Annotated in this window: 118 protein-coding genes, 3 tRNA genes and 1 pseudogene (1 of these 122 only partly in view); 70 read left to right on the top strand and 52 right to left on the bottom strand. The window is 62.5% G+C overall.

Annotated features, from left to right (window positions below; all coding sequences use genetic code 11):
* On the top strand, window positions 1-567 hold the 3' portion of the coding sequence (gmk, locus tag NKI31_RS23455; RefSeq protein WP_023672729.1) for a guanylate kinase. The gene continues 108 nt to the left of window position 1, outside the view; the window shows 567 of its 675 coding nt (coding positions 109-675); its start codon lies off the left edge, out of view; its stop codon occupies window positions 565-567.
* Window positions 568-651: 84 nt separating this feature from the next.
* On the opposite strand, the gene NKI31_RS23450 is transcribed toward gmk, so the two are convergent.
* The 9 genes from NKI31_RS23450 to lptF all read right to left on the bottom strand — a co-directional run bounded on the left by NKI31_RS23450 (window position 652) and on the right by lptF (window position 9,213).
* Window positions 652-858, bottom strand: coding sequence for a Fic family protein (locus NKI31_RS23450; RefSeq protein ID WP_352652644.1), 207 nt, complete (start codon window positions 856-858; stop codon window positions 652-654).
* 52 nt (window positions 859-910) lie between these two features.
* Window positions 911-1,231 (bottom strand): hypothetical protein, encoded by a 321-nt coding sequence (locus NKI31_RS23445; RefSeq protein ID WP_352652643.1) that lies wholly within the window; start codon window positions 1,229-1,231, stop codon window positions 911-913.
* 9 nt (window positions 1,232-1,240) lie between these two features.
* Window positions 1,241-1,444 carry a hypothetical protein gene (locus tag NKI31_RS23440; protein WP_023693963.1) on the bottom strand — a complete coding sequence of 68 codons (204 nt, stop codon included), beginning with the start codon at window positions 1,442-1,444 and terminating at the stop codon, window positions 1,241-1,243.
* Window positions 1,445-1,559: 115 nt separating this feature from the next.
* Entirely contained in the window at window positions 1,560-2,396 is an 837-nt protein-coding gene (rsmA, locus tag NKI31_RS23435; protein ID WP_352652661.1) for a 16S rRNA (adenine(1518)-N(6)/adenine(1519)-N(6))-dimethyltransferase RsmA, read from the bottom strand.
* A gap of 38 nt (window positions 2,397-2,434) precedes the next feature.
* Window positions 2,435-3,463 (bottom strand): 4-hydroxythreonine-4-phosphate dehydrogenase PdxA, encoded by a 1,029-nt coding sequence (gene pdxA / locus NKI31_RS23430; protein WP_031193551.1) that lies wholly within the window; start codon window positions 3,461-3,463, stop codon window positions 2,435-2,437.
* A 12-nt stretch (window positions 3,464-3,475) separates the two neighbouring features.
* Window positions 3,476-4,405: a peptidylprolyl isomerase gene (locus NKI31_RS23425; protein ID WP_023826924.1), complete on the bottom strand. Its 930-nt coding sequence runs from the start codon at window positions 4,403-4,405 to the stop codon at window positions 3,476-3,478.
* Between the two features lie 91 nt (window positions 4,406-4,496).
* Window positions 4,497-6,929 carry an LPS-assembly protein LptD gene (locus NKI31_RS23420; protein WP_023742320.1) on the bottom strand — a complete coding sequence of 811 codons (2,433 nt, stop codon included), beginning with the start codon at window positions 6,927-6,929 and terminating at the stop codon, window positions 4,497-4,499.
* Window positions 6,929-8,011: an LPS export ABC transporter permease LptG gene (gene lptG / locus NKI31_RS23415; protein WP_023695591.1), complete on the bottom strand. Its 1,083-nt coding sequence runs from the start codon at window positions 8,009-8,011 to the stop codon at window positions 6,929-6,931. The genes NKI31_RS23420 and lptG overlap by 1 nt, the downstream gene beginning before the upstream one ends.
* Before the next feature lie 2 nt (window positions 8,012-8,013).
* The gene (gene lptF / locus NKI31_RS23410) at window positions 8,014-9,213 is read right to left on the bottom strand and encodes an LPS export ABC transporter permease LptF (RefSeq protein WP_023672737.1); all 1,200 of its coding nucleotides are present in this window, start codon (window positions 9,211-9,213) and stop codon (window positions 8,014-8,016) included.
* Between the two features lie 32 nt (window positions 9,214-9,245).
* Here lptF and NKI31_RS23405 point away from each other — a divergent pair, with 32 nt between their 5' ends.
* The 3 genes from NKI31_RS23405 to NKI31_RS23395 are packed head-to-tail and all read left to right on the top strand — an operon-like array spanning window position 9,246 to window position 11,537.
* Window positions 9,246-9,539, top strand: coding sequence for a hypothetical protein (locus tag NKI31_RS23405; protein WP_155923279.1), 294 nt, complete (start codon window positions 9,246-9,248; stop codon window positions 9,537-9,539).
* A gap of 49 nt (window positions 9,540-9,588) precedes the next feature.
* Window positions 9,589-11,079, top strand: a complete 1,491-nt coding sequence (locus NKI31_RS23400) for a leucyl aminopeptidase (protein WP_352652642.1) — start codon at window positions 9,589-9,591, stop codon at window positions 11,077-11,079.
* A gap of 8 nt (window positions 11,080-11,087) precedes the next feature.
* Window positions 11,088-11,537: a DNA polymerase III subunit chi gene (locus NKI31_RS23395; protein WP_023672739.1), complete on the top strand. Its 450-nt coding sequence runs from the start codon at window positions 11,088-11,090 to the stop codon at window positions 11,535-11,537.
* Between the two features lie 6 nt (window positions 11,538-11,543).
* Here the strand turns inward: NKI31_RS23395 and NKI31_RS23390 are convergent, their stop codons facing one another.
* Entirely contained in the window at window positions 11,544-12,140 is a 597-nt protein-coding gene (locus NKI31_RS23390; RefSeq protein WP_023685696.1) for a T6SS immunity protein Tdi1 domain-containing protein, read from the bottom strand.
* Between the two features lie 153 nt (window positions 12,141-12,293).
* Between NKI31_RS23390 and NKI31_RS23385 the strand changes: the two genes are divergently transcribed.
* The 8 genes from NKI31_RS23385 to NKI31_RS23350 are packed head-to-tail and all read left to right on the top strand — an operon-like array spanning window position 12,294 to window position 19,124.
* Window positions 12,294-13,283, top strand: coding sequence for a 3-oxoacyl-[acyl-carrier-protein] synthase III C-terminal domain-containing protein (locus NKI31_RS23385; RefSeq protein ID WP_352652641.1), 990 nt, complete (start codon window positions 12,294-12,296; stop codon window positions 13,281-13,283).
* Complete coding sequence (locus NKI31_RS23380) at window positions 13,280-14,284, top strand: NAD-dependent epimerase/dehydratase family protein (protein WP_352652640.1); 1,005 nt, start codon at window positions 13,280-13,282, stop codon at window positions 14,282-14,284. The genes NKI31_RS23385 and NKI31_RS23380 overlap by 4 nt, the downstream gene beginning before the upstream one ends.
* Window positions 14,281-15,105 (top strand): MBL fold metallo-hydrolase, encoded by an 825-nt coding sequence (locus NKI31_RS23375; protein ID WP_352652639.1) that lies wholly within the window; start codon window positions 14,281-14,283, stop codon window positions 15,103-15,105. Before NKI31_RS23380 ends, NKI31_RS23375 begins: the two co-directional genes overlap by 4 nt.
* Window positions 15,102-16,358, top strand: a complete 1,257-nt coding sequence (locus NKI31_RS23370) for a F390 synthetase-related protein (protein ID WP_352652638.1) — start codon at window positions 15,102-15,104, stop codon at window positions 16,356-16,358. Before NKI31_RS23375 ends, NKI31_RS23370 begins: the two co-directional genes overlap by 4 nt.
* The gene (locus NKI31_RS23365) at window positions 16,355-17,488 is read left to right on the top strand and encodes a GNAT family N-acetyltransferase (RefSeq protein WP_352652636.1); all 1,134 of its coding nucleotides are present in this window, start codon (window positions 16,355-16,357) and stop codon (window positions 17,486-17,488) included. The genes NKI31_RS23370 and NKI31_RS23365 overlap by 4 nt, the downstream gene beginning before the upstream one ends.
* 44 nt (window positions 17,489-17,532) lie before the next feature.
* On the top strand, window positions 17,533-18,489 hold the full coding sequence (locus tag NKI31_RS23360; protein ID WP_352652635.1) for a Rieske 2Fe-2S domain-containing protein: 957 nt from the start codon (window positions 17,533-17,535) through the stop codon (window positions 18,487-18,489).
* 52 nt (window positions 18,490-18,541) lie between these two features.
* A complete protein-coding gene (locus NKI31_RS23355; protein WP_023727340.1) occupies window positions 18,542-18,829 on the top strand; it encodes a type II toxin-antitoxin system RelE/ParE family toxin in 288 nt (95 codons plus the stop codon).
* Between the two features lies 1 nt (window position 18,830).
* Window positions 18,831-19,124 carry an addiction module antidote protein gene (locus NKI31_RS23350; RefSeq protein WP_023672747.1) on the top strand — a complete coding sequence of 98 codons (294 nt, stop codon included), beginning with the start codon at window positions 18,831-18,833 and terminating at the stop codon, window positions 19,122-19,124.
* A 58-nt stretch (window positions 19,125-19,182) separates the two neighbouring features.
* Here the strand turns inward: NKI31_RS23350 and NKI31_RS23345 are convergent, their stop codons facing one another.
* Window positions 19,183-20,340, bottom strand: a complete 1,158-nt coding sequence (locus tag NKI31_RS23345) for an ATP-grasp domain-containing protein (protein ID WP_352652634.1) — start codon at window positions 20,338-20,340, stop codon at window positions 19,183-19,185.
* Between the two features lie 182 nt (window positions 20,341-20,522).
* On the opposite strand from NKI31_RS23345, the gene NKI31_RS23340 reads away from it, so the two are divergent.
* From NKI31_RS23340 to NKI31_RS23320, 5 genes are all read left to right on the top strand, one after another.
* Complete coding sequence (locus tag NKI31_RS23340) at window positions 20,523-21,137, top strand: hypothetical protein (protein ID WP_352652633.1); 615 nt, start codon at window positions 20,523-20,525, stop codon at window positions 21,135-21,137.
* 7 nt (window positions 21,138-21,144) lie between these two features.
* Window positions 21,145-21,993: a 23S rRNA (adenine(2030)-N(6))-methyltransferase RlmJ gene (locus NKI31_RS23335; RefSeq protein ID WP_352652632.1), complete on the top strand. Its 849-nt coding sequence runs from the start codon at window positions 21,145-21,147 to the stop codon at window positions 21,991-21,993.
* 239 nt (window positions 21,994-22,232) lie between these two features.
* On the top strand, window positions 22,233-22,658 hold the full coding sequence (locus NKI31_RS23330; RefSeq protein WP_352652631.1) for a MarR family winged helix-turn-helix transcriptional regulator: 426 nt from the start codon (window positions 22,233-22,235) through the stop codon (window positions 22,656-22,658).
* A gap of 70 nt (window positions 22,659-22,728) precedes the next feature.
* Window positions 22,729-23,127 (top strand): VOC family protein, encoded by a 399-nt coding sequence (locus NKI31_RS23325; RefSeq protein WP_023731121.1) that lies wholly within the window; start codon window positions 22,729-22,731, stop codon window positions 23,125-23,127.
* A gap of 155 nt (window positions 23,128-23,282) precedes the next feature.
* Window positions 23,283-23,729 carry a hypothetical protein gene (locus tag NKI31_RS23320; protein WP_023834761.1) on the top strand — a complete coding sequence of 149 codons (447 nt, stop codon included), beginning with the start codon at window positions 23,283-23,285 and terminating at the stop codon, window positions 23,727-23,729.
* 96 nt (window positions 23,730-23,825) lie between these two features.
* Here NKI31_RS23320 and NKI31_RS23315 read toward each other — a convergent pair whose 3' ends face one another.
* On the bottom strand, window positions 23,826-24,449 hold the full coding sequence (locus NKI31_RS23315; protein ID WP_031193538.1) for a TetR family transcriptional regulator: 624 nt from the start codon (window positions 24,447-24,449) through the stop codon (window positions 23,826-23,828).
* A gap of 62 nt (window positions 24,450-24,511) precedes the next feature.
* Between NKI31_RS23315 and NKI31_RS23310 the strand changes: the two genes are divergently transcribed.
* The 3 genes from NKI31_RS23310 (at window position 24,512) to NKI31_RS23300 (ending at window position 26,946) form a co-directional block, all read left to right on the top strand.
* Complete coding sequence (locus NKI31_RS23310) at window positions 24,512-25,039, top strand: DinB family protein (RefSeq protein ID WP_352652630.1); 528 nt, start codon at window positions 24,512-24,514, stop codon at window positions 25,037-25,039.
* A gap of 581 nt (window positions 25,040-25,620) precedes the next feature.
* The gene (locus tag NKI31_RS23305; RefSeq protein WP_352652629.1) at window positions 25,621-26,010 is read left to right on the top strand and encodes a hypothetical protein; all 390 of its coding nucleotides are present in this window, start codon (window positions 25,621-25,623) and stop codon (window positions 26,008-26,010) included.
* Window positions 26,011-26,349: 339 nt separating this feature from the next.
* Entirely contained in the window at window positions 26,350-26,946 is a 597-nt protein-coding gene (locus tag NKI31_RS23300; protein WP_023689091.1) for a glutathione S-transferase family protein, read from the top strand.
* 63 nt (window positions 26,947-27,009) lie between these two features.
* Here NKI31_RS23300 and NKI31_RS23295 read toward each other — a convergent pair whose 3' ends face one another.
* The gene (locus NKI31_RS23295; RefSeq protein ID WP_023673452.1) at window positions 27,010-27,660 is read right to left on the bottom strand and encodes an outer membrane protein; all 651 of its coding nucleotides are present in this window, start codon (window positions 27,658-27,660) and stop codon (window positions 27,010-27,012) included.
* A gap of 411 nt (window positions 27,661-28,071) precedes the next feature.
* Between NKI31_RS23295 and NKI31_RS23290 the strand changes: the two genes are divergently transcribed.
* The 6 genes from NKI31_RS23290 to NKI31_RS23265 all read left to right on the top strand — a co-directional run bounded on the left by NKI31_RS23290 (window position 28,072) and on the right by NKI31_RS23265 (window position 33,266).
* Complete coding sequence (locus NKI31_RS23290; RefSeq protein ID WP_352652628.1) at window positions 28,072-28,836, top strand: SDR family oxidoreductase; 765 nt, start codon at window positions 28,072-28,074, stop codon at window positions 28,834-28,836.
* Window positions 28,833-30,908, top strand: a complete 2,076-nt coding sequence (uvrC, locus tag NKI31_RS23285; protein WP_023752534.1) for an excinuclease ABC subunit UvrC — start codon at window positions 28,833-28,835, stop codon at window positions 30,906-30,908. The genes NKI31_RS23290 and uvrC overlap by 4 nt, the downstream gene beginning before the upstream one ends.
* Window positions 30,909-31,077: 169 nt before the next feature.
* Window positions 31,078-31,674, top strand: coding sequence for a CDP-diacylglycerol--glycerol-3-phosphate 3-phosphatidyltransferase (gene pgsA, locus NKI31_RS23280; protein WP_023673449.1), 597 nt, complete (start codon window positions 31,078-31,080; stop codon window positions 31,672-31,674).
* A 1-nt stretch (window position 31,675) separates the two neighbouring features.
* Window positions 31,676-31,933 carry a molybdopterin converting factor subunit 1 gene (moaD, locus tag NKI31_RS23275; protein ID WP_352652627.1) on the top strand — a complete coding sequence of 86 codons (258 nt, stop codon included), beginning with the start codon at window positions 31,676-31,678 and terminating at the stop codon, window positions 31,931-31,933.
* Window positions 31,934-31,935: 2 nt separating this feature from the next.
* Window positions 31,936-32,412, top strand: coding sequence for a molybdenum cofactor biosynthesis protein MoaE (locus NKI31_RS23270; RefSeq protein ID WP_352652626.1), 477 nt, complete (start codon window positions 31,936-31,938; stop codon window positions 32,410-32,412).
* Between the two features lie 86 nt (window positions 32,413-32,498).
* Complete coding sequence (locus NKI31_RS23265; protein ID WP_352652625.1) at window positions 32,499-33,266, top strand: YbaY family lipoprotein; 768 nt, start codon at window positions 32,499-32,501, stop codon at window positions 33,264-33,266.
* Between the two features lie 65 nt (window positions 33,267-33,331).
* Here NKI31_RS23265 and ndk read toward each other — a convergent pair whose 3' ends face one another.
* Window positions 33,332-33,754, bottom strand: coding sequence for a nucleoside-diphosphate kinase (ndk, locus tag NKI31_RS23260; protein WP_192259008.1), 423 nt, complete (start codon window positions 33,752-33,754; stop codon window positions 33,332-33,334).
* Between the two features lie 239 nt (window positions 33,755-33,993).
* Here ndk and NKI31_RS23255 point away from each other — a divergent pair, with 239 nt between their 5' ends.
* The gene (locus tag NKI31_RS23255; protein ID WP_023747895.1) at window positions 33,994-34,218 is read left to right on the top strand and encodes a hypothetical protein; all 225 of its coding nucleotides are present in this window, start codon (window positions 33,994-33,996) and stop codon (window positions 34,216-34,218) included.
* Between the two features lie 9 nt (window positions 34,219-34,227).
* On the opposite strand, the gene bluB is transcribed toward NKI31_RS23255, so the two are convergent.
* On the bottom strand, window positions 34,228-34,863 hold the full coding sequence (gene bluB, locus NKI31_RS23250) for a 5,6-dimethylbenzimidazole synthase (RefSeq protein ID WP_352652624.1): 636 nt from the start codon (window positions 34,861-34,863) through the stop codon (window positions 34,228-34,230).
* 257 nt (window positions 34,864-35,120) lie between these two features.
* Between bluB and NKI31_RS23245 the strand changes: the two genes are divergently transcribed.
* The 3 genes from NKI31_RS23245 (at window position 35,121) to NKI31_RS23235 (ending at window position 37,941) form a co-directional block, all read left to right on the top strand.
* Entirely contained in the window at window positions 35,121-35,633 is a 513-nt protein-coding gene (locus NKI31_RS23245; RefSeq protein ID WP_023738632.1) for a DinB family protein, read from the top strand.
* A gap of 469 nt (window positions 35,634-36,102) precedes the next feature.
* The gene (locus NKI31_RS23240) at window positions 36,103-36,762 is read left to right on the top strand and encodes a hypothetical protein (protein WP_023684735.1); all 660 of its coding nucleotides are present in this window, start codon (window positions 36,103-36,105) and stop codon (window positions 36,760-36,762) included.
* Window positions 36,763-37,155: 393 nt separating this feature from the next.
* Window positions 37,156-37,941 carry a GGDEF domain-containing protein gene (locus tag NKI31_RS23235; protein WP_352652623.1) on the top strand — a complete coding sequence of 262 codons (786 nt, stop codon included), beginning with the start codon at window positions 37,156-37,158 and terminating at the stop codon, window positions 37,939-37,941.
* A 27-nt stretch (window positions 37,942-37,968) separates the two neighbouring features.
* On the opposite strand, the gene NKI31_RS23230 is transcribed toward NKI31_RS23235, so the two are convergent.
* From NKI31_RS23230 to NKI31_RS23210, 5 genes are all read right to left on the bottom strand, one after another.
* Window positions 37,969-38,934, bottom strand: coding sequence for a class I SAM-dependent methyltransferase (locus NKI31_RS23230; protein WP_352652622.1), 966 nt, complete (start codon window positions 38,932-38,934; stop codon window positions 37,969-37,971).
* Window positions 38,918-39,592, bottom strand: a complete 675-nt coding sequence (locus NKI31_RS23225) for a class I SAM-dependent methyltransferase (RefSeq protein ID WP_352652621.1) — start codon at window positions 39,590-39,592, stop codon at window positions 38,918-38,920. The genes NKI31_RS23230 and NKI31_RS23225 overlap by 17 nt, the downstream gene beginning before the upstream one ends.
* 168 nt (window positions 39,593-39,760) lie before the next feature.
* Window positions 39,761-40,756 (bottom strand): glycosyltransferase family 2 protein, encoded by a 996-nt coding sequence (locus NKI31_RS23220; RefSeq protein ID WP_023738638.1) that lies wholly within the window; start codon window positions 40,754-40,756, stop codon window positions 39,761-39,763.
* Between the two features lie 37 nt (window positions 40,757-40,793).
* On the bottom strand, window positions 40,794-42,140 hold the full coding sequence (locus NKI31_RS23215) for a class I SAM-dependent methyltransferase (protein WP_352652620.1): 1,347 nt from the start codon (window positions 42,138-42,140) through the stop codon (window positions 40,794-40,796).
* Between the two features lie 8 nt (window positions 42,141-42,148).
* Window positions 42,149-43,357 (bottom strand): methyltransferase domain-containing protein, encoded by a 1,209-nt coding sequence (locus tag NKI31_RS23210; protein ID WP_155924227.1) that lies wholly within the window; start codon window positions 43,355-43,357, stop codon window positions 42,149-42,151.
* Window positions 43,358-43,955: 598 nt separating this feature from the next.
* On the opposite strand from NKI31_RS23210, the gene NKI31_RS23205 reads away from it, so the two are divergent.
* Complete coding sequence (locus NKI31_RS23205) at window positions 43,956-44,303, top strand: sterol desaturase family protein (protein WP_245274451.1); 348 nt, start codon at window positions 43,956-43,958, stop codon at window positions 44,301-44,303.
* Between the two features lie 26 nt (window positions 44,304-44,329).
* On the opposite strand, the gene NKI31_RS23200 is transcribed toward NKI31_RS23205, so the two are convergent.
* The 3 genes from NKI31_RS23200 to NKI31_RS23190 form a co-directional block, all read right to left on the bottom strand.
* Window positions 44,330-44,632 carry a DUF982 domain-containing protein gene (locus NKI31_RS23200; RefSeq protein ID WP_023684743.1) on the bottom strand — a complete coding sequence of 101 codons (303 nt, stop codon included), beginning with the start codon at window positions 44,630-44,632 and terminating at the stop codon, window positions 44,330-44,332.
* Window positions 44,633-44,790: 158 nt separating this feature from the next.
* Window positions 44,791-46,872, bottom strand: a complete 2,082-nt coding sequence (locus NKI31_RS23195) for an ATP-dependent helicase (protein ID WP_352652619.1) — start codon at window positions 46,870-46,872, stop codon at window positions 44,791-44,793.
* Window positions 46,873-46,922: 50 nt separating this feature from the next.
* A complete protein-coding gene (locus NKI31_RS23190; protein ID WP_023684745.1) occupies window positions 46,923-47,090 on the bottom strand; it encodes a hypothetical protein in 168 nt (55 codons plus the stop codon).
* Window positions 47,091-47,226: 136 nt separating this feature from the next.
* Here NKI31_RS23190 and NKI31_RS23185 point away from each other — a divergent pair, with 136 nt between their 5' ends.
* On the top strand, window positions 47,227-47,379 hold the full coding sequence (locus NKI31_RS23185; protein WP_023684746.1) for a hypothetical protein: 153 nt from the start codon (window positions 47,227-47,229) through the stop codon (window positions 47,377-47,379).
* Window positions 47,380-47,619: 240 nt separating this feature from the next.
* Here NKI31_RS23185 and NKI31_RS23180 read toward each other — a convergent pair whose 3' ends face one another.
* Entirely contained in the window at window positions 47,620-48,588 is a 969-nt protein-coding gene (locus NKI31_RS23180) for a LysR substrate-binding domain-containing protein (RefSeq protein ID WP_023743821.1), read from the bottom strand.
* Window positions 48,589-48,699: 111 nt separating this feature from the next.
* Here NKI31_RS23180 and NKI31_RS23175 point away from each other — a divergent pair, with 111 nt between their 5' ends.
* The 5 genes from NKI31_RS23175 to NKI31_RS23155 all read left to right on the top strand — a co-directional run bounded on the left by NKI31_RS23175 (window position 48,700) and on the right by NKI31_RS23155 (window position 53,370).
* The gene (locus tag NKI31_RS23175; RefSeq protein WP_352652618.1) at window positions 48,700-49,533 is read left to right on the top strand and encodes a hypothetical protein; all 834 of its coding nucleotides are present in this window, start codon (window positions 48,700-48,702) and stop codon (window positions 49,531-49,533) included.
* A 13-nt stretch (window positions 49,534-49,546) separates the two neighbouring features.
* Complete coding sequence (locus tag NKI31_RS23170) at window positions 49,547-50,515, top strand: DMT family transporter (RefSeq protein ID WP_245261396.1); 969 nt, start codon at window positions 49,547-49,549, stop codon at window positions 50,513-50,515.
* Window positions 50,508-50,741, top strand: coding sequence for a hypothetical protein (locus NKI31_RS23165; RefSeq protein ID WP_023684750.1), 234 nt, complete (start codon window positions 50,508-50,510; stop codon window positions 50,739-50,741). Before NKI31_RS23170 ends, NKI31_RS23165 begins: the two co-directional genes overlap by 8 nt.
* 167 nt (window positions 50,742-50,908) lie before the next feature.
* Window positions 50,909-51,355 (top strand): Ros/MucR family transcriptional regulator, encoded by a 447-nt coding sequence (locus NKI31_RS23160; RefSeq protein ID WP_023670270.1) that lies wholly within the window; start codon window positions 50,909-50,911, stop codon window positions 51,353-51,355.
* Window positions 51,356-51,492: 137 nt separating this feature from the next.
* Window positions 51,493-53,370 (top strand): ABC-F family ATP-binding cassette domain-containing protein, encoded by a 1,878-nt coding sequence (locus NKI31_RS23155; protein WP_023689073.1) that lies wholly within the window; start codon window positions 51,493-51,495, stop codon window positions 53,368-53,370.
* A gap of 220 nt (window positions 53,371-53,590) precedes the next feature.
* Here NKI31_RS23155 and NKI31_RS23150 read toward each other — a convergent pair whose 3' ends face one another.
* Window positions 53,591-53,929, bottom strand: coding sequence for a winged helix-turn-helix transcriptional regulator (locus tag NKI31_RS23150; RefSeq protein ID WP_023689072.1), 339 nt, complete (start codon window positions 53,927-53,929; stop codon window positions 53,591-53,593).
* A 125-nt stretch (window positions 53,930-54,054) separates the two neighbouring features.
* Here NKI31_RS23150 and NKI31_RS23145 point away from each other — a divergent pair, with 125 nt between their 5' ends.
* From NKI31_RS23145 to NKI31_RS23135, 3 genes are all read left to right on the top strand, one after another.
* Window positions 54,055-54,969, top strand: coding sequence for an NAD(P)-dependent oxidoreductase (locus NKI31_RS23145; protein ID WP_352652617.1), 915 nt, complete (start codon window positions 54,055-54,057; stop codon window positions 54,967-54,969).
* The gene (locus tag NKI31_RS23140) at window positions 54,962-55,375 is read left to right on the top strand and encodes a GFA family protein (RefSeq protein ID WP_352652616.1); all 414 of its coding nucleotides are present in this window, start codon (window positions 54,962-54,964) and stop codon (window positions 55,373-55,375) included. Before NKI31_RS23145 ends, NKI31_RS23140 begins: the two co-directional genes overlap by 8 nt.
* A gap of 159 nt (window positions 55,376-55,534) precedes the next feature.
* On the top strand, window positions 55,535-57,661 hold the full coding sequence (locus tag NKI31_RS23135) for a molybdopterin-containing oxidoreductase family protein (protein WP_352652615.1): 2,127 nt from the start codon (window positions 55,535-55,537) through the stop codon (window positions 57,659-57,661).
* A gap of 71 nt (window positions 57,662-57,732) precedes the next feature.
* Here NKI31_RS23135 and NKI31_RS23130 read toward each other — a convergent pair whose 3' ends face one another.
* Complete coding sequence (locus NKI31_RS23130) at window positions 57,733-58,239, bottom strand: Lrp/AsnC family transcriptional regulator (protein ID WP_352652614.1); 507 nt, start codon at window positions 58,237-58,239, stop codon at window positions 57,733-57,735.
* Between the two features lie 75 nt (window positions 58,240-58,314).
* On the opposite strand from NKI31_RS23130, the gene NKI31_RS23125 reads away from it, so the two are divergent.
* The 6 genes from NKI31_RS23125 to NKI31_RS23100 all read left to right on the top strand — a co-directional run bounded on the left by NKI31_RS23125 (window position 58,315) and on the right by NKI31_RS23100 (window position 64,139).
* A complete protein-coding gene (locus NKI31_RS23125; RefSeq protein WP_352652613.1) occupies window positions 58,315-59,523 on the top strand; it encodes a diaminopropionate ammonia-lyase in 1,209 nt (402 codons plus the stop codon).
* Entirely contained in the window at window positions 59,520-60,746 is a 1,227-nt protein-coding gene (locus tag NKI31_RS23120) for a Zn-dependent hydrolase (RefSeq protein ID WP_352652612.1), read from the top strand. The genes NKI31_RS23125 and NKI31_RS23120 overlap by 4 nt, the downstream gene beginning before the upstream one ends.
* Before the next feature lie 12 nt (window positions 60,747-60,758).
* Entirely contained in the window at window positions 60,759-61,931 is a 1,173-nt protein-coding gene (locus tag NKI31_RS23115) for an amidohydrolase (RefSeq protein WP_023754699.1), read from the top strand.
* 96 nt (window positions 61,932-62,027) lie between these two features.
* The gene (gene speB, locus NKI31_RS23110) at window positions 62,028-62,831 is read left to right on the top strand and encodes an agmatinase (RefSeq protein ID WP_023684756.1); all 804 of its coding nucleotides are present in this window, start codon (window positions 62,028-62,030) and stop codon (window positions 62,829-62,831) included.
* A gap of 63 nt (window positions 62,832-62,894) precedes the next feature.
* Entirely contained in the window at window positions 62,895-63,668 is a 774-nt protein-coding gene (gene dapB / locus NKI31_RS23105) for a 4-hydroxy-tetrahydrodipicolinate reductase (RefSeq protein ID WP_352652611.1), read from the top strand.
* A gap of 237 nt (window positions 63,669-63,905) precedes the next feature.
* Complete coding sequence (locus tag NKI31_RS23100; protein WP_023727317.1) at window positions 63,906-64,139, top strand: DUF680 domain-containing protein; 234 nt, start codon at window positions 63,906-63,908, stop codon at window positions 64,137-64,139.
* A gap of 188 nt (window positions 64,140-64,327) precedes the next feature.
* Here NKI31_RS23100 and NKI31_RS23095 read toward each other — a convergent pair whose 3' ends face one another.
* Genes NKI31_RS23095 through purM form a run of 3 tightly spaced genes read right to left on the bottom strand, consistent with a single transcriptional unit; the run spans window position 64,328 to window position 66,643 of the window.
* On the bottom strand, window positions 64,328-64,834 hold the full coding sequence (locus NKI31_RS23095; protein WP_352652610.1) for a SixA phosphatase family protein: 507 nt from the start codon (window positions 64,832-64,834) through the stop codon (window positions 64,328-64,330).
* 25 nt (window positions 64,835-64,859) lie between these two features.
* Window positions 64,860-65,567 (bottom strand): phosphoribosylglycinamide formyltransferase, encoded by a 708-nt coding sequence (gene purN / locus NKI31_RS23090; protein ID WP_023684759.1) that lies wholly within the window; start codon window positions 65,565-65,567, stop codon window positions 64,860-64,862.
* Window positions 65,564-66,643 carry a phosphoribosylformylglycinamidine cyclo-ligase gene (gene purM, locus NKI31_RS23085; protein ID WP_352652660.1) on the bottom strand — a complete coding sequence of 360 codons (1,080 nt, stop codon included), beginning with the start codon at window positions 66,641-66,643 and terminating at the stop codon, window positions 65,564-65,566. Before purM ends, purN begins: the two co-directional genes overlap by 4 nt.
* Before the next feature lie 187 nt (window positions 66,644-66,830).
* Here purM and NKI31_RS23080 point away from each other — a divergent pair.
* The 5 genes and pseudogenes from NKI31_RS23080 to NKI31_RS23060 all read left to right on the top strand — a co-directional run bounded on the left by NKI31_RS23080 (window position 66,831) and on the right by NKI31_RS23060 (window position 70,050).
* Window positions 66,831-67,387 (top strand): annotated as a pseudogene (locus tag NKI31_RS23080) (CDP-alcohol phosphatidyltransferase family protein).
* A complete protein-coding gene (locus NKI31_RS23075) occupies window positions 67,359-68,552 on the top strand; it encodes an AI-2E family transporter (RefSeq protein ID WP_023695549.1) in 1,194 nt (397 codons plus the stop codon). Before NKI31_RS23080 ends, NKI31_RS23075 begins: the two are co-directional and overlap by 29 nt.
* A gap of 2 nt (window positions 68,553-68,554) precedes the next feature.
* Window positions 68,555-69,259: a DnaA regulatory inactivator HdaA gene (gene hdaA, locus NKI31_RS23070; protein WP_352652609.1), complete on the top strand. Its 705-nt coding sequence runs from the start codon at window positions 68,555-68,557 to the stop codon at window positions 69,257-69,259.
* Window positions 69,260-69,382: 123 nt separating this feature from the next.
* Window positions 69,383-69,637, top strand: coding sequence for a FitA-like ribbon-helix-helix domain-containing protein (locus NKI31_RS23065; RefSeq protein WP_352652608.1), 255 nt, complete (start codon window positions 69,383-69,385; stop codon window positions 69,635-69,637).
* The gene (locus tag NKI31_RS23060) at window positions 69,634-70,050 is read left to right on the top strand and encodes a type II toxin-antitoxin system VapC family toxin (RefSeq protein ID WP_352652607.1); all 417 of its coding nucleotides are present in this window, start codon (window positions 69,634-69,636) and stop codon (window positions 70,048-70,050) included. The genes NKI31_RS23065 and NKI31_RS23060 overlap by 4 nt, the downstream gene beginning before the upstream one ends.
* Window positions 70,051-70,357: 307 nt before the next feature.
* Here NKI31_RS23060 and NKI31_RS23055 read toward each other — a convergent pair whose 3' ends face one another.
* The 4 genes from NKI31_RS23055 to NKI31_RS23040 all read right to left on the bottom strand — a co-directional run bounded on the left by NKI31_RS23055 (window position 70,358) and on the right by NKI31_RS23040 (window position 72,812).
* Entirely contained in the window at window positions 70,358-70,618 is a 261-nt protein-coding gene (locus NKI31_RS23055; RefSeq protein WP_023684764.1) for a hypothetical protein, read from the bottom strand.
* Window positions 70,619-71,010: 392 nt separating this feature from the next.
* On the bottom strand, window positions 71,011-71,322 hold the full coding sequence (locus tag NKI31_RS23050) for a hypothetical protein (RefSeq protein ID WP_023689055.1): 312 nt from the start codon (window positions 71,320-71,322) through the stop codon (window positions 71,011-71,013).
* Window positions 71,323-71,499: 177 nt separating this feature from the next.
* Window positions 71,500-71,576: transfer RNA gene (locus NKI31_RS23045), tRNA-Pro, on the bottom strand.
* Window positions 71,577-71,627: 51 nt separating this feature from the next.
* Window positions 71,628-72,812: a flavin-containing monooxygenase gene (locus NKI31_RS23040; protein ID WP_352652606.1), complete on the bottom strand. Its 1,185-nt coding sequence runs from the start codon at window positions 72,810-72,812 to the stop codon at window positions 71,628-71,630.
* Window positions 72,813-72,985: 173 nt separating this feature from the next.
* Here NKI31_RS23040 and NKI31_RS23035 point away from each other — a divergent pair, with 173 nt between their 5' ends.
* Together NKI31_RS23035 and NKI31_RS23030 are read left to right on the top strand one after the other, a co-directional pair.
* Window positions 72,986-73,291 (top strand): ETC complex I subunit, encoded by a 306-nt coding sequence (locus NKI31_RS23035; protein WP_023670294.1) that lies wholly within the window; start codon window positions 72,986-72,988, stop codon window positions 73,289-73,291.
* Window positions 73,292-73,351: 60 nt separating this feature from the next.
* A tRNA-Arg gene (locus NKI31_RS23030) sits at window positions 73,352-73,428 on the top strand.
* A gap of 20 nt (window positions 73,429-73,448) precedes the next feature.
* On the opposite strand, the gene NKI31_RS23025 is transcribed toward NKI31_RS23030, so the two are convergent.
* Window positions 73,449-73,522 (bottom strand) — tRNA-Cys (locus NKI31_RS23025).
* Window positions 73,523-73,652: 130 nt separating this feature from the next.
* On the opposite strand from NKI31_RS23025, the gene NKI31_RS23020 reads away from it, so the two are divergent.
* Entirely contained in the window at window positions 73,653-73,988 is a 336-nt protein-coding gene (locus tag NKI31_RS23020; protein WP_023754689.1) for an antibiotic biosynthesis monooxygenase family protein, read from the top strand.
* Window positions 73,988-74,878, top strand: a complete 891-nt coding sequence (locus NKI31_RS23015; protein WP_502899190.1) for an alpha/beta fold hydrolase — start codon at window positions 73,988-73,990, stop codon at window positions 74,876-74,878. Before NKI31_RS23020 ends, NKI31_RS23015 begins: the two co-directional genes overlap by 1 nt.
* Window positions 74,879-74,924: 46 nt before the next feature.
* Here the strand turns inward: NKI31_RS23015 and NKI31_RS23010 are convergent, their stop codons facing one another.
* The 6 genes from NKI31_RS23010 to NKI31_RS22985 form a co-directional block, all read right to left on the bottom strand.
* A complete protein-coding gene (locus NKI31_RS23010) occupies window positions 74,925-75,539 on the bottom strand; it encodes a LysE family translocator (RefSeq protein WP_352652604.1) in 615 nt (204 codons plus the stop codon).
* A 107-nt stretch (window positions 75,540-75,646) separates the two neighbouring features.
* Window positions 75,647-76,453 carry an ABC transporter permease gene (locus NKI31_RS23005; protein WP_023689053.1) on the bottom strand — a complete coding sequence of 269 codons (807 nt, stop codon included), beginning with the start codon at window positions 76,451-76,453 and terminating at the stop codon, window positions 75,647-75,649.
* A complete protein-coding gene (locus NKI31_RS23000) occupies window positions 76,453-77,286 on the bottom strand; it encodes an ABC transporter permease (RefSeq protein WP_023670301.1) in 834 nt (277 codons plus the stop codon). Before NKI31_RS23000 ends, NKI31_RS23005 begins: the two co-directional genes overlap by 1 nt.
* A gap of 21 nt (window positions 77,287-77,307) precedes the next feature.
* Window positions 77,308-78,423 (bottom strand): ABC transporter substrate-binding protein, encoded by a 1,116-nt coding sequence (locus NKI31_RS22995; RefSeq protein WP_023754686.1) that lies wholly within the window; start codon window positions 78,421-78,423, stop codon window positions 77,308-77,310.
* An 83-nt stretch (window positions 78,424-78,506) separates the two neighbouring features.
* Entirely contained in the window at window positions 78,507-79,598 is a 1,092-nt protein-coding gene (locus tag NKI31_RS22990) for an ABC transporter ATP-binding protein (RefSeq protein WP_352497185.1), read from the bottom strand.
* Window positions 79,599-79,701: 103 nt separating this feature from the next.
* Entirely contained in the window at window positions 79,702-80,598 is an 897-nt protein-coding gene (locus NKI31_RS22985; RefSeq protein ID WP_023684774.1) for a LysR substrate-binding domain-containing protein, read from the bottom strand.
* An 83-nt stretch (window positions 80,599-80,681) separates the two neighbouring features.
* Between NKI31_RS22985 and NKI31_RS22980 the strand changes: the two genes are divergently transcribed.
* Window positions 80,682-82,283, top strand: a complete 1,602-nt coding sequence (locus NKI31_RS22980) for a zinc-binding metallopeptidase family protein (protein ID WP_352652603.1) — start codon at window positions 80,682-80,684, stop codon at window positions 82,281-82,283.
* A 14-nt stretch (window positions 82,284-82,297) separates the two neighbouring features.
* A complete protein-coding gene (locus tag NKI31_RS22975; protein ID WP_023693913.1) occupies window positions 82,298-83,230 on the top strand; it encodes a dimethylarginine dimethylaminohydrolase family protein in 933 nt (310 codons plus the stop codon).
* Window positions 83,231-83,554: 324 nt separating this feature from the next.
* Here NKI31_RS22975 and NKI31_RS22970 read toward each other — a convergent pair whose 3' ends face one another.
* The 3 genes from NKI31_RS22970 to NKI31_RS22960 all read right to left on the bottom strand — a co-directional run bounded on the left by NKI31_RS22970 (window position 83,555) and on the right by NKI31_RS22960 (window position 85,059).
* Window positions 83,555-83,716: an FCD domain-containing protein gene (locus NKI31_RS22970; protein ID WP_023752549.1), complete on the bottom strand. Its 162-nt coding sequence runs from the start codon at window positions 83,714-83,716 to the stop codon at window positions 83,555-83,557.
* Between the two features lie 238 nt (window positions 83,717-83,954).
* Window positions 83,955-84,377 carry a hypothetical protein gene (locus NKI31_RS22965; RefSeq protein ID WP_023684778.1) on the bottom strand — a complete coding sequence of 141 codons (423 nt, stop codon included), beginning with the start codon at window positions 84,375-84,377 and terminating at the stop codon, window positions 83,955-83,957.
* 130 nt (window positions 84,378-84,507) lie between these two features.
* Window positions 84,508-85,059: a cytochrome c gene (locus NKI31_RS22960; RefSeq protein WP_352652602.1), complete on the bottom strand. Its 552-nt coding sequence runs from the start codon at window positions 85,057-85,059 to the stop codon at window positions 84,508-84,510.
* Between the two features lie 482 nt (window positions 85,060-85,541).
* Here NKI31_RS22960 and NKI31_RS22955 point away from each other — a divergent pair, with 482 nt between their 5' ends.
* From NKI31_RS22955 to NKI31_RS22915, 9 genes are all read left to right on the top strand, one after another.
* Window positions 85,542-87,104 carry a tlde1 domain-containing protein gene (locus NKI31_RS22955; protein WP_084558234.1) on the top strand — a complete coding sequence of 521 codons (1,563 nt, stop codon included), beginning with the start codon at window positions 85,542-85,544 and terminating at the stop codon, window positions 87,102-87,104.
* A 167-nt stretch (window positions 87,105-87,271) separates the two neighbouring features.
* A complete protein-coding gene (locus tag NKI31_RS22950) occupies window positions 87,272-88,057 on the top strand; it encodes a ThuA domain-containing protein (RefSeq protein WP_352652601.1) in 786 nt (261 codons plus the stop codon).
* Between the two features lie 103 nt (window positions 88,058-88,160).
* Entirely contained in the window at window positions 88,161-89,219 is a 1,059-nt protein-coding gene (locus tag NKI31_RS22945; protein WP_023684783.1) for a Gfo/Idh/MocA family protein, read from the top strand.
* A gap of 21 nt (window positions 89,220-89,240) precedes the next feature.
* Window positions 89,241-89,642 carry a GFA family protein gene (locus NKI31_RS22940; RefSeq protein WP_023738664.1) on the top strand — a complete coding sequence of 134 codons (402 nt, stop codon included), beginning with the start codon at window positions 89,241-89,243 and terminating at the stop codon, window positions 89,640-89,642.
* Between the two features lie 198 nt (window positions 89,643-89,840).
* Complete coding sequence (locus tag NKI31_RS22935; RefSeq protein ID WP_023670314.1) at window positions 89,841-90,506, top strand: hypothetical protein; 666 nt, start codon at window positions 89,841-89,843, stop codon at window positions 90,504-90,506.
* Window positions 90,507-90,513: 7 nt separating this feature from the next.
* On the top strand, window positions 90,514-93,192 hold the full coding sequence (locus tag NKI31_RS22930; protein WP_352652600.1) for an OmpA family protein: 2,679 nt from the start codon (window positions 90,514-90,516) through the stop codon (window positions 93,190-93,192).
* Between the two features lie 11 nt (window positions 93,193-93,203).
* Window positions 93,204-93,698, top strand: coding sequence for a Rab family GTPase (locus NKI31_RS22925; protein WP_023670316.1), 495 nt, complete (start codon window positions 93,204-93,206; stop codon window positions 93,696-93,698).
* A gap of 3 nt (window positions 93,699-93,701) precedes the next feature.
* Window positions 93,702-94,772, top strand: a complete 1,071-nt coding sequence (locus NKI31_RS22920; protein ID WP_352652599.1) for an adenylate/guanylate cyclase domain-containing protein — start codon at window positions 93,702-93,704, stop codon at window positions 94,770-94,772.
* 144 nt (window positions 94,773-94,916) lie between these two features.
* Window positions 94,917-95,984, top strand: a complete 1,068-nt coding sequence (locus NKI31_RS22915; RefSeq protein ID WP_352652597.1) for a cyclic nucleotide-gated potassium channel — start codon at window positions 94,917-94,919, stop codon at window positions 95,982-95,984.
* A gap of 199 nt (window positions 95,985-96,183) precedes the next feature.
* Here the strand turns inward: NKI31_RS22915 and NKI31_RS22910 are convergent, their stop codons facing one another.
* From NKI31_RS22910 to NKI31_RS22880, 7 genes are all read right to left on the bottom strand, one after another.
* The gene (locus tag NKI31_RS22910; protein ID WP_352652659.1) at window positions 96,184-96,912 is read right to left on the bottom strand and encodes an amino acid ABC transporter ATP-binding protein; all 729 of its coding nucleotides are present in this window, start codon (window positions 96,910-96,912) and stop codon (window positions 96,184-96,186) included.
* 70 nt (window positions 96,913-96,982) lie between these two features.
* Entirely contained in the window at window positions 96,983-97,657 is a 675-nt protein-coding gene (locus tag NKI31_RS22905; protein WP_023684787.1) for an amino acid ABC transporter permease, read from the bottom strand.
* On the bottom strand, window positions 97,654-98,331 hold the full coding sequence (locus NKI31_RS22900) for an amino acid ABC transporter permease (protein ID WP_352538126.1): 678 nt from the start codon (window positions 98,329-98,331) through the stop codon (window positions 97,654-97,656). Before NKI31_RS22900 ends, NKI31_RS22905 begins: the two co-directional genes overlap by 4 nt.
* Window positions 98,332-98,473: 142 nt before the next feature.
* On the bottom strand, window positions 98,474-99,262 hold the full coding sequence (locus NKI31_RS22895) for an ABC transporter substrate-binding protein (protein WP_023670322.1): 789 nt from the start codon (window positions 99,260-99,262) through the stop codon (window positions 98,474-98,476).
* 109 nt (window positions 99,263-99,371) lie between these two features.
* Window positions 99,372-100,535 carry a saccharopine dehydrogenase family protein gene (locus tag NKI31_RS22890; protein WP_352543827.1) on the bottom strand — a complete coding sequence of 388 codons (1,164 nt, stop codon included), beginning with the start codon at window positions 100,533-100,535 and terminating at the stop codon, window positions 99,372-99,374.
* Window positions 100,532-101,041, bottom strand: a complete 510-nt coding sequence (locus NKI31_RS22885) for an Lrp/AsnC family transcriptional regulator (protein ID WP_023670324.1) — start codon at window positions 101,039-101,041, stop codon at window positions 100,532-100,534. The genes NKI31_RS22890 and NKI31_RS22885 overlap by 4 nt, the downstream gene beginning before the upstream one ends.
* A gap of 101 nt (window positions 101,042-101,142) precedes the next feature.
* Window positions 101,143-101,874, bottom strand: a complete 732-nt coding sequence (locus NKI31_RS22880; protein WP_352652596.1) for a 3-keto-5-aminohexanoate cleavage protein — start codon at window positions 101,872-101,874, stop codon at window positions 101,143-101,145.
* 200 nt (window positions 101,875-102,074) lie between these two features.
* On the opposite strand from NKI31_RS22880, the gene NKI31_RS22875 reads away from it, so the two are divergent.
* From NKI31_RS22875 to NKI31_RS22860, 4 genes are all read left to right on the top strand, one after another.
* Window positions 102,075-102,497 carry an OsmC family protein gene (locus NKI31_RS22875; protein ID WP_352459594.1) on the top strand — a complete coding sequence of 141 codons (423 nt, stop codon included), beginning with the start codon at window positions 102,075-102,077 and terminating at the stop codon, window positions 102,495-102,497.
* 44 nt (window positions 102,498-102,541) lie between these two features.
* The gene (locus NKI31_RS22870) at window positions 102,542-103,066 is read left to right on the top strand and encodes a carboxymuconolactone decarboxylase family protein (RefSeq protein ID WP_352538129.1); all 525 of its coding nucleotides are present in this window, start codon (window positions 102,542-102,544) and stop codon (window positions 103,064-103,066) included.
* Between the two features lie 118 nt (window positions 103,067-103,184).
* Window positions 103,185-103,928 (top strand): 2OG-Fe(II) oxygenase, encoded by a 744-nt coding sequence (locus NKI31_RS22865; RefSeq protein ID WP_352652595.1) that lies wholly within the window; start codon window positions 103,185-103,187, stop codon window positions 103,926-103,928.
* A gap of 378 nt (window positions 103,929-104,306) precedes the next feature.
* The gene (locus tag NKI31_RS22860; protein ID WP_352652594.1) at window positions 104,307-105,929 is read left to right on the top strand and encodes an ABC-F family ATP-binding cassette domain-containing protein; all 1,623 of its coding nucleotides are present in this window, start codon (window positions 104,307-104,309) and stop codon (window positions 105,927-105,929) included.
* 45 nt (window positions 105,930-105,974) lie between these two features.
* On the opposite strand, the gene NKI31_RS22855 is transcribed toward NKI31_RS22860, so the two are convergent.
* The gene (locus tag NKI31_RS22855) at window positions 105,975-108,596 is read right to left on the bottom strand and encodes a bifunctional diguanylate cyclase/phosphodiesterase (RefSeq protein ID WP_023827696.1); all 2,622 of its coding nucleotides are present in this window, start codon (window positions 108,594-108,596) and stop codon (window positions 105,975-105,977) included.
* A 262-nt stretch (window positions 108,597-108,858) separates the two neighbouring features.
* Window positions 108,859-109,752, bottom strand: coding sequence for a hypothetical protein (locus NKI31_RS22850; RefSeq protein WP_352652593.1), 894 nt, complete (start codon window positions 109,750-109,752; stop codon window positions 108,859-108,861).
* Window positions 109,753-109,986 lie beyond the last annotated feature (234 nt).

Here is a 109,986-nt window from a genome sequence, read left to right as displayed (position 1 = left end):
GCGCGCAACCTGCTGGAAAGCGACGGCAGCCTGGAATTATCGGTCTCGGTCACTACCAGGCCACGCCGCGGCTCGGAGATCGAGGGCGTCCACTATCACTTCCGCACCACGCGCGAGTTCGAGCGGCTGCGCGATTCCGACGCATTGCTCGAATGGGCCGAGGTGCACGGCAATTGCTACGCGACGCCGCGCGAGCCGGCCGAACTGGCGCTGGCGCAGGGCCGTGACATGCTCTTCGACATCGACTGGCAAGGCGCCCAGCAGCTCAAGGAGAAGATGCGCGCCGACATCGTCTCGATCTTCATCCTGCCGCCGTCGATGAAGGAATTGAAGTCGCGCCTCAAGCGCCGCGCCGAGGACCAGGAGCACGTGATCGAGACCAGGCTGAAGAACGCCCGCAACGAGATCGAGCACTGGAAGGAATATGACTTTGTCATCGTCAACGACGATCTCGACCGCGCGTTTGCCGAAGTGCGTGGCATCGTGACGGCGGAAAGGCTGCGGCGCGACCGCCGGCCCGGGCTGTTCGATTTCGTCTCGGGGTTGCTGGACGAGAAGACGGAATAGGCAGCTGTCGTTCCCCGATGGCCGGCTGTCCCCATGAAGGCGTCTTTGGCAAACGATCTGGCAATATGACGCTGTGGGCATCTGTTACTGGCTGGCGATATCTTTTATGAGTTCTGCAAATGGGGTTTCCTCGCCGGCAAAGCTCTCAATCATCGCATTCAGGACGTTTTCGCGACCGAACATATCGGCATTGAATGGGAATCCCGCATTCTCCATCAGCATTGCCAGAAAGGTAAGCTGCGTGCGGCCGTTGCCTTCGCGAAACGGGTGGACGGCATTAATTTCGGCCAAAACATGCGCGGCCCGAACGGCGAAGGCGTCGAGGTCGAGTTCGCAGAGATAATCACGTCGGCGAGTTCGCCGAAAATTCTATGCATTTCCTGGTTGATATACTCAGGATAGCAGAACCAGTTGCCCCCCCCTTGCCGATGCGGATGGCGCGAACCTCTCCCGCCCATTCGTAAACGTCCTGGAACAGGTGATGGTGGACAGCCTTGTAGTGCTCGAAATCCAGACGGCCTGCGGGGATATGTTCGTCGGCCCTGGTCAGGAAAAGTGCCAACTCGAATTCATCGAGTCGGGCCTGGTCTTTGATATTCAGCCTGTTGCGGAGAACGGTCGTGCCTGGGTAGCACAGCGGATCATGTTCAGCGGCATAGACCACCTGCCGATCCTACTTCTTGCGGGTTACTTGGTCCTTGATAAGCGCCCTGCGCTCATCCCCGCTCAGGCCGCGCTCACGGCTTTCCTTCAGAATGAAGCCCATACGTTGCGATAGCTTCAAGCCTTCAACCGCGCTGATTTTTTCGCCCCTGCCGCTGGTCAGGACAAACTGGCCATTTTGGGTCGGCCGGAGGCTTGAGGTACTCTTTTTCATATGACGACAATATCACGCTCGGCGACTCACCGGCAACTGCATGCCGCTATATGCTGCTTGTCGTCGCTGTCACACAGGATGCGATTTGGGTCCACGGCCGCGCTAGCGCCGCCGGTCAAACCGCGTTTGTCAGCCGCACGAATTCCTCGACGCTGAGCGTCTCCGCACGCCGGGTCGGATCGATGCCGGCGCGCGTCAGCAGTGCCTCGCCACCCAGGCTCTTCACGCTCTGCCGCAGCATCTTCCGGCGCTGGCCGAAAGCGGCTTCGGTGACGCGGCCGAGTTTTTTCACGTCGGTTGACAAAGGGTTGGCGCGCGGCACCAGATGCACCACCGAGGACGTTACCTTGGGGGGCGGCGTGAACGCTTGAGGCGGCACGTCGAAGGCGATCCTCGCCTCGGTCCGCCAGCCCGCCAGCACGCCGAGCCGGCCATAAGCATCGCCGCCGGCACCGGCGACAATGCGCTCGGCCACCTCGCGCTGGAACATCAGCGTCATCGATTGATAGAAGGGCGGCCAGTCCGCCACGGTCAGCCAACGGATCAACAGCTCGGTGCCGATATTGTAGGGCAGGTTGGCGGCAATCCTCACCGGGCCGCCTTGTGACGCGGCATTGGCAAGAGCGGCAAAATCCGTCTTCAGCGCATCGCCGCTGATCACCTCGAGCCGGCCCGGATAGTGGTTGGAGACCTCGGCCAAGGCCGCCAGGCAGCGTTCGTCGCGCTCGATAGCGACGACGCGACGGGCACCGGCAGAGAGCAGCGCCCTGGTCAGCCCGCCGGGGCCGGGGCCGACCTCGATCACCGTGCTGTCGCTGAGGTCGCCGGCGACCCGCGCGATCTTGCCGGTCAAATTGAGGTCGAGCAGGAAATTCTGGCCAAGCGCCTTCTTTGCCTGCAGTCCATGGCGCTCGATCACCTCGCGCAGCGGCGGCAGCCCGTCAATGCTCATGAATTTTGGGCTCATGATTTGGGCTCATGATTTTTGGCTCATGCAACTGCGGGCTTTGCGCCGGTATCGGCCAGCCGGCGGGCCAGCTTCAGCGCCGCGATCAGGCTGTCGGGACGTGCGATGCCCTTGCCGGCGATGTCGAAGGCTGTGCCGTGATCGGGCGAGGTGCGGATGAACGGCAGGCCAAGCGTGACGTTGACGGCCTCGTCGAAGGCCAGCGCCTTGGCCGGGATCAACGCCTGGTCATGATACATGCAGACCGCCACGTCGTAGCCGGCGCGGGCGCGCGCATGAAACATCGTATCGGCCGGCAGCGGCCCGAAGGCATCGATGCCTTGCGCCCGCAACATGTCGACCGCAGGACGAATGATGCGCTCGTCCTCTGTCCCCATGGCGCCGCTTTCGCCGGCATGCGGATTGAGGCCGGCAAGCGCGAGCCTCGGCCTGGCGATGCCGAAACGGCGTGCAAGATCGCCGGCGGTGATGCGCGCGATGGCAACGATCAGCTCCGTCGTCAGCGTCTTCGGCACCTCGGCCAGCGCGATGTGGATGGTGACCGGAACGGTGCGCAATTCGGGGCCGGCGAGCAGCATCACCGGCGTTACCGTGCCGCCGGTGTGGAGCGAGGCCAGATGCGCCAGATATTCGGTGTGACCGGGAAAGCCGAAGCCGGCATCGTAAAGCGGCTTCTTGGCGATCGGGCAGGTGACGACCGCGGCCGCGTGACCGGCAAGGCAGTCGGCGACCGCGCGATCGATGGCCTCGATGATACCGGCGGCATTGGCCGGGTCGGGCCGGCCGGGATCGTCGGTGAAGTGGGCCGCCAGCGGCACCACGGGCAAGGCGTGTTGAAAGACACCAGCTGCTTGGGCCGGCACCGTCTCGGCGATTGCCACCGCCGCGCCGAGCCGGCGCGCCCGCGCGGCAATCAGCGCCGGATCGGCGAGAAGATAGAAGGGCGCGGCACCGGAACCGCGGGCGCTCTGCCACGCGGCAATGGCGATTTCCGGACCGACGCCGGATGGATCGCCGACGCTCAGCGCCAGCGGAAGCTCTGTCTCATGCACGGCTGGGCCGGTTCAGCGCGTAACGATCTTGGCTTTCGCCTTCAGCTCTTCGACATACTTGGCCGAGAGCTCGTCGGCGTTCTTGTCGCCGCTGCCTTCGCTCTGGAACACCATCTGGGCCGCCTTGTCGTCGGAAACCTCGCGCGATGAGCAGATGCCGATGAATTCGATGCCGCGATCGGTCTCGCGCACGGCCGTGGCGCCGCCCAGCTTGGTGGCCTTGATCTGCTCGGCCCAGTCCGGCGGCAGTTGCGGCGCCAGCAATCGGGGGAGGTCGCGAACGGTGACGTCGATCAGGCCCTTGGCGAATTCACGCGTGGTGTTGCAGCCATTGAAGCGGGCGCGCATGGCTTCGGCCTCGCGCTTGCGTTTGGCGAGTGTGGCACTGCGCTCGGCCTTCGGCACCACGAAGATCACCTGCTGCAGCATGTACTCGGTGGCGCTTGGCTTGGCGCCGCCTTTTTCGAGCATGCGCTTGACCAGATCCTGTTCGCTCACCTCCCCGCCGCCGCCGCTGTAGCGTGCGCTCAGCGCCTGGTTCCACGCCATCTGGGAGCGGATGAATTCCTTGAAATGCTCCTTGGTCACGCCGGACTGCGCCATGACACCGTCGAGCTGCTTGAGCTGCATCTTGTTGCTCGAGGCAAAGCGCTGATAGGCAGCCTCTACCTGGGCGTCGGAGATGCGGATGCCGAGACGCCTGGCCTCCGCCATACGCAGCGTCTGGTCGATCATTTCCTGACCCGCGTCACCCTTCTTGCGCTGCAGTTTCAGGAAGGCAGCCCGGTGCGCGATGTCGCCGGTGGTGATCGGCATGTTGTTGACGACATACTTGATTTCACTGGCGAAGGCCGGCGGTACTATCATGGTGACGGAGACCGAGGTCGCCGCCAACAGGAGCGCGAATCCTGCCGAAAACAGGTATTTCCTCATCGAAAGCATCCCAATTCTAGCCCGGTTTTGGCCGATTCCAGCCCGATATTGGCGAAATCCGTGCCCGCTTTATGCGGCAAAACGATGTCGTCAGCCGGCTCTACTGGATGGAGTCGATCGAGCTTTGGGACGAGCCGAAATCGCCGAGCGTGCGGAACGACAGGTTGAAGCCGACATTCTGCGACACTTCCTTGGTGTTGATGTCGCGTGATTCCGAGTACGTCATCAGGTAGGTGAAGCAGGAATCATTGTAGGCAAAGCCGACGCCGTCCTTGACCAGCACGCTTTGTTGCAGGTCGTAGGTGCCGGTGCCGAAGACGCGCCAGTTTTCGGCCAGGTGTGTCGAGGCGCCGAGCGTGACTTCGTGGCGGTCGGTGGTGAAACCATAGAGGGGCTGCGCCTGGATGAAGGCGTATTTGGCGCTCAGCGAAACCGGCAGCCCGGAATAGGCGGCCTTCACCTCGGCACGGCGAACTTCGAAGGTCTGCTCGTCGAAGCGGCCGCTGAGCGAACCGGAGAAGCCGCTCGGGCTGCTGAAGCCGACAAGGCCGACATAGTCGGAGGTCGAAGTCTCCAAGCCGGAATCGGCGCCCGCATTGACCAGATCCGGTGAATCGAACGAGTTGCGCCCGCCCAACTGGTAGGATTGGCCGAAGATCGCGTTGGTGCCCCAGCCATTGTCGTAGGCGCCGGAATAGCGGAACCCGACATTGGCGCGGCTGCCGCCTTCGACGCGGTCGTAGCCGGAGAACTTGTCGCGCTCGAACAGCGTCGTGGCGTCGAAGACGAAGCTCTGTGCATCCTCGTTGGGAACGGCGAGCCCGCCGACATACTGCTCATTCGGGCGCATGAAGACCTGCGCCATCGGCTCGACGATATGGCTGGAGCCGGTCATCGAGAACAGCACCGGCCAGCGCATTTCAAGTCCGGCGGTCGCCATGTACCGGGCGAAGGAAGACCGCATGTCGTCGGCGGCACCGACATTCGTCGCCATCTGGTTTACCGCAGTCAGCGAAGCCGAAGAAGCGTTGAGATAGTCGACGTCGCCCTGCAGAGCCAGAAGCGGCGTCAACTGCAATCCGCCGTCCGTGGTGAAGGTACGCTTCCATTCGGCCTCGGCGGTGAGGCGACCGGATTCGCCCTCGATGCCGCGCACGCGCTGGACGCCTGAGCCCGGCACATAGGGGGTAAAATAGGCCTGATCGAGATCGTCGCGGCGGATGATGCGCGCATTGACGTTGAACGACAGCTGGCCGCCGGCCACCGACATGTCGGGGATGTAGGCATAGTCGAGCGACGGCAACACCCAGGGCTGCTTGTCGCTGCGCGATGCGACGTTGCCGTCCGGTGTGTTCTCCTGAACCTGGAAGCGCATGGCGCGCACATCGAAATAGTTGCGGTCGTTTAGGCCGGTCAGGTAGACCGACGATTGATGCACGGCGTCGTTGTAGCCTTCGATCGTGTAGGTACGCGAAAAATTCTTGTCGGTCTGAAGCAGGATATCCCAGCCGAAGTCCCAGCGCGGATTGATGGCGAACTGGCCTTTGGTGCCCATCATGCCGCGGAATTTGTTCGGATCGCCTGCTGGCCCCGAATTGACATTGTAGCCGTCGGGGAAAGCCGCGAAATCACGGAAAGCGCCAGGGTCCTGCTGGTTGATTCCGGCAAGCTTCAGCGTGTACTGGCCATTGTTGAAGCGCTGGCGCCACTCGGCCTCGCCGAGGAAACCCTGCTTGGTGTAGCCGCTGCCGGTAACGGTGAGGTCGTAGGTCGGCGACAAAGCGAAGTAGTAGGGGACTTTGACGCCGACGCCGAGACGGTTGTTGTAGCCGATGCTGGGGATCAGGAAGCCGCTTTTGCGCTTGACCGTCGGGTCGGCGATCTCGAACGCCGGCAGATAAGCCAGCGGGAAACCGAAGAATTCGAAATTCGCATTCTCGAAGCGAACCGTCTTCTTTTCGCCGTTCCAGATGATCTTCCTGGCTTTGATCCGCCAGGTCGGCGCCTTGTCCGGCTTGTCTTCGCAAGGCTCGCAGGCCGTATAGACGCCGTTGTGGAACGTCGTCAGCACGCCGCCCATGCGCTCGGCGCTTTCGGCGGCGAAATAGGCCTTTTCGGGCGTTTCGACGCGCAGCGCATTAACGAAACCGTCAGCGAAATCGTCGGTAATGTCGATATGCTGCGAGTTGATCTTGGTGCCGTCGCTGTTGACGATCTCGACATTGCCGCTGGCAACCAGCCGCTTGGTGTTTCGATCATAGACGACGCGCTGGGCGACGAGCTTGTTGCCGCCATAGTCGATCTGGACGCCGCCGATGGCGGTGACCGTCTGGTTGTCGTTGTTATAGACGAGCGTGTCGGCCGCCAGCAGCATCTGGGAGCCGGAGGGAACCTTCGTTGCCACGTCGGTAACGTCCTGCGCCAGCGCAGGGGCCGTCAGCACGCCGCAGGCGAGCAGGCATGCCAAGGCGCTCGCCGAATAGAGGCGCGCCAAACCGGCCTGCCTATGGCTGCGCAAAGCCGCCTCCCTCACTAGCCGTCTTCCTTGTATAGCAGGAATGTCACCCCAAAGAACATAGCCACGACAACCGGAACCCATGCAGCCACGGCTGTGGGCACGAATCCCGCAACGCCGAATGCCTTGACCAATACCGAAACGACATAAAGCAGAAAGCCGGCGAGGACGCCACCCAGAATCATCGTTGCCGACTGCCCCATCCTCGCAAATCGCATTGAAACTGTTGCCGCAATCAGCGTCATGGCCACAAGCAGGAACGGTAACGCCACCAGCGAATCGAACTGCATGGCGAAGGCATTTGCCTTGAGGCCGAAGGAGCGGGCAACCTCAATCTTGCCGGGAAGGTCGTAAAACGGGATGGTTTCGGGGCGCGCCAGCCGTTCCTGCACGAATTCCGGCTTGAGGTTGGTCGGCAACTGGTCGGTCGTTTCGGAACGGATGTTGCCGTCCTTGAACACCTTGACGTCCTGCAATTCCCAGTAGCCGTCGCGCAGAAAGGCCCGGGCCGCGTCCTTGCGCTCGACGATATTGCCCTGCGGATCGAGGACGAAGAACACGGTGTCGGCCATTTCCAGGCCCTGGTTCAGGATGGCGCGGGCGCCGATGATGGTATCGCCGGAGTTGGTTTTCTGGCGGATCCACGGCGTGGCATCGGCCGCCACCGCGTTCGAATTGCCGGATCGCAGCTGGTTTTCCATCTGCTCCGACCATGAGAAGCCATGCGCGGCGATCGGATTGAGCACGCCGACCGACAATATGCCGAATAACAGCGCACCGATGCAGCAGGGCAACAGAAACTGCCAGGCCGACACTCCGGCCGAGCGCGCAATCACCAGCTCGTATTTTCGGTTGAGCGAGACCAGCGTCGCCATCGCCGAGAACAGGCCGACGAACGGCACCGTCTGCAGCATGATCATCGGCATCCTCAGCGCCGAGATGGCGACCGCCGTGCCGTAGGTGAAGCCCGGCAGGCCGGTGATGCGGCCGGACAGCTCGGTGAAGTCGATCAGGAACACCAGCGCCAGAAGGCCGATGAAGAACCAGATCGTGATCGACACGTAGCGAAAGAAGAAGTAGCGGCCCAGGGTCCAGCCCATCGTCAGGCTCCCTGGCCGGATGTGTAGCGCCGATTGAGGCGCAGCTTGAGCGCCGTCCAGCCATCGCTGACGCGGCCGGCGAAATTCGTCATCCAGTCGGCCCAGCTGCCGGGCAGTTCCATGCTTCGCGAGGTGACGATGAACCAGATGGCGACCGCCGAGGCGATGACCGGCACGCCATAGACCATATAGGCGTATTGCGGGATCTTGTCGGCCTTGCCGGCGGCAAAGAAGCCCAGCCAGCGCACGAACAGCGCAATGGCGATGGCTGTGATCAGCGGGTGGATGCGCGCCTCGCGGTGTGAGCGCGCATCGCCTGCGACCGCCAGCGCGATCAGCGCGAACACCAGCGAATAGGACCATTCGGAAAAGCGCTGGTCGAGCTCGGCCTTGTAGGCGCCGGGCCTGCGCTGGAAGATCTTGTCGTTCGGATCCGGGTTGAGCAGGTATTGCGTCGTTCGGTCCTTGGGCAGGAGCATGATATCGTTCGCCGCCGACATGAAGGCGGAAAGGTCGAAGGCGTAGGACGTGAAGCGGATAACCGACAGATCGCCGGTCAGCGTCTTGCGATGAATGACGCCGTCATTCATCATCAGCACCTTCTCATCACCCTTTTCGACGACGCTACCACTCTTGGCATAATAGATCAGATTGGCGCCTTCCTCGCGCGAATCGGCCACGAAGATGCCGCCGAGCCGGTTGTCCGGCAGCCGCTCGCCTATCTGCAGGAACAGCCCGTCGTCGATCTTGCGGAACGTGCCTTCCTGGATGATCAGCGACAAGAGATCGGCGCGCGAGGACGCGATCAGCTGGCGGTTCTTCTGCCTGGCATAGGGTTCGACGCCATTGTCGACCGCGAAGGAAAAGACGCTGGCCGCCAGCGCGATCAGCAGGACCGGCCGCACAATCGTCCAGCGCGAGGCGCCGGCGGCGTTGATGACGGCCAATTCCGAATCGGAGTTCATGACGCTGAGCGTCTGGGCCACCGCCACCACCAGGGCGAATGGCACCACGATCGGGATGATGGTGGGGATGATGAGGCCCGCGACCTCGAAAAAAGTCAGCGCCGATTGGCCACTATCGGTGACCAGGTCGATGCGGGCAAGCACCTGCGTCGTCCAGACAATGGCCAGCGTCCAGATCAGCGCAGCGAGAAACACCGCCAGTGCGCGACGCATGATGTAGCGTTCAACGACCTTCATGTAAGGCTTTTCTCGATTTGCCGAACGGCATCATGCCCGCCGACAAGGTAGTCGTCCGGCTGCGGCTGTACAACTGGGTGCGTTTGGCCATTTCTTTCAGGCGGTTCGATCCGATTCTCCGTCCCACATCGCCCGTCCCGCAGGCCGGAGTGTCGGCGGCAATGGATAAGAAAGGGAGAACATCAATGGTTAACAACAGGTTGCGGCAGGAAAGCGGAGCCGTGCCGCGACGAATCGTTATCGATTCCGCTGCGCATATGAGCCCTGATTCCGGCAAAGTCTTGCCAAATCAAGGAAAACGCCCAAATGTCGCGCATCTTCCCTGAGAATGCATTTTTCCTGAAAATCTGAGCCGTTTCCCGAAAGCAGGACCTGATGACTTTGAGACCATTGATCGCCTTCGCCAAATTTGCCGCACCCAAAAAGGGCAGCATCTTCGTGCTGGCGGCCGACGATGGTGGTCTTGGCGAACCGGCAAAGGCCTGCGACCCCTCAGGAACGCTGGCGCGGGCGTTTCCGGTGGCGGAGTTTTCCGGAAAATTCGCCGGTGTCGTCGAAGTGCTGGCGCCGCAGGGAACATCGCTCGACCGACTGGTGGCGGTCGGCGCCGGCAAGGTCGCCGGCCTCGATGACTTTGCCTGGCTGAAGCTTGGCGGCACCATCGCCGCGTCCCTGCGCAAGGCAGCGGAGGTGGCCGTCATCCTCGATGTGCCGGGCGCAAAGATTGGCGGCAGGCAAGCGGCGAACCTTGCCGCCGGCATCATTCTTCGCAGCTACTCCTTCGACAAATACAAGACCAGGAAAGACAAGGACGATGCCGAGCCGAAGAAACCGGTCAAGGTGACCATCCACACCGCCGATCCCGCCGCGGCGAAAAAGGCCTTCGCCGACGAGGTTGCGGTCATCGACGGCGTGCTTCTGGCGCGCGACCTTGTCAACGAACCGGCCAATACGCTCGGCCCGATCGAATTCGCCGCCCGCGCCAAGGAACTGGAAGCGCTCGGCGTCGAGGTCGAGATCCTCACCGAGAAGGAAATGAAGAAGCTCGGCATGGGCTCGCTCCTCGGTGTCGCGCAGGGTTCGCCGCGCGGCGCCCGGATGGCTGTCATGCAATGGAAGGGCGGCAAGGCCAAGGACGCACCGGTCGCCTTCGTCGGCAAGGGCGTCACCTTCGACACCGGCGGCAATTCTATGAAGCCGGCCTCCGGCATGGAAGACATGAAGGGCGACATGGGCGGTGCCGCGGCCGTCATCGGGCTCATCCAGGCGCTGGCCGCGCGAAAGGCCAAGGCCAATGTCGTCGGCATCGTCGGGCTGGTGGAAAATGCCGTCGACGGCCATGCCCAGCGCCCCGGCGACATCGTCACCTCGATGTCGGGTCAGACCATCGAGGTGCTCAACACCGATGCCGAAGGACGCCTCGTTCTGGCCGACGCGCTGTGGTATTGCAACGACCGCTTCCAGCCGAAATTCATGGTCAATCTGGCGACGCTGACTGGCGCCATCATGGTCGCGCTCGGCCAGCATTATGCCGGCCTGTTCTCCAACAATGACGAACTTTCGGACAGGTTGACGGCGGCCGGCCAGGCGAGTCAGGAGCGGCTCTGGCGCATGCCGCTTGGGCCCGAATACGACAAGCTGATCGATTCCAAGAACGCCGACATGAAGAACATCGGCGGCCGCTATGGTGGCGCCATCATCGCCGCGCAGTTCCTGCACCGGTTCGTCAAGGAAACGCCGTGGGCGCATCTCGACATCGCCGGCACCGCGATGGGCTCGCCGCCGAGCGAGATCAACCAGTCCTGGGGCTCGGGTTTCGGCGTCAGGCTGCTCGACCGGCTGGTGCGCGACAATTACGAGGGATAAGGCAGGGAATGGCCGATGTCCTGTTCTACCACCTGACCGAATCGACGCTGGAGGATGCGCTTCCCGGCCTGCTCGAGCGCAGCGTCGATCGCGGCTGGCGCGCCGTGGTGCAGACAGGGACCGAGGAGCGGCGCGATGCGCTCGACCTGCATCTGTGGACATTCAGGGACGATTCGTTCCTCGCGCACGCGACCGACCGTGAAGCCCATCCGGCCGAACAGCCAATCCTGCTCACCACGAGCGACGCCAACCCCAACCAGGCGCAGATACGCTTCCTCGTCGATGGCGCCGCACCCGCCGATCTCGCCGGCTACGAACGCGCCGTGTTCCTGTTCGACGGCCATGACGCGGCCCAGGTCGAAGGGGCGCGGACGCATTGGAAGGTGTTGAAAGAAGCGGGCCACGCTGTCACCTACTGGCAGCAGACGCCCGACCGTCGCTGGGAGCGCAAGGCGTAAGTCGCGTTATCGGTCGCTGATCGTAACCTTGTTTATCTTCGCGCCCTGCGGGAGATCTTTCACCTGCCGATGGATTTGGCCGGCGATATGCACCTTCACAACGAAAAACGTCGTTTCCATCTCTCGCAGACTCATTTCGCCGCCAAGCACCGGCGGCTTCTTGAAATCATAGCATTGGCCGGCTGCCGGAATCAGTCCGTTCTTTCGGGCGGCAACGACAAGGCCCGCCAGCAGCAACTCGTCGCGGCGCGCTTCATTCTGCAAGTCGGCCTGAAATTCCGCCCAATGACCCGCAATTCTGGTCAATTTCCCGTCGAGCATATCGAGATGACGAACCGACCCGTCGCCGGCACGGAAAAATATGTCGCCGAAAGCTGACACCGCAGCTGGTTCAAGGCCATCCAGTCCGATCCACTTCCAGCCGTCCAACGCTTCCGCGACTTCGTTCGCAGGTGGTTCGATAAAGAGGAACTGATAGTCATGGGGCCATTCGGCTCTGATCAAGCCCCCTGTATTGGCTCTGTTGGCCTCGGCTTTTCCTTCCTGTCTGGCGTCGGACGCGCCAAAAATTGAAGAAATAAAGCGGAAAAAAGATCTGGCCATAATCGCCCCCGTACGGGTCTTTATACTTGCGAGAGATTCTAGCCGCAATCCACTGAAGGCTCCATAGTTCCCACGCATTCGTCTTGATGATGGCCATCACATTGGATCCGTTTTATGGATTGACTGGATGCAGGCTCATTGGGCGGGCTGAGAATGCGGATCAGGATCATCGGAACCGGGCGGGCCGTGCCGGCTCGATGCGTGACGTCGCGCGCCCTCGATGCGCGGCTGGGGTATGGCGATGGACATTTCGAGGCCGCGACCGGCATCATCGAACGCTATGTCTGCGAGGCCGAATCGCAGGTCGACCTTGCTTGTGCCGCAGCCCGTCTGGCGCTTGCCGATGCCGAACTTGAGACAGGCAGTGTCGATCTGGTCATCGGCGGTTGCGGCGTGCCTTACCAGCCGTTGCCGTCGACGGCGCCGCTGGTCATGCAGCGCCTCGGCCTTGCCGATGGGTCGGCGGCCGCTTTCGACGTCAACAGCACCTGCCTCGGCTTCCTCACAGCCTTCGAGACCGCGTCGCGCCTGATCGAGGCCGGGCAATGCCGGACGGCGCTGGTGTTCTCGTCTGAAATCGCCTCGCGCGCCCTGCCGTGGCAGGACCAGCCGGAAATTGCTGCCCTCTTCGGCGATGGCGCGGCGGCCGCCGTGCTGCAGCAGGCAGCCCCTGCCGAGGGTCGAGTCGCGGCCAACCTGATGCGCACCTACCCTTCCGCCTATGAGGCCTGCAGCATCGGCTCCGGCGGCACCCGGTTCGACTTTCATCGTGAGCCTGAGGAATTTGCCCGCCACAGCCTGTTCCACATGGAGGGTAAGGAACTGTTTCGCGTCACGTCACGCCATTTCAACGGCTTTGTAGCGGAGTTGCTCGATCGCGCCGGCTGGCGGCACGACGATGTTGACCTCGTCGTGCCGCATCAGGCGAGCCCTTTGGCGCTCGCCCACATGGCGCGTCAGACCGGCTTCGCCAGGGAAAAGCTCGTCGACATCGCGGCGCGCTACGGCAATCAGATCGCCGCTTCCATCCCGTTTGCGCTCGACGTCGCGCGCCGCGAACAACGCATTGTGCCGGGCGCCAAGGTGCTGTTCCTCGGCACCTCGGCCGGCGTGTCGTTCGGCGGCATGGCGCTGGAAGCATGACCGTGGGACGCGTCCTCGTCACCGGCGCCAGCGGCTTCCTCGGCGCGCATATCATGGCGCGGCTGGCGGCACTGGGTACACCGGCGCTGGGTCTTGGCAGGGACGCCAAACGCTGCGCGGCGCTCGAAGCCGCTGGTCATCGGGTCGTTCGGCTCGATTTGTCTCAACCATTCGATGCAGCTGCCGCGCGCGCTCTCGACGGCGTCGATGCGATCATCCACTGCGCGGCACTTTCCGCGCCCTTCGGCAGGTTGGCGGATTTCCAGACGGCAAATGTCACAGCTACCCGCAACCTCAGCGATTTCGCGCGCGGGCAAGGCGTGCGCCGCTTCGTCCATATCTCCAGCCCGACGGTCTGTTTCGCCTATCGCGACCAGCTCGGAGTTTCCGAGAATGCGGCCTTGCCCCCTCCGGTCAACCACTATGCCCGCACCAAGCGGCAGGCCGAGGAGATCGTGCTGGCGGCGCCTGAGATCAGCCCGGTGGTGCTGCGGCCGCGCGGCCTCTACGGTCCCGGCGACCGCACGCTGCTGCCGCGTCTGCTGCAGGTGGCACGGCAGCGCCCGCTGCCGCTGTTTCGCGACGGCAAGGCGCGCATCGATCTCACTTATATAGAGGATGTCGTCGATGCGGTGCTTGCCGCGCTGTCCGCTGGCAGCGCTGCCGAGGAACAGATATTCAACATCTCCGGCGGCGAAGTGGTGCCGGTCCGCCGCATTGCCGAGGCGGCCTGCGCCCGCGCCGGCGTGCAGCCGCGCTGGCGCAGAATGCCGCTCTGGCCCGCCATGCTGGCGGCCGGGATAGCGGAGACGGTAGCGAATATATTGCCCGGCCGCCCGGAACCGCCGGTGACGCGCTACGGTCTTGGCCTGTTCGCCTATGCGCAGAGCCTCGATCTTTCCAAGGCAGGCCGCATCCTCGGCTGGGCGCCGAAAGTGTCGTTCGAGGAAGGGCTCGATCGCACATTCGGCAAGGCGATGGAAAGCAGGAGGGCAGCGTGAAGATCGTCTTCGCCAACAGCGCCTCTGTCAGCGCAGCCGAGCGCCTGATCCTGCGCGGCGGCAGCTGGGCGAAGGTCAGGCTACGTGTCCGCTACGGCCTGATCATGCATCCGCGAGCCGGCCCCGTCCTGATCGATACCGGCTACACGCCGCATGTGACACAAGGCAGTGGGCGCAGCACGGCGCTGCGTCTTTACAGTGCGATCCTCCGGCCCCAGCTCAACGAAGCCGAGCAGCCGCTCGCGGTACTGGCGCGCTTCGGCCTCTCGCCGCAGGACGTGCGCACCGTCATTGTCACGCATTTCCATGCCGACCACATGTCGGGCCTGTCGCTGTTTCCCAACTCTCGGCTTATCGCCAATGACACCGCCTGGGCGCGGGCGAAGGCCAAGACTTCCCGGCAGAATCTGCGCCATGGCGTCTTCAAGGAACTGTTCCCGTCTGACTTCGAGGCCCGACTCGACGGGCTGTCGTCGAAGCGGCAGGTCGAGCCGCGTGGCGGCGTACCGGGCGGCGCCGATCTGTTCGGCGACGGCAGCGTCGTCGCAGTCGATCTGCCCGGCCATGCCGATGGCCAGTTCGGCCTTTTGTTCCCCAATCTGGAGCGGCCGCTGCTCTACGCCGTCGATGCGCAATGGCTGATCAGAGCATTGGTGGAAAACCGAACTCCCGGTCTGCCTGCAACCCTGCTGGCCGAGGATGCCGCCGCGATCGAGCCGACCAGCGTAATGTTGCGTCGGTTTCTGGCGACCGGCGGCGAGGTTGTTCTTTGTCATGATCCGGCGGTGACGGCCTACGATGTGGCCGGAGAGAGCGCGTGAACGGGCCGGCCGAAGCGATCCGCTCGTTTGCGCTGACGCAATGGGTTTCGCGCAAAAGCCGCGAGAGTTTCGAGCGCTGGCAGGCGCAAGCCTTGCGCCGCTTTCTCGACCGCGACCTGCCGCGCGCGCCGTTCTACGGCAAGGCGCCGCGTCTTCTCGGCGACCTGCCGGTGACCGACAAGGCGACGGTGATGGGCAATTTCGAGCGCTTCAACATTCATGGCGTCTCGGCCGCCGAGGCCTGGAAGGCGCAGGCCGGCGATAGCCGCATTGGCGAGCTGACTGTCGGCTCCAGCACCGGCACGTCGGGCAATCGTGGCCTGTTCGTCATTTCCGAGGCGGAAAAATACCGCTGGCTGGGCACCATCCTGGCCAAAGCCGTGCCCGATCTGCTCTGGCGCCGGCAGCGCGTTGCGGTGATCCTGCCGCAAAACACCGGGCTCTACGATAGCGCGCGCAAATCGCGGCGTATCGACCTGCGCTTCTTCGATCTGACGCGCGGTCCGGAGAGCTGGCGCGGCGCTCTCGAAGATTTCGCGCCGACGGTGATCATCGCGCCACCGAAGATACTGCGGCACTTCGCGGCCGAGGGCTTTCGGCTCAAGCCGCAGCGTGTCTTCAGCGCCGCCGAAACGCTCGACCCGGTTGACCGGCCGGTCATCCAGGCATTCTTTGGTGGTCAGGTCGACCAGATCTACATGGCGACCGAAGGGCTGTTCGCCGTCACCTGCCGCCAGGGCGGGCTGCATCTGGCCGAGGATTCGGTGTTCTTCGAGTTCGAACCGGCCGGCGACGGCCTGGTCATGCCGCTGATCACCGCCTTTCGCCGCCGGACCCAGATCATGGCGCGCTACCGGATGAACGACTTGCTGCGGCTGTCCGAAAAGCCATGCCGCTGCGGCTCGCCGCTGCGCACGCTGGACGAGATCGTCGGCCGCATGGACGACGCTTTCCGGCTCGCCTCGCCGCACGGGCAGCTCCTCGTCACGCCCGACATACTACGCAATGCGGTGCTCAAGGCCGACCGGCGCATCGACGATTTCCGCCTGGTCCAGACCGCTGCCGACGTCATCGAACTTAGACTTGCGCCCAAGCTCGCCGACGAAGCCGCCACTGCCGCGCATGCAGCCGTGCGAACGCTACTGGCCGCGCGCCAGGCGACGGTGAGAGTCAGCCTCCTGCGCAAGAGCCTGCCGCTGGAGACCAGCCGTAAACTGCGCCGTGTAGAATGCCGACTGGGGATGAGGACGTGAATCGGCCTGCCGCATTGCCAGTCGCTCAACTGGACCAGGTTGAAAACAACCCGCGTGAGGTCGAAGCCTTCGTTCAGCTATTCAACGAGGTGCCGGTGCGCGACCTCGTGCGAAATCTGACGGTCGCCGTCGAGGCCCTCGAGATCGCTGGCCGCTTCTTTCCACTGACGCTGAACGACAGAAGCGAGGCGCCGAACTGCTATGTCTGCTGCCCGTCCAGCGCCTATATCGACTACGCCATCGACGAGACCCGCAATTTCGTCTCGTCGCCCATGCTGCAAAGAGCGATCCGCATGTTGATTGGCCTGTGCGCGCCGCTGGTCAGGATGAGCGGCCTCGACCATCAGGTTCAGGTCAACAACTGGCTCTATTCGACCAATCCGGTGCCGCTGCTCGATCGCAACGCGGTCGCTGCGATCCGCGACGATCTCACGGCGCGTTTTCCCGATCGCGCTGTTCTCATCCGCTCCCTGAACGAGATCGCCGATCCCTCGACAATCGCAGCGCTGAAGGCGGAGGGTTTTCGAATGCTGGCGGCGCGGCAAATCTACATCTTCGCCGGCCGCGGTTCGGTCATGACCAACGACATGAAGCGCGACCGCAAGCGGCTGCGCACGACGCCGTTCGAGCGGGTCGGCAATGGCGACTTCACCGAGGCCGACTATGCGCGCGCCGAAGCGCTCTACCGGATGCTCTATCTCGACAAATACACGCCGCTCAACCCGCACTACACCGCCCGCTATATCGGCGAGACGCACCGTCGCGGCATCCTGCAACTGGCAGGCCTGCGTCGTCCCGGCGGTGAACTGGTCGCCGTCGCCGCTTTGTCTCAGAACGGCAGGACACTGACGCAGCCCATCGTCGGCTACGACACCGGCCTCCCGGTGAGCGAAGGCCTTTACCGCATGATGATGGCGCTGGCTCAGGATCATGCGATGGTGCACGGCCTGTTCTTCAACATGAGCGCCGGTGCCGCCGCCTTCAAACGCTTGCGCGGCGCCGTGGCAACGGTGGAGTACAACGCCGTCTATGCCGGCCATCTTCGGCGCCGCCAGCGCGCTGCAGTGCGTATCATGGAATCTGTGCTCGCGAAGATCGGCATCCCTCTGCTTAGGAGATTTGAACTTTGAGCGAAGCCCGGCAGCAAAAAGACAAAGACTATTGGCAGGCGGTAGTGCGGTCAGTCGATATCAAAGGCAAGCCGAAGCGCATCCTGTTCGATGGCACGCCGCTGGTGCTGTTCCGCTCGGCGCAGGGGATTGCAGCCCTCTTCGACCGCTGCGCTCACCGCCTGGTCGAACTCTCGACCGGCAAGGTCGTCGGTGGCGAGATCGAATGTCCCTATCATGGCTGGCGCTACAATGGGGAAGGGCGCTGTACCGCCATTCCCGGCCATGTCGGCGACGTCCCGCATTACCGTGTCCGCCGCTACAGCGCGATCGAGCGCGACGGCGTCGTCTTCGTCTCGGCAGGCACGCCTGAGGGCGAGCCCTATCTCCATTGCATGCAAGGCAAGGATGTCGTCGTGAAGCGGGTGCGAAGCTCGGCGCGATCGACGGTGCTCGACGCCGCCGAGAACATTCTCGACGCCACTCACACCCACTTCACCCACAAGGGTGTGCTGCGCGGCCTGACCGCAAAGCGCCATCTCGTGCGCGTCGAGGTGACCGGCGGCAAGGGCTGGGTCGAAAGCTGCTACACCGGCGAGGACCGCCAACAGGGGCTGGTCAGCCGGCTGCTGGAAGGCGAGCGCGCCAGGACCATCGGCCGCTACCGACATCCCGGCATCGTCGAACTCGAATATTGGGGCAAGGGCGGCTTGGCGCTGGCGACCACTTTCCATTTGCGTCAGGCGGACGAACGGACCGTCGAAGGCGTCGGCTGGCTGATCGGCCCGCGACAGGGCCTGTTCGGCGAACTCAAGGCGCTTGCTTTCCGGCCGCTCTTTGCCTTTGCCCTGCAGCAGGATCGCCGTGCGCTGAAATCGGCCAGCGACAACGCCCGTATATCGCCGCAGGTTCAGCCGGCGATCGGCCCGCTGGATTTCCTGCGCCGCGACATAGCGGCGATCATCGACGGCAAGATGCCACCGGCGGCGGCAGAGCCGCGGGTGCACCAAATCGAGCTGTAATCTAAAGTTCACGGCACTTGATTCCAGTTCTGCTGTAAATTATAGTTCACGGATGATCGAAGTTCGATCCACTGACGAATTCCGAAAATGGCTCAGAGGGCTCACGGACATTCGCGCCGTAAAGAAGATCACCCAACGGATTGTCCGCGTTCAGGCTGGGCTGGCGGGAGACGCCAAGTTCTTCGATGGCATAGGAGAATTGCGCGTAGATTACGGTCCGGGATACCGCGTGTACTTCGTCCGGCGCGGCAACACGGTCATTATCCTGCTCTGCGGCGGTGACAAAGGCTCGCAGGACAGGGACATCGGAAAAGCCAGGAAAATGGCAAAGGAAGTTTGATATGACCCTCAGAACCACACCATTCGACGCCGCCGAATATCTTGATGATGCTGAGTCTCAAGCCGAACTGCTCGCTGATGCGTTCGAGACCGGGGACGCGACTTATATTGCGCACGCCCTCGGCATTGTCGCGCGCGCCCGCGGCATGACAAGCATAGCGAAGGACGCCGGCGTGACCCGAGAGGCACTCTACAAGGCGCTGAGCGAAAAGGGCGATCCGCGCCTCAGTACATTGCTGGGCGTAACCAAGGCGCTTGGCCTGCAATTGTCCGCAAAGCCAGTTAATCCCGTTTAGGCAACCTTAGCAGGACTTACGCACTCAGCTGAAAACGGGAAGTTCCGCTTCAACTCGACTAGTCCTGCTCCGGCCCATTCCACTCGATATCGCGCGTCGACGCAGCCTGAAGGCTGATGCGCTGGCGCAGTGCTGTGCCGGCGATCTCGGCCAGCGTGCGCCACTGCGCCCGCTTCGGCGCGGGGTCGCCCGGCCAGTCGAGCAGCTCATCGGCATCGTGCATCGCCTGGCGAAAGCTGCCGAGACCACCGGAGCGCAGTGCCGCCGGCATCCCGTAGATCCACATCGCAAGCCTCACCGTCTGCGGCGCCGTCACGTCGGGCTTCACCTCGGCGCCATCCTCCAGGACCGCGTCGGCGAAGCGCCGCGGATCGCGAAAGAAGTGCAGGCCGCTCACGGCGCGCGGATTGCACTCCAGTGGCAGCACCGTGCCGTTATTCTCGCGCATCAGGTCGAAGGAGATCTGGCCGGTCCAGCCGGCACCGGCGACGAAGGTTTCGACGAAGCGCCGGGCAGCCGCATCCCCGACTGGCTCGAAACAGATGCCGGCGCCCATGCCGGCGCGATAGAGCGAACTGTAGAGCGCCAGCGCTTTGAGTTCACCCTCGACCGCCACCGCATAGGCGCTGATCTCTTCACCTGCGATGTAGCGCTGCGCCACCCAAGGAGCGGCGGGCGAGGGGCGGACGGCGTCGAGTTCGTCCGGCGATGGCCGCAGCAGTACGTCACGGGCAAAACGTGACCACACAGGTTTGAACACCAATTCGCGCGATTGGCCACGAACGCCGTCGAGATCGGCCTCGCTTTGCAGCAGTATCGTTTCCGGCACGTCGAGCCCAAGGCTCTGCGCCAGCCGGATGAAGGCATGCTTGTCGTGAACGCGGGCGAGCATCGCCATCTCGGGTGCGAAGAGGCGGGCCGGCATGGCGCGGTGCTGCCAGAGACGACCGAGATAAAAGACTTCCTCGCAGGTCGGGATAACGAGTTCGATGCCTTCCGCGCGGACAAGCGCTTCCACCGCCTTGGCATAGGCGTCGGCGGCAAAGCGCGGCGGCGGCAGGCGATTGTAGGCGGCGCAGGCCGTGCTCCCTGCGGCGATCGGCCGGGCCGGGCTGTCGGCCAGGATCACCCGGCAACCGGCGCCATGCAGCAGCCGCGCCAAGTGCAGCGCCACCGGCGCGCGGGCACCGGTGATCAGCACGGTGCTATTGGGCATGAGCCACCGGCATCGGTTGGAAAAGACGAGTCAATGCTTCTGCGGAAGGCTTCATTCGCCATAAGTGCCACATGGCTTGCGTGCCGCCAACGGACTCCACAAAGGTGGCTCCGCTGCGTCAGCCATCGCTTTTTGGCCTTCAGGGCGTTATTGGCAATCTGTCGAACACCCGGATCTCCTCAATGCGCTTTCTGTTTGTCCTGATACTGCTTGCCGGCGCCGCCATTGGCTTCGTCTATCCCTGGGCCATGAGCAATTTCTCCGGCCACGAGATCGGCACCTGGCGCGTCTACGACCAGGGACGGTTTAGGCCTGTGACGGTGACGCTGAAAGCTGGCGACGCGCCGGTCAGAGTGCTGGTCGACCTGACGGCAAAGGCCGAGCGCATTGTCTCGCAGCAGCGCACCGTGCTGACGCTGACTGCCGCCACAGCCGGGCGCACGGTGCTTGCCTCGACGCTGCAATTCAACCACGCCGACAATCCGCGCCAGGTCAGCCCGCAACTGCCCGACAAGATCTTTCGCGACGAGGCCGGCGTGATCGAAACCGTCAGTCCCGGCGCCTATCTCTTCACCGCCGGCCCGGGCGACGCCGACGATATCCCGATACGCGCAGTGGATCTGATACTGCGCTCCGGCGCCGGTGAGATCGATCAACGCGCACGGCCGGTTGGCTATGGGCTGATAGCCGTCGGCCTGATCGGCTTCCTGCTTGCTCTGGCTTTCGGCGGTCGCCGGCCGGAGAACCCGAACTCGAAGCCGCCACCGCCGCGTTGGGGCAGAGGCTCCTCGAAATGAGCGCAGCATGAACTACCGTCACGCCTATCACGCCGGCAATTTCGCCGACGTCGTCAAGCATGTCGTGCTCAGCCTTCTGCTCGACTATCTGAAGCAGAAGGACAAGGCGTTCCGTGTCGTCGACACTCATGCCGGCATTGGCCGCTACGATCTTTCGTCGGCGGAAGCGCAAAAGACCGGCGAATGGCAAGGCGGCATCGGCCGCCTCATCCACGCCCCGATCGAAAAATCGGCGGCTGCGCTGCTTGCCCCCTATCTTGAAGCGGTGCGTTCGCTCAATCCCGATGGCGGGGTGAAGAAATATCCGGGCTCGCCATTGATCGCCAGGCACCTCATGCGAAAGCAGGACCGGTTGTCGGCGATCGAACTGCACGGCGCAGATGCCGCCAGGCTGAAGACGCTGTTTGCCGGCGATTTCCAGACAAGGGTGATCGAACTCGACGGCTGGCTGGCGCTTGGCGCGCATCTGCCGCTAAAGGAAAAGCGCGGCCTTGTGCTGATCGATCCGCCGTTCGAGGAAGCGGGCGAATTCGACCGCCTGGTCGACGGCATGCAGAAAGCGCACAGGCGCTGGCCGGGTGGCATCTACGCGCTGTGGTATCCGATCAAGGATCGCAAAGCGATCATCGCCTTCCGCAAGGCGCTCAAGCAATCCGGCGTCCCAAAACTGCTCGACATCGAGTTCGAGATCCGGCCGGCATCGCGTGAACCAAGCCTCGACGGCAGCGGCATGGTGGTGGTCAACCCGCCCTTCACGCTGGAGCGCGAACTGCGCATCGTGCTGCCGGTCCTGCACAGATTGCTGGCGGTCGAAAAGCCGGCGCACTGGTCGCTGGAATGGCTGGCCGGGGAGTAGCGACGCTTCGCAGCGGGCGACGCCCGCGGCAAAGACACAAAGTCGCTAGAAGATTTGACGGTGGCGCCATCCGCGAATGCTCAGCTGTGTTCAACGAACCGAAACCATGGAGATGCACATCTAATCGGCTTGGGGTTGACGCTAATCCCAGAATCAGATAGATAGATGTCTAATTATTAGATTTCGAATCGAAGCCAAGATCGACAAAAAAGGAACTGGTCAACGCGATAGGCTTCGCGATGTCGCGCCGGCAGGATGCCGTTGAAACGTTCGATGGGACCGTTGCCGAAATCTATGTGCTGAGCGCTGCCGAGCGCCGCTGTCTCGGCGCGATCAGTCACGGCCCGCGGCCGGCAAACGTCGTAGCGAGGGAGACAAATCTCACGCCGGCGGCGGTTACGACGTTGATTGACCGGCTGGAAAAGCGCGGCTTCGTCAGCCGCCAGCCGGATCCCGATGACAGGCGCAAGGTCATGGTCGCGGCGGGCAAGAAGACCGAGGAACTCGTCCGGCGCTGCTACCATCCGATCCTCGAGGCGGGCGCCGCATTGCTGGAGAATATTCGGCGGCCGAGATGCAGTTTTTGCTCGGCTTATCAAGAGGTCGAAGCGATGCAGAAGGCGCAGACCGAGAGGGTGCGCGGCAAAGCAAAACCGGTGCGTTGAGAGAAGGCATCGGAGGATGGTCCGGCGAAACGCCGGTCCGGTTTCAACTGTGTACTGTCAAGGAGACCCTATGCCCCGCATGATCTTCGTCAACCTGCCCGTCGCCGATCTCGCTGCGTCGATGGCATTCTACAAAGCCCTCGGCTTCGACAACAACCCGCACTTCACCGACGACACCGCAGCCTGCATGGTGCTGAGCGAAACGATCAACGTCATGCTGCTCACCCACGCCAAATGGCGTCAGTTCACCGATCGCCCCATCCCGCCGGCCACCTCGAGCGAGGTCATGCTTGCCGTGTCCTGCGACAGCCGCGCGGCGGTCGATGCGATGAACGAGGCGGCGGCGAAAAATGGCGGCGCCGCCGACATTAACGCCCAACAGGATTATGGCTTCATGTACAATCGCAGCCTGGCAAGGCTGAACCGGGTTTCGGCGGCCCGCCGGCCATGGGCAGGCCGCTTTTCCTAATGGGCAAGGCGAGCTTTTTCGAAGGTCAGGACGTGGTTTCGCAGCTTCGCACCGGCAAAACCGGTTGCGGAGCGGGAAACCATCGTCAGGGCGACCGCTTGACCGCGCGCCGCCGAATCCGCAAAGTGGGCGCAGTCGACCTTTGAGAGGCTGCCATGACTCGCTTTGCCAAATCCGCTCTTGCTGCCCTGATTTCGCTTTGCACGCCGCTGGCCGCACCCTTTGGCCAGCCAGCGCAGGCCGCCGATCTTTCCGTCTATTCCGACGAGGACAGCGGCGTTTGCGGCGAGGCCTGGGTGCTAAGCAAAATCTCCAGCCGCTTCTCCTACCAGGTGCATCACGTGCCGCATCTGCCGGATGTTTCGATCACCGATTTCCAACGCATCCACCAGCATCGCTATCTCCCGGCCAGCGAAGAATGGCCGATCGGCCGCCGCTATTGCGGCGCCACCGTCAGCCTTTCCGACGGCCGCGCCCGCACCATCTGGTACTTGATCGAGGAAGGCCAGGGTTTTGCCTCGATCGGCGACAATGTCGAATTCTGCGTCTCGGGCTTCGACCGCTGGATGGTCTACAACGGCCGCTGCCGCGTCCTGCGCTAAGGTCGGATAAGAACCGCCGTTGCACCTGCCATCTCCTGCAAGGGGGAGATCTGATGTCGCTCCGGTTTCGCCAATCTCCGAACTGCTGCCGCTGCCTCACATCGCCTTCCCACCAGATACGTAAGCGCAGATCAGCTCGACCAACTGCTTCTGCAGTTCCGGCGCGTCGAGCATGTCTCGCCGCGCGGCATTGTGGATGACGCCCTCGACCGCTGAGGACAGCACCCGGGCCACGGTCTCATTGTCCTTTCTGCGCCTGCGATATTGCGCCACCGCCGCCGTGTAGTGATCCAGATAGCGCGACTGGAACGAGGCATGGGCGGCGCGTGAGCCGCGATCGCCCGGCGCCTCGTCGAGCAGCACCTGATGCAGCGTCGGATGGATGCTGTGCGCATCGATCATGCCGCGCACCAGCTCCTGCGCGAATCGCTTGAGCGGCTTGTCGCCTTCTGCTGATTCGGCGATCACCGACAGCACCTGATCGAAATGTCGCCGGCGAATTGCTTCGACCAGCGACAGCTTGTCGGGAAAATATTGATAGAGCGAGCCGATGCTGACGCCGGCCGCATCGGCCACCTTGTTGGTGGTGAAGCCGGCCCAGCCGAGCGCGCTCAGAACATGAGCACCGGCTTCGATGAGCGCCTCGACCGTCGCTCTCGAACGCGCCTGGCGCGGCTGCTTGCGCATGCGTGAGCGCGGCTTTGCAATGCGAGTAGACATGTCTGCTCCAGCAGCCAAGAATATAGATAACATACTCACATTTTTTGCAAAGGATACAGACCATGGACGCGCTGGATTTGCTCCGCAACCTCTTCGTTTATCAAGCCTGGGCGAACGGTGAATTGCTGGAGAAGCTTGCGGGCCTCGACCAGCAGGAGCATATCGATCAGCGCCACACGGCGACCCGTCTCATCAACCACAACCTTGTCGTATCGAAGATATTCGCCGCGCATCTTTCCGGCACGCGTCATGGCTATGCGTCCGACAACACCGAGGACACACCGGCACTCGATGAATTGAGCGCTGATGTCGCTGCGATGGATCGTTGGTATCTCGACTATATCGAAGCCGTCTCGCCAAAGCTCATGTCAGAGCCTGTGCCTTTCACCTTCACCGACGGCGACAGGGCGATGATGTCACGCCAGGAAATGCTGACACATGTCGTCACGCATGGCGGCTATCACCGCGGCGAGATCGGGCGGATCCTGATGCAGATCGGAATTGCGCCGCCGTGGGATACGTTTGCCGTCCACCTCCACCACGCCGAGCCTTCGCGCCGGCTGCAGGTGCGCGAGCGGGTTGGCGCTTAGGGGCCTGCACCCCTTGGCTTCCAAGGGATCGCGGCTTCCCGGGAGGAGGATTCCCCGATCTTCGTTTCCCATTTCCGTTAGGCATCTCTTGCGCCGAAGCTGGCGATCCCCCTTCTCGTCTGGGAGACGTCCGACACACAACAGGCTGTCCTTCAAGTGCTGTCTTTCCTGGCTTTCATCCAACCACTTTCGATATACGAGTAAAAAGCTCGCGTCTAGTTTAGTGCTGTTCCTGCAACCGTTGGGATGAAGCAAGATCAGCCTCTGCGGTGCGATGATTGTTGCCATCTGATAGGCCGCCGATGACCGCGTGAGATCGACGGCGTTGCAAGAGAATGTGAGCTTGACGAGAAGATCGTGTGAGTCGCGATATCAGAGATTTCTCTCGCAACAGTTCGCTGCGAAGCGGGAAGATTCTTTGCCGATTTCTGTGCCGATCATTGCGATAATGCTCTCAGCGTAACCGAAACTTAATTTGCGAAATTCTATGTAATGCTTCGCTGGCTAGATACGCACGAGTCAGATATGCATTAGCTCGCCGGGTCACTCACGGCCATCGGCACAAACGCAAGGGGCATCGCATGGCAAAGACCACGACGAAGGCGCCGGCGGCGAAAGCGCCGGCAAAGAAAGCGGCACTGAAAGCTGCCGCGAAACCTGCAGCAGTAAAGAAGGCAGCACCGAAGGCAGCGGCAAAGCCGGCCGCCAAGGCAGCGGCAAAGCCGGCAGCTAAGGCAGTAGCAAAACCCGCCGCCAAGGCAGCAGCGAAACCCGCCGCCAAGAAGCCGGCCGCCAAGGCTGTGGCGAAGCCTGCTGCGAAGGCAGCAGCCAAGCCCGCCGCCAAGAAGCCGGCAGCCAAGGCAGCGGCAAAACCCGCCGCCAAGGCTCCGATGAAGGCCGCCGCCGCCAAGTCGACGGCCGCTGTGAAGAAGGCTGCACCGGCCAAAAAGCCAGCCGCCAAGAAGAAGTAACAGCGGTCCATCTCAAAGCTCCCGGGAACTTTGCCGACTGGCAGATTCCCGGGAGCTTTTTTGTTGTGATTTAGGTCTTGTTTTGATGCATGTCGTTCTCTCGAAATTGACGCCACTTCTGTAAGACATGTTGGCGATTTCATTGTCGGCGGATTGGCCGCCTGGTTTTGCCCTTCTGGCAGTTGCTCCCTCAGGGAAGATCGGCCAACACTAAGGCGGTCGCATTCGATGGGGTTCAGGCGACACGCTCTAGACCTTTGTTTTACGCGCGTCGTTCTCAAGACCGGAATCGCATTTTTGAGCGACATGCACTGGCCGTCCGAAAACAGGGAACCGATCATGCCGAAGCTGCTCTACGCGTCCTCATCCCCCTACAGTTCCAAGGTGCGCATGGCAGCACTCCATGCCGGCATTGCCGTCGAGCTCGTTCCGGTCAAGACCGAGGACAAGCCTGCTGAACTGATGTCAGCCAATCCTCTCGGCAAGATTCCGGTGCTGGTGCTCGACGACGGCCGCTCGATCCATGACAGCCGCGCGATCACTCAGCATCTCAACCGCGCTTCGAAGAGCCTGTTGTTGCCGCGCAATGCCGACAAGCGCCTCGAGGCCGAAGTGCTGGAGGCGCTGGCCGACGGCATATGCGACTGCGCGCTGTCGATGGTCTATGAGCGGCGCACGCGTCCGGAGGAGATGGTCTATCAACCCTGGCTCGATCGCCAGTGGACCAAGATCACCGCCGCACTCGATTTCCTCAACGCCAATCCGCCGAAGCTGCCGAAGAAGATCACGCTTGGCCAACTGGCGTTGCGTGCCTGCCTCGGCTACCTCTCTCTGCGCTTCGCCGGCAAATGGGAAAAGGGCCGCGGCCGCCTGACCCGCTGGGCAGCGCGTTTCGATGAGAAGTTTCCGGGGCTGAAGGTGGCTGTGCCGGCCTGACGGGCGAAACAAAAAAAGCCGGGCGCGAGGCCCGGCTTTCTTGTGTCGTGGCTTGAACGACAGTTAGAACTTCATACCGACGCCGAAGGTGACGCGGTTGTCGCTCTCTTTGACCTTGGTGCCGACACTGTCGAAGCTCTTGGAACCGAAGTCGGTGTAGCGGTACTCGACACGGCCGAACACATTGTCGGTGATCTTGATGTCGGTGCCGACGCCGGCCGTCCAGCCGAGCATGGTGTTGCTGTCGCTGTCGCCGGGGACCGAGACCTTCTGGTTCTTCAGGGCGCCGCCGCCGGTGCCGTAGAGCAGGATTTCCGGGGTCACGGCGTAACCCAGACGGGCGCGCAGCGAGCCTTCGAAGCCGCCCTTGGAATTGACGCCGCCGCTGTCACCCTTGACGCCATTGTAGCCGAGATCGGCTTCAGCACCGTACACGAAGTTTTCCTGCTGCCACTGGTAGCCGCCGAAAACGCCGCCGACAAAGCCCTTGGTCTTGATGTCGGGGCCGCCGTCCTGGACTTTGGCATGACCGCTGAAGCCGTAGCCGGCGCTGAGACCGGCATACGGGCCGGCCCAGGAAGCGACGGGGAGCTCGGCGATCGGGGCCGGCGCCGGGGGCTCTTCCGAGACGACATCGGCAGCAAAAGCGGTACCGCTGAGGGCGAAGAGCCCGAGCGCAACCGCGAGCGGCGCGAATTTGAGATTGGTTTGCATTGTTGTTTACTCCTTAAGCCACAAGACACGTAGGCTTGTTTGTCCTGAGCGCCATCAACCCGTCCGGGGGGTGAAACGGATCTGGCACTCAACGGTTCCGAATGTCGTGTCAAAATGCGGCGGCAGCGAACCTGAAAATGGGTCATTCCCCGGCACGAATGAGGCCGAAGCTTGACGTTGCATCTTCGCAACAGCGAAATGTCAGTACGCAGGCGATGCTGCACTGCACTCGGCTTGGTGCAACGGGTTCAGCGTCCTATATTGCGGTCCTGCCGACCCGAATCCGGGGCGGTGCCGGCGGCGAAAAAGCCGTTTCGCCACATTCCTGCCCCAGGTGGAAACGGCATTTAACCCCTGGACGCGTCACAATGTGCCGCCAGCCGAATTGAGGCGCAGATTGAGGATTGACAGATGATCGAAGCCGCCGGAACGGCGCTGGTGACGGGCGGGGGGAAGCGGATCGGCAAGGCGATCGTCGAGGATCTGGCCGCGCACGGTTTTGCCGTCGCCATCCACGCCAACCGCTCGACCGCCGAGGCCGACGCGCTGGCTGCGAGCATCAGGGACGGAGGCGCCCGCGCCGGCGTGGTAGCCGCCGATCTGACCGACATGGATGCGGTTGGCGATCTCGTCGGCCGCGCCGAGGCAGCGCTCGGCCCGGTCACGCTTCTGGTCAACAATGCGTCGCTGTTCGTCGACGATAGCTTCGAGGACTTCGACTGGGCGGCATGGGACCTTCACTTCGCCATCCATGTGAAGACGCCGGCGCTGTTGGCGCAAAACTTCGCCCGCGCCTTGCCGCCAGGGCAGGAGGGGCTGATCGTCAACATCATCGACCAGCGCGTCTGGCGGCCGACGCCGCGCTATTTCTCCTATGCGCTGTCGAAGTCGGCCTTGTGGACGCAGACCGAAATGCTGGCGCAGGCGCTCGGTCCGCGCATCCGCGTCAACGCCATCGGACCCGGTCCGACTCTGAAGAATGCGCGCCAGGACGATGATGATTTCCAGAAGCAGGTCGATGGCCTGATTCTGAAGCGCGGCCCGCAATTGGCCGAATTCGGCGCCACCATTCGCTATCTCTGGGATGCGCGCTCGGTGACCGGCCAGATGATCGCGCTCGACGGCGGCCAGCATCTTGCATGGCAGACGCCGGATGTGACAGGCATGGTGGAATGAGTCCCGCAGACCAGAAACACAAGACGCGCGCCGGCGCCGCCGACGATATGCCGCCCGACATCGACCTTGAGGATGAGGCGGTCGAGGAGATCGTCGAGCCCGAGGCCACCGGGCCCGATGTCGCCTTCACAGCGATAGACTGGGCGCCGCATGCCGGCGACGCCGACGGCATGGTCGGCGCCGAGGTCATCCAGACATTGGTCAAGCGGCTGCCCAATGCGCCCGGCGTCTACCGCATGATGAACGCTGCCGGCGACGTGCTTTATGTCGGCAAGGCGCGCAGCCTGAAGAAGCGGGTGACCAACTACGCGCAAGGCCGGTTCCACACCGCCCGCATCGGCCGCATGGTGCGCGAGACATCGACGATGGAGTTCGTCGTCACCCGCACCGAAATCGAAGCGCTGCTGCTCGAGGCCAATCTCATCAAGCGCTTGCGGCCGCGTTTCAATGTGCTGATGCGGGACGACAAGTCGTTCCCTTACATCCTGTTGACCGGCGATCACGTCTCGCCCGGCATCTACAAGCATCGCGGTGCGCGCTCGCGCAAGGGCGACTATTTCGGACCTTTTGCGTCGGCCGGCGCGGTCGGGCGCACCATCAATTCGCTGCAGCGCGCGTTCCTGCTCAGGAGCTGCACCAACTCCTTTTACGAAAACCGCACCCGGCCGTGCCTGCTCTACCAGATCAAGCGCTGTGCCGGTCCCTGCACCGGCGAAATCTCGCATGGCGACTATGCCGAGCTGGTCAGCGAGGCGAAGGATTTTCTGTCCGGCCGCAGCCAGAAGGTGAAGACCGAAATCTCTGCCGCCATGCAGCAGGCCTCGCAGGAGCTCGATTTCGAGCGCGCCGCCATTTATCGCGACCGGTTGGCTGCACTGTCCCATGTGCAGAGCCATCAGGGCATCAACCCGGCCACGGTCGACGAGGCCGATGTCTTTGCCATCCATCAGGAGGGCGGCCAGGTCTGTATCCAGGTGTTTTTCTTCCGCACCGGCCAGAACTGGGGCAACCGCGCCTATTTCCCCAAGGCCGATCCGGCACTGGAGGGGGCGGAAGTGCTGGGCTCGTTCCTGGCGCAGTTCTATGACGACAAGCCGACGCCACGGAACATTCTGCTGTCGCGAGGCGTCCAGGATCAGGAACTGCTGGCCGAAGCGCTGTCCACCCGGGCCGGCCGTAAAGTGTCGATCTCGGTGCCGCAGCGCGGCGAGAAGAAGGATTTGACGGACAACGCGCTGCAGAATGCGCGCGAGGCGCTCGGCCGCCGGCTGGCCGAAACCTCCACGCAAGGCCGGCTGCTCGCCGGCTTTGCCGAGACCTTCGGCCTGCCGAAGCCACCGGTGCGCATCGAGGTCTACGACAATTCGCACATTATGGGCACCAACGCCGTTGGCGCCATGGTCGTCGCCGGGCCGGAAGGGTTTGTGAAGAACCAGTACCGCAAATTCAACATCCGCTCGACCGAGATCACGCCCGGTGACGATTTCGGCATGATGCGCGAGGTGATGGAACGGCGCTTTTCGCGGCTGCTGAAGGAACATGGCGATGTCGTTCCCGACGACGCGGCAGCCGGTGGAGCAGGCGACGACATCGAGGAAGACATCTCCGGCAGCTTCCCGGCCTGGCCCGACGTCATCCTGATCGATGGCGGCCAGGGCCAGATGAGCGCGGTGCGCAAGATCCTCGCCGACCTCGGCATCGAGGATCGCGTGGCGGCCATCGGCATCGCCAAGGGCCAGGACCGCGATGCCGGCCGCGAGCGTTTCTTCGTCAGAGGCAGGGACTCGTTTTCGCTGCCCGTCCGCGATCCCGTGCTCTATTTCGTCCAGCGGCTGCGCGACGAGGTCCATCGCTTCGCCATCGGTTCGCACCGCGCGCGACGCAAGAAGGAATTGGTCAAGAGCCCGCTCGACGAGATCGCCGGCATCGGTCCCGGTCGCAAGCGCGCGCTGCTGCTGGCCTTCGGCACCGCCAAGGCGGTCAGCCGCGCGGCAGTCGAGGATCTGGTCAAGGTCGACGGTATTTCAGAGCAGGTCGCCAAGCTCGTCTACAATCATTTCCATGAGAGCTGAGCGCCGGTGACGCCGCTGTCCCGATCAAATGGCAGCAGCCGTTCCTTTCTCGGAGGCCACTCGAATCCCCGCAATCGCACGCTATTTCGTCTGGCCAATCGAATCTCGCCTGTTGACCCCCTACATCCGGTTCTGATTTGAGTACGCAGGCAGAAAGAGTCCCTGAGATATGGCCAAGCGCGCGTTCAACCTTCCCAACATGCTTACCTACGCCCGCATCGTCGCGGTGCCGCTGGTCGTGCTGTGCTTTTTTCTCGAGGGCCATCTGAAATCGAGCGACTTCGCCCGCTGGTCGGCGTTGATCATCTTCCTGCTGGCTTCGATCACCGACTATCTCGACGGCTATCTGGCGCGCGCCTGGCAGCAGACGTCCAACATCGGCAAGATGCTGGACCCGATCGCCGACAAACTGCTGGTCGCCACCTGCCTGCTGCTGCTCGCCGCCGACACCGACCGCCATGCCGGCATCGCAGGCTGGTCGCTGTGGGCGGCAATCATCATCCTGTGCCGCGAAATCCTGGTCTCGGGGCTGCGCGAATATCTGGCGGCATTGAAAGTCTCGGTGCCGGTGACGCAGCTCGCCAAATGGAAGACCGCCATCCAGATGGTCGCCATCGCCTTCCTGCTGGCCGGGCCTGCCGGCGACAAGATCTTCCCGCTGACCACGCAGACCGGACTGGTGCTGCTGTGGATCGCAGCCCTCGTCACGCTATACACCGGCTACGACTATTTCCGCGCCGGCCTCAAGCACATCATGGACGAGTGAGATGACCACCCGGCTCATTTATTTTGCCTGGGTGCGCGAACGGATCGGCAAGCCTGAGGAAGACGTCGAATTGCCCGCGGGCATCGAGACGGTCGCCGATTTGTTGCGCTGGCTGAAATCGCGCGGCGAGGAATATGAGCACGCGCTGCAATATCCTGATGTAATCCGTGTCGCCATCAACCAGCAACATGTCGAGCACCGCGAGAAGATAGCCGGCGCGCGCGAGATCGCCCTGTTTCCGCCGATGACCGGGGGCTGACCATGTCCGGCGCGCCGACGGTGCGCATCCAGCGCGACGATTTCGACGTTGCCGCCGAGATCGCGAAACTGACCGAGGGTCGCGCCGACATCGGCGCCGTGGTGTCCTTCTCAGGACTTTGCCGCGACGAGCAGGGCCAGCTGTCGGCCCTGGAACTCGAGCACTATCCCGGCATGGCCGAGGCCGAAATCACCCGCATCGCCCGCGAGGCACTTCAGCGCTGGCCCCTGCAAGGGCTGACCGTCATCCATCGCCACGGCAAGATCGCACCGGGCGAAAACATCGTGCTGGTGGTGACGGCGTCCTCGCACCGGCAGGCGGCGTTCGAAGCGGCCAATTTCCTGATGGATTTCCTGAAATCGCGTGCACCCTTCTGGAAGAAGGAGCACCGCGTGGACGGCACCGATGGCGGCTGGGTCGAGGCCAAGGACGCCGACGACCAGGCTGCGGCGCGCTGGACACAGTCGCGGGCGGACTGATCCGCAGCCGGAATAATGCCATGCAGCCGCCTTCCATTGACCGCATTCCCTTGGCCAAATCGCATCCGGCAAAAGGGAGCAAGGGCATGCTGGACAGGATCGCCGAATTCTTCGTCTTCGGTTTTGTGCCGCTGGTTATCGGCGTTCTGGCCGTTCCCGAGCCTTCCGTCGCCGCCGAGAAAACCCTGAAGGGCGAGGTGATATATCGCGAGCGCATCGCGCTGCCGCCCAACGCCGTGCTGTCGGTTCAACTTGCCGATGTATCGCTGGCCGATGCGCCGGCCGCCATTGTCGGCGAGCGCAAGGTAGCGCCGGCCGGCCAGGTGCCGATCAAGTTCGAGATCAGCTTCGATCCAACGGTGATCCGGCCCAACATGACCTATGCGCTGCAGGCGCGCATCACCGCCGACGACAAGCTGCTGTTCCTCACGGACTCGCGCTATCAGGTCGATCCGCTCAGCGAGGCGCCGCAGGCCATTGTGCTGAAAATGGTGGCGCCGAGCGACAAGCCGACCTCGGCCTCGCTGTCCGGCCAGAGCTGGCTAGTCGAATATATCGACGGTATCGGCGTGATTTCGGAGCCGCAGGCGACGTTCCGGGTCAGCGAAGCCGGCAAGGCGGGCGGCAGCGGCCCGTGCAACGCCTATTTCGCCACCGCCAAAGTCGATGGCGAGACCATCGTCATCAGCGACATCGGCTCGACCTACAAGGCCTGCGCGCCGGAGATCATGGCCGAGGAAAAGGCCATGTTCGAGGCGCTCGCCAAGGCGGCGTCATACCGTGTCGATGGCGGCAAGCTGATCATCGCCGACAAAGACGGCCGCGACATTTTGCGATTCAACGCAGCGAGTTGATCACGGGCAGCAACGAAAAAGGCCGGCAATGAGCCGGCCTTTTCGATTCAAAGCTGATGGTCGGCTCAGCCGACGATCTCGGTGTCCGAGAACCAGTACTTGATCTCCTGGGCGGCGGTTTCCGGCGCGTCGGAGCCGTGCACGGAATTCTCGCCGATCGACAGCGCGTGCACCTTGCGGATGGTGCCTTCGGCGGCGTTGGCTGGATTGGTGGCGCCCATCACTTCGCGGTTCCTGGCGATGGCGTTCTCGCCTTCCAGAACCTGCACGATGGTCGGCGCCGACGACATGAATTCCACCAGTTCGCCGAAGAACGGACGATCCTTGTGGACGGCGTAAAAGCCTTCGGCCTCGCGGCGGCTCATCCATACCCGACGTGAGGCAATGACGCGCAGGCCGGCCTCTTCCAGCATCCTGGTGATGGCGCCGGTAAGATTGCGCCGGGTCGCGTCCGGCTTGATCATGGAAAAGGTGCGTTCGATCGCCATTGGTCATCCTTGTGATGAAGAGAGGAATTGGGTGATGAAGAGTGGAATTGGGAGTGGCGGGCTCTATACAAGCCGCCCGGCCCATTGCCAAGGGGACGCCGGCAGCGTTATTCGGCCGCGACCGCCCGCATGGCTGTTCGCAACGCTCTGGTCAAAGGCAAGGCTTTGCGGGAAAATGGCGATTGCGCAGGCACGCACGGTTTCGAAGGGAAATCAGCGGAACGGAAAGACATCGGACCATGTTTGACGGGACGCGCTGGCCCTACCACCACCTCAGGCCGGGCGACATAAAAGGGAGCCTATTGGTTATCGGCATTTTTGCTGCCGTGGGCCTTGTTCTGCTGCTCTTTCTGGGTCGCCGCACAGATACGAACTTCGGCTTCGGCCCCGAATGGCAATGCACGCCGATGCCGAAGGGCGACCCGATCTGCGTCAAGCTGGTCGGCAAAGAAGAGACGAAGTGATGGGCAGCCTTACCGCCTGATCACCACCGGCTGCCGCCGCTGCTCCCAGCCCTCGCGTTCCAGCGTCGGCAGATCATGCTCCTCGCTGGCATAGCCGAGGCAGAAATAGCCGATCAGCGTCCACTCAGGCGGGGTGTCCAGGATTGCGGCCATCTCGGCGGCGTCGAGGATCGACACCCAGCCCATGCCGATGCCTTCCGCCCGCGCCGCCAGCCACAATGTGTGCACCGCCATGATGGCCGAATAGTCGATGGTTGCCGGCATCGTCATGCGGCCGAGCCCATGGCCCTGTTGCGTCGTGCGGTCGGCGAAAACCGCGAACTGGCAGGGCGCTTCATTGAGACCGGCGAGCTTCAGCCGGGCATAGAGAGCGGCGCGCTCGCCCGAAAAGCATGCCAGCGCCTCGGCATTGCAGCGCTCGAAACAGTCTCTCACCGCGCCCCGCCGCTCGGCGCTGTCGACCACCACGAAGCGCCACGGCTGGCTGAGACCGACGGACGGCGCGATGCTGGCAAGCTCCAGCAGCCGCTCCAGCGTACCCTCGGGCAAAGCCGTCCGCTCGAAGCGCCGCACATCCCGGCGCCAGCGCAGCAGCGTGACCAGCCCGGCGCGAAAATCATCGGTGAAATCGGGGGGTGGTGGCATGGCGATCAGGAGACTTGTGTGGGGAATAGGCAGTCGGCAGTAGGCAGTAGGCAGTAGGCAGTACGGCGCTCGGACCCTATTGCCTACTGCCTACTCCCTAAGCTGCTGCCGCCGCCTCCTTCCAGCAATGCGGGCTGAACGGACGGGTCGCGTCGTGTCCGGCGAGTTCATGGAACAGAATGGTCATTGGCGGCTGCGTCCTCGCGGTCTAATTAGGCGCGTGCGGCTGAAGCGGAACTCGTCGGCGGGAAGAAAAGATGAAACAGCATTTCATGATGTTCGCGGCCTACAATCAATGGGCCAATGGCCGCATCTACGATGCCGTCGCCGCACTTGACGAAGAAGAGTTCAACCGCGATGTCGGCGCATTTTTCGGCTCGATGATGGGCACGCTCAACCATCTGCTGGCCACCGACCGCATCTGGATGAAACGCTTCACCGGCGAGGGTGACGCGCCGACGAAGCTCGACGCCATCCTGCACCGGGCGCTGCTTGGCCTCAGGCTGGCGCGTGAGGCCGAGGACAGGCGGATCGTCGACTGGGTCGGCGGTTTGACCGAAAAGGCTTTGTCCGGCCGCTTCTCCTACATGACCGTCTCCGACATGCGCACCGTCTCGCAGCGGCTGGCGCCGGCGCTGGGACACGTCTTCAACCACCAGACCCATCACCGCGGCCAGGCGCATACCATCCTGACCATTCTCGGCCGGCCTTCCGTGTCGCTCGATCTGGCCTTTTTCCAGCGCACCGACGAAGGCCGCGCCTACGCCTGATTTCTTGACCGCGGTTTGCGTTTGAAGACGCCGGAGGCGACATCCCTCGGTGCCTTTGTGCCATCCGTCTGCGACCTGGCCGCCGATACCAGTGAAACGCCTCTGGACGCGACGGACAGCGCCAAAGAATCCCAAGCCGGGTTTTTGAAGCCCGTGGTTTGCACGACGCTGCCCGGTGGCTTGTGCCGCCCTTTGGCGCCGCCCCTTGCTCGGCGGGCCGCTACAACCTGCTCCATTTTTCAGTAGAGTTTCTATTTAATAAACTCAACAAAGTTTAAATATTGAAGCAAAAACATATTTTTTTTTAGAAACCGAGTACACTGATTGAGAACTACAAGGGCCTATGTCGAAAAAAATAAAGAAACTATAAGGAAGACTCGTGCGTAGCTGTGAGTGCATAAGCATATGTCTGCTTTGGTTTGCTGGCATGTTGCAATGCACAAAGCAGAACGGCAACAAGGAGAGTGTCATGGTCAATATCACTCAGAAAATCGCTAGAACACTGGCGGCGGGTGCAATTATCGTTATTTTTGCCGCTCCCGCGAATGCAGGAGGCGGAATTGGCGTCGGTGTCGGCGCATCTATCGGCGGTGCTGGCGGCATCAATGCAGGTGTTGGCGCTTCGATAGGCGGCAGCGGCGGGGTCAAGGCCGGTGCCGGCGCCTCGGTCGGCGGCAGCGGCGGTATCAAGGCGGGTGCTGGCGCAACGGTCGGCGGCAATAGCGGCGTTACTGCGGGCCTCGGCGCCTCAGTCGGCGGTAGCAGCGGCATCAAGGCCGGCGCTGGCGCGACGGTCGGCGGAGCCGGTGGCATCAAGGCCGGTGTTGGGGCCACGGTCGGCGGCAGCGGAGGTATCAATGCCGGTGTCGGCGTCAACGTCGGCAGCGGCATCAACGTCGGTGTCGGCGTCGGCATTGGCGGAACGCCGGGCACGCCCGGTACGCCCGGTACCCCCGGCACTCCAGGAACTCCTGGAACACCAGGCACCCCTGGGACACCCGGTGTCGTCGCCAGCATGTCGAACAGCCAGCTGACACGTATGAAGAAGCGCTGCGTCGATGTGCTCGCCAGCGAGGGCACCTACGACAGCGATCTGCGGCAGCTATGCCTTATGATCTCGCGTCGCTGAGACAGGTTTCGCCGGGAGTGTCGAGCCAGCCGTGAGGCTTTACGGCACTCTCCTACCGCATGGCCCAGACTTCCCGAGGGACATGCGCTGACGAGAAGCCTCCGGCCAGTCGGAAAGCCCGCCGCGCAAGTGGCGGGCTTTTTGTCGCCACTCACAAGGCAACCGATCGCGCCTTTCGATTGCCGGAGCGTTTTATCGTTTAACGGAAACGGTGAAACGCGCTATCCCTTTGTCTTGGTAATTCTCAGGGAAAGCGCCCACGCGCTTCTCCCGGGAAAGCTGCTCACACTTTCCTGGAATTGTTCTGGTTAACCACATTCGAATTGCAGGTAAGATTTTAGGGTTTCATTTGTGTTCCCGCTGCAAAATGGCGAACACAGTGGGAGAAATGGCATGCGGGTCGATCTTTCGCCCACGAGCTTGGGCAGGGTCATAGCAGTCACGGTTGTCGGCACGGCGATCTGTATCGCGGCGGCCTTCCTTGTCGATTCCTACAATTTTCCGTCGCTGTCGCCCGAAGCGTTGCGCTGGGCGCAGCTCACCGACCTGTTGCTGCCGCTCGTGCTGGGTGGATCGTTCTTCTCTTTCCTGATGTACAAGATGCGCCAGCTGGCGATCGCCCAGAAGAATCTGAGCATCGTCGCGGCGACCGACAGCCTGACCGCGGTGTTCAACCGCGGCGCGTTTTCGATGCTGGTCGAGGCCTATCTCGAACAGGCGCGCAGCCAGGCCGTCGTCGATGCCGGCGCCCTGCTGATCGTCGACGCCGATCATTTCAAGACCATCAACGATCGATTGGGCCACGATTGCGGCGATCAGGCGCTCAAGCTGATTGCGCAGACGATCAAGGCCCAGCTGCGCGGCGCCGACATCGTCGGGCGCATCGGCGGCGAGGAGTTCGCCATCTTCCTGCCTGGCGCCGACCCGTCGCAGTCCTGGCTGGTTGCCGAGGGGATCCGGCGGCGCATCCGCGAGGTCGAGTTTGCTCCGGGTGGACGGCCCTGTCCGCTCTCGGTGAGCATAGGCGGCGTCGCCTTCACCGGACCGACCACCTATGCCGACATGTTCCTGACGGCCGACCGGCACCTCTACAAGGCCAAGTCCAACGGCCGCGACCAGGTCAGTTTCGAAACGACCGGGCCGCGCAGCCTGCTGGCCGGTGATCCGACGTTGCATTGAGGGTGAGCCTGCATGGCGTGCGTGGTGTTACAGGAACACCGATCTGACATAGCGTAGCGGGGCGGTTATCTTCCAGGATGTCGATTTCAGCAGGGCCTGGTTCGTTGCAATGAGACTCTGGATTTGTTGGTGTGCGGCCGCGATCTGCAAGCTTAGCTCATCCCGGCTTACGGCAACTTCGCGCAGCTCCCGCTCCGCCTCCTTGAGCAGATCGACATCGGAATCATGCAGGACAGGGGCGTTCTTCGAGAGACTGATATAAAACTCATGCAGGTGTAACTGACCCGGTTCATTCTTGTGAAACGCAAGTTCCCCCGACTTGATGTATCCGAGCGAACGAAGTTTCTTGATCAGAAATCGGAACGAGGCCGGCGTGAACTGCCACGCGTGAGCATCGTAATAGGCCGTGTCTACCTGAACGGCTTCGAACATGCTTTTTGCCTCTTCGTCGCTTTGCAGGAAGGCGACATCGTCAAAGGTCGGCTCGAGCCAGACGGTCTGTTTGGCCTTGGTGCAAACATACGAAACCTGGTCAAACAGAATTCCCGGCGTGTGGCGTTTGCGCTTTTCCGCATGGGCCTGCAGCGTCTGACCGACAGTGGACAGCGGCCGTAGCGCATCGAAGCAAAAGCGCTTGTCTGGTACCGCCAGCACAAGCCGTCCCCCGGGTTTCAGCAGTGTTTCGCAGTCTTGGAGGAAACGAACGATGTCGGTGACATGTTCGATCACATGCGAGGCAAAGATGAAATCGTATCGTTGCTCATAGCCGATGGTCTCGAGCAGAGTGCGGCCGTCCGAGACATAGTCGACCTCTTCGATCTTTGATGCATCGTCGCGATATTTCTCGCGCATGCTGGCGGCGTCGGCATGGTCGACGATTTCGACATTGTAGCCACGGCGCTTTGGCAAAAGAGGATTGTAGCTTGGTCCGATTTCCAGGCCGAAGCCGCTCGGATCGAATAATGAAAACAGCAACTCATTCCTGTTCAGCATATCCCATTCCTGTCGTTATGGAGGTTTGGCGGGTGCCTTGCGGCCGTTTTTCGAACACGACCACGCTGTCGTAGACGGCGATACAGGCTGTCGATCGGGTGAAGGTAGAGACGGGGATCGCGCCTCTTGCGTGTGCCGCGTTTATCTCATCAAGCTTGTCCTTGACGAACTCCATGAAAGTCCCGGCTCGCTTCAGGCCGCCCTCATACTCATCCCAATACGCAGTATGAAGATCCTCGACGAGGTAAACGCCATGAGGGTCGACCTTGTCATACAGCAGCTCAAAGCTCTTCATTACGTGTCGCATGATATGACTTCCGTCATCGATGATGATGTAGAAGGCATCATATCTGTCGATGATCTGGTTGATCAGCGCCGGATCGTCTTGGCTGGCAGTGAATATCTCTATGCCGACTTCGTCATGCGCTGTGCAGATCGGATCGATATCGATGCCAATTACGCGAGCGCCGTGGCCGAAGTAAGCCTTCCACATCTGAAGGGAGCCGCCTCCGGACACGCCTATCTCGAGAAATCGTTGGCGCTCTGTTTCTGAAGCGTTCGAATGGCGCTCGTAGATATCGAAATAATGGAACCACTTATGAAGCCGCTTTCCTCCATTATTGAGAAAGTATCTGTGTAGAAATCCGTCTCCCAGCATCTGAATCGACCCCAATACCAATATCTCGCGAGAGCCGCGCTGCCATGCCCGGCGCGACAACGCAGCCAGACTGGAGACCGGGAGTGGGGAGCAATTACTTGCTGGCCGTCGCGTAGGGAATGCGCCGAAGCCAACTTGCATAGTCGGACAGGCTATTGCCAGACGCCGCTAAATTGCGAGAACCCGGCTTACAAAGCTACGTGTAAATTCCAAAGATGCCAGTTTCGCAACCAAGTGGCTGCCGAGGAAAGGCCGTATCGCCCGCATGATCAGCCATCGCCTGATCCTCATTGTCGGCGTGATCCTGTCGATAAGCGCAAGTGCCGGCATCAGCAGTTCAGCGCTTCCGCACTGGCCTGCAATCCGGTAGGTGCCAGCCGCACTGCGAAAGAAACGCGGCGTTATCAGGTCTCTGGCGTAGTAGCGTCGCAAGGGAACATCGTCAGGAAATGCCACCAGAAGTTTGTCTGCGTAGATTAGAGCCGACCTAGCCATTCTTGCGCTGTATGACGCGGAGTCACCATGAATGCGCCACGCGGACAAGGCCTCTCTCAGAAACCTGTTGGTGTAGCCCGCCCTGAACAGCCGCAGAAAAAGATCGTCGTCCTCGTAGCCGGAAAGCCGCTCGTCAAATCCACCTACCGCCTCGAACGCTTCGCGAGAGATGAGGGAGGCAGACGGGAGGACATACATGTTCTGGGACAGGCAGTTGAAGATCGTCCGTTTCGGATGTTCTGAACCAAGTCGCTTGAGCATCTGCCGAACCACTAAATTTCCATCCCGATCGTATTCGTCAAGGTCACTGTAGACCCATCCGAATGGACCTACCTGAGGCTCAGGCCCTGCCGCAGCTTCCAAAGTCTCGAGATGCTTTGGGTACCACCAGTCGTCTTGGTCAAGAAAAGCGATCAGGTCGCTTTTGGAGTTGCGGACGCCCATATTGCGGGCCGACGATTGACCGCCGTTCTCTTTCGTCAGGACACATACCCGGTTGTCGCCCCGGGCAACTTCGCGAGCGACTTCAGCACCACCGTCGGTGGAACCATCGTCGACAATGATTACCTCATCTGGCGGACGAGTTTGCTCGAGCACGCTTTTCAGCGACGCTCCAATGAAATTTCGACCATTGTAGAGCGGTATGCAGGCAACGATCGATCGTTTCATCTAATAAAACCTTCACGGTGGCCAAGAACCGAATAACTCAAGCATTTAGGGTTTCATATCGAGGAAGTAAGCTTGTAAGATCGATCCTAAGGTTTTCGACATCCGGAATGAGGTTTGGCGGTACTTTCACCGATAAATCATTCTCTTCGAATGCCCGAAGAACAGAGAGAGCACGACGGTTCTGGCCTGCATATTTTAACGAAAGCGCTTCGTGATACTTCGCCCGCCAGATTAAATCGGCTTCGACGCCCGCTACCGAGGAATCGATTGACAGCTTTTTCCGGCACAGCAGATGTGCCGCACAGAGATGCTCGGCCGCGTGCAGGTAGTCGCCCTTGTGGATGAGCAGCAGCATTCCGCGATAGTAGGTCGAAGCCGCTATGCAAAGCGGCCACCGGTCGGCAAACTCCGCCAACGTGTTTATGTCATCCAGTCTGGGCCGCGCATCAGCAAGAATTGAAGCGAAGCTCTTTTCCGCCAGTTCGTACTTGCCGTGATCGATGGCCCCGCGAAAAAGGCGATAGCGCAAGCCGATTGCCAACGAAGAACCAGGAGTGGCGCGCGAAACCGCATTCTCCAGATACCAAAGGATCTTACTCTGCCAACTTTCGGTGGGTTGGAATTCGATCGGTTTGCGCGATGCATAGAACAAGGTGCTGTCTGCGCTTTTGTCGACGGATACGAATGGCAATCCCGCTTCATCGAACAGCCGTGTCAGCGCTTCAGCGCTAAAGAGGATCGTGTGAGCTCCAGGTGACAGCAGAGCCAGAAGGGTGGATTGTTCAGTGGCAGGATTGATCCGCTCGGGATTGGGCGTGGTCAGGACAATCACCCCGTCCTCGGCCAAATACGATTTAAGGATTGCCAGAAAGCCGGTCACATCGTTAATGTGCTCGATTACCTCCGAGCAATGCACCACATCGTACAGATATTGTGGATTGGCGTTCAGCGGCGCAAAATCGCGGACGATATCGAGGCCGAGTTGATCCCGCCCCGCGCCACCATACTGTGAAGGCTCGAAGCCCTTGGCCTCCCAGCCGGCGATGGTGCGAACGGCATCCAGGGCAAAGCCGAAACCGCAACCGATATCGACGACTCTGCCGACTCGACCTTCTGGAACGACCCTGAGAATGTTCCGCGCGACAGTGTCGATGGAGGCGTTCATTTCAACGTAGTTGCGGATACCCAACGGGTTGGTGTGTTCCGTATAGTCGATTGATGGGAACGGGTGATAAATCAGCGACGCACATTGATCGCATCGGTAGAGCGACATCGTGCCGGCGCTCAGAACTTTTGCCTTGGCATTGGCGCCACCACACGCTGGGCAAACGAATTCCGCCGGGGCCGGTGGGCAGTCGAAGTTTATGAATCCCCTCTCTGGCATCGTTGTGATCAGTGCTTCGGATAGGCTTTGCTGTGGTCCATGGAATCGCTGCGCTGGAGCGGCCAGGAAACCGCACCATCCGGAAGATCGAAAGTCTTGCGCGCCAGGACATAGGACGCCGCCATTCCATCGTGGAGCGCAAATTCGAGCATGGGACCTTCCCGGAACGCCGGGTGCACATACATTTTGACCGGCGTCGTCATTCCGACTTCGAGGATCTCGAAGCCCATCTCGGGTGCGAACAGGACTTTCAAGCCTTCGCTCGAAATCCGCCAGAAATCGTTGGGCATTTCATGGACTGGAAAGGCTTGAGGCACCGAGTGCAGGGTCAGGCCTCCGACCTTCAGCACCCTGTTGATTTGCGCCGCCAGCAGCCACGGACAACTAAGATGCTCCATCACCGCATAAGAGAATATTCCGTCTATTGAGCCGGGCTCGAAATGCTCACCCAGGAAATGTGCGTCTGCCACAACGTCGACGCCTGGCGCTTCATGAATGTCGACACCGATGAACTTGCACTCGGGCTGGAACTGCCCTGCCTGTAGCGAAGATGACGGCCCCACGACACGCGCACCGATTTCCACGACGACACCACCGGTCCTCTTCATCTCATCGGCAAAGCGCCGTTGCGTGAACATCGGCTCGGGAAGGACAGTATTGACAGGATGATTGGCCGAAAGTGCGGAGATTTCGAATTCCGCCGAGCCATCGACGGTCTCAATTTCCAAAACCACCGGCCGGAAGGGACTGCAGGCCAAGTAGGCCGAGAAGCCGCATTTCATTGAATGCAGTGATGGGAAGAAGGTCGCCAAGTCTGATCGGTCGTGGAAGTCCGAAACCTCTACCCGAAAATCCCCGCTCTTCAGCCGCATCGCCGTGATCGGGACGTCCCAAGCATGGGCCCAGCCTTTTACGAACACGCCATACGTATCGCACCACAGATTGTCGATCAAATGGACAAATTTTTCGGCATGCGGTGCTTCGGCATGCGGTGGCTCCGCAGACGATTCTTCGGGAGGCGGTGCTTCGGAAGGTGGCGCTTCGGGAGGCGGTGCCGCAAAACTCAGCGAATTGGTCGTGTCGAGGTCAGGCTGTTTTCGAAAAGCAAAAAGCTGTCGAAAACCGGGTCGACCGGCTGCTGTGAACAGAGAGCCAAGATTGGCTCTATTCAAAAGGCTGCCTAGTCGGTACGTCAATATACCTTGTGTATTCTGCAACGCCCCACCCATTCCTATGCTGATATAGTTGTTGGTTTCTGCTAAATAACGTGTTCAGCGCACAGGTCGCTTGATCGTCCTCCCGGTTCACCAAGGCACGTTAGCCATCAAAGCTTGATCGCACAATATGCTCTGAGAGTTATGTACATCAAGAATTGATCTACGTGGGGTGCGAGTTTTCGTAACGCAAAAATTGAAAATTGCGCCCAAGTTTTGGTGCAGCGGCGGCCAACATATTTGTTTCCGTGGCGCAGGTAAAACTATCGCTTCTGAGAACGACTTCGCGATAACCACGATGTTACACGAAAGCGGTGGAGAATATCGTTATACAAACGAAATCTCGATTTTTCTGGCGATAAGCAGCCGTCAGCCGCCGTCAGCAATCCGTTCATCTCTTAGCATTAATCTCTGGCGAGCTGATCTTCGGCCCAACGAGGGCAGGGTGCCTCAAGGCGGTGCCGGTCATAGGAGATGGATTGGCTGGCAGCGCACCGCGTCCATCGTGTCGACCAGATCCTGACCAAATCGGCGTCGTTCCTGCCGGTCTTCGCGCTCGATTTTCGACCCCCGCCATACTGATCTTCACATTGGTCTATCAGTGGCAGTCGCTGTTCATCCATTCGACACGCGTATCAGGGTCGGGCCGTTGAAATGGCTGCTGGCGTCACCGCAATTTCATCACTGGCATCATGCCAATGAGCGCGAAGCCTGGGACAAGAATTTCGCCGGGCAGCTGCCTTTGCTCGACATGCTGGGAGGCACATTGTTCATGCCCGACAGGATGCCGCAGAAATACGGCACCGATGACCCGGTTCCCTCGCTCTATCATCAGCAGCTTGCCTATCCCTTTGTCGGCGATCAACTCTTTGTCGGCAACACCGAACAGACCGCCCCGCCGGCAAGGCTGGCAGAGGCCTCGCCGACGTCTGCCGGCAAGTCCGAGTGATTCTTTTTGCTGGGCAGGCCTGGTCCTCAGACGGCGTAGCCGCCATAACCGTGTGCGACCGGCTTGACCGAGACGGCCGGCTGGACCGCGGGCCAGAGGATGCCTGCCGTGACTGCAAAGGTGATCAGGGCATCGCGTGCGGCCTCGGTCGAGATTTCGCCGGCGCGCGCCGCCTCGCAGGCCCTCACGGCCGCGCCATAGCTCAGGCGCCGGCGTGATGGCGGAAATTCGGTCAGGAAATCATGCATGTCGAACAGCGAGGCGAGCATGCGTTTGTGGCCGGCGCCAACGCTAACGGCAACCGGGGTGAAGAACATCGCGTCGTGCATTCTGGCCTCTCTGGATGGGCGGAAGGGCGGCGGCCGCCGCCCTCCGATCGCGGGTTGGACGCCAGAAAACGCGGCTGGCGGCCCGAGGTTCCCTGAGAGATGCCATGACAGGACGATTTGCTCTTGAGGTAGCTCCCTGCCGGCATTCGCGGTTGCGGCTATTTCCACATGCCGCGCATGCGGGCGCCGAGGTCGACGCGGACTTCAGGTCTGTGGCGCGGATCGTCCTTGGCGTGGACGCTCGCCCAAGAGGTCTGCTCGAAGGCGCCGAGGATCGAGGCTGGGATGAAACGGGTTCGCGAGGCATAGACGTGGCGGTCGCCGCGCGCTGCCTGGCCGTGAGTGAAGAAGCGCTGCGGCGTCACCAGATGCAGGCCGTCCTTGGCCCGCGTCATCGCGACGTAAAGCAGCCGGCGCTCTTCCTCGATGTCTTCCTTGGTGCCGACGCCGAGATCGGCCGGGATGCAGCCATCGACGGTGTTGAGCACGAAGACGTTCTTCCATTCCTGGCCCTTGGCCGAATGAATGGTCGACAGGATCAGATAGTCCTCGTCGCGGTGCGGCGGCCCGGCCTGGTCGCTGGTCGCATCCGGTGGATCCAGCGTCAGCTCGGTCAGGAAGCGCTCGCGCGAAGCATAGCCTGAACCGATCTGCTCGAGCTGCATGAGGTCGGCCCGCCGCGTCGTCGCATCCTCGTGCATGCGCTCGAGATGCGGCTCGTACCACAGCCTGACCTGTTCGAGATCGGCCGGCCATTTCCCCGACCGGGCGCGCAGGCCGGAATAAAGCGCAACGAAGGCTGGCCAGTCCTCAGCCGCGCGTTGCGGCGGCCGGTAGCGGGCCAGCCCCATTTCCTCGTCGAGCGATGTCGCCATGGTCTCGACGATGGTGCTCGCCGCCGAAGGGCCGATGCCGGGCAGCAGCTGCAGGACGCGGAAGCCGGCGACGCGGTCGCGCGGGTTCTCGGCAAAACGCAGCACCGAAAGCACGTCCTTGACATGGGCGGCGTCGAGGAATTTGAGCCCGCCGAACTTGACGAAGGGGATGTTGCGGCGCGTCAATTCGATCTCCAGCGGGCCGCTGTGGTGCGAGGCGCGAAACAACACCGCCTGCGATTTCAGCACCGTGCCGGCCTCGCGCTCGGCCAGGATGGCCTGGCAGACATAGTTCGCCTGCTCCGCCTCGTCGCGCACGCTGACCAGTTTCGGCCTTTGCGAGGATTTGCGCTGCGACCAGAGGTTCTTGGTGAAGCGCTCCGATGCCTCCGAGATGACCGCATTGGCTGCCGCCAAAATGGTCTCGGTCGAGCGGTAGTTGCGCTCCAGCATGATGACATCGGCGGCTCGCGCGAATTGTTGCGGGAAATCGAGAATGTTGCGCACTTCCGCGGCGCGAAACGAATAGATCGACTGCGCGTCGTCGCCCACCACTGTCAGTCCGGCGCCGTCCGGCTTCAGCGCCGAAAGGATCGAGGCCTGCAGCCGGTTGGTGTCCTGGTATTCGTCGACCAGCACATGGTCGAAACGCGAGCCCAGATGCGCCGCGATCTCCGGCTCGGCGGCCATTTGCGCCCAGTAGAGCAGGAGGTCGTCGTAATCGAGCACGTTCTGCGCCTGCTTGGCCTCGACATATCGGGCGAACAGAGCCTTCAGTTGTTCGGCCCAGCCGGCACACCACGGAAAGGCCGAACCCAGCACCTCGCCAAGCGGCGCCTGCGCGTTGACAGCGCGCGAATAGATCGCCAGGCAGGTGCCCTTGGTCGGAAACCGGCTTTCGGTCTTCGAGAATCCAAGTTCATGCCGGGCAAGATTCATCAGGTCGGCGGAATCCTCGCGGTCGTGAATGGTAAAGGCCGGGTCGAGGCCGATCGTCAGCGCATAGTCGCGCAGCAGCCTGGCGCCGATGCCGTGAAACGTACCGGCCCAGGCCAGCGCGTCGGCGATGACGGACGCGTCTCGGCCCAGGACCTCGCCGGCGATGCGTTCGACCCGCCTGGCCATTTCGGTGGCGGCGCGGCGCGAGAATGTCATAAGCAGAATGCGTCTGGGATCAGCCCCCTTGACGATCAGATGCGCAACCCGGTGGGCGAGCGTGTTGGTCTTGCCGGAGCCGGCGCCGGCGATCACCAGCAGCGGCCCGGCGATCTGGCCGTCGCCATGTTCGACGGCGAGCCGCTGCTCGGCGTTGAGCTTCGCCAGATAGGCGGGCCGCAAGGACGAATCATTGATGGCGATGGTCATCGCCTATCAAGCATCGTTTCCGCTTTGTTCGCAACGGGCGGAAGTCGCCCTTACCGCCGTGGCGCGACACCCGTTGCCGCCGACTGGCGCCGCAAGGCGGCGCGTTCGTCGCCAGGCACCGGCAACGGATCGAAATTGTCAGGCACGTCCTTGATGATCTCCTTGGCGATGCGATAGGTCGCGTAAGCGAAAAGGCCGGTTATGAGCAGACGGATCATGGCGCGATCTCCTTTAGGCAACCAACCTCAGAGCCGCCGTTTGGTTCCAGCCGACGCGGTGTCGTTTGCGAGCGTGCAACCAAAGCTGAATCCTCTCGTTGCCTTCACGAGGGGAGGGCAAACGAAGGAGGTTGCCATGAAGAAGCTCCCTGTTCTGTTGGCCGTCGGCTTGGCGCTCGCCGCCTGCGACAACAATATCCAGCCGACCAAAGCACCCTTGCTCGACCATGCCCCGCAGTCGGATTCGGCGCCAAAGCCGGCGGCCGGCGGCGATCAGCCCGCGCAATGATCGTTTTAGCGGGACGACAAGGCTGAAGGTAGCCTTCGGGAGAAGAAGGCCGGCGCCGCTTGGGAGGTGAGCTGATAGCGCCGGCCAGGCGGATATCAGGTCCGCCGCAACAACCGAAGATAGCTGAGTCTCTCGCCTGCGTCATGAGGTGGGCCGCATCGACCTGCTTCATGACGGCGCTTCTGCACAAAACAACTTCGATGTCAGATGGCGTGCGGAACGAAACTCGACGGGAGGACCTCAGGCAATGGCCTTGCGCAGCACCGGGCCGCCGGCAATCCCGGCGTCCAGCTGGCACTGCGTCAGCGCCGCCTCGGCCATTATCCACTGCTTGAACAGTTCCACCTTGCGCGTGTAGGGCGCGGTGACCGGGCAGACGAAATACCAGCCGGCGGTGTTGGGGTGATGCACGGCAAACGGCGCCACCAGTCTCTCTGCGCGGATCTCGCTCGCCATATAGGCGCGGTTGGCGACTGCAAAGCCCATGCCGGCATTGGCCGCCTCATAGGACATCATGCAGGAATCGAAATAGATGCTCTTGGTCTCGCCGAGCACGGAACTCGCGCCGGCAAAACCCAGCCACGACTGCCAGTTCTGCGTGCAGGTGTCGGAATGCAGCAGCGTGAAATGCCTGAGGTCGTCGGGCGTCACCTGTGACGGCGGCGTGTCGCCGAGAACCTCGTGGAACAGCTTCCTGCTGCACACCGGCGTCAAATCCTCCTTGAACAGCAGGTCCGCTTTGAGGTCGGGAAAGCTGCCGTCGCCATAGCGGATCTCGAGGTCGAACTCGGAGGTGGCGAACTCATTGGTGGCGTAGGAGGTCGAGACCCGCATTTCGATTTCGGGATATTGCCGCTGGAACAGCGGCAGGCGGGCAAACAGCCAGCGCGCTGCGAACGTCGGCAGTACCGAAATCTTCAGCACATGCGCCTGCGACTGTCCGGTCGCCTCCATGCTGGCCGCCACGATGCGCTCCAGCGCCTCGCGAACGCGCGACACATAGGTCTCGCCTTCGGGTGTCAGCGACACCGCATTGCCGCCGCGCTGGAAGATCTTGAAGCGCAGCTGGTCCTCGAGGCTTTTGACGCGCTGGCTGACGGCGGAAGCAGTAATAAACTGCTCTTCGCCCGCGCGCGTGAAGTTACGGTGCCGGGCGGCACTTTCGACAATCTTCAGCGAATTGAGGTTGACCTGACTGAGCAGACGCACGCGTTTCGACCTTAAGCTGGGCTTACACTAGCACCAGCATTCCTAATTTTACAGGGGTGGGGAAATTAATCGACAGTTTACCAAGTGATGCCCCCATCCTGGAGAAGTAGAATGAACGCCCATACCATACCTGAACTGCGCTACGCGATGAGCCGAGAAGCCATTATCGGCCATGAGACGGCCTGGAAAGTGTCGGGTTTCGGCGTTGCGCAGTATCTGCATGGCTACGACCCGGCGCTGCTGGCGGCGATCGAAGAGGCGGCGTTGAAGCTCAAGGCCAGCCACGCCGTGCACAAGCACCTCGACCTTACCTTCATCACCGGCGCCGACCGTTTTATCCCGGAGATCAAGGAACTGCTGCATGACAAGCTGCGCCTGGAACGTCTGTCCGACATGATGGGCACCAAGCTCGAGCCCTATCCGCTGTCGATCGTCGGCTCGACCGTCACTTTCATGAATCCCAAGGACGGCGCCGTCGATTGGCATTGCGACGGTGTCCCGGTCACCGAACTCATTCCGCTGTCGATCAGCAATCCGCTGGTCGGCGGCCATCTCGAAATCTACTGCGACGATTCCGAGACCGGCCGCGCCATCCTTGAATCCGGCCGCGAGATTCCGCGCAACCAGGTCATGCGCATCGACCACAAGATGAACTACGCCACGCTCGGCCAGTTTCTCGGTGTGCTGCACCGCACCGCGCCGATACAGCTCGGCTCGCGCGTCACGCTGGTCCTCAACCAGCGCTCTGTGGCCAAGCCCTACGTCGACGACAATCGCATGTTCTATCTCGCAGCCGACAATGATCACGATCGCGAATGGGTCAACGAACTGGCCGAAGACGTCTGGACGAACCAGCTGCCGGCCTATCGCCGCTTCGAGGAAGAACGTCGGGTTGCGGCGGCGGCCGATGCGCCGGTCCCGGGCGGGTCAAGGGATTCATGGTAGCCAGAGCATAGAAGTGGACGCCGGTTTGGTCGTCGGTAACATCATGGTCGGCGATAAGGACAAGGCACCGTCGCGCCGATTCCGGGATGGATCCGGCTCGCCATCGGCCCTGGTCTTCGCCGCCGGCGCGGTCGCCCTGTGGTCGACCAACGCGCTGGTCGGCAAATCCCTGCTGGCCAGCCATCCAGTGTCGCTCGTGCAGTTGCTGCAATTTTGTGGAGCGGCTCTGGTGTTCGCCGTCATCCATCTGGCGAGCCGGAAGGGGGACACGCAAGACGCAGCCTTTTCCAAGGGTGCTGACGGCACCCTGGCGCCGGTCGCGGTCGGCTTTATTGGCCTGGTCGGCACCATGGTGCTGCAATACATCGCCTTTGCCTCCATGCCGGTGATCGAGGCCAATCTCGTCGCCTACACCTGGCCGCTGATGGTCGCGGCGGCGGTCATCGTGCTGGGCAAGCGGCAACGCCCCGTGCTGCTGGGGTTGACTGCCGTGCTCGGCTTTGTCGGCGTGGCGCTGGTGATCTCGGGTGGTCGCGGCCAGCCTTTTCTCCAAGGCAGCATCGTCGGCTATCTCGCTGCCTTCGGCTCGGCGCTGTGCATGGCCTTCTATTCGATTGCGGTCGCCCGCCTGGCCACACCGTCGGAGCGTTTGCTTTTGCCTTCGGCGTTGGTCGGCGTCGGCCTGACCTTGCTGTGGTGTATTCACGACGGCGCTGCCTGGCCATCCAGTGAGCACCTCCTGCTTGGCCTCTATCTCGGTGCCGGCCCGATGGGGCTGGGATATTATTTCTGGTCGCGCGCCTTGAAGCTTGAAGGCGGCGGCAAGGTTGCGGTCATCGCCTATCTGACGCCGATCGCATCGACGCTGCTGCTGACACTTTCGGGCGAAAGGCTGACGCTTACCGCGATAGCCGGTGCGGTCCTCGTCATCGGCAGCTGTATTGCGGTGGGCATAGAACGCTCGGAGGCTGAACATGCTTGACGACGATGAACGCCTCGCCAGACAGGAAGCATTCTGGCTGCTCAAGGAGTTCGGCGCCGAGGCGCCGCTCTACGCCGCCATGAAGGCCGAAAAGGCGATAGAGCAAAAAGATTTCGGCCGGTGCGCCCGCTGGAAGCGCATTCTGGACATACTGGCCGACTCTAAACCTGCGGCGTCCGTGCAGTTGAAATCTGCTGGCGCGAAGTCGGCCGTTTCCAAGTATTAGATTTTCTAATTTGCAACGTTGCAACCTGTTGTGGAAACATCCTCCTGTTCCGATTCTTGATCGTTTATTGAGACTTTAGCGACCCGTTGGGGGGTGCAGCTAGGTCGATACATCAAGAGAAGTCTTAAAAAAAGCCGGCAACTTCATGACCGGCGGGAGAAACAGAATTGCACACCATCGACAGCAAGACCGCTATTGAACTGACTGCTGACATCGTCTCGGCCTATGTCGGCAACAATCCTCTCCCTGCGTCTGGCCTGCCGGATCTGATCGCCAGCGTCAGCGCATCGGTGCGCAAGCTGGGCAGCATTGCCGCCGTGGAAAGCCCCGCGCTGAACCCCGCTGTCAATCCGAAGCGGTCGGTGTTTCCCGATCACATCGTCTGTCTTGAGGACGGCAAGAAATTCAAGTCGCTGAAGCGCCACCTGATGACCGACCATGGTCTGAGCCCGGAGGAATATCGTGGCAAATGGGGCTTGCCGTCGGACTATCCGATGGTGGCGCCGAACTACTCCGCGACCCGTTCGGCACTGGCCAAGTCCTCGGGCCTCGGCCGCAAGCCGGCCGTTCCGGCCGCCGCGGCCAAGGTGACGAAGCGCAAACCCAAAGCCTGAACCAGGCAGCCTCTTAAAGTCGGTCTGCAGTTAGCAGTGATGGACGGCGCGCTTTGGGCGCGCCGTCTTCATGCCTTATGCCCCCGCCAGCGCCCAGGCCCTTGCGAAGCGCCGCCCTCCCGTGCAAAAGCCCCGGCATGCTTATCATCAACGATCTTTCGCTCCGCATGGCCGGACGCTTGCTTCTCGATCATGCCTCGCTGACCTTGCCGGCCGGCACCAAGGCCGGCCTCGTCGGCCGCAACGGCACCGGCAAGACGACGCTGTTCAAGGCCATCACCGGCGACTTTCCCTCCGAGACCGGCTCGATAAGCCTGCCCAAGAACACCCGCATCGGCCAGGTGGCGCAGGAAGCGCCCGGCACCGAGGAGCCGCTGATCGAGATCGTGCTCAAGGCCGACCTCGAGCGCACCGCATTGCTCGAGGAGGAAAAGACCGCCACCGACGCGCACCGCATTGCCGACATCCATATGCGGCTGGCGGATATCGATGCGCATTCGGCGGAATCTCGCGCGGCCACCATCCTCGCTGGCCTTGGCTTCGACGACGCCGCGCAGCGCCGCCCGGCCTCGTCCTTCTCCGGCGGCTGGCGCATGCGTGTGGCGCTCGCCGCGGTGCTGTTTGCCGAGCCCGACCTTCTGCTGCTCGACGAGCCGACCAACTATCTCGATCTCGAAGGCACGCTTTGGTTGGAAAACTACGTGTCGAAATATCCGCACACGGTGCTTCTGATCTCGCACGATCGCGACCTGCTCAACCGCGCCGTCAATTCCATCGTTCATCTCGACCAGAAGAAGCTGACCTTCTGGCGCGGCGGCTACGACCAGTTCGAGCGCCAGTACACCGAGCAGAAGGAGTTGCAGGAGAAGGGCCGCGTCAAGCAGGAAGCCGCGCGCAAACACATGGAGTCCTTCGTCGAACGCTTCCGCGCCAAGGCTTCGAAGGCGAGACAGGCGCAGTCGCGCATCAAGGCGCTGGAGAAGATGAAGCCGATTGCCGCGATCGTGAACGACACGGTGAGGCCGTTCTCTTTCCCCGAACCGGTGAAAACGGTGGCGTCGCCGATCATTGCCTTGAACAACGTCAATGTCGGCTACACCGAGGGCCAGCCGATCCTGAAGAAGATGACGTTGCGCATCGATGCCGACGATCGCATCGCGCTGCTCGGCGCCAACGGCAACGGCAAGTCGACCTTCGCCAAGCTTCTCTCGGGCCGGCTGAAGCAGGAAACCGGCACCATGACGGTGGCGCCGGGCCTGAAGGTGGCGATCTTCGCGCAGCATCAGCTCGACGATCTCAGGCCTGATGAAAACGCCTACGAGCATGTCCGCCGGCTGATGCCGGAGGCGCCGGAATCCAAGGTACGTGGCCGCGTCGCCCAGTTCGGTCTCACCACCGAGAAGATGAACACCGCCGCCAAGGACCTGTCCGGCGGCGAGAAGGCGCGCCTGCTGATGGGCCTGTCGGCCTTTGAGGGGCCAAACTTGTTCATCCTCGACGAACCGACCAACCATTTGGACATCGACAGCCGCGAGTCCCTGATCCATGCGCTGAACGAGTTTCCCGGCGCCGTCATCCTCATCTCGCATGACCGCCATCTGCTGGAAGCGACCGCCGACCGGCTGTGGCTGGTCAAGGACGGGGCGGTCAACCCGTATGACGGCGACCTTGAGGACTACAAGACGCTGGTCACCGGCGTGTCCGGCGACCGACGCGGCAAGCGCGAGGCCGAGAAGGCATCCAAGGCCGATCGCCGCCGCGATGCCGCGGCGCGCCGCGCCGCCTTCGAGCCGCTGGCAAAGGAAATCCGCGCCACCGAAGCGCTGATGGACCGCATCCGCAAGCGCATCGACCTGATCGAGGATGAACTCGCCAATCCGGCGGTATACGAGAAGGATCCATCGACGGCGACCCGGCTGGCCAAGGAGCGCTCGCAACTGGCCCAGCAGCTTGCCGGTCACGAAGAAAAGTGGCTGACCATGTCGGCGGAGTATGAAGAGGGCACGGCGGAGTAAAGCGGCCGGTTGCGCCCAGTCGCATGATGAAAGGCCAGCGAACGCCGGGACGCTGCAAAGCAGCGGGGGATCCAACACCTGAAAAGCCTTCGGCACCGAGGCTCTTGCTACGGCTTCTCTTACGCACCCGGGCGACGCGGCCCGGTGTTTATTGCCGTCTTCGGCGTCGAGAAGCGGACCGTAATTTGGCTCGCGCGGATCACCAAACGAGCTCCTGCTTTCAGGCGGCTTTCCGCTGAACTTTCCACGTCTCGTGCCGCTTCCCCCATGCCGACATTGCGGTCACGGCATCGTTCAGGCTGAAGCCCAGTGGCGTCACCGAATATTCCACGCGCGGCGGTACCTGGTCATAGGCGCGTCGGCTGACAAGCCCGTCGGCCTCCATCTGTCGCAATTGTTGCGCGAGCATCTTCTCACTGATCCCCGACAACCGCCGGTGCAATTCGGCGAAGCGGTGAGGCCGCAGGTGCAATTCCCACAACAACGAGGTTTTCCACTTTCCGCCGATTGCCTGCATCGCGGCAGCAAAGCCGCAGCTGTCTGTTTCCTTGCTCCTCATGTGACTACTCCTGACATGATTCCAATAACTTACCTCAAGGTGCGTACTTCTCAACGCAGGAAGAATATATATCTTCAGATTAGCGCGCCAAAGACAAACCAGCTATCGCTATCGGAGAAATCGTCATGAAATCCAATGTCTGCGTGCTCGGCGCGGGCCGCATGGGCTCGTCCATTGTTCGAACGTTGCTCGACCGAAATTATCCAACATCGGTGTGGAATCGTACTGCGGCCAGGTGCCAGCCCCTAGGTATTCTTGGTGCGAGGGTAGCCTCTTCAGTCGAGGATGGAATCCGGTCGGCCGATGTCGTGATCATAAATGTTCTGGATTATGCCGCTAGCGATGCGCTGCTCAAGCAGCGCAGTGTTGCTTCGGCACTGGCCGGCAAAGCCATCGTGCAACTCACCTCCGGCTCAGCGCGCTTGGCACGGGAGGAAGCGCGCTGGATAGAAGCGCATGGCGCCAGCTATCTGGACGGGGCGATCCTGGCGACCCCGGATTTTATCGGCAAACCCGACACAGCATTGCTTTACTCAGGCTCCCGCGCCGTCTACGAAACGAACAAGACCCTGCTCTTTGCGCTTGGCGGCGGCACAAGTTATGTCGGCGAGTTGCCGGGCCAGGCCTCCGCGCTTGATACCGCGCTGCTCACGCAGATGTGGGGCGGGCTCTTTGGCGCGCTCCAGGGCATGGCTGTCGCCGAGGCCGAAGGTCTCGATCTGGAGACGTTCAGGAGCCATCTGACTGCATTCAAGCCGGTTGTCGATGCCGCCTTGTTCGATGTGGTTGACCGGACGAAGGCGCGCCGTTTTGCCGGCGACGACGCAACGCTCGCGTCATTGGGCGCCCACTACAGCGCCTTCCGGCATCTGCTCGAAGCATGCCAGGAACGAGGTCTCGACGCTGCCATGCCGCGCGCCATGGACGCAATTTTCCAGCAGGCGCTTTCTGGCGGGCGCGCAGATGATGATTTTGCATCTCTCTCGCCCCTGTTCGGAAATAGTTCGCCGCATCATGGCAGGGAGCCTGCGAATGCGTGATGGCAAGACCAGGCGACGGGCGACCTGCTCGTGTCGCGGGGTGGAACTGGTGCTCGCCGGGGAGCCTCGGCGCGTCTATGCCTGCAGCTGCCTGGAATGCCAGAGATGCACGGGCGCAGCGTTCTCATACCGAGCCATTTATGACGACTCCGCCATAGTCGACCGAAAAGGCGAGACGAAATCCTGGCGACGAAACGGCTCGTCAGGGCAATGGCTGGAGCAGACATTTTGCACCACATGCGGATCGATCGTCTTCATGCGTGCCGAAGGCCTGACGGAAGCGCTGTCGGTATCTGTCGGCTGTCTGGAGGACCTGGAATTTCTGCCTCCGGAAATTCTTCATTGGCCCAACAGGAAGCACAAATGGCTCTGCCTGGAAGGCGTGCCCCAGGCAGAAGCCTCCTGAGGCAGATAGCTGACCGGCCCAGTCTTGGGTGGCGATCGGCTTGGCAGTGTCCTTGCCTTCTTCCCCAGGGGAGAAGGCAAGGGGCATTGCTCGCAGAGGCAAAGCGGTGCGCCACTTCTGGCCCTACACGCCGCCCGCGAAACCCGCTAAAAACCCCGCATGAACCAGCACGCCAAGCTCAGAATCGGCCACTCCACCTGTCCGCATGATTGCCCTTCGACCTGCGCGCTCGAGGTCGAACTGCTCGATGGCAACCGCATCGGCCGTGTCCATGGCGCCAAGTCCAATACGTATACGGCTGGTGTGGTCTGCGCCAAGGTCGCGCGCTATGCCGACCGTGTCCACCATCCCGACCGGCTGCTGAAGCCGCTTGTTCGCGCCGGGGCCAAGGGCGCCGGCGTCTGGAAGGAATCCAGCTGGGAAGCGGCACTCGACCTCGTCGCCGAGAAATTCATCGCGGCCGAGGAAAAATACGGCTCCGAGACCGTCTGGCCTTATTTCTATGCCGGCACGATGGGGCTGGTGCAGCGCGACGGCATCGACCGGCTGCGCCATGCGAAAAAATACTCCGGCTTCTTCGGCTCGATCTGCACCAATCTGGCCTGGACCGGCTGGATGATGGGAGCGGGCGCCTTGCGTGGTCCCGATCCGCGCGAGATGGCGAAGTCCGACTGCGTGGTGATCTGGGGCACCAATGCCGTGGTCACGCAGGTCAATGTCATGACCCACGCCATCAAGGCGCGGAAGGAGCGTGGCGCCAGGATCGTCGTCATCGATGTCTACGAGAACGCGACGATGGAGCAGGCCGATATGGGCCTTGTGCTGAAGCCCGGCACCGATGGCGCGCTGGCCTGCGCGGTCATGCATGTGCTGTTCAGGGAAGGCATGGCCGACCGCGCCTATCTCGAAAGATACACCGACGATCCGAAGGGGCTCGAAGCGCATCTGGAGACGCGCACGCCGGAATGGGCGTCTGCCATCACCGGTCTTGCCGTCACCGAGATCGAGGCTTTCGCACGCCTCGTCGGCACGACGAGGAAAACCTATTTCCGCCTCGGCTATGGCTTTGCCCGCCAGCGCAATGGCTCGGTCAACATGCACGCGGCATCCTGCATCGCCGCCGTCACCGGCGCCTGGCAATATGAGGGTGGCGGCGCCTTCCATTCCAATTCCGGCATCTTCAAGCTCAACCAGGATGTGCTGGAAGGCACCGGGATGCGCGATCCCAATATCCGCTATCTCGACCAGTCGCGCATCGGCCCGGTGCTGACCGGCGCCGCGGACGCGCTTTACGGTGGCCCGCCGGTGACGGCGATGCTGATCCAGAACACCAACCCGGTGAATGTCGCGCCCGAGCAGCGGCTGGTGAAACAGGGTTTCCTGCGCGACGATCTGTTCACCTGCGTGCACGAGCAGTTCATGACCGACACGGCCAAGCTCGCCGATGTCGTGCTGCCGGCAACGATGTTTCTCGAGCATGACGACGTCTACAAGGGCGGCGGCAACCAGCACATCACGCTTGGCCCCAAGCTGATCGAGCCGCCGGAGGGGCCGCGCACCAACCATTTCGTCATCGAGCAATTGGCCGAGCGTCTCGGCGTCGCCGACCGGCCGGGCTTTGGCCTGACCGAGCAGCAGCATATCGACATCATTCTGGGCAAGCGCGGGCTGGGCAGCTTCGCCAGCCTGAAGGAAGACAAATGGGTCGACCTGCAGCCGGATTTCGAGGCGGCGCACTTCGTCAGTGGCTTCGGTCACGCCGACAAGAAATTCCATTTCCGCGCCAATTGGAGCGGGCAGGCGGCGCCCAACCGGCCGCCGAAGAGCATGGGCCTGTTCGGGCCGGTGGCGGAGCTCCCGGAATTCCCCGACCATGTCGACCTGATCGAGGTCGCGGATGCGGAGCATCCGTTCCGGCTGACGACATCACCGGCGCGCAACTTCCTCAATTCGACCTTCTCGGAAACGCCGGTGTCGAAGGCCAAGGAAGGCCGGCCGGAATTGTTGTTGCATCCGGACGACGCTGCCGCGCTTGGCTTGGGCGACGGCGACCGTATCGAGGTCGGCAACCGGCGCGGCGAGGTGGTGCTGCACGCCAAGCTGTTCGACGGACTCAAGCGCGGCGTGGTGATCGCCGAAGGCATCTGGCCGAACAGTGCGCATGAGCGCGGCGAGGGCATCAATGTGCTGACCGGCGCCGATGCGCCCGCGCCCTATGGCGGTGCGGCCTTCCACGACAACAAGGTCTGGCTGCGGCCGGCTAGAGCAATTCCAGGAAAAGTGTGAAACGGTTTTCCCGGGAAAAGCGCTTAGCGCTTTCCCTTGGGAATTGCGTAAAAAACAAAGAATAGACTGGCCTATCCCGGCAAAGGCACCGTCAGCCCGACCTTGACCCGGTCCATGGCGACGAATGTCCGGAACTTTCGCACATTCTTGCTGTCGAAGAACAGTCTTCGCGTCAGCGCCTCATAGGCGCCCATATCGGCCACGGTGATAACCAGGATGAAGTCGGCCTCGCCGGTGACGTAGTAGCACTGCTGCACTTCGCGAGCCGCCGAGAATTGCCGCTTGGCCGCGTCGATCAGGTCTGCGCGTTCGCTCTCCAGTTCGACCTCGACGAAAATGGTGATGGGTTGGCCGACCGCCGCCGGATCGACGACCGCGACGTTGCCGGCAATGACCCCGGACTGTTCCATGCGCTTGATGCGCCGCTGCACCGCCGGCGCCGACAGGTTGACGGCTTCGCCGATCAGCCGCTGCGGCGTGGTGTTGTCCCGCTGCAGGATGGCAAGGATGGCGAGGTCGAAACTGTCGAGCGAAGGCGATGTCGGCAAAGACGCTATCCCGGCGAAACAAACTTGCATTTCGAAGACCCAATTACAGCGCCCTTTGCGCCTGAGCTGCAATATAATTTCGTCTAATCCCTAAGGAGGCCGTCCGTGTTCCTGCTCAACAGCAATACCCTGCACCGCCGGCCGCTCGATCCGGGCGATGCCGAAACGCTGGGGATTGCCGGCGCCGATACGGTCGAGCGCTTTCTTGCCCATCGCGACAATCACTTGCCAACGCCATTGCGTGCGCTGCAGGCGCTGGCCGGCGAACTCGGCGTCGGCGCTGTCCACATCAAGGATGAAGGCTTTCGCCTCGGCCTCGGCAGCTTCAAGGCGCTGGGTGGCGCTTATGCCGTCTTCCGGCTGGTGCTGGAGGAGGCAAGCCGGGCGCTTGGCCGGCCCGTCGATGTCGCCGATCTCGACCGGCCCGAAATCCGGGCGGTCGCCGCCGGCATGACGGTGGCGTGCGCCACCGATGGCAATCATGGCCGCTCGGTTGCGCAAGGTGCGCAGCTCGTCGGCGCCAAGGCGGCGATCTTCGTTCATGCCGGCGTCAGCGAAGAGCGTATTGCGGCGATCGCTCGCTATGGCGCCGAGATGATTCGCGTCGATGGCAATTATGACGATTCGGTCAGGCAAGCTGCCGAGGTGTCCGCCGAGAAGGGCTGGACGGTGGTGTCCGATACCTCTTGGCCGGGCTATGAGCGCATTCCCGGTCTGGTTATGCAGGGCTATACGTCGATCATGCGCGAAGCCTTGCGCCAGTTGCCGCAGCCGCCAACCCATGTCTTCGTGCAGGCCGGTGTTGGCGGCATAGCTGCCGCGGTGGCCGGCCATCTCGCCATCGTGCTCGGCGATGCCAGACCGACCTTCATCGTCGTCGAGCCGGCCCGCGCCGCCTGCGTTGTCGCAGCCGCCCAGGCGGGCCGCGTCGTCAAGGTTGCACACGACCAGCCGACGGTGATGGCAATGCTGGAATGCTACGAGGCTTCAGCGGTCGCCTGGCGCGTGCTGGCGCGTGTTGCCGACGCCTTCATGACAGTGGACGAGAACGAGGCGGTCGCGGTGATGCGGCGGCTCGCACGGCCAGCTGGCGGTGATCCGGTGATCGTCGCCGGCGAGAGCGGCGGCGTTGGCCTTGCCGGGCTGATCCGGGCGGTGGCCGACAACAAGGCCGAGCTTGGCCTCGATGGAAAATCGCGCGTACTGCTGATCAACACGGAAGGCGCCACCGACCCGCACCGCTACGCCGAACTGGTCGGCATGAGCCCGGGCGATGTGCTGGCTGGCAAAATGACAGCAGAGGCGACCTCATGATCGCCATCGACGCGCAGCGTCTGCTTGGCCGTATCCGTGAACTCGGCGCCGTCGGTCGTGACGGTGACGGCAGACTGACCCGGTTGGCCACCTCAGATACCGACAGGCACGGCCGCGACCTCTTCGTCGGCTGGCTCAAACAGGCCGGGCTCGATCTCGCCATCGACCGGGTCGGCAATATTTTCGGCATCTGGCAAAGTCCTGACAATGCCGGGCAGGCGCCGCTGCTCATCGGTTCGCACATCGACACCGTCATCGACGCCGGCATCTACGATGGCTGCTACGGCGTGCTGGCCGGGCTTGAGGTGATCGAGACGCTGAAGGCTTCGGGTTTCTCGCCCTCGCGTCCGATTGCGGTCGCCGCTTTCACCAATGAGGAAGGCGTGCGCTACACGCCCGACATGATGGGCTCGCTGGTCCATGCCGGTGGCGCCGGCGCGGACGCGATGCTGGCCGCTGTCGGCACGGACGGCAGCGTGCTCGGCCGGGAACTCGCCCGCATCGGCTATGCCGGCGACCGCGAACCCGGCTTCCTCAAGCCGCATGCCTATCTCGAACTGCATATAGAACAGGGGCCGGTGCTGGAGCGCGAAGGCGTGCCGATCGGCGCGGTCGAAAATTTGCAAGGCATTTCCTGGCAGCGCATCACCATTGACGGCGCCGCCAACCATGCCGGCACCACGCCGATGTCGATGCGCAGCGATGCCGGCCATGCTGCCGCCCGCGTCATCACTTTCCTGCATGATCGGGCGAGCGCATCGAACACGCCGACAGTCGCCACCGTCGGCACGATGCGCTTCGAGCCGAATGCCATCAACGTCATTCCCTCGCGCGCTGTCTTCACCATCGATCTGCGTGACCCCGACGAACAGCGCCTGCAGGCACATGAGGCGGCCCTTGCCGCCTATATGGAAGAGCTTGCCGCCGCCGAGAACGTGTCGATCTCGGTCGAGCAGCTCGCCCGCTTCGAGCCGGTGCTGTTCGATACCGGCATCGTCGAACGGATCGAGGCCGCTGCCAAAAATCGTGGCCTTGGCGTCAGGCGCATGACATCGGGCGCCGGACATGATGCGCAGATGATGGCCCGCATCGCGCCGGCGGCGATGATCTTCGTGCCGAGCGCCGGCGGCATCAGCCACAATCCGCGCGAACACACTGAAGATGCCGAGCTTGTCGCCGGCGCCAACATCCTGCTTGATGTCGCCAGTGAGCTTGCAAAATAGGTCGGGGAGAAAATGGCTGAGCTCGATCGTGATGTGCTGAAGCAGGAAATGACCGGCTGGCGGCGCGACTTGCACGCGCATCCCGAGTTCGGCTTCGAAGAAAAGCGCACCGCCGCCTTCGTCGCCGCGAAGCTGCGCGAATTCGGGCTGGACGACGTTGCAGAGGGGGTCGGCGGCACCGGCATCGTCGGCACATTGAAGCGCGGCAGCGGCAACCGGGCGATTGCGCTCAGGGCCGACATGGATGCGCTGCGGATCACCGAGCAGTCCGCGACAGCCTATGGCTCGCAGAACCCCGGCATCATGCATGCCTGCGGCCATGACGGCCACACCACCATGCTGCTCGGCGCGGCAAAGCTGCTCGCCGCCGAGGGCGGTTTCGACGGCACCGTGCGTTTCGTTTTCCAGCCGGCCGAGGAGTGGGGCAAGGGCGCGCTGGCAATGCTCGATGACGGGCTGCTGCAGCGCTTCCCCTTCGACGAGATCTTTGGCCTGCACAACATGCCGGGCCTGCCCATTGGACATTTCGAGACCCGTGCCGGCCCGTTCATGTCGGCGGAGGACAATTTCGAGATCGTGCTCAAGGGGATCGGCGGCCATGCGGCGCGTCCACATTCCGGGAACGAGACGCTGGTCGCCGCCTGCGCGCTGGTAACCAATCTGCAAACCATCGTCTCGCGCCGGCTGAGTCCCGCCGACATTTCGGTGGTTTCGGTGACCGAGCTGATCACCGACGGCACCCGCAACGCATTGCCCGGCCTCGCCCGCATCCTCGGTGACGCCCGCAGTTTTCGTCCCGAGGTCAGCGCCGAGATCGAGCGCCAGATGCGGGTCATCGCGGCGGGCACCGCCGCTGCCTACAATGTCACCGCCGACGTGACCTATAGCAGGGAATTCGTGCCGCTGCAGAACGATGCCGACCTGGTGGACGCGGCCTTTGTCGCCGCAAGGCGCGTGCTGGCCTATGGCGCCGCCAGCATCGCGGCGGAGCCGATGACCGCCTCGGAGGATTTCGCCCGCTTCCTCGATCACGTACCGGGCTGCTTCGTCTTTCTCGGCAATGGCGAGACCTCGCCGCCGCTGCACAATTCCAGCTACGACTTCAACGATGACGGGCTGTTGCACGGCACGGATTTCCATATCGCGATCGTCAGGCAAAGACTGGGCGGCGCGATCGGGAAGTGACGCCTGATCGCCTTCGCAACTGGCCCAAGCGGCACTGCTATCGCCAGCCAGATGCCGGGTTTAGGGAGATTGCCTGTTGCCGGAGATCGCACGCCGATGACCAGGGTTTCGCTTCTGGGAATACCACATGACGAGAACTCGTCCTATCTCAAGGGCGCGGCTGCAGCGCCGGCCCTGATCCGGCGCGAACTCAAAAGCGACGCGCACAGCTCGTGGAGCGAAACCGGCTTCGATGTGGCGGACAGTTTCGTCGACCACGGCGACATCGACTTTTCAGGCGCCGGCGATCCGTGGGAGCGAATCGAGGCCGAGGTCGGCCGCGCGCTGGATGCCGGCCACCCGTTGATCAGCCTCGGCGGCGATCATGCCATCGCCTGGCCGGTGCTGCGTGCCGTGCGCCGCCGCCATGCCAGGCTAACGATCGTCCAGATCGACGCCCATCCCGACATCTACGATGCCTATCAGGGCAACAGGCGGTCCCACACCTCGTCCTTCGCGCGCATCCTGGAGGAGGGGCTGGCTGACCGGCTGATCCAGATCGGCCTGCGCACCCTCAATGATGAGCTTCGTGACCAGCTCAAGCGCTTCGGCGTCGAAATGATCGAGGCGCGGCATTTCAGCGAGGATCTGCAGCTCGATCTCAAGACGCCGGTCTATCTCTCGGTCGATCTCGACGGCCTCGACCCGGCTTGTGCGCCCGGCGTGTCGCACCGCGAACCCGGTGGTCTTACAACCCGGCAAGTGATCAACCTGATCCAGCGGATCGACCAGCCCATCGTCGGCGCCGATGTCGTCGAATACAATGCAAGCCAGGATGTCTCCAATCTCACTGCGCTGGTTGCCGCCAAGCTGGTCAAGGAGATCGCCGGCATGATGCTCAAGACCCATGGCGCCGGCTGAACCAATCTGGCGGGGCGGCATGATAGATCATTGTTGTGACTCGCATTTCCAGTGAAAGCCGCCATGCCGCATCTGTTGAAGTTAGCCATAGCCGGTGCGCTCGGCCGCATGGGCAGGGAGATGGCGCTGGCCGTCGAGACCGATCCCAGGCTGGCGCTCGTCGCCCGCTTTCACAGGCCGGGCAGCATCGGTGAGGGGCTGGTCGAGCGCGACGAAGCACTGGCGCTTGCGGATGTCGTCATCGATTTCACCACGCCTGCGGCCTCCATCGAATTGGCGAAGACTTGCGCGGCCCGCGGCGGCCCGGCGCTGGTCATCGGCTCGACCGGCTTCGAGCCGGCCGATCTCGCCGCCATCGCTGCTGCTTCGAAGTCCGTCGCCATCGTTCGCTCAGGCAGCTACTCGCTGGGGCTCAACATGCTGGCTGGGCTGGTCGAACAGGCGGCGCGAGCACTTGGTCCCGCCGCCGACATCGAGATCCTGGAAGCGCATCACCGCATGAAGGTCGACGCACCGTCGGGCACGGCGCTGATGCTGGGCGAGGCGGCCGCTCGCGGACATGGCGTCAGGCTGGACGATGTGGCGAAACGCATCCGCGACGGCGTTACAGGTCCACGCCCTGCCGGCGAGATCGGCTTTGCCGTGCTGCGCGGCGGCAGCATCGTCGGCGAGCACAGCGTGAGCTTCCTCGGTGAGGGCGAAACGCTTACGCTCTCGCATTCAGCCGGCGACCGCTCGATGTTCGCGCGCGGCGCCATTGCGGCAGCGCGCTGGGTTGCCGTCCGGCCTCCCCGCGAATACGACATGCGCGACGTACTGGGCTTCACGACCTTTTGAGATACAAGGGTAACGCAACGAGGGGCGTTGCGAGGTCGGAGCCGCCTAGAGAATAGAATATAGCAACAACTACGCCATTTCGCGCCTTCCTAGACCGAACCGAACGGTTCGGTTCGCACATTTTTGTGATTGGCAATGGCAGCAACGCACACCCATTTCGGGGTGGTTCGAGCGACGCGAATTCCTCCCAAGGCACGCCACTTGACGGACAGAACTGAAAAATCTGGATTACCTGAAATGACCAAGATCGCACTTACCGCTGCTGCCATCCTCCTTGCCACCGGCACCGCTTTCGCAGGCAGCGACCACTACGGCTCCGACGGCGTCAACCAGCCTGCTGTGACAGCGCCCGCCGGCAACATCGATCACAATTATACCGCCTCGATCCGCAAGCCGGCCAGCCTCGGCGATTTCACGATCAAGGGCGACTCGAACCAGCCGGAATCCGGCCAGGGCATCTGGGGTCGTTGATTTTCTGAGAAATCTACGACCACAAAGAGCGGTGGGCCCGGCCCACCGCTCTTGTATGCAATCGACTCGGGCCGCAAAGATCTTGAATCAATCCGCCAGCAATTGGTCCTATCTCCTTGTTTGACCGTGGTCTTTTCAAAACACGGTTTGCGGCTGTCACCTGCGGCTAGCCCGTTAGGCAGCTTGGTCTAGCTTAGATCCTTCGGCTTGATGCAATGCGTCAACCGGGCCGCGCCGAAGCCGAGATCCGCCCAGTCGCCGTCGATGACAAAGCGGGCAAGGGCGCCGGTCGGGAATTTCTCTTCAAGTTTCCTGAGAGCAGCCACACCCGATCGCGGACTGGCAAGCCGGCGGGCAAAGTCCTCCAGGCCGGGATTATGGCCGAGCACCAGGAGACAGCTAGCCGATGCGACTGCCTGCTGCAGCTCGGCCAGAATGTCGCCAGCCGTGGCTTCGAAAAGCGCCTCGGCGAACTCCACCGTTACGCTCGCCGACAGTTCCGCCGAGACCAGCCGCCATGTCTCGCGCGTACGCAGCGCCGGCGACACCAGCGCCAGGTCAGGCTGCCAACTGCGCCGGGCCAGTTCGCGCCCCATCAGCGGCGCCGTCTTCAGCCCGCGCGGCCCGAGCGGCCGGTCGAAATCAGCAAGCGCCGGGTCGTCCCAGCTCGACTTGGCGTGGCGCAGCAGGAGCAATTGTCTCGGTGTCGCCAATGTCGGCCTACGGCGTGATCCGCGCCAGATGTTCGAGATCGCGCTCTTCGCGCAGCGGGTCGGGGGCCATCACCACCGAAGTTCCGTTTTCGGCATCGTCAGCGAAATGCGCCAGCACAGTGCGGCCGCCTTCCATGCGCGCCTTGCCGTCGGCGACGAGGCCGAGCGCCAGCGCGTAGAGCCGGTGCTCGGCTTTCAGAACGCGGGCGGCCAGTGTGTCCTCATTGTCGCCGACCATCACCGGCACCGCGGCTTGCGCGATGATCGGGCCGTCATCCATCTCAGGCGTAACGAAATGCACCGTGCAGCCATGGATACGCATGCCGGCGCGCAATGCGCGTGCATGGGTATCCAGGCCCTTGAAGGCCGGCAGCAGGGCAGGGTGGATGTTGATCATGCGCCCCTGCCACTTCTCGACCAGGCCGCGGGACAGGATGCGCAGATAGCCGGCCAGCGCCACGATCTCGGCGTTGAATGCAATCAGCGCGGCGTCGATCGCCGCATCATGGGCTTCCTTGCTGGCATGGTCGGCGCGCACGATGACCTTGGTCGGGATACCGCGCGCGGCCGCGATGCCGAGGCCGGCGGCGTTGGCCCGGTCGGAAATGACGCCAACGATCTCGGCCGGATAGGCCGGGTCGCTGGCCGCCGCGATCAGCGCCGTCATGTTGGAGCCGCGTCCCGAGATCAAAACAACCGTGCGTTTCCTGCTCATAGGCCGATCGAGCCCCGATAGATGACGCCGGCGTCGCGGCGCGGAACGATGCGGCCGATCGGCGTCACAGTCTCGCCGGCCTCCTGCAGCACGGCTGCGACCTGTGCCGCCTGGCCGGAGGCGACGACGAGGATCATGCCGATGCCGCAGTTGAAGGTGCGCATCATCTCCTCCGGCGCCACGCCGCCAGTCTTCGCCAGCCAGGAAAACACCGGCGGCACATCGATGGCATTGAGATCGAGTTCTGCGGAAAAGTCCTTCGGCAGGACGCGCGGAATGTTTTCGGGAAAGCCGCCGCCGGTGATATGGGCCAGCGCCTTGATGCCATGCGTGTTGCGGATCGCCTTCAAGATCGACTTCACATAGATGCGGGTCGGCTCGAGCAGCGCTTCGGCCAGCGTCGCCTCATCGTTGAACGGCGCCGGATCGCTCCAGGCAAGCCCGCTGACGCCAACGATGCGGCGCACCAGCGAAAAGCCATTCGAATGCAGGCCCGAGGAAGCCAGGCCAAGCAGCACGTCGCCTTCGACGATATCGTCGGTCGGCAGCAACTGGCCGCGTTCGGCAGCACCGACGGCGAAACCGGCAAGGTCGTAATCCTTGTCGTGATACATGCCGGGCATTTCGGCGGTCTCGCCGCCGATCAGCGCGCAGCCGGCCTGTCGGCAGCCGATTGCTATGCCGCCGACGATTGCCGTCCCCTGGTCGGGGTCGAGCTTGCCGGTGGCGAAATAGTCGAGGAAGAACAGTGGCTCGGCGCCCTGCACGACGATGTCGTTGACGCACATGGCGACGAGGTCGATGCCGATCGTGTCGTGCTTGCCGGCATCGATGGCGATCTTCAGCTTGGTGCCGACGCCGTCATTGGCGGCAACCAGCACCGGATCCGTGAAACCCGCCGCCTTGAGGTCGAACAGGCCGCCAAAACCGCCGATCTCGCCATCGGCGCCCGGCCGGCGCGTCGCGCGCACCAGCGGCTTGATCTTCTCGACCATGAGGTTGCCGGCATCGATGTCGACGCCCGCCTCGGCATAGGTGAGCCCGTTCTTGCGCTTGGCCCGGTCGCCCTTGCTCATCGTCGGCGCATCCCTGTTTCCCTCGGCGGCTCTTCGCATGAATGGTTTCGGGGGGCAAGGATGACGACAGGATACCGGGCTTTTGCCCAAGATAAATACGTGGACAGTCGCCCCTTCACCGTTGGTCCTTGCACCCACAATCCAACTCCATCATCTATCTGCAGAACAAGCATGGCGGGACATGCCTTTGACCATTCCCAACCTCATCACCATCCTGCGCTTCGTGCTGGTGCCGGCGGTGGTGCTGGCGATGCTGAACATGCGCTGGGACTGGGCCTTTGCTGGATTTCTCGTTGCCGGAATTTCCGATGGCGTCGACGGCTTCATCGCCCGCCGCTTCAACCAGCAATCGAGACTAGGCGCCTATCTCGATCCGATGGCCGATAAGGTGCTTCTGGTCTCGGTGTTCGTGGTCATGGGCTTCATCGGGCAATTGCCGCTGTGGCTGGTGGTGACCATGGTGTCACGCGATGCGCTGATCATCTGCGCCGTGCTTTTGTCCACGGTCATGGCGCATCCGGTCGAGATGAAGCCGCTCTATGTGTCGAAGGCCAACACCGCCGCCCAGATCGTGCTGGCGCCGTGGTGCTGGGCGAACTTGCCCTTGGCCTCCACCTCGACCCGCTCAGGCCTGCGCTCATATTGCTGTCCGGGGTCTTGACCGTGGCTTCGGCCGCGGCCTATCTCGTGGCTTGGCTGAGGCATATGAGCGGCTATGGCGAAGGCTCCACCCCGGGTAGTTGACAAGAATGCCGCGACTGCCGCGTTAGCAGACGCGGCTGCGTCCCTGGCGTTTCGCCGCCAGATTTTCTTCTGGCTGGGCACGGCAATCTTCCTAGCGCTGTTCCTCTACATTTTTTCCAGCATCCTGTTGCCGTTCGTTGCCGGCATGGTGCTGGCCTATTTTCTCGACCCGGTCGCCGACCGGCTGCAACGCCTCGGCCTCTCCCGGCTGATGGCGACGGTGGTCATCCTGATTGCCTTCATCGTCCTTTTGGTGCTGGCCTTCGTCATCCTGGTTCCGGTACTGGCCACGCAGATGGCCGATTTCGCCAGCAAGCTGCCGGAATATCTGACCCGGCTGCAGTCGCTGATCACCAGCTTCGATCCGAAATGGCTGGAGCAGAAATTCGGCGTCAATGCCAATGGCCTGCGCGACGGGCTGAATTCGCTGCTCACTTCCGGTTTCGGCCTGCTGAGCACCGTCTTCACCTCGATCTGGAGTTCCGGCGTTGCTCTGGTGTCGGTGGTCAGCCTGTTCGTGGTCACTCCGGTTGTCGCTTTCTACATGCTGCTCGACTGGGATCGCATGGTGGCGGTCGTCGACAGCTGGGTGCCGCGCGATTATGTCGGGACGGTCAGGGCGATCTCCAGGGACATCAACACCGCGACCGCCGGCTTCGTGCGCGGCCAGGGCACGCTTTGCCTGGTGCTCGGCGGCATGTATGCCACTGGCCTGACGCTGACCGGGCTGAATTTCGCCATCCTCATCGGCCTCTTCGCCGGGCTGATCTCGTTCATCCCTTATGTCGGCTCGCTGACCGGACTGGTCCTGGCCGTCGGCGTCGCCTTCGTCCAGTTCTGGCCGGACTGGACCATGATCGTTGCTGTCGCCGTGGTGTTCTTCATCGGCCAGTTCATCGAAGGCAACATCCTGCAGCCCAGATTGGTCGGAAAAAGCGTCGGCCTGCATCCGGTCTGGCTGATGTTTGCGCTGTTCGCTTTCGGCGCCCTGTTCGGCTTCGTCGGCCTGCTGATCGCCGTTCCTGCTTCGGCGGCGGTTGCCGTGCTGGTGCGCTTTGCCATTGCCCGCTATCTGGAATCGCCGCTCTACAAGGGACACTCCACCGAGCCAGTCCCGCCGCTGCCTGCCGATCGCGGCGGCGGCCACCGCTCGCCGCGCGGCTGAACGTGGCGGATCAAAAGACCGAACCGCCGCGCCAGCTGCCGCTCGACCTTGGCCATGGCACCGGCTATTCGCGCGACGAGCTGGTGGTGTCGGCCACCAACCGTGAGGCGGCAGCCCTTGTCGATCGCTGGCCGGACTGGCCGTCGCCGGTGATCGTGCTCGCTGGCCCGGCCGGTTCCGGCAAGACACATCTGGGCTCGATCTGGCAGGCGCGGGCCAACGCTGTGGCGGTCGATGCCCAGCGCATCGGCAATGCCATCACCGGGCTTGGCGGCAGGCCCGCGCTGATCGACGATGTCGACAAGACAGCCATCGACGAGGCGGGCCTGTTCCATCTCATCAATGAAGTGCGCGGCGCCGGGGCCACCTTGCTGTTGACGGCGCGGCGCTTCCCCGCCGCCTGGAGGGTGAGGTTGCCCGATCTTGCCTCGCGGCTGAAGGCGGCGGCAACCGTCGAGATCCATGAGCCGGACGATTTGCTTCTGGCCGGTGTCATCACCAAACTCTTCGCCGACCGCCAGGTCGAGGTCGAGCCGCATGTCGTGCAATATCTGGTGCGCCGCATCGAGCGCTCGCTGGCCACCGCCATGCGCGTGGTCGAGCGCCTCGACCGCACCGCGCTCGAGCGCAAGACGCCGATCACCAGGGCGCTCGCCGCCGAAACCGTCAGCGCAATGGACGAAGGGCAGGGCGAGTTCGAGGTTTAGATCCTGCTGCAATTCCCTGGACGGCGATTGTCGATCCCGCCCGTGCGACGTTTTCAAAACATGGATCGTGACATCACCTGAAACAATATTATACTTTCAATCAATGACATCGGAGCGATATCAATGCCTGCAGTGACCGTCCGAAATCTTCCGGAAGCGACCCACCGAGCTCTGCGTGTACGGGCGGCCTTGCACGGTCGCAGCACCGAGGCCGAGATACGCGACATTCTGGAAAACGCGGTGCGGCCGGACGGCCGTGTGAAACTCGGCTCCGTTCTGGCAGACATTGCCCGACGCGCCGGGCTGACCAATGAAGACGTGAAGGTCCTCGAGCAGGCTCGCGACAAGGCGCCGGCCGAACCGCTGGGGTTCGAATGATCCTCCTCGATACCAATGTCGTTTCGGAGGCCATGAAGCCCGAACCGCATCAAGCTGTGTTGGCCTGGCTTGATGACCAGGCCGAGGAAACGCTTTACCTCTCCAGTGTGACGCTCGCCGAAGTGCTGTTCGGCATCGAGGCCATGCCGGCGGGTCGGCGCAAGGCTGCGCTCGCTGAAACCTTCGCCGGTGCGTGCGCCGTGTTTGAGCGCCGCATCCTGCCTTTCGATACCGAGGCGGCCCGGCACTATGCCCGACTTGCAGTGAAGGCGAGGGCAGCCGGCAAGGGGTTTCCTGTGCCCGACGGCTACATCGCGGCAATCGCCTCCGCAAACGGCTTTCATGTCGCCTCGCGTGACACGGCGCCATTACATGCGGCCGGCGTGCCTGTCATCGATCCTTGGGAGCCGTAACCAGGTACGGCAGCCCGACCAGAGCGCGAGCTGCGAACATGCGTTTCCGCAGGATTTCCTCTACAGCGACGACAGCGTGTTCGAATGAATACACTCGATCTCTCCGTGCCCACCGCCGCATGAGGGCCGCTGTCCCATTTCGGGAAACATTATCTGGCATCCGTCTTGCACCTGGGAACTTGCCGGCTGACCCCGGTCCTGGTCGCGTTCCTGATCGGGTTGTAGGCTCGCCGGGAGTGATGATTGGGGTTCTCGCCCGGCGAGCTTACCTTCGTAGAGCAGTCACCGGAGTGTCCGGGAGGGTGCCCTATAGCCACAACGCCGCCAGATACCGGACCAGCAGATAGACCACCGTATGCGCTGCCACGTAGCACGCGGCGACGACGACAAAGAACAGCACGCTGGCGGGCCACGAGCGGGGACGGCCTTGCCTCTTGCTCGGCCGGTTGTTCCAGATCCACAGGGCTGCACAGATAATGGCCCAGACGACGACGAACGGAACCGTGATGCCGATGTAAGCGAAGTAGGCAGGGCCAATCAGCGAAAGCCATGCCTCGAGACCAAGCATCCAGAATCTCCCCTTTGCCCGGAGTCTAATGCATGTCGCTCAAAAGTGGTCCCGGTTTTGAGAGAACGACATGCATCAAAACAAAAATCAAAGCGCGTCGCCTGGATACGTTTCAGCGCGACGCGCTTTTAGACCGGCGATAGAGGTGGAAGCGAGGGGATTATCCCTGCGTCGATTTTCAGCCAAACCCGCCGAAGGGATGCTGTTCGATGACACGGGCGCCTGATGCATGTCGCTCAAGTGGCCCCGGTTTTGAGAGAACCGCATGCATCAAACAGGACCTCAAGCGCGTCGCGTGAGTCCGTTCAAATGAGACGCGCTTTAGGTCAGATTGGTGCTCCGGCCGCCAACCCGGCCGCCAACCCGGCCGGAGCAGGTCCAAAGCGATCGGATCAGCCGCAGACCCTGACCTCTTCGACGACCCTGTGGTGATGGCGCCAGTGCCTGACCAGTTCGATATGGCAGCGGTGATGGCGGTGGTGGCGCCGCCATTGGCCATCCTGGTTGTCGCTGTAGTCGTCGCCATAGTCGTCGCTATAGTCTTTGTGGCGCTGGTGATGGCGAAGAATCTGTATATCGCCATCGTCGGACGAATATTGATCGTCGTCATCGGACTGGATAGTCAGACTGGCGGCTTGCGCCGGTGCGATCAAAGCCGCCGTTCCGGCGAACGCGATCATCGAGGCGATGAGAAGGGTTTTCATTGTTTGCTCCTTGGGTTGAACATACACAACTCTCGGAGCGAACTGGTGTTCCAATGTAGGGTCCGATCGGCGAGCGGCTGCTGCTTGGGCAATGCGTGCCGCCATGCGCTACCGGCGAGGCAGCCATTGGCGACCTTGGGAGTGACCTTGGGCAAGGACTGGCTTTGTGGGAAAAAATGGTCGGAGTGGAGAGATTCGAACTCCCGACCCTCTGGTCCCAAACCAGATGCGCTACCAGGCTGCGCTACACTCCGAGGCCCTGCGGCGTATACGGTTCCGGACCCTGTCGCGCAACCCCTAAAACATCAAACGGGGCTTGGCAGTCTGCGCTCCCGCGCAATCCTGGCTGCGATCGCCTTGGCCTGGATGCGAGCATTGGCGAAGCAGCCGCGGATGCTTGGCCGCATGCCGGTGAACCACAGGCCCGGCAGTTTCGGGTCGCTGTCGGCGCCGTTGAACAGCGGCACGCCCTTTTGGTCGAGCACGCGGAGCTTGCCCAGCATGGCCTCGAGCCCGGTGCGGTAGCCGGTCGCGGCGATGACGATATCGGGCTGGATCGTCGCGCCATTGTCGAAAACGACCGTGTCGCCGGTAAATTCCCGCACGGTTGGCAGCACGATGATCCTGCGGTCCTTGATGGCATCGACGGCGCCGTCATCGGTGGCGATGGCGGTATAATCCGACGCCAGCCGGCTTGCGCCGCCCGAAGGCGTCGGCGGCAGGCCGTAGGCCGTGAGGTCGCCGAAGGCCCATCGCTGCGTCGCCGCCATCACCGCATCGGCGAGCTTGAACGGCAGCCGCGCCAGGATCGGCGAAAATCGGTGGACGGCGATCTGGCCGAGGCGCTTGGGCAGCAGTGCCGGACCGTTGCGCGCCGACAGCCAGATCTGTCCCGCGTCGGCTGCCACCAGGTGATTGAGCACGTCGAAGCCGGAATTGCCGGCGCCGACGACCAGCACTTTCTTGCCCGCATAGGCCTTGGCGTTACCGAATGCGGCCGAATGGATGATGCGCCCGGCAAAGGCCTTCATGCCTTTCCAGGCCGGGATGAAGGGCTGCCGGTCGCGCCCGGTGGCGATGACGACATGGCGCGCCAGCCGCGGCCCGGCACTGGTCCGCACAAGCCAGTGGTCGCCCTCGAAGCCAATCTCCTCGACCGCGATGCCGAACTCGACCGGCAGCCGGTGCATGGCGTGGAATTCGTTCAAATGGCCGATGATGGTGTTTCGGTGCGGAAAGGCAGGGGTGCCGGCAGGAAAGGAAACGCCCGGCAGCGCCGAAAGGTCGCGATGCGTGTTGAGATGCAGTCGCTCGTGCCGCCCGTGCCATGGCTCGGCCAGCCGGGCTTCCTTTTCCAACACCATCACAGGCACTCCGGTCTTGAGCAGCGCATGGGCTGCGGTCAAGCCGGCTGCCCCGGCGCCGATCACGATCGCGCCGTCGAAAATCGCTTGGCTGTCGGCCTCGGCGTGCAAAATCCCTGCGTCCATGCCTCTTTGTGTCGCCATCATGACCATGACTTTTGATGCTACGCCAGTGTATCGGGCCGATGCCGCTGCCGAAGCGGCCTGGTTGCAGGCCGCTTCGGCCTTGCCGTCGGCAGTGTTGCACAGTATTGACTGAAATAAGGCGGCGCTACCGCCAACGCAGCTACGAGGTGCCCATGTCCGCGCGAATTTTCAGCCCAGCCAAAACCGCGATGCAGTCCGGCAAGGCCAAGACCGGCCATTGGGTGCTGGAATTCGATCCCGCCCAACGCAAGAAGATCGACCCGCTGATGGGCTACACCACATCGGGCGACATGCTGAGCCAGATCAGGCTGACCTTCGACACCAGGGAAGAAGCGGTGGCCTATGCCGAAAAGCAGGGGCTGGCCTTCCGTGTCGAGGAGCCGAAAGAGACCAAGCGCCGGCAGATTTCCTATGCGGAAAATTTCCGCTATGACCGCAGGATACCCTGGACGCATTGACCGGCGGTCAGCGCCTGGCACATAGACACCAGCCGGCCAAGATATCAAATGCCGGCCAGCGGTCCCGTAGCTCAGCTGGATAGAGCACCGGCCTTCTAAGCCGATGGTCACAGGTTCGAATCCTGTCGGGATCGCCAACAACTTCAAAGAGATAGTGTGGAGGCCTGAGTGGGAATTGAACCCACTACGTCGGTTTTGCAGACCGATGCGTCACCGTCCCGCCCTCAGACCATGGCTCCTTGTGCATTGATCGCGACAGCTAGTCAACTTGGCCCGCCTCTGCTCGCAGGTTCGGACCGCGATCCGGCTGCCACCAGTCGAGGTGTTCGGAACGCGGCTCGCGTTCAGGCGTTTGTCGCAGATGGCACCGAAGACGCCCACCATTGCGCGCATCTGGCGCGGCAGGACCTCGCCCGACAAGGCCGATGCCTATGAGCGCTACAATTACGAGGCTGGTATCAAGCCGCTGATCGAGAAAGCGCTTGGCGTGCAGACTTTTCGCGAGGACACGCCGACACATTCGGAATTCATCACCATCTCCTATTGGGAGAGCGTCGAAGCAATGGCCGCCTTTACCGGCGGCGATCCGCAAAGCATCCACCATCTCGACCGCGACAAGGAGTTCCTGATCGAATTGCCGAAGGGTGTCCAGGTGTTGCGCATCCTTTCCAGCCACGGAATGGTTGGCGGCAGCTGATGTTTGCGGGCTTTGACGCCAGGACCGTTCAAATGGAGGAGACATCGATCTTCGTCAGGGCCGGTGGCTCAGGGCCGCCGCTGCTGCTCCTGCATGGCTTTCCCGAAACGCATGTGATGTGGCGCGACATAGCGCTGGCCCTGGCATCGCACTTCAGCGTGGTTGCCGCCGATCTCAGGGGCTACGGCCAAAGCGGCTGTCCAGTCTCCACTGCCGATCATGCCTCCTATTCCAAACGGGCGATGGCGCGCGACATGGTGCAGGTTATGGACGCACTCGGTTTCGACCGCTTCATGGTTGCCGGCCACGACCGTGGCGGCCGCGTCGCCTACCGCATGGCGCTCGACCACCGTGAAATCGTATCGAAGGTCGCCGTTCTCGACATCGTCCCCACGGCCTCCGCCTGGGATCGGGCCGATGCCAGGTTGGCGCTGGCCTTCTGGCCGTGGAGCCTGCTCGCCCAGCCGGAACCGCTGCCTGAGCGCCTGTTGTCCGCAGCACCCGACGCAGTTGTCGACAATGCGATCGCCGGCTGGGGCTCGGCTCCAGATGCTTTTCCCGCTGAGGTCAGGGCCGCCTATATCGAGGCGCTGCGTGATCCCGCCCATGCCCACGCCATCTGCGAGGAATATCGCGCCGCCGCAGGCATCGACCGCGAGCACGACGCGCAGGACCAGGCTAATGGCTGTCGCATCAGATGCCCGCTGCTTGCGCTCTGGAGCGGCGAGGGCGGGTTGGAGAACTGGTATGCGGAGGAGGGCGGCCCGTTGGCGATCTGGCGGCAATGGGCTGATAACGTCGGAGGCGGCTCGGTCAAGGGTGGGCATTTCTTCCCGGAAGAGCACCCCGGAGACACGGCTGCAAGGCTGTCGAGATTCTTCGCAAGCTGACTGCGGGCCGGTTGCTAAAATCCGGGCCTGTGTGTTCCTGTGTCGACTATCTCAGATGGCCGAGGGATTGCAGGATCAAAGTGCTCGAAAGACCAAGCAGGGCGATACCGTAAAACCGGTCGATCCACACGGCGTTTGGCCCAGCCAGAAGCCTTGCAGCCCGCGCGCCAAGGGCTGCGTAAAACGTCAGCACAAACACATCGGCAAGCGCGGCGATAATGGCCAGGATGCCATACTGGATCGCGATCGGCTCATCCTCGCGGACAAAATGCGGCAGGATCGCGGGGAAAAGCAGCCAGGCCGCCGGATTTGTGACCGCCACCAGGAAGCAGCGCCCAATGAGTGCCTTGGCTGAATGGCGTGTTTCGGGAAGGTTAGGGTTGAACGAAGGTCGGGATGCGGTGCGCAGGGTACCGATGGCGACGAAAAGCAGATAGCCCGCGCCGAACATCCTGAGAGCCGAGAGATAGAATTCCGAAGCCAGCAGAAGAGCGCCGAAGCCCAGCGCGACGATGCTGATAAGAACGAAATCAGACAGTACGACGCCGGCCATGCCGAGAAACGCGCGTCGAAAACCGTAGCGGGAGCCGTTGGTGATGGCGAGCACGACGTCCGGTCCCGGAACCGCCATTCCGAGCACCGACACGAAGGCAAATGTCACCAGCGGCAGGTTTCCCATGACGCCGCGTAATGTACCCGGCGCTCACCGTCCGTAACGCCCTTCACACAGCGGCTTGGCTATCGCCGATTGTTGTTGGCCACCTTGGCTCAGTGCCCGCCGCGCATCTTCACCACCACAGTCCTCACCGCCAGCACCAGCACAGTGATGATGATCAGGATCACCGAGAGCGCGGCGATCGCCGGGTCGATGTTGTCGCGCAGGCCCATCCACATCAGCCGCGGCAGCGTGATGGCGTTGACCGAGGTGATGAACAGGGTGACGCCGATCTCTTCCCAGGACAGCACGAAGGACAGCAGCGCGGCGGTGACGATGCCGAACTTGATGTTGGGCATGATGATGCGCGTGGCGCGCTCCCACACGCCGGCGCCAAGGCCGCGCGCGGCAAGGTCGATGCGGCGGTCGAGCTGGCTGAGCGAGACCAGGATCAGCACCGTGGCGAAAGGCACCGTCATCACCGAATGCGCCATGGCGACGCCCAGCCAGGTGTCGTAGCCGAAGAACGAGCTCATGCCCGAGATCGACGTCAGCAGGAAGTAGAGCGTGATCGCCGAGACCACCGGCGGCACCACCATCGGCAACAGCACGAAGCCGACAAGGGTGGCCGTGAAGCGCGGCTGGAACATCCAGACGCCAAGGCTGAAGCACAGCGCCAGCACGGTGGAGATGACGCTGCTGACGATGCCGATGCGGATCGACAGCAGGATGGCGTCGAGCCAGCGCGGATCCTCGATCAGCGCGCGGTAGTGGCGCAGCGACAGTTCGCCCGTCGGCATAGCCAGCATGCGGCTTGGCGTCAGCGACACTGGGATGACCGCCAGCAGCGGCAGCAGCAGGAACAGTGCCACCAGCACGGCGAGGATCAGCGAGACGGGACCGGGGCGATAGGTCGGCATCAGATCAGTTGCTTCGGTCTGACATAGCGGAACAGCAGCGCCATGAGCGCGCCGACGAACAGCACCAGCACGACGCTGATCGCCGCGCCCAGTCCCCAATCGGGACTCTGGAAGATGCGCAGATAGATCAGCTCGGCGATCATCACGCTGCGGCCGCCGCCGAGGATCGCCGGCGTGACGAAGAAGCCGAGCGAGAAGACGAACACGATCATCGCCGAACCGATGATGCCGGAGCGCGTCATCGGCACGAACACGGTCCAGAAGGTGCGCATACGGCTGGAGCCGAGCCCGCGCGCCGCGAGCAGCACGCGCTCGTCGAGGCTGCGCATGGCGGAGGCCAGCGGGAACACCGCGAAGGGAATGAGGAAATGCGTCATGCCGACGATGACGCCGAACTCGTTGCGCACCAGCGCCAGCGGCTCGGAGATGAAGCCGATCGATTGCAGCCAGGTGTTGATCAGGCCGCGGTTGGACAAAAGCGCCACCCAGCCGAAGGCGCGGGTCAGCACCGAGATCCAGAAGGGGACGAGAATGCAGAATTCAGCGATTATGCGCTGTGCCGGGCTGCCGCGCACCCACACCATGGTGATGGCGTATGCCGCCGCCACGGAAACCACGGTGACGATCAGCGCGATGCGCAGCGTGCGGATGAACACAGACTGCACCAGGGCATCGGTGGCGAGCGCGCCATACTGGCCGAGTCCCGGTGTCGGCAAGGTGACGCTCCACTTGACGACGCCGAGGAACGGCCAGGCGTAGGCCAGCACAAGGAACAGGAGCAGCGGCGCCATCAGCACCGCCGCGCCCATCCTGTCGGAGAGGGTGCCTCTCATCGAAGCTCGTGCCCGGCCTGGTCAGGCCGAGATGATCTTGGTGTATTCGTCGAGTGCTGCCCCGTAATTCTTGGCGTACCAGTCCATGTCGAGCGCGATCTGCTTCTTCATGTTTTCGGGATCGACCGGGTTGATGCGCTTCTTGTCGGCGGGGATCAGCGCATCGGCGGCCGGATTGGCCGGACCCTGTCCGAGCTTGTCGAACATCACCAGTTGCTTTTGCGGATCCTGGGCGCTGGCGATGAACTTCATCGCTGCGTCCTTGCCGCCGGGGTTGCCCTTGAGCACGGCCAGCGCGCCGGGCGAAATCAGGCCCTGATCCCAGATGAACTTGATCTTGCCGCCCGAGTCCTGCTCGATCAGCGAGGCGCGGGTCGACCACACGATCGCCATCGAGGCTTCGCCGTTGAGCAGCACGCTCTGGCTCTCGGCGCCGCCGCCCCAGTAAGCCACGACGTTTTCCTTGAAGGCGGCGATCTTGTCATGCGCGCGCTTCAGGTCGAGCGGGTAGAGCGAGGCCGGCGCGATGCCGTCTGCGAGAAGTGCGGCTTCCCAACTCGACACGCCCCATTTGTAGAGCGAGCGCTTGCCCGGAAACTTCTTCACGTCGAAGAAGTCGGCCATGCCGGTCGGCGCGTCCTTGCCGTATTTCTCCGAATCATAGGCGATGACATAGGAGAAGAAATAGGTCGACGCCGCGTATTCCCAGCCGAACCCCTCGCGCATCTTCTTCTTGTCGACGATGGCGTAGTCGATCGGCTCGAGCGCACCCTGCGCGCCGAGCGTGATGGCCGAGAACGGGTCGACGTCGACGAGATCCCAGGTCGGCGCGCCGCTCTTGAACTGTGCGGCAATCGCGCCTTCGGTCGGGCCCGAACCGTCCATCTTGACGGCGATGCCGGTCTCCTTAGTGAAGGCCTGGCCATAGGCGGCGTCATAAGCGGTGAGGGCATCGCCACCCCAGTTGACCAGCACCAGTTCCTTGGCCTGCGCAAACGCGCCGGTCGAGCGCAGCAGCATCGGCGTGCCGGCCAGCACGAAGGCTGCAAGCTGGGTGAATTGCCGGCGCGAAATCTCGCCGCGCACAGCCCGGGCGGATAGCGCGTCCATGGCTTGTTTTTTGCTTTGGTCTGTCATTTTAGTTCCCCTTTTTCGTTGTTGGTTCCGGTGGTTATGGCGCGCTCCAGATTCTTTGCTGGAAGACTTCGCCGTTCTCGTCGTCATCCTCCGTCCGGAAGGAGGAAACCCTTTTCCGCCGGCCAGGTCAGCCAGACGGAATTGCCTTTGCTCAGCGCCGCCGCCGCGACCTCGTTCGGCACCGAGACGGTCACCTTGGCGCCCTGGCGCGTCGTCAGATCGAGTTTGGTCGCCGCGCCCAGATAGGTCGAGCCGATGGCGGTGGCGGCGATGCCATTCTCGCCGGCGGCGGCTTCGCGCGCGATCGACATATGCTCGGGCCGGATCGCCAGGATCGCATCGCCACGGACTTTCTCGGCCTTGCAGAGCATGTTGACCGCGCGGTCCTCGCAGAGGCCCGTCGAGCCATTGTCGGCGGGCTTGACCCCCTTCAACGGCAGCATGTTGATCTCGCCCAGGAACTCGGCGACGAAGCGGTTGGCCGGCCGGTCATACACCTCGTCCGGCGCTCCGACCTGCAGCAATTTGCCATGGTTGAAGATGGCGACGCGCGACGACAGCGCCAGCGCCTCGCTCTGGTCGTGGGTGACGAAGACGAAGGTGGTGCCGGTCTCCTGATGCAGCCGCTTCATTTCGGCCTGCATCTGGCCGCGCAGGCCCTTGTCCAGTGCCGAGAAGGGTTCGTCGAGGAGCAGCACGCCGGGTTCGAACACCAGCGCGCGCGCCAGTGCCACGCGCTGCTGCTGGCCGCCGGAAAGCTGCGCCGGCAGTTTCGTCTCATGGCCCTTCAGCCCGACGCGCTCGATCATCTCGGCAACGCGGCGCTTGATCTCGGCAGCCGATTTCTTGCGTACCTTGAGCGGGAAAGCGATGTTGGCTTCGACCGACATATGCGGAAACAGCGCATAACCTTGGAACACCATGCCGGCGGCACGCTGCTCGGCCGGCCGTTCGGTGATATCGACGCCGTCGCTGAAAAGCCTGCCGACGGTGGGCTGCACGAAGCCGGCCAGAATCATCAGGAAGGTGGTCTTGCCGGAACCCGAGGGGCCGAGCAGCGTCAAAAACTCGCCGCGGCCGATATTGAGCGTCAGATCGTCCAGCGCCTGGAACGAGCCGAAGCTCTTGCCGATCCCGATTGCCTTGATCTCTGCGGCCCGGCCGGGTTGCTGCATCCTGCCTCTTCCTTGATCGTGGCTTGAGCGTAGGGCAGTGCGCCGGCTCACCGCAACCGAATAGTTTTCGCCTGATCGGCAAATTTGATTCACGGATGGGAGGCTAGTACGGGCTGATCCGGTTCTCCGACAGCTTCGACCTCAACCACCCATTGAATGCTTCCAGCACCGGGTGGCTGGCCTTGGCATGTTCCGACACCAGGAAATACGAGCGCGGCGAGGGGATCGCGATGTCGAAGGGGCGCACCAGACGGCCTTCGCTCAGCGCCCGGCGGCTGGTCAGCTCGTCGCCCATGGCGATGCCCTGGCCGGCGATCGCCGCGGAAAAAACGAGGTTCATGTCCGAGAAGAAGATGCCGCCTTCGGTGTCGGGGTTTTCCACCTTGGACAGCGCCAGCCAGCGCGCCCAGTCCTCGGTGTCGCCGAGATGCAGGAGATTGGCGCGCAGCACGTCGGCCGGTTTTGAAAAGCCGCCGACCTTGTTGAGCAGTGTCGGGCTGCAAAGTGGCGTGAACGAGATTTCGCACAGCAACTCCACCGAGCGGTTCGGCCAGTTGCCGACGCCAAAGGCAATGAAGGCATCGGCGTCCGGATTGCTGACATCGTCCAGCCGCCTGGGCGTCAGGATCGACAGCGCCACGTCCGGATACATCTGCCGGAACTCGCCGATGTGGGTGCATAAAAACAGAGAGGCGAAGCCCGGCGTGCAGGAAACGGCGAACGAACCGCCGACGCCCGTGCCGGCCTGGCGCGTCACCGCATCGCCGAGCACCGTCAGCGCCTTTCTCACATCGGCGGCATAGCGCTGGCCGCGCGGTGTCAGCGCCACGCCCTTGCCGATGCGCTCCAGCAGGTCGAAGCCGAGGTCGCGTTCGAGGAGCCGCAACTGATGGCTGACGGCGCTGCGGGTGAGGTGCAGTTCGTCGGCGGCGCGCCAGACGCTGCCGTGACGGGCAAAACTGTCGAGGGCGCGCAGCGCCTGTGTGGAAGGTATTCGCAAGAGGCCTCAGGTGAACCGAATTTGCATGAACCGGAAAAACATATCACTTTTTGCAATGCCGCTTCACTGCTTTCTTGGGCCGCATGGAGAAACCGGTGACGACCTCGGCGCAAGCCACCGCGCTTGCCTGTCTCGATGGCATCCAGCCGTCGCTGTCGGCGTGGACGCGCACCATTTTCGATTTCGGCGAAACAGCCTGGCGCGAATACCAGTCGGCGGCCTGGTATGTCGCGCGGCTGAAGCATGAGGGCTTTTCGGTCGAGGAAGGGTCGGCCGGCATGCCGACCGCCTTTTGCGCCCACTGGACGAATGGCCCGGGGCCGACCATCGGCATGTACGGCGAATACGACGCCGTGCCCGGCAACTGCCAGGACGCGGCAACGGTGAAGCGATCGCGCCCGGGCCTCGGCAGCGAGGCCGGCGGCCACACCGATCCGCATTCCGGGCTTGGCATTGCCAGCCTCGGCGGCTTGCTCGCCACCAAGGCGGCCATGCAACGCCACGGCATCGAGGGCACGCTGCGCTTCACCGGCGAGCCGGCCGAAAAGGTCAGGGGCTCGAAACCGATCCATGCGGCCCAGGGCTATTATGACGGCCTTGCCGGCATGATCTCCTTCCACCCTTTCTACATGCTGCCGCTCTGCAACACGGCGCGCTGGGATACGCATTGCGGCGCCGCCTATGCGATGATCTACCGCTTTGTCTGCGACGAACCCGAAAACTGGGTTCGCACAGGCGATGGCGCGCCGATCCCGCAGGCGCATTCGGCGGTGCGGGCGCCCGGCGCCAACGACGCACTGATGACGATGTACATGGCCTCCAAGGCGCTGCGCGATTCCATGCTGCCCCACCAGGGCGGCTGGTCGGTCAGCGAGGCGATCCTCACCGCCGGGCAGGCGACCGCCGACAATCTGCCGGCGGGGCTGGCCGAGATCCAGTACATGATCCGCGTGCCGACCATTGCCATGGCAGAGCAGGTCACCGCGGTGCTCGACCGTAATGCGGCCGCGGCCGCGGCGATCAGCGGTTGTCGCCATGAGCGCCATTGGGTGTCGAAGTCGAGGCCGGGCCTCGCCAATCACGCCATGGCGGGGATTGCCTATGAGGCGCTGTCCACCGTTGGCGCTCCGAGCTGGGACGAGGCGGCGAAAGCGATCGGTCGCGAGGTCCAGGTCAATGCCGGCGGCACCGCGACCGACAACCCTTTCATCGACGAGATGGAGCGGCTGGTTGCGCCGCAAGAGGCCGAGGCAATCCTGCGCCGCGATTTGCCTCCGTCGCAGATCAACTCGACCTCCGACGACTACACCGACATGTCGTGGCACACGCCGACCGCACGCTTCTATGTCGCCCGCCCGGCGCTGCGCTCGGCGAATGGCCATGCCTATCCATCCTGGGCGATGAACGCGCTGGGCGGTATCTCGGCCACCATCGACCCGATGGTCATTTGCGCCGCCAAGACGGTTGCGCTTGCAGCCCTCCGCCTGCTCGAGGACAAGGCCGCGCGCGATGCGGCCATGGACGAATTCGTCACCCGCACCGGCGGCGGCATTGGTGGCTCCAACTGGATCGCGCCGCTTTGCGACTATGACCCGCCGATCAATTTCCGCTGGCCGGAATATGTCACCACCGCGCGGGGGCGCGATTGGTGGATTCCGAGCAGCCAACCCAATCAAGCTGCATAATCGAGGAGAACCTTATGACCGTCCATGACCGCATCGTCGCCGAGCCGTTCTCGCTGCAACGCCGCAACCCCGCCGGCGGCACCAAGCCGCTGACGTCATGGGGCTTTGCCAACGAGACCGACGTGCTGACAGACGTGTTGCTCGGCTCGCCAAACTTCCTGCGCCACCTCTCGACCAGCTCGCTGTCGCGCAAGCATTTGCGCGAAGCGCCCTGCAACGTCCAGATCGCGCAGGCGCAGCACAAGGACCTCGTCGCCGCCTACGAGCATTTCGGCGTCAACATCCACTGGCACGAGCCGACGCCGGAACTGCCGATGCAGGTCTATTCCAGAGACTCCAGCGTCATGACGCCCTACGGCGCCTTCATCACCGCCATGGCCAATTGGTGGCGGCGCGGCGAGAACTATGCCGCCATCCGCACCTATGAAAAGCTCGGCATCCCCATCTACGACATGGTCACGGCTGGCACCTTCGAAGGCGGCGACTTCAACGTCATCGAGGAGGGCGTGGTGCTGATCGGCTGCGGCGGCGCCCGCACGCAGGAAGAGGGCGCCCGGCAGGTGCAGGACTGGTTCGAAAAGGAAGGCTGGGAAACGCGCCTCGCCTTCATCGACGAATATTACGTCCATATCGACCTGATGGTGGTGCCGATCGCCGAAAAACTCACCGCGGTGTGTCTCGCCTGCACCGAGCCCGGCATCGTCGACTGGCTGAAGGGCAAGGGCCACGAGATCATCGACGTGCCGTTCCAGGACACGATGGCGCTCGGCTGCAACTTCATGTCGCTTGGCAAGGACAGGGTGATCGCGCCGACGTCGAGCCAGTCGCTGATCGGCCAACTCAAAGCGCGCGGCTTCGAGGTTGCTGCCGTCGACATGAGCGAGATTTCCAAGACCGGCGGCGGCATTCACTGCATGGCGCAGGCGCTCAAGCGCGAGCCGGCGTAAGGGCACGAATTGCCGCCGGGACCTGTGACGGACTGCTGTCAGATTTGACAAAACAGGCCTGGCAGAGGAAATTGATGCCATTAGAGGAGGGATTCTGTGAAGAAAACTTACGAAAAGCCGAGTCTGGCCAAAGCCGGCAAACTGGGATCGCTGGTCGCTTCGAACCCGTCGAAGCCCGCCCCCTGAGCGCAACCAGCCGCTGAAGGCCGAAATTCGGTCGTCCTGGTTATCGGCGACCGGATCGCGCTGTGTGATTGAAGGGAGCCCGCCGGCTTTGAACGGCGGGCTTTTTGCTTTGCGCCAGAGCGCTGCCGCGTCTGCCGGCTAGTCCAATCTGCCCGAACCTGAATTGAACTTGCGCCGGGCGTTTTCCAGATGCGCCCGCATCGCTTGGCCGGCCGCTTCCGGGTCGCGGCGCTCGATCGCCTCGAACACCGCCTGGTGGCCGGCAAAACTCGTGCGGTTTTCGATCTCCGTATTGGCCACGTGGATGCGCTGGTTGATCAGCCATTTGACCTAGCCGATGATTTGAAAACCAAGCCAGCTTCCCCAAAAAGATCATGCCCAAACAAAGCCATAGCGCGAAGACCACATGCGCGCCGTTCCCGCCCGCTCGGCGATCAGGGAGTGGCTGGCGTGAGATGGCCGCGCTGACGACGGAACGAGATCGCCTCGTCTGGCCGGCCGGACTCGCGACGGCGTGGTCCGGCCGGAATTCCATCTGCTATGCGGGTATCAACACGGCGATGCGATGCACGCCGACCTCCTTGCTTGTATTCGTCGCTTCATCGGTCTTGCCCTTGGAGCAGGTGTACATATCACCCGTCTTTAGCTTGAATTCCTTGTCCGCTTTCTTGATCGTGAATGCACCTGAGGTAATGGTGCACACCATGTCGTTGTCCATCACGGTTTGAGGAGCATGTGCTCCGGGCTGAAACACAACGTCGATAATTGCGATGCTCTTGTAGGCGGGAATGTCTGCATTGCCGGTGCCGACCTCCACCACCCTGACACCGGGCGCAATCTCCTTGCCCTCTTTCGGGCCGTATTTCTTGATTTTTGCCGATGCCGCCAAGGTGAACAAAGGCGCTACCGCGGCGGTCGTCAGACCGAGGGCAATTGCAGACCTGCGATTCATGGTTTTCATTGCATCCTCCCGATGCTCGTCATGCATGGATATGCACGATCCTCGATATATTAGCACAAACGAATTTACTTGTATGCAAAGTGACTGTGGCGCAGGCCAGCAAGAAAATGCTCCGCCGGATAATGTCGCTTCACTGTACCTTTTGCCGGAATTTCGAATGACAGGTCGAGCAATCCTGCAGGATGAGATGCAGGATATGCTCCGCCGGCAGTTTGGTCGGATCGACTTCAACGGCGCTCGGCCGCTTGCCGAGCAGGCTGCCGCCGCCCATCGCCAGGCCGGTGCCCATGCGCATGTCATCGGTGATGACGGCCGGCGCGCTTTCGGCCTTGGCGGCCAGAGCGTCGGCCAGCGTTCCGATATGATTTGCCAGGGCCTCGAATTCCGCCCGTGACTGATCGATCTCCAGCCTGGCCTGCGAAGGCGGTCCAAGCGAGCCGCTCGGAAATTCGGCAATCAGGGCAGGGCCGGTGCGCGCGCGCAGCGTGTCCGCTGCCGCCTTGAAGGCTGCCGCGTCATAGGCTTGCCTGCGGTCGAACATGCCGGCAATGGTTTTCGCAGCCGCCGCCATCTCCTTCATCGACGCCTGGCGGGCCGCGACGATCGGTCCGCTGCCGACGGAGGCGCCCATCGTAAGGGCACAGACCAGCCACAGCGGCGCCGCTTTCACAGTCCATCTCACGGCGCCATGTCCTTGCCCCATCCATCCGTGCTCAGCCAGCCGCAGCAGGGGTTCGACCTGCAGTCGGATTCTTCAGTCGTGATGCCGGTTCTCATCGGTAAATTTCCGTCGCCGGAGGTCTCCGTCTCTGAGCAGATAGACCTTCCAGCCACCGGAAGGTCAACTGATTGAGAAGGCCGATCAGCGGGCAATCAGCACAGGCTTGCAGCAAGCTGACGCAGCGTTTCCTTGACTTGGATCGCAAAAACGGGCAGCAAGGCGGGGGTGAGGGAGAGCATTCTACCGTGGCGCAGACCATGGAGTGCTCTTTTTTTCGTATCAGGCGCCGCATAATCGGTGGCTGATGGAGGGATTGGTTAACCAACTTTGTCCATCTTTTGATTCAATCGGCAACAGACGCGAAAGGTGCAGGGGGCACCAGCGAACTGTGGATGTCACGGATGCGAGGGTCGCAAGCCTGCATGCCGATTGAGAGTGGTTGTATGGCGTTTTTGCGTTTGAAAGACCGGGGCGATACTCCTGAACGGGGTTTGACTTCGAAGAGATCCGGCCAGCGCTGGGTGGTGGTGCCGGTTGTCGGCGCGGCCTTGGCGCTGTGGTCGGTGGCAACCATGGCCGGCCTCTATTCGCTCGGTACCTCGCTCACCGCAGCCTCCAACAGCCTTCCGCACAGTCTGCTTCTGCCGAACGCAGCACTTGCCGATTCGCGCCGCAGCCTCGCCAATTCGTGGGCGCCTCGGCTTTCGGCGCAAAAATCACAGGCCTCGCTGCTCAGCCAATGCGACGCCGGCTGCGCGCATGCCGCCGCGAACTTCGCGCATGACGGCAAGATGGCGCGGCTGAAGCCGGCCACGCACGCTGTGGCCCCGAGCAGTGTCGCCTCAAACATTGCGCCAAACACCAGCGTCGCTCTCGCCACTTCGCGCGGCATGCGCTTCGACGGCGTGGTGGCCAAGGCAGAGCTGTCGCCGCAAAAGCTGGCTGCCGCCTTCGCCAAGGCCTCGAATGCGCCCTTCATGCTTGCCAGCCTTCCGGTCGCTGCCCGTTTCGCCGAAGTCCGGCTGCCCGATCAGCATGGCCCGGCCTCGGAACGCTTTGGGCCGGAAGTGGCTGAGATCGAACGCTCATCGCGCCTGGCGCTGGCGCTGGCCAACAGCTTGCCGGAAGACGCTGACATGCTGGCCCCGCCGCCGGCCGTTGAAGCAATCGCCGGAGGGCAGGATCCTGAGCAGGCCGAGGTTCAGGTCGCTTCGCTGCCGCCGCAGGACGATCTGCCCGACAACATTGCGTTGCCCGGTTGGCGTCCACGCGCCGAAACCGCTCAGCCTGCCGAGGCTCGGCAAGCCAGCAAGCCCAGGGCAGCCAAGCCACAGACCGACAGGACGCCCGAGAGCCCCGCACCCCAGTCGCCGGGCAATTCGTCGCCGCGCTCGCCACGCAGTACTTCGGAGGTCGCCGCACTGCCTGGCGTGCCAGACAGCCAGAGCATCCAATCAAGCCGGATCAAGCCTGGCAAACGGTCGAAGACACAGGCCGGCGAGATGCTGGCCTATGCCAAGCCGGACGTCCCGGCGGGCGGTGTCGGTCGCGCCTTCAAGGATCTGTTCGCCACGCCCGGAATGGGCGGCGGCGTCGCCGTGTACGATATCTCGGCCAAGACCGTCTATATGCCGGACGGCTCGCGGCTGGAGGCCCATTCGGGGCTGGGTTCGATGGTCGACCAGCCGCGCTTCGTGCACAAGAAGAATGTCGGCCCGACGCCGCCCAACACCTATGATCTGCGACTGCGCGAATCCCGCTTCCATGGCGTCGAGGCGCTCCGTCTCACTCCCGTCAGCGGCGGCAATAAATACGGCCGCGACGGCCTGCTCGCCCACACCTACATGCTGCGCGGCGGCCGTGCGGAATCCAATGGCTGCGTCGTCTTCAAGGACTACGCCCGCTTCCTTGCCGCCTACAAGAAGGGCAAGATCAAGCGCCTCGTCGTCGTGCCGCGCCTGACCAAGCCGCTGACGCGGGTCGCTCAGGAAGGCCGGGGAGCGTAAGGCAGTAGGCAGTAGGCAGTAGGCAGTAGGCAGTAGGGCCCAGGAGCGTCCATCGCCTGTTGATTGTTTTTCTGCCCCTATTGCCTATTCCCCACTGCCTATTCCCTTTTCACCCCCAGGCAGACTATGAGTGACCCCTGCGGGTCGGCTTCACCACGAGGACATCCATGACAATACGCGCTGTCGTTTGGGGCGAGAACATCCATGAGCGGACCAATGAGGTGGTCGCAGCCCTCTATCCCGAGGGCATGCACACGACCATCGCCAAGGCGCTGAATGCCGACAAGGCGATCTCCGCCTCGACCGCCACGCTCGAGCAGCCGGAGCACGGCCTGCCGGCCGACCGTCTGGCCGAGACCGACGTGCTGGTCTGGTGGGGCCACAAGGATCATGGCGCCGTCGCCGACGAGATCGTCGAGCGCGTCGCCCGCCGGGTCTTTGAAGGCATGGGGCTGATCGTTCTCCATTCCGGCCATTTCTCGAAAATCTTCAAGCGGCTGATGGGCACGCCCTGCACGCTGAAATGGCGCGAGGCGGGTGAGCGCGAGCGGCTCTGGGCGACCAGTCCCAGCCATCCGATCGCCGAAGGCGTCGGCGAATATTTCGAGCTCGAGAATGAAGAAATGTATGGCGAGCAGTTCGCCGTGCCCGAACCGCTGGAGACCGTCTTCATCTCCTGGTTCCAGGGCGGCGAGGTGTTCCGTTCTGGGCTGACCTATCGCCGCGGCGCCGGCAATGTCTTCTACTTCCGCCCGGGCCACGAGACCTATCCGACCTATCACGACGCCAATGTGCACAAGGTGCTGCGCAATGCGGTGAAGTGGGCGCACAATCCGCAGGGCACCAAGTCGGCGATCCTCGAGGCGCCGAACGTGCCGGTCGAGAAGGCGCTGGAGCCGATCGTCGAGCGCGGCGGCAAGCTGCACGCTTCGGGCGAGGCCGGCTTCCGCTAAAGCAAAATCCAGGAAAAAAGGCGTAGCGGTTTTCCGCATGGGTTTCCTAGACCGTATCTGCGCCATATGATTGAATCGAACCAATTCGCTCGGAGTGCAGAGAATGCGGCTTTTGATACTGGGTACCGGCTGGATGGCGCAGGAGCATGCCCGCCGCTTCGGCGGTATCGACGGCGTCGAGATCGTCGGTGCTGTCGACGTCGATGAAAAGCGCGTTGGCGAATTTGCCGACGGGTTCAAGATACCGAAGCGATTCACATCGCTGGAAGACGCGCTGGCGTGGGGCGAGTTCGATGCGGTCGCCAACGTCACGCCCGACCGCATTCACCACCCGACCACCATGGCGCTGATCGCGGCCGGCAAGCCGGTGCTGTGCGAAAAGCCGCTGGCCGAAGACTTCGGCAAGGCAAGCGAGATGGCCAAAGCGGCTGAGGCCGCCGGCATCGTCAACATGGTCAATCTCACCTATCGCAATGTCGCTGCCTTGCAGAAGGCGCGGCAGATGGTGCTGGCCGGCGAGATCGGCACCGTCCGCCACGTCGAGTCCTCCTATCTACAGAGCTGGCTGGTCTCGAAATTCTGGGGCGACTGGCGCACCGACCCGAAATGGCTGTGGCGGCTGTCGCGCGACCACGGCTCCAACGGCGTGCTCGGCGATGTCGGCATCCACATCCTCGATTTCGCCAGCTATGGCGCCGCACTCGACGTCGACCACGTGTTTTGCCGGCTGCGCACCTTCGACAAGGCGCCAGGCAACCGTATCGGCGAATACGACCTCGACGCCAATGACAGCTTCGCCATGACGCTGGATTTCTCCAACGGCGCCTTTGGCGTCGTTCACGCCAGCCGCTGGGCGACCGGCCACATCAACGAATTGCGCCTGCGCATCTATGGCGACAAGGGCGGCATCGAAGTCGTGCACAATCTCGAGGGTTCGGAACTGAAGGCGTGTGTCGGCGAGGATATCGAGAACGCCAAATGGCAGGTGCTCGACGCCGGCACGGTGCCGACCAATTACCAGCGCTTCGTCGATGCGGTTCGCAGCGGCGTGCAGGCCGAGCCTTCATTCCACCATGCCGCCGAACTGCAGAAGGTGCTGGATCTGGCCATGGTTTCGGAACAGAAGCGGACGGAACTGAGGGCCAGCGCCGATACGCAGTGATGTGAAGGGGAGGAAGAAACTATGGTCTCGCGCCGCGCGCAATGTCTCTGCGGCCAGCTTTCAGCCGTCTGTTCGGGCGAGCCGGTGCGCATCTCGGTCTGCCACTGCCTCGACTGCAAGCGCCGCACCGGCAGCGCCTTCAGCTACAATGTCCGGTTTGCGCAAGCTGATGTATCGATCGAGGGGCGGGCGAAGCAGTTCACGCGCGCCGGCGACGAGGGCGGCCGCGTCATCTACAATTTCTGCCCGGAGTGCGGCGCCGCCGTCCACTATCGCATCGACACGCAGCCCGGTGTGATCGCCATTCCCGTCGGCGCCTTCGCCGACCCGTCGTTCCCGCCGCCCTTCCAGTCTTTTTACCACGAAAGCCGTCGCTGTGAGTGGGTCGAGATCAACGCCGAGCCGCTGGCGACGTTCGACTGAAGGCCGCTTTTTGGATACCCGGAACCGTCCGCACGCTCCGCGCCTTTGAGAGGGCATCGCCCCCCTGATTGCCATTGCCGAGCCGTTAGCCACCGCGCTCGGCTGCCCCATGAATAGGCATAAGTCAAGACGAATCCGGCTTGCGGCCCGATTGCTGACATGCTTACCTGACGGCATGTGTTCAATGGGGGTATATGGATGGCTAAGGAATCTTCGAATTCCGCTTCTTCAGAAAAGAAGGCGGACGTAAATCTGATAGGTAACACAGAAGGAAACGGGCTGAACTTCATGGGAGTTCAGGCCCGCGAAAACGGAACCGCCGGCGACGCCGTCGGTGTCGACAAGATCCGTGACCTGCTCTTCGGCAACCAGATGCAGGACTATGACCGCCGTTTTTCCAAGCTTGAAGAACGGGTGTTGCAGCGCTTCAAGGATGTCGAGTCCGAGGCCAAGCGCAATCTCGAAATGTACGAGTCGAATGCAAAGAAGCAGATCGATTCGCTTGCAGGGCAATTGCGGAGCGAAAAAGATTCACGAGCCGATGCCGACAAGGAGATCGACCGGAATCTTCGCGAGCAAAACCAGGCTCTTGAAAAGCAGGTGCGCACGTTGTCGGATCAGTTGAGCGCGCTCGAGCGCGACGTTTCGGACCGGATAAATCGAAACGATCATTTGCTGCGTGAGGAAATCAAGCAGAAGAATGAAGGCGTTCAGATGCTGATCGAGAAGATGTTTGCCGACCTCAGCAACGTCAAGACCGACCGAAATCTTTTGGCTGGCCTGTTTGTCGAGGTTGCAAAGTGTCTCAATCAGGATCCCGTCGGGAGCAAGAGCAACTCGGACCGCAGCTGGAAAGTGAGTTGATGGGACCTTGACGTCCACCGTCGACCCATTCAACCTTCCGCAAAGAACAGCCTCGAACGATACAGAGATTGATCGCGAGGCTCTGGCTCGTCTTTTGATCGAAATTGCCCGGAACGTTGATCCGGACTACCGTGCGCAGTTCGAGGCGGTTCCAACCGCCGATCCGCGCATGGAAACGCTGCGGCAGTTGCTGGTCAGCCGCGAAATCTCCGAGCTTTCACGCGTCACGCATCTGCTCGACGAACCCGAGCAGCTTGCGGCGGCCGTGGGCGACGTTCTTCCCAGTGCTGCCGGACGAGCGCCTTACGCGCAACTCGGCGAGGCGCTTGCGCCAGCTGTCGAACGGGCTGTGCAACGGTCGATCCAGAAGAGCCCGCGCACGCTGACGGACATATTGTACCCGGTGTTTCTGCCGGCAATTCGCAAGTCGATCGGCGAAAAGATCGACCAGACCTTTCAGTCGCTGAATGAAACTCTAAGGCACATATTCACCTGGCACGGGCTCAAGTGGAGACTTGAAGCCTGGAGAACAGGGGCAAGCTTCTCGGCAGTTGTTCTGAAGCATTCCCTTGTCTACCGTGTGGAACATGCCTTTCTCATTCATCGGAATTCCGGCCTTTTGATAGCGCATGTAACTGCCGACAATGCGACGAGCGAAGATCCTCAGCTCATTTCTTCGATGCTCAGTGCGATTCAGGATTTTGTAAAAGACTCATTTAACGAGAAAGAGCAGAGCGGCCTGGACACAATCCGTTTCGGCGAGCTTCGTCTCTGGTCGGAAGTTGGACCGTTTGCGACACTGGTTTCGGTGATCCGGGGAAATCCGCCGGAGGAATTGCATGAAATCGTTCGCGATGTGTTGCTTCGCATCCATGAGCAATCCTCAGAGGCTTTAGAGCAGTTTGACGGCGACGGTTCGCAGCTGGCCTCCGTAGAGGCGCAGTTGCAGACCTGCGTCGAGCTGAAGCAGGAGGAATCAAACGACGGATTTCCGTGGCTGGTGGCGGCCGTTGCCCTGTTGCTCTTGAGTCTGGCAGGCGGTTGGTACTTTCTTTCCTGGCAATCAGCGCAGCGCTGGCAGGCTTACGTGTCGCGCTGGCAGGCTTACGTGTCGCGAGTGGAGGCCCAGCCGGGCATCATCGTTGCCGAACAGCAGGTACGCGATGGCCAGTTCTATATTGCCGGCCTGAGGGACCCGCTTGCCGTCGACCCGCAGTCGCTGTTGTCAGGCACGGGAGTCGATCCGGCCGGGGTTCATTCGCAATGGCAATTTTATCAGAGCCTTGAGCCGGAGTTCGTGCTGAAGCGGCTGACGGCGTCGCTGGCTCCGCCGGATTCAGTGCGACTTTCGATTGTCGATGGCCGCATCGTCGCCGAGGGTGAGGCTCCCGACACCTGGATCAGCCGGGCGCGCGCGGCGGCCCAGCAGCTTTCGGCAGGCGGGCCGGTCTTCGATATCTCGGGGGTTCGTGACGTAAGTCCCCAAGTGCGCGAGGCGGAGCGCTGGCACGCCTATGTGTCGCGACTGGAGACCCAGCCGGGCATCATCGTTGCAGACCAAAAGATAAGCGACGGCCAATTCTATATTGCCGGCCTGCGAGACCCGCTTGGCGCCGATCCGCAGTCGCTGTTGTCGGGAACAGAGGTCGATCCCGCCCGGGTTCATGCGCAGTGGCAGTTCTATCAGAGCCTTGAGCCGGAGTTCGTGCTGAAGCGGCTGACGGCGTCACTGTATCCGCCGGATACAGTACGACTTTCGATCGTCGATGATCGCATCGTTGCCGAGGGTGAGGCTCCCGACACCTGGATCGATCGCGCGCGCGCGGCGGCCCGGCAGCTTTCGGCAGGCGGACCCGAATTCGACATCTCCAAGGTTCGTGACGTGAGCCCCGAAGCACGCGCGGCGGAGCACTGGCAGTATTATGTGTCGCGACTTGAGGCCCAATCGGGAATCATCGTCGCCCAACAAAGCGCGAGGGGCGGACATTTCTACATTTCCGGCTTGAGAGACCCGCTTGCCGCCGACCCGCAAGCCCTGCTCTCCGGAACGGACGTTGATCCTGCCCGCGTTCATGCACAGTGGCAATTCTATCAGAGCCTTGATCCGAAGTTTGTGGTGAAGCGGCTGACCGCGGCGCTGTCCCCGCCGAAAACCGTTCATCTCTCGATCATCCAGGGTCGCATCGTGGCCGTGGGTGAGGCTCCTGCCGGCTGGATCAACCGCGCGCGGGCCGCCGCTGAACAACTTTCGGCGGACGGAGTGGTTCTGGATGTCTCGCAACTGCGTGAGCTGAACCTTGCAGAACTTAATCATTTGAGGCAGGCCATCCAGACGACCGATATTTTCTTCTCTTCCGGCAAGGTTGTGCCGGGACCGGAGCAGACGCCGGTTCTCGACAGGTTGGCGGATCAAATAAAGGAATTCGCCCAGAGTGCCCGCAATTCCGGCGTAACGGCGCGGTTCATGTTGACCGGGCATTCGGACACCACGGGCCGTGAGACGGCCAACGCGTCGATCAGCGCCGCCCGCGCCGAGACAGTTCGTGCGCTTCTCAACAAGCGGGGCGTCGCTCCCGAATTGCTGCTGGTTCGGGGCGCGGGCACTTTTGAGCCGGCTGTACCTGAAAACAGTCTAACCGGTAGCTCCACCAATCGCCGGGTTTCGATTACCGTAAACCTGGACTAGCGGAGCCCAACATGTTGCAAAAAAAGATCTGCATGCTGGGCGGTTTCGCTGTCGGAAAGACGAGTCTGGTCCGCAGGTTTGTGCAGAGCATCTTCTCAGAAACCTACTTGACCACCGTTGGAGTGAAAATCGACAAGAAGAGCGTCGCGCTCCCGGACAAAACCGTGGATCTGATTTTGTGGGATTTGGCCGGCGAAGACGATATCGGCTCATTCCGCGTCAGCTATGTTCGCGGTGCAACCGGGCTCGTGCTTGTCGTCGATGGAACCCGCGCCGCTACTCTTGCCGTGGCACTCACGCTGCGCGAACGGGTCGAGGCCGAATTCGGCGCCATGCCGTTCGTATTGCTGTTCAACAAGTCCGATCTGGCCGATCGGTGGGCGATATCGGATGGTGAGATCAACGAGTTGAGGCAACGTGGATGGCAAATCTATCTAACAAGTGCGCTTTCGGGCGAGCAGGTCGATGACGCCTTTCGTCAACTTGCCTTGATGGTCACCAAATAGACCATGCACGAATTGCCAAAAGAAGTCAGAAATTGGTTTTTCAATTTCTTCTTCGACGGGCACGCTGTCGCTTATCTGAAAATCGACCCTGAGCTTTGCATAGCTGCCAAGGGCGGTAATGTTGAACATTACGGGCTGTCATCACTTCGCATCGGCAAGCCTGTTGCCGAGCAGCTTGAATTCATGGAGGGTTTGCTGCCTTGCCCGGAGCTTCCGTTTCGCATGGACATGGTTGAACTGCCCGGCGGGCGTGTCGCCGACCTCCATTTTTTTGCTGACAATGCGTTCGTGTGGCTGCTTTTTCTGGACGCCACTGCCGAACGAGACAACAGGCAGCGGCTTCAACAGAAGGCCTATGAAATGACGCTCCTGCAAGAGAGGGAGCGTCAACTCAACGAAAAATTGCAATCGACGAACGAGGCACTGAGAAAGAGCCAGGAGGGATTGGCGCGTGAATACCAGCGCGCCGAAACCCTGCTCCTCAACATTCTTCCGGCATCCATCGCGGAGCGGTTGAAAGCGCAAAAGAAAATTGCCGACAACCATGCGGAGGTGAGTGTGCTTTTTGCCGACATCGTCGGCTTTACCGAAAGAGCGCGCAGCGTCGGAGCGGTGACGACGCTCGCTATTTTAAACTACTTCTTCAAGGCGGCGGATCGGCTCTCTGAGCGATACGGCTGCGAAAAAATCAAAACAATTGGCGATTGTGTGATGGTGGTCGCCGGCCTGCCCACGGCGCGATCCGATCATGCAAAGGCCCTCACGCGCTATGCGATTGAGCTGCGCAAAGCGGTCAAGCGGGAACGCTTCGCAGGAGAACCGATAAGGCTGAGAATTGGAATTCACTCAGGACCGATCGTCGCCGGCGTCATAGGCAAGAGGCGGTTCGCCTATGACCTGTGGGGTGAGACCGTTAATCTCGCCTCACGTATTCAAACGTCCGCGGAGCCCGATGAAATCCGTATTTCCGATGCAACTTGCCAACTGCTTGGACCGAAATTTGCTTGCGACCCACTCGAGGAAACGGAATTGCGCGGTGCGGGTCGCGTGCGAATGTGGCGGCTCCCGAGCTGATCCGTCGCCTGCGGTGCGACCGTGGAGCGCCGATAGCGGCGCCCGAAAGCCATTGGCGTGACCTGATCTTGCGATCGCAAAGCACCCTTTGCGCTTGCCCGGAAGGCCTCTATTCTGGAGCACAGTGGCCGCTGGTGGGATAGAATGTCGGTACTGCCTTTTCTGAGAATCTACGCACCGCTAAATGCGGTGCTCGCTGCGCCTGGGCTTCTGGCGGTGGCTGCGCTCACGATGCCGAACATGTCCGGACGAAGCAGACTGGCTCTGGCTGCCGTGCTCGCTGTCATTTGGGCCGCCTATCTTCTGCAGATGGCCGAGACCCTGCTCAAGCGCTGGGCGGGAGACCTCAGGGACAGGACGCCGGCAATCGCGATCGATGTGCTCGCGGTTTTCGTTCCAGTCACCGCATTTCTGCTCGACGGCACGCCCGACCGGAGCCTCTACTGTGCTGTCTGGCTGCTGAAGCCGCTGCGCGACTCGACCTTCTTCCCGCTGCTTGGCAGGGTTCTGGCCAACGAAGCGCGCAACCTGGTCGGCGTCACCACGGTCTTCGGCCTGGTTCTGTTCGGTGTCGCACTCGCGGCCTATGTCATCGAGCGCGACGTCCAACCGGAAAAGTTCGGCAGCATCCCCGAGACAATGTGGTGGGCGGTGGTCACGCTGTCCACTACCGGCTATGGCGACGACATTCCGCAAAGCTTCGCCGGCCGCGTCCTTGCCGGGGCTGTCATGATGTGTGGCATCGGCATCTTCGGGCTCTGGGCCGGCATTCTTGCCTCCGGCTTTTATCAAGAAGTCCGTCGCGAGGATTTCGTCCGCAATTGGCAATTGATTGCCGGCGTTCCGTTGTTTCAGAAGCTTGGCCCGGCCACGCTGGTCGAGATCGTGCGCGCGTTAAGACCCCGCACGGTGCCGGCGGGCGCCGTGATCTGCCGCAGCGGCGAGACCGGCGATCGGATGTTCTTCGTCGTGGAGGGCCGCGTCAGCGTCGCGACGCCGAACCCGGTGGAGCTTGGCCCTGGCGCCTTCTTCGGCGAGATGGCGCTGATCAGCGGCGAACCGCGTATGGCGACCGTCACTGCCGCAACTTCTGTCTCACTCCTGTCGCTGCACGCGGCGGATTTCCAGATGCTGTGCAGCAGCAGCCCGGAAATCGCGGAAATCATCCGCAGGACCGCGCTCGAGCGGCGCGGCGCGGCGCCGGTGGCTTGACCGTACAGCCGATGGTGGCCCGGCTGGAACTGGATGGTACGGCTCTATCGACCACGCGCGAAGCTTCTGGACGGCACGTGGAAGTTCCAGAGGCGTAGCCGGAGACCTAAACGTAGCCGATCCACTCTACCGGCGGCTCGTTGTTTGGCGCTGTGCGTCGACAGTTCCTGCCCCGCGGCCTTTCGGCTTGGGCTAAACTCTAATGCCTTAGAATCTTGCTTAGAAAAGCCCGGCTGCGGTCGGTCTTCGGGTCGGAGAAAAACGCCTCCGGCGTGCCGCTTTCGACGATGGCGCCGGCGTCCATGAACACCACGCGCTGCGCCACCTTGCGAGCAAAGCCCATTTCGTGCGTTACCACCATCATGGTCATGCCTTCCTCGGCCACCGCGACCATGACGTCGAGCACTTCGGAAATCATCTCGGGATCGAGCGCCGAGGTCGGTTCGTCAAACAGCATGATCTTGGGGCGCATGCCGAGGCAGCGCGCGATGGCCACACGCTGCTGCTGGCCGCCGGACAGCTGTGACGGGTAGGCGTTGACCTTGTCGGCGAGGCCGACCTTGGCCAGCAAGTCGCGCCCGGCCTGCTCGGCCTCGGCGCGGGGGATCTTGCGCACATGGATCGGCGCCAGCGTGACGTTTTCCAGCGCCGTCTTGTGCGGGTAGAGGTTGAACGACTGGAAGACGAAGCCGATCTCAGTGCGCAGCTGCGTCATGTTGGTGGCGGGGTCGCCGAGGCGCTGGCCGTCGACGACGAGGTCGCCATCCTTGATCGCTTCCAGGCCGTTGATGCAGCGGATCAGCGTCGACTTGCCCGAACCACTTGGGCCGCAGACGACGACCACTTCGCGCGGCTCGACTCTGAGCGTGATGTCCTTCAGCACATTGAGCGAGCCGAACCATTTGTTGACGCCGCGAAAGTCGATCATGCCCGTTTTGGTCAGGTTTGTCTTGGTCGGGCTTGGATTGGTCATGGCGGTCAGCCCTTTGGGTTCGATGTCACAGCTGCACCTCGCCATGCGCCGCGCCCATGCGGCGCTCCAGCCGGCGGGCGAGCATGATCAGCGGATAGCAGACGACGAAATAGCCGACGCCGACCAGGAAGAAGACCAGCAGGCCGTTGGGCACACGCTGCACCACAAGCCAGCCGACGCGGGTGAGGTCGGTCAGCCCGATCGCCGAGACGACGGAGGAATCCTTGATCAAGAGTACATATTGCCCGACCAGCGGCGGCAGCACGATGCGCATCGCCTGCGGCAGCACCACCTGGCGCATGCGTTGCCAGCGCGACAGGCCAGACGCCAGAGCTGCCTCAACCTGGCCGGTCGGCACCGAGCGGATGCCGGCGGCGACGATCTCGCAGATGAAGCACGCGGCGAGGTTGGTGAGCGCGATGATGCCGGCGGTGAAGGCATCGAGCTCGATGCCGAATTCCGGCAGGATGAAGAAGATCAGAAAGATCTGCACCAGGAACGGCGTGCCGCGGATCAGGTCGACCCAGGCCCCGATCACGCTCGAGATCAGCCGGTTGCCGCCGGTGCGCAATATGCCGAGGCCGAAGCCAAGCAGCGTGCCCAGCACCAGGCTGATCGCCGACAGCATCACGGTCATGCCAAGGCCGCGCAAGGCGAGGGGGTAGCTGCCGGCCAAGCTTTGCAGCTGTTGCCAGATCATGTGCTGCTCCTTGCCGGCTGCAGACCGAGCCACCGACTGGACAGCCCCGCCAGTCCTTTGAGGCAGTAATAGAGCAGCAGATAGAAAGCGGCGATGGTGAGAAAGCCTTCCGCCGGCATGAAGCGGTCGGACGCCAGCAACTGGCCGGCGCGCGTCAGTTCGGAAACCGAGATCAGCGACAAAAGCGCGGAATCCTTGACCAGCACGATCGCCTGGCCGAGCAGCGGCGGGATCGTCACCTTGAAGGCTTGCGGCAGGATGACCAGGCGCATGCGCTGGACATAGGTCATTCCCGAGGCAACCCCGGCCTCGACCTGGCCGCGCGGGATCGACAGGATGCCGGCGCGGATGATTTCCGCGACATAGGCGCCGCTGTTCAGCGACAAAGCGATGATGCCGACGACGAGCTCGGGCAGGACGAAGCCGAGACGCGGCAGGCCGAAATAGAGGAAGTAGAGCTGCGCCAGCAACGGCGTGGCGCGCACGGCATCGATATAGCCCTTGGCCAGCACGCGAAACAGCTGGCCGCGCTGCAGGTTCATGGCGGCGAGCACGATGCCGACGGCCAGCGCGCCCGCAAAGGACAGCGCCGACAGCCATACGGTCGTGATCAGACCCTGCCCGAACAAAGGCAGATATTCGATGATGGTGCGGAAGCTGAAATTTTCGAGCATGGCGGTGAATTGTGAATGGTAATGGGCAGTAGTGAGTGGTGAGTGGTGAGCAGTGAAGGGCGTCCGGAATGGCCATTCACCATTCACCATTCACCATTCACCATTCACTACTTCCTACTCACTACTCCCTGCTTACCTCTGCTTAGTGATCCTTCTTCCAGGCGTCGGAATTGACCCAGTAGTCGAGGTTCTTCTGCAGGCGTCCGTCGATGCTGACCTGGTTGAGGAACAGGTTCATCCAGATCAACAGGTCCGGCTCGTCGTACCGGGTGGCGAAGGCAAGCGGCTCCTTCGACAACAGGTCCGGCATGATGGTGAAGGTGCCGGCGGGATAGGCTGTCGACTGACCCTTGACCGCCGAGACGTCGTTGACGCCGCAATCGGCCTGGCCGTTGTTGACTGCGTCGAGCAGCAGCGGGCCGCCGCCCTTGTAGCTCTTGATGTCGGCATCCGGGAAGGCGTTCTTGGCTTCCTTTTCGCCGGTGGCGCCCAACAGCACGGCGATCTTGGTGCCCTTGGCCTTGCAGTCCTCGGTGGTCTTGAACTTGCTGTCGGCCTTGGTGAAGACTGTGCTGCCCGTATACATGTAGGGCGTGGTGAAGGCGACCTTCATGCCGCGCGCCAGCGTCGGCGTCATGTCGGCGACGAGCAGGTCGGCCTTGCCCGAAAGCAGCGCCGGGATCAGCCCGTCCCAGTCATAGTCGAGGAAGGTGATCTTGACGCCCATTTCCTTGGCCATCAGCTCGGCGAGTTCGACCGAACTGCCGGTGCGCTCGCCGGCCGCGCCGACCAGCGAGAAGGGAGGTCCTTGCGTCTGTACCGCGACGCGCAGTTCGCCGCGCTTGGTGATCTCGTCGAGCGTTCCGGCACTGGCCGCCGTGGCGAGCCCCGCAAGCGCAAGTCCGGCGATAAAAAGTCTGGCAATCTTCATTTTGGCATTCCTCCTGTTATCGTTGTTGTTCCACTTTGTTATTCCACCCTTTTGGGTGTTTTTTGAGCGGCGGCACCGTTTGCCGGCGGCAGCCACCGTTCGAAAATCGTCAGTCCCAGGCCACCGTTTCGGTCACCTTGATGCCACGCCTCGCCAGTTCGTCAAAGAAGGGTTCGTCCGGCACATGCAGCAGCGGGTTGAGCAGGCCAGGTGTGGCGATCTCGCGCCGCGCCAGCATCTGCGCCACGATGCTGGCGGGATAGCCGACGCCGAGGCTCATGCCGAACAGGCCGGATGCCAGGTCGCGTTCGATGATCAGGTCCGATGTCACCGTTTTGGCGCGACCGCCCTCGAGACCGGAAAAGACATTGCGCATCACGCAAAGGTCCTTCTCGTCAGCGCCATACTGCAATTGCGGGCCGAGCAGCCGGCCGAGAAATTCGCGGGGGCTGGCGCCGGTGCCGGGCACCTTGTCTTCGGAGAGGAAGCCGAGTTCCTTCAGCGGCGCCCAGAACGCCGACCATCCCGGCCAGCGCAGTGTATAGCGGCCCGAGCGTTGCAATCCCTTGGCGGCCGCCAGCATCTCGACATAGTGCAGCGCGTCGCCATTGGGGAAAGCTTCCAGCCGGCCGAGGCCCGCGACCTCGATCTCGTGGATGAAGGCATTGTCGTGCTGCCGCCCGGCCGGCACTTCGACGCGCTTGCCATGCTCGATCATCACGCTGTCGCGGTTCTGGCTGACCAGAACCATGTCGAAATTCCAGCTCACCTTGTAGCAGAGCGGCTTCGCCATCGCCTTCGGTTCGGGGATGCCGCCGCAATAGGAATCGATCGAGGAGATCCTAGAGAACTGCTTTGCGGCGCGCGCGTAGAGCACGAGGTCGATGCCGGGATCGAGCCCGCATTCGGTCATGATCGAAACGCCGGCCTGTTCAGCCTCCGCCGCCAGATCGGCAATCGCCTTGCCGTAATTGGTGGTGACCAGCGGCGTGCGCGTTGCGATCGCGGCCTGCACCGCCTCGCGCATCAATGGCTGTGGCAACAGATCGATGGCGGCGTCGACATCCGCCAGCACGGTGGCAAGTGCCGGGCCGATGGGGCCCTCGGGCACGACGAAACGCACGCGGGAAAGGTCGGTCAGCCCGGCAAGCCGGGCAGGGCCGTCGGCCGACGTATCGACGCAGACGACTTCCTCGACGCCGGCGCTGGCGACGAGATCGGCGATGGCCGCCCGTCCCTGCAGGCCGAGGCCGCCGAGAACAGCTATTCTCATGCCGGCTCCTTGCGTGACGGTGTTTCTTCCGACCAGCAGCCTTCGGGAAGGCTGACCCATTTGTTGCATGAAGCCATGACGACGAAGGTTTCGCTGCGCACGACTTCCCCGGGAATGCCGGCGCCCGGAATCAGCTCGCTGGTGATGCGGTAGAGGTCGGCGACATCGCCGGCGACGGTCACGTCGACGATGATGTCGAAGCGCCCGGTAACCACCGAGGCCGAGTTGACGAAAGGCAGTTCGGCAATGCGCTGCGCCAGTTCCCGAGCGCGGCCACGTCCCTGAGCGTTGATGCCGACAATGGCCGAGATCAACTCGGGGCGTTCGGTCAGATTGAGCAGCCCGACGATCTTCAAGAGGTTGCGGTCGAGCAGATTGCGCAACCTTGAGCGCACCGTCGGCACCGAGATCGCCATCGTCTCGGCGAGCCGGTTGATGCCGGGCTGGGCATCCTGCGACAACAGCTTTACCAGCCGTCGATCGGTTTGATCGAGATGCTCACGCAAAAGCAAGCCTTTCATAAAGGAGAAAAATGTGGTGGAATTTCTTCCTGATATGAAAATAGCCTACGAGATATTTATAATAACAGCAAGAGGTGAGTTTGTTGCTACGCTGATCGAATGGACTGGAAGATCGCCACCGCTGCCGCAGTCAGCGCGGCATTGCCGGCCGCAACCGTGCCATCCGGCAGATGCTTCCCATCCTCCAGCCCGACGCGCGTCGACCAGTTGCGATCCGCCGCACGGCGCACGAACGGCCACACCGTCGCGTTCTCGCCATGCAGCAGGATGGCACGGCGAATGCCGGCGCGCTCCAGGACCTGTTCGATGCCGCCGGCGACCGCAAAAGCCTCGTCTAGCGTCTGCTCGGAAATCTCGATCAGGACGCGCAGCACGCGCCCGCCATGGTCGAGGCCGACCAGCCGCTCGGCGTCGGCGACCGACGCCAGACCCGCCTCGATGCCGATGCCGCGCTGGCGCAGGCTCTCCATGACGATCGGAGCCGCCGCCTCGCTGAGATTGACCGAGGCATAGTCCGGCAATTCGCGCCAGCCGGCGATGGCGACCAGCGTGCTTGTATCGTCATTCTCGATCCAGGCGCCGGTGGAGACGCCGATCAGCGTACCGGGGCAGGCACGGCGCAGCGCTGCGATCGTCGGGTCCATCGCTTCCGGCGCAAGGCTCTCGCGGCGGTCCGCGCCGCGGGCATGGACATGCAGCTCAGCTGCGCCCACGGCAATCGAAGCCGCCCCGTCGCGCGCCATGGTGTCGGGGTCGAGCGGCAGGGTGGGGTGAAAATCGGCGGCGCGCGCGCCATTGATGCAGGCCTGGACGATCATGGCTCTCGCGCTCCTGTTGCGGATCGCGCGAGCCTAGCAAAGAGCAGGGTGGAGAGGAAACGGGCGCGGTGAAGACTGCTGACAGGGTGCCGCTTCTGCGGAGCTTGCGGCATCGGCCCAGGACATACCATATAGCGGGACAGGACACGCCACGGGCGATCCTTACCCCTTTGCCGGACTGCCGGCCAGAAGGATTTGCGATGGCTGAGTTGAAGGTCAGAACCCGCGTCACCGGCGCGACGGCGACGCTGCAGCCAGGCGGCTTGCCGGCTGTCACGACGCCGACCGGCGGCGCGGTCGATGTCGTCACCGGCGTGAGCGCGCCGGGCTTCAATCCGCTCGACCTGCTCTACGCCTCGCTCGCCTCCTGCATGGTGCTGAGCGCGCGCATCGCCGCCTCACGCCTCGGCGTCGCCGCCGAGCTTGGCGAAGTACGCGCCGAGGTCAGCGGCGAGAAGGCGAAGGACGAACCGTCGCGCGTCGAAAGGCTCAACATCAGGCTCGACATCTCAGGCGATCTCGACGCTGCGACCAAGCAGCGGATCGTCGAGGACGCCGAAGCGATCTGCACGGTGTCCAACACGCTGCGCGCCGCGCCGCAATTGCATACGACGCTTGGGTGAGGGTGTCGCAGAATGCCTCGCTACCACCAACCAAGGACCGTCCCATGGCCATGATCCCGCCGATCGACTACGCCTCGGCATCGCAAGACATCCGCGCCGAGCACGACAGGGAACTTGGCCTGCGCGGGCGCATGACCAACATGAAGCGCATCCTGCTGCATTCACCGGCAGCCCACCGCATCTATGCCGAATGGTTCACCCTGCGCGATCTCTTGAAGCCCACGCTCGACGACCGCGCCATCTGGCTGTTGTCGCTGGCGGTCTCCGAGAGATGCCGCGCCGAGATTCCGCTCACCTTCTTCCGCCGCGCGCTGATCGACAGCGGTCTTGATCCCGAGGCGATCGAGCCCAGCGCTGAAGAAGCTTTGCTGATCGAATTCGGCAAGGCAGTCGCTGCCGATACCAACGCCGTTCCCGACGATGTCTGGGCGGCACTCAAGGCTCGTTACGACGACACACTGCTGGTCAACCTCGTCGCCTTCGCCGGCATCATGGTGGCGACCTGCTTGTTCACGAATGCGGTGCGCGTTGATCTCGACCCGGAGCTGGAGGTGTATCGCAAGCGGTGAAGCGCGTTTTCCCTTCTCCCACAGGGGGCAAAGGGGAAGATCGCGCTTCACCTCCGCAGGAATCGGGTGGTTCACGCCCGCCGTTCGCCCCACTTTGATCATATCAAAGGAGGCATCGATGACCATCCACTCGATAAGCACCAAACGCGCAGCCCATTCGGCCGAAGCGCGCGTCGCAGCGCAGGACTGGAGTGCTCTGATCGGCGAACTGAACAGCCACGGCAGCACCGTCATGCCGGCGCTGCTTTCACCCGAGGAGTGCACCGAGATCGCCGGTCTCTATCCGCATGAGGACCATTTCCGCAGCCATGTGGTGATGGCCCGCCATGGCTTCGGCAAGGGCGAGTACCGCTATTTCCGCTATCCGCTGCCGGATCTGGTCGGTGGCCTGCGCACCGCGCTCTATCCCAGGCTCGCCGGCGTCGCCAACGACTGGAACGAACGCATGGGCGTTGCACGGCGCTATCCCGATGACCACGCCGCCTTCCTCCAGCTTTGCCACGAAAGCGGCCAAACGCGGCCGACGCCGCTTCTCCTGCAATATGGCCCCGGCGACTTCAACTGCCTCCATCAGGACCTCTATGGCGATCTCGCTTTTCCCCTGCAGGTGGCGATCCTGTTGTCGCAGCCCGGCGAGGATTTCACCGGCGGCGAATTCGTCCTGACCGAACAGCGCCCGCGCATGCAAAGCCGTGCCGAAGTGGTGCCGCTGACCCGGGGCGATGCGGTGATCTTTGCTGTCCACAACCGCCCGGTGCAAGGCACGAAAGGCCATTACCGCGTCAACCTCAGGCACGGCGTCAGCCGCCTGCGCTCCGGCAGGCGGCATACAGTGGGGATCATTTTCCACGACGCGAAGTGACAATTCGTCGGACACAGCCAAAGCACCTCACTACCGCTGCTTATTGACATGGCGAGTTCGGCGGAACAGTCTCCGCTTGTGTAAGAGAGGGGCATTTATGAAACGATCCTATGAGAAGCCGACACTCGTCAGACGGGGCAAGCTCGCCTCGCTCGCCGCCCAGCAGGTGCCGTCAATAGAAGCGGAAGTGCCCGCACCGAACTGAGTACAGAAGCTGGTTCAAAAACAGCCCGTTGCGCAAAATCGCGCGGCGGGCTGTTTTGCATTCTGGAGGTGCGGACCGCAGCGGCTTTTGCGCGCGGCGTCAAATGGGCGCTTCCTCTGGCGCGGCCGATCGCGTAAGGGCCGGGGAAAATCCTCCAAGGTTCTTCCAGTCGCATGATCCGTCTTGAAAGCATCAGCAAGCAGAACGGCCGCCAGCTTGTCTTCATCGAGGCCTCGGCCTCGCTACAGAAGGGCGAGAAGGTCGGCCTTGTCGGGCCGAACGGCGCCGGCAAGACGACGCTGTTTCGCATGATCACCGGCCAGGAACAGCCCGACGAAGGCCAGGTGCAGGTCGATCGCGGCGTCACCATCGGCTATTTCAGCCAGGATGTCGGCGACATGGCCGGCCGCAGTGCTGTGGCCGAGGTGATGAACGGCGCCGGGCCGGTCAGCGACGTGGCGGCCGAAATGGCCGAACTCGAGGCGGCCATGGCCGACCCCGAACAGGCCGACCGGATGGAGGAGATCATCGAGAAGTACGGCGAGGCGCAGCATCGTTTCGAGGAGCTCGACGGCTATGCGCTCGATGGCCGCGCCCGCGAAGTGCTCGACGGCCTCGGCTTTTCCCAGGAAATGGTGGACGGCGATGTCGCCAAACTGTCCGGCGGCTGGAAGATGCGCGTGGCGCTGGCCCGCATCCTGTTGATGCGGCCCGACGTCATGCTGCTCGACGAGCCGTCCAACCATCTCGATCTCGAAAGCCTGATCTGGCTGGAGCAGTTCCTGAAGGGTTATGAGGGCGCGCTGCTGATGACCTCGCACGACCGCGAGTTCATGAACCGCATCGTCAACAAGGTGGTCGAGATCGACGCCGGTTCGCTCACCGCCTATTCCGGCAATTACGAATTCTACCAGCAGCAGCGGGCGATCGCCGACAAGCAGCAGCAGGCGCAGTTCGAGCGCCAGCAGGCCATGCTGGCCAAGGAGATCGCTTTCATCGAGCGCTTCAAGGCGCGGGCGTCACACGCCGCCCAGGTGCAGAGCCGGGTGAAGAAGCTCGACAAGATCGATCGTGTCGAGCCGCCCAAGCGCCGTCAGATCGTGAATTTCGATTTTCAGCCGGCGCCGCGCTGCGGCGAGGATGTCGTGACGCTGAAGAACGTCCACAAGGGCTATGGCAGCCGCTCGATCTATGAGGGGCTGGACTTCCAGGTCCGCCGCCGCGAGCGCTGGTGCATCATGGGCGTCAACGGCGCCGGCAAGTCGACACTGCTGAAGCTGGTGGCCGGCGCGTCTGACCCGGATGCCGGCACAGTTGCTCGGGGGCCGAGTGTGAAAATGGGCTATTTCGCCCAGCACGCCATGGAGGTGTTGGAGGGCGAACGCACCGTGTTCCAGACGCTGGAGGACGCGTTTCCGCAAGCCGGCCAGGCGCCGCTCAGGGCACTCGCCGGCTGCTTCGGCTTTTCCGGCGACGAGATCGAGAAGAAATGCCGGGTGCTGTCGGGCGGCGAAAAGGCGCGCCTGGTAATGGCGCTGATGCTGTTCGACCCGCCCAACCTGCTGGTGCTGGACGAGCCGACCAACCATTTGGACATCGCCACAAAGGAGATGCTGATCACGGCGCTGTCGCAATACGAAGGCACCATGCTGTTCGTCTCGCACGACCGCCATTTCCTGGCCGCACTCTCCAACCGCGTGCTGGAACTGACGCCAGAAGGCATCCACACCTATGGCGGCGGCTATACCGAATATGTGGAGAGGACCGGGCACGAGGCGCCGGGGCTGCGGACCTGACGCAGGTCCTGCGTCCGCATTTGCGTCGAGCAAAGCCAGGATTTGTCAGCTCGCCGCCAGCCATTTGCGCGACTGCGCGAAGGCCTTGAAGGCTTTGGCATCCATCGGGTAGCCGAACAGGAAGCCTTGCAGGATGTCGCAGCCAAGCTCTTTCAGGATGCGCGCGTGCTCCATCGTCTCGACGCCCTCGGCGATCACTTCGATCCCGAGCGACTTGCCGATGTCGATGATGGACGACACAAGCTGCCGCTGTGCGGTTGAGCTGGTGATGGGGGTGACCAGCTGGCGGTCGATCTTGAGGCGACGGGGCCGCAACTTCAACAGCGAGACGATCGAGGCATGCCCGGTGCCGAAATCGTCGATCTCGACGTCGATGCCGAGCCCCTTGATGTGTTCGATGTTCCAGCTGACCAGCTCGTCGTTTTCGTCGAGGAAAATCGACTCCACCAGTTCGAACGACACGGTCCCTTCCTTGATCGGAAGCTTGCGCAAACCCTTGATCAGGTCCCTGTCTTCCAGGCGCCGTGCGGAAACGTTGACCGAGACGCGCGGGATGTTGAGGTGGCTGCGCGACCAACGCTCAAAATTATCGAGCGCCTGCTCCAGGACGGTGCGGTCGATAAGCGCCACGACATTAAGTTCTTCAGCCACCTTGATGTAGGCGTCGGGGGTCAGCATGCCGCGTTGCGGATGATCCCAACGCGACAGCGCCTCGACGCCGACGATCTCCAGCGTCTTGGCGTCGAACTGCGGCTGATAGTAGACGATGAATTCGTTCCGCTCGAGCCCGCCCAGAATCTCGTCGGCGGTCTGCTTGGTCCGCACGATCTCGCTCTGCAGCTCTTCGTTGAAAAACTCGTAGCGGTTGCGGCCGCGGCCTTTCGCCCGGTACAGCGCCAGATCGGCATTGACAAGCAACTGCCTTGCATCGACGCCGCTATTGGCCGCAATGCCGATGCTGACGCCGAACCGGCACTGGTGACCCAGATAGTCGACCGGCTGGCGCATCGCATCGATAATGTGGTCGGCCAGCGCGGCGAGTTCCTTGTCGTCGCGTCCATGGCTCAGCACGACAAACTCGTCGCCGCCGATGCGCGCAACGAAATCGGCACTGCCGACGCTGGCCTTGATGACTTTCGAAGCATGCACCAGCAATGCATCGCCCGCTGCATGGCCGAGCGTGTCGTTGATCTGCTTGAACCGGTCAAGGTCGAGATGCAGCAACGCCGCACGGCCGTCGGCTTCGCGGTTTTCGGCAAGCATCTCGTCCAGATACCGACGGTTGGGCAGACCGGTCAGCGAATCATGCATCGCGACATGCTCGATGCGGGCTTTGGCCAGGTTCAGTTCGGCATTTTTCGATTCTGAAAGGCGACGTTCACGCACGAGATTCTCGTTGAGCAGCACGTCGCCTGTCACATCCCATTCGGCGCCGATCATTTTTGGCGTGCCGTCGATGTCCCGGAAGAAACTGGCGCGGGTGCGCACATGGCGAATGGTGCCGTCCGGCCGCAGGAGCCGATACTGCGAAGAGTAGGGGCCTTGTGTTGCAACAGCCGAATCGAAATCTGCTTTAGCCCGTTCGAAGTCTTGGGGATGGATCGCCAGCGCCCAGTCGTCATAGCTACGGGTCTTGCCGCCGCCGGGTTTGCCATAGATTTCGTTGATGCGGTCGTCCCATACGAGTTCGTTGCTGACGGTATCGTGCTCCCACACGCCTATAGCAGAGGCTTCCAACGCCAGCTCCAGCCGCCGGGACAGGCGCCTCAACTCGGCGTCACTTTTCTGCCGCTCACCGAAAAGACGTCCTGCCACGAGGATCGGCAGCACTACCAGCGCGCCGGCAAGCGCCATGAGCAGACGCAACAGCCACTCATTTTTCGGAGCGGTCGGCCAGCCGCCCTTCGGTATGGCTGAAATTTGCCAGGAGCCTGAAGGCAATTGCACCTCTGCCATCACCGGATTGCCGGACACGACATTATCGCCGCCGAAGAACAGTTCCCCGCCGCCGCCGAGCGCATCCTTGCCGATAAGCGCCACATCGATATCCAGATCAGGGTCGGTCAGTCCGCTGGCAGCGTAGAGCCGATCGACATCGATCACGGCCGAGACGATACCCCAGAAACGGTCGCCGCCACCCGCCGTCGGCACGAAGACCGGGATACGGCCGATGAAGCCACGTCCGCCTTGCGCCAGTTTGACCGGCCCGGCGAGCACCAGCGCGCGCTGGTCACGGGCGCGAAGCGCGGCCATGCGTTGCGTATCGCTCTTGCGGTAGTCCAGCCCGATGGCTTTTTCATTGCCTTCCAGCGGATACATCAGCGCGATGACGAGGTCGGGGGCGCCGGCAATATCGCGCAACTGCGATTTTTGCTCGAACAGATTACGGGCGAGTGCCGCAAATCTTTGCTGGCCCATATAAGGCTCGGTAACGATTGTCGAAACGAGACCCTGAACCAGCTGGAGATTGCCGCCTATGTTGCCTTCGAGCTTGGCGCGTATGATGTTGACCTTGGCCAGGACGTCGGCGCGCGCCAGCTGATCGGAGACCTCTCTGTTCCTCTGGTCGGCAACCAGGGCGCAGACGAGAAGCACGACAAAGGCAATCGCCGCCGGCAAGTTGGCGGAAGAAAAAACGGCCCGTTTCAACCGGCCGGAATTGAGCATTGCACCTGCCAACTCGATCCGAAGACCTTTCCAGGACAGTAGTCCTTCGGTCGACCATAGTAGCTAAAGCTTAAGTTTGAGCTTCGAGACGAATCCGAGAACAAACGGTAAGCTTTTGGCTGCCAGGGTCCAGCCGAAATCTGAATGAGTGTCCGAAAGTAGGACGCCAGGTTGCAGCGTTCTGCAACCCAGCGGCGAAGTCATATTCGCCTCAGATTGCAACAAGCCGCCTGATCTTGCCGCGCGGGCCCTTGCGGGAGGCTTACTTCCCAGCCATTTGATCGGCCAGCGCCTGCGCCTGGGCGAGCAGCGCCGGGAAAGCCGGGTCAGCCGGCAGGCGCTGCGCCATGCAGGCCCGGTAGTCGCTGTCGCCCTTGTCCCAGGCGGCGTTGGAGGACTCGAACGCTTTTTCGTCCTTCAGGTCCGATGCCTGGTAGGCCTCCTGGAATTTCTGCGCGGCGGCGTCCGCAGCAGCCCACACGGCGTCGCAGGCGGCGATCTTCGGAACGGCAGGGGCTGCCGGCGCTGCGATAATTCTCACGCTGTTGCCTTTGACGAGCGTAACGATGACTTCCTGCTCATAGATCGGCCCGACGTCCTGCGTCCAGCCGCCGAGCCGTGCGAAGGCGATGTCGGCGCCTTCGGGTTTCTTCAATGGAAAGTCGAGCGTTCCCTCGAAGGCGGCGTCGCTGTTGATTGCCTGGGTATAGAAGGCATCCAGCTTAAGCGCCTCATCGATGCCGGCGGGCAGTTTGAAACTTTCGTCGGTCTCGGCGGTTCTGGACTGGAGCCAGCGCTCCAGCAGCCCTCGCGTCGTTGCCACTAGGCTGGGGCCGTCGTCGCCCTTGGTGTATCGCAGCCCATCGAGCATGCCATAGCCGATATCGGAGTCGCTGAGGCTTTCGATATTGATTGTGCCGGTTGGCGGAAAGTCCTTGACCGCCAGCGGCCCGATAATGCCGGCAAGACGCTGCTGGAGGTCGGCCAGCGCCTTCTCGTTCTCAGCGTCGATGTTCTCGATTGCCGCGTTCGCACTGTTCAGCGCTGCGATATCAGCAATCGCCTTGTCACGCGCGGCCACATAGTCGTCCTCCGGCGAGGCCGCGAAAGCCACGCTGCTCACCAGTGCAAACAGAAACGTCCAGACCCACCGCATGATATAAACCCTGCTCTACGTTCGATTCCAAGGATACATGACAACATTGGGCTGAAAAAAGACGCCGTTGGAGCTGCAGATCTCCCCACATGAGGGGGAGATGGCCGGCAGGCCAGGGGGGGTCGCCGCGCTTGAAGCGCTGACTCTTTTTGCAGCGCGAGACGACGTTAGCGCTTCACGCGAAACGCCCCCCTCTGGCGCCTTCGGCTAAATCTCCCCCTCGAGGGGGGAGAT

The organism is Mesorhizobium sp. M0659, assembly GCF_040320605.1.
GTDB lineage: Bacteria > Pseudomonadota > Alphaproteobacteria > Rhizobiales > Rhizobiaceae > Mesorhizobium.
Note: the sequence above shows the minus strand (reverse complement) of the source record. Positions and strands in the feature narration are given on the sequence as shown.

Bases quoted from the DNA above. Each gene is read 5' to 3' on its own strand.
- NKI31_RS23440 (WP_023693963.1), bottom strand. From the start codon at position 1,444: ATGAAAAAGAGTACCTCAAGCCTCCGGCCGACCCAAAATGGCCAGTTT.
- rsmA (WP_352652661.1), bottom strand. From the start codon at position 2,396: ATGAGCATTGACGGGCTGCCGCCGCTGCGCGAGGTGATCGAGCGCCAT.
- NKI31_RS23425 (WP_023826924.1), bottom strand. From the start codon at position 4,405: ATGCTTTCGATGAGGAAATACCTGTTTTCGGCAGGATTCGCGCTCCTG.
- lptG (WP_023695591.1), bottom strand. From the start codon at position 8,011: ATGGGCTGGACCCTGGGCCGCTACTTCTTCTTTCGCTACGTGTCGATC.
- lptF (WP_023672737.1), bottom strand. From the start codon at position 9,213: ATGAAGGTCGTTGAACGCTACATCATGCGTCGCGCACTGGCGGTGTTT.
- NKI31_RS23405 (WP_155923279.1), top strand. From the start codon at position 9,246: ATGCCCGCCGACAAGGTAGTCGTCCGGCTGCGGCTGTACAACTGGGTG.
- NKI31_RS23400 (WP_352652642.1), top strand. From the start codon at position 9,589: ATGACTTTGAGACCATTGATCGCCTTCGCCAAATTTGCCGCACCCAAA.
- NKI31_RS23395 (WP_023672739.1), top strand. From the start codon at position 11,088: ATGGCCGATGTCCTGTTCTACCACCTGACCGAATCGACGCTGGAGGAT.
- NKI31_RS23390 (WP_023685696.1), bottom strand. From the start codon at position 12,140: ATGGCCAGATCTTTTTTCCGCTTTATTTCTTCAATTTTTGGCGCGTCC.
- NKI31_RS23385 (WP_352652641.1), top strand. From the start codon at position 12,294: ATGCGGATCAGGATCATCGGAACCGGGCGGGCCGTGCCGGCTCGATGC.
- NKI31_RS23380 (WP_352652640.1), top strand. From the start codon at position 13,280: ATGACCGTGGGACGCGTCCTCGTCACCGGCGCCAGCGGCTTCCTCGGC.
- NKI31_RS23355 (WP_023727340.1), top strand. From the start codon at position 18,542: ATGATCGAAGTTCGATCCACTGACGAATTCCGAAAATGGCTCAGAGGG.
- NKI31_RS23350 (WP_023672747.1), top strand. From the start codon at position 18,831: ATGACCCTCAGAACCACACCATTCGACGCCGCCGAATATCTTGATGAT.
- NKI31_RS23345 (WP_352652634.1), bottom strand. From the start codon at position 20,340: ATGCCCAATAGCACCGTGCTGATCACCGGTGCCCGCGCGCCGGTGGCG.
- NKI31_RS23340 (WP_352652633.1), top strand. From the start codon at position 20,523: ATGCGCTTTCTGTTTGTCCTGATACTGCTTGCCGGCGCCGCCATTGGC.
- NKI31_RS23335 (WP_352652632.1), top strand. From the start codon at position 21,145: ATGAACTACCGTCACGCCTATCACGCCGGCAATTTCGCCGACGTCGTC.
- NKI31_RS23330 (WP_352652631.1), top strand. From the start codon at position 22,233: ATGTCGCGCCGGCAGGATGCCGTTGAAACGTTCGATGGGACCGTTGCC.
- NKI31_RS23325 (WP_023731121.1), top strand. From the start codon at position 22,729: ATGCCCCGCATGATCTTCGTCAACCTGCCCGTCGCCGATCTCGCTGCG.
- NKI31_RS23320 (WP_023834761.1), top strand. From the start codon at position 23,283: ATGACTCGCTTTGCCAAATCCGCTCTTGCTGCCCTGATTTCGCTTTGC.
- NKI31_RS23315 (WP_031193538.1), bottom strand. From the start codon at position 24,449: ATGTCTACTCGCATTGCAAAGCCGCGCTCACGCATGCGCAAGCAGCCG.
- NKI31_RS23310 (WP_352652630.1), top strand. From the start codon at position 24,512: ATGGACGCGCTGGATTTGCTCCGCAACCTCTTCGTTTATCAAGCCTGG.
- NKI31_RS23305 (WP_352652629.1), top strand. From the start codon at position 25,621: ATGGCAAAGACCACGACGAAGGCGCCGGCGGCGAAAGCGCCGGCAAAG.
- NKI31_RS23300 (WP_023689091.1), top strand. From the start codon at position 26,350: ATGCCGAAGCTGCTCTACGCGTCCTCATCCCCCTACAGTTCCAAGGTG.
- NKI31_RS23295 (WP_023673452.1), bottom strand. From the start codon at position 27,660: ATGCAAACCAATCTCAAATTCGCGCCGCTCGCGGTTGCGCTCGGGCTC.
- NKI31_RS23290 (WP_352652628.1), top strand. From the start codon at position 28,072: ATGATCGAAGCCGCCGGAACGGCGCTGGTGACGGGCGGGGGGAAGCGG.
- uvrC (WP_023752534.1), top strand. From the start codon at position 28,833: ATGAGTCCCGCAGACCAGAAACACAAGACGCGCGCCGGCGCCGCCGAC.
- pgsA (WP_023673449.1), top strand. From the start codon at position 31,078: ATGGCCAAGCGCGCGTTCAACCTTCCCAACATGCTTACCTACGCCCGC.
- moaD (WP_352652627.1), top strand. From the start codon at position 31,676: ATGACCACCCGGCTCATTTATTTTGCCTGGGTGCGCGAACGGATCGGC.
- NKI31_RS23270 (WP_352652626.1), top strand. From the start codon at position 31,936: ATGTCCGGCGCGCCGACGGTGCGCATCCAGCGCGACGATTTCGACGTT.
- NKI31_RS23265 (WP_352652625.1), top strand. From the start codon at position 32,499: ATGCTGGACAGGATCGCCGAATTCTTCGTCTTCGGTTTTGTGCCGCTG.
- ndk (WP_192259008.1), bottom strand. From the start codon at position 33,754: ATGGCGATCGAACGCACCTTTTCCATGATCAAGCCGGACGCGACCCGG.
- NKI31_RS23255 (WP_023747895.1), top strand. From the start codon at position 33,994: ATGTTTGACGGGACGCGCTGGCCCTACCACCACCTCAGGCCGGGCGAC.
- bluB (WP_352652624.1), bottom strand. From the start codon at position 34,863: ATGCCACCACCCCCCGATTTCACCGATGATTTTCGCGCCGGGCTGGTC.
- NKI31_RS23245 (WP_023738632.1), top strand. From the start codon at position 35,121: ATGAAACAGCATTTCATGATGTTCGCGGCCTACAATCAATGGGCCAAT.
- NKI31_RS23240 (WP_023684735.1), top strand. From the start codon at position 36,103: ATGGTCAATATCACTCAGAAAATCGCTAGAACACTGGCGGCGGGTGCA.
- NKI31_RS23235 (WP_352652623.1), top strand. From the start codon at position 37,156: ATGCGGGTCGATCTTTCGCCCACGAGCTTGGGCAGGGTCATAGCAGTC.
- NKI31_RS23230 (WP_352652622.1), bottom strand. From the start codon at position 38,934: ATGCTGAACAGGAATGAGTTGCTGTTTTCATTATTCGATCCGAGCGGC.
- NKI31_RS23225 (WP_352652621.1), bottom strand. From the start codon at position 39,592: ATGCTGGGAGACGGATTTCTACACAGATACTTTCTCAATAATGGAGGA.
- NKI31_RS23220 (WP_023738638.1), bottom strand. From the start codon at position 40,756: ATGAAACGATCGATCGTTGCCTGCATACCGCTCTACAATGGTCGAAAT.
- NKI31_RS23215 (WP_352652620.1), bottom strand. From the start codon at position 42,140: ATGCCAGAGAGGGGATTCATAAACTTCGACTGCCCACCGGCCCCGGCG.
- NKI31_RS23200 (WP_023684743.1), bottom strand. From the start codon at position 44,632: ATGCACGACGCGATGTTCTTCACCCCGGTTGCCGTTAGCGTTGGCGCC.
- NKI31_RS23195 (WP_352652619.1), bottom strand. From the start codon at position 46,872: ATGACCATCGCCATCAATGATTCGTCCTTGCGGCCCGCCTATCTGGCG.
- NKI31_RS23190 (WP_023684745.1), bottom strand. From the start codon at position 47,090: ATGATCCGTCTGCTCATAACCGGCCTTTTCGCTTACGCGACCTATCGC.
- NKI31_RS23185 (WP_023684746.1), top strand. From the start codon at position 47,227: ATGAAGAAGCTCCCTGTTCTGTTGGCCGTCGGCTTGGCGCTCGCCGCC.
- NKI31_RS23175 (WP_352652618.1), top strand. From the start codon at position 48,700: ATGAACGCCCATACCATACCTGAACTGCGCTACGCGATGAGCCGAGAA.
- NKI31_RS23165 (WP_023684750.1), top strand. From the start codon at position 50,508: ATGCTTGACGACGATGAACGCCTCGCCAGACAGGAAGCATTCTGGCTG.
- NKI31_RS23155 (WP_023689073.1), top strand. From the start codon at position 51,493: ATGCTTATCATCAACGATCTTTCGCTCCGCATGGCCGGACGCTTGCTT.
- NKI31_RS23150 (WP_023689072.1), bottom strand. From the start codon at position 53,929: ATGAGGAGCAAGGAAACAGACAGCTGCGGCTTTGCTGCCGCGATGCAG.
- NKI31_RS23145 (WP_352652617.1), top strand. From the start codon at position 54,055: ATGAAATCCAATGTCTGCGTGCTCGGCGCGGGCCGCATGGGCTCGTCC.
- NKI31_RS23140 (WP_352652616.1), top strand. From the start codon at position 54,962: ATGCGTGATGGCAAGACCAGGCGACGGGCGACCTGCTCGTGTCGCGGG.
- NKI31_RS23135 (WP_352652615.1), top strand. From the start codon at position 55,535: ATGAACCAGCACGCCAAGCTCAGAATCGGCCACTCCACCTGTCCGCAT.
- NKI31_RS23130 (WP_352652614.1), bottom strand. From the start codon at position 58,239: ATGCAAGTTTGTTTCGCCGGGATAGCGTCTTTGCCGACATCGCCTTCG.
- NKI31_RS23120 (WP_352652612.1), top strand. From the start codon at position 59,520: ATGATCGCCATCGACGCGCAGCGTCTGCTTGGCCGTATCCGTGAACTC.
- NKI31_RS23115 (WP_023754699.1), top strand. From the start codon at position 60,759: ATGGCTGAGCTCGATCGTGATGTGCTGAAGCAGGAAATGACCGGCTGG.
- speB (WP_023684756.1), top strand. From the start codon at position 62,028: ATGACCAGGGTTTCGCTTCTGGGAATACCACATGACGAGAACTCGTCC.
- dapB (WP_352652611.1), top strand. From the start codon at position 62,895: ATGCCGCATCTGTTGAAGTTAGCCATAGCCGGTGCGCTCGGCCGCATG.
- NKI31_RS23100 (WP_023727317.1), top strand. From the start codon at position 63,906: ATGACCAAGATCGCACTTACCGCTGCTGCCATCCTCCTTGCCACCGGC.
- purN (WP_023684759.1), bottom strand. From the start codon at position 65,567: ATGAGCAGGAAACGCACGGTTGTTTTGATCTCGGGACGCGGCTCCAAC.
- purM (WP_352652660.1), bottom strand. From the start codon at position 66,643: ATGAGCAAGGGCGACCGGGCCAAGCGCAAGAACGGGCTCACCTATGCC.
- NKI31_RS23075 (WP_023695549.1), top strand. From the start codon at position 67,359: ATGGCGAAGGCTCCACCCCGGGTAGTTGACAAGAATGCCGCGACTGCC.
- NKI31_RS23065 (WP_352652608.1), top strand. From the start codon at position 69,383: ATGCCTGCAGTGACCGTCCGAAATCTTCCGGAAGCGACCCACCGAGCT.
- NKI31_RS23060 (WP_352652607.1), top strand. From the start codon at position 69,634: ATGATCCTCCTCGATACCAATGTCGTTTCGGAGGCCATGAAGCCCGAA.
- NKI31_RS23055 (WP_023684764.1), bottom strand. From the start codon at position 70,618: ATGCTTGGTCTCGAGGCATGGCTTTCGCTGATTGGCCCTGCCTACTTC.
- NKI31_RS23050 (WP_023689055.1), bottom strand. From the start codon at position 71,322: ATGAAAACCCTTCTCATCGCCTCGATGATCGCGTTCGCCGGAACGGCG.
- NKI31_RS23040 (WP_352652606.1), bottom strand. From the start codon at position 72,812: ATGGACGCAGGGATTTTGCACGCCGAGGCCGACAGCCAAGCGATTTTC.
- NKI31_RS23035 (WP_023670294.1), top strand. From the start codon at position 72,986: ATGTCCGCGCGAATTTTCAGCCCAGCCAAAACCGCGATGCAGTCCGGC.
- NKI31_RS23020 (WP_023754689.1), top strand. From the start codon at position 73,653: ATGGCACCGAAGACGCCCACCATTGCGCGCATCTGGCGCGGCAGGACC.
- NKI31_RS23015 (WP_502899190.1), top strand. From the start codon at position 73,988: ATGTTTGCGGGCTTTGACGCCAGGACCGTTCAAATGGAGGAGACATCG.
- NKI31_RS23005 (WP_023689053.1), bottom strand. From the start codon at position 76,453: ATGCCGACCTATCGCCCCGGTCCCGTCTCGCTGATCCTCGCCGTGCTG.
- NKI31_RS23000 (WP_023670301.1), bottom strand. From the start codon at position 77,286: ATGAGAGGCACCCTCTCCGACAGGATGGGCGCGGCGGTGCTGATGGCG.
- NKI31_RS22995 (WP_023754686.1), bottom strand. From the start codon at position 78,423: ATGACAGACCAAAGCAAAAAACAAGCCATGGACGCGCTATCCGCCCGG.
- NKI31_RS22990 (WP_352497185.1), bottom strand. From the start codon at position 79,598: ATGCAGCAACCCGGCCGGGCCGCAGAGATCAAGGCAATCGGGATCGGC.
- NKI31_RS22980 (WP_352652603.1), top strand. From the start codon at position 80,682: ATGGAGAAACCGGTGACGACCTCGGCGCAAGCCACCGCGCTTGCCTGT.
- NKI31_RS22975 (WP_023693913.1), top strand. From the start codon at position 82,298: ATGACCGTCCATGACCGCATCGTCGCCGAGCCGTTCTCGCTGCAACGC.
- NKI31_RS22965 (WP_023684778.1), bottom strand. From the start codon at position 84,377: ATGAAAACCATGAATCGCAGGTCTGCAATTGCCCTCGGTCTGACGACC.
- NKI31_RS22955 (WP_084558234.1), top strand. From the start codon at position 85,542: ATGGCGTTTTTGCGTTTGAAAGACCGGGGCGATACTCCTGAACGGGGT.
- NKI31_RS22950 (WP_352652601.1), top strand. From the start codon at position 87,272: ATGACAATACGCGCTGTCGTTTGGGGCGAGAACATCCATGAGCGGACC.
- NKI31_RS22945 (WP_023684783.1), top strand. From the start codon at position 88,161: ATGCGGCTTTTGATACTGGGTACCGGCTGGATGGCGCAGGAGCATGCC.
- NKI31_RS22940 (WP_023738664.1), top strand. From the start codon at position 89,241: ATGGTCTCGCGCCGCGCGCAATGTCTCTGCGGCCAGCTTTCAGCCGTC.
- NKI31_RS22935 (WP_023670314.1), top strand. From the start codon at position 89,841: ATGGCTAAGGAATCTTCGAATTCCGCTTCTTCAGAAAAGAAGGCGGAC.
- NKI31_RS22925 (WP_023670316.1), top strand. From the start codon at position 93,204: ATGTTGCAAAAAAAGATCTGCATGCTGGGCGGTTTCGCTGTCGGAAAG.
- NKI31_RS22920 (WP_352652599.1), top strand. From the start codon at position 93,702: ATGCACGAATTGCCAAAAGAAGTCAGAAATTGGTTTTTCAATTTCTTC.
- NKI31_RS22915 (WP_352652597.1), top strand. From the start codon at position 94,917: ATGTCGGTACTGCCTTTTCTGAGAATCTACGCACCGCTAAATGCGGTG.
- NKI31_RS22910 (WP_352652659.1), bottom strand. From the start codon at position 96,912: ATGATCGACTTTCGCGGCGTCAACAAATGGTTCGGCTCGCTCAATGTG.
- NKI31_RS22905 (WP_023684787.1), bottom strand. From the start codon at position 97,657: ATGATCTGGCAACAGCTGCAAAGCTTGGCCGGCAGCTACCCCCTCGCC.
- NKI31_RS22900 (WP_352538126.1), bottom strand. From the start codon at position 98,331: ATGCTCGAAAATTTCAGCTTCCGCACCATCATCGAATATCTGCCTTTG.
- NKI31_RS22895 (WP_023670322.1), bottom strand. From the start codon at position 99,262: ATGAAGATTGCCAGACTTTTTATCGCCGGACTTGCGCTTGCGGGGCTC.
- NKI31_RS22890 (WP_352543827.1), bottom strand. From the start codon at position 100,535: ATGAGAATAGCTGTTCTCGGCGGCCTCGGCCTGCAGGGACGGGCGGCC.
- NKI31_RS22880 (WP_352652596.1), bottom strand. From the start codon at position 101,874: ATGATCGTCCAGGCCTGCATCAATGGCGCGCGCGCCGCCGATTTTCAC.
- NKI31_RS22875 (WP_352459594.1), top strand. From the start codon at position 102,075: ATGGCTGAGTTGAAGGTCAGAACCCGCGTCACCGGCGCGACGGCGACG.
- NKI31_RS22870 (WP_352538129.1), top strand. From the start codon at position 102,542: ATGGCCATGATCCCGCCGATCGACTACGCCTCGGCATCGCAAGACATC.
- NKI31_RS22865 (WP_352652595.1), top strand. From the start codon at position 103,185: ATGACCATCCACTCGATAAGCACCAAACGCGCAGCCCATTCGGCCGAA.
- NKI31_RS22860 (WP_352652594.1), top strand. From the start codon at position 104,307: ATGATCCGTCTTGAAAGCATCAGCAAGCAGAACGGCCGCCAGCTTGTC.
- NKI31_RS22855 (WP_023827696.1), bottom strand. From the start codon at position 108,596: ATGCTCAATTCCGGCCGGTTGAAACGGGCCGTTTTTTCTTCCGCCAAC.
- NKI31_RS22850 (WP_352652593.1), bottom strand. From the start codon at position 109,752: ATGCGGTGGGTCTGGACGTTTCTGTTTGCACTGGTGAGCAGCGTGGCT.